Origin of the sequence: Sulfurihydrogenibium sp. YO3AOP1 (assembly GCF_000020325.1) — a bacterium.
Lineage (GTDB): Bacteria > Aquificota > Aquificia > Aquificales > Hydrogenothermaceae > Sulfurihydrogenibium.
Genome location: NC_010730.1, coordinates 648,358 through 763,700, shown reverse-complemented (window position 1 = coordinate 763,700; position 115,343 = coordinate 648,358). Strand labels below are relative to the sequence as shown.

Genomic DNA, 115,343 nt, shown 5'->3' with positions numbered 1-115,343 from the left:
ACGTTTACAGATGGAGTAAGTTCAATAGCCTTAAAGATGTTAACCGAACCAGCTCCGGCTCTTGTTTGAATCTCTTCTTTTTTTACTGTTGTTTCGGTAGCCGGTACATTTTTCTTGATTTCAATCGGAAGCTCTTTTTCTAAACCTGTTTGGTCTTCGACTTTAACTTTTAAAGTTGTTTCTTGTGCATAAACAAAACTACCACTTACCATAGCAGCATAAAAAAGTGCTAAAGCCTTTTTTCTTTTCACAGCATTTCCTCCTCTTTGATTAAATTTTTGTCTATTTTAAAGATAGAGTTTTAAGATTTAATGAAAGAATGGTTAAAATTATTTAAGTCTACAAGAGATAACATTTCAAAATCTTAACTTTATTTTCATAAAACTTTTACATTTCTATGTTAACTTTATAATCAATTATTCACTCTGGAGATGTAAAAATGAATAAAAAAGAATTGATCAAGATAGTTGCAGAAAAGATCTATCACATTACTGGCAAAGATGATTCAAGAACTGCTCAAAACTGGATTGACGCTGAAGAAATAGTGAATATGATTCTTGAACATTGCAAAAAAGAAGAGAAAATAGAAGAAAAGCCTAAGAAAGGAAGAAAAACTAAAAAAAAGTGAGAAGTGAGAAAGTGAGTAGGTGAGAAGTTAGATAATTCACTTTTTCGTATTCGTTGCATGAAAAAATTAAAAAATTAGCAATTCGCACACTCGATCTAAGGATTGATTATTATTAATTTACTTATCATCCTGAAGGAAGCAAAGACTTTATCTTTAAAAAATGATGGGCGATGAGTTTTTTAAAGTCTTATAGATTTCACTCATCACCCGTCTCTATCTAAGCCGCTCATTATTTATAAATAAATCTCTAATCCATCTTTTCTTTTAACTTGTATAACTGCTGGTCTTGGGATTGGACAGTTGTCGTTTAGATATGGCCATTTTGTAGCATCTAAATCTCCTTCTCCTGGATGTTGGATTGCACAAAAAAATACTTTATAGTCATCTGAAAATTCAGGACCGCATATTTCACAGTTTGGCACACCTGATAAAAACATCTTTAGCTCTTTTGTAAATGGATTTAACACATAAACACCATCATTTGATTTTAGTCTATCTAATCCAGGATTACCGTCAGTTGCTATCCATACATTGCCGGCTTTGTCAATGGCTATGTTATCCGGTGCTGATATTGGTGGAACATCAGACTTAGCAAGCTGTCCGTAGATAAAAAGCTTGTTATTATAGGAGTTTGCTTTTGGGTCCCCACACATCAAAGCTATTCTCCAATTAAATTTTGTTGAAGTAGGATTATGATTTTCTTCAATGATTTCTATAATATGTCCCATTGTATTTTCTGGTCTTGGGTTTGCTGCGTTTGTTTCTGATGCTTTTCTTTTTTCATTGTAAGTCATGGCAGTAAAAACAGATTTAGTAATATGGTTATACTCCACGCCTTCCGGTCTGTCCATTTTTGTAGCGTCTAATAAATCAGCAGCCTTTCTTGTGTTAATGAAACATAAAGCAGGGTCTTCTTGGAATACGTTTGGTAGCTTTGGATTTGGCTTTATTATATACTTTCCATTTTCTAAGTAAGCTGATGCAATTTCTACCCATTGCCCTGTAAAGTCATCGTTAAGCACAGCCACGTATAGCGTTCCTTCATCTAACAGGTTAAGATTTTTCTCTCTATCATTTGGGTCAAACTTGTTTTTAGTTACAAATTTGTAAAGATACTCATATCTTTCATCATCTCCCATATAAACTGCTACTCTCCCATCTTTCCCGATAGCAGTATTTGCCGCCTCATGCTTAAACCTTCCAAGGGCTGTTCTTTTAATCGGTGGTCTGTTTGGGTTTAATGGGTCAATTTCCACAACCCAGCCAAATCTATTTGCTTCGTTTGGTTCTTTTTCAACGTTAAACCTGTCATAGTATTTGTAAAATCCGTAATAACCATGATATTTAATATCCGGAACGCCGTATCTTTGATGGATTTCAACAACTTTATAATCTGTCATTTTTTCTGGGTCTATGTTTTCTAAATCTCCTCCAAAGTAAGAATGGAAGTTTTCTTCACAGGATAAAACCGTTCCCCATGGAGTTTTTCCTGCTGAGCAGTTGGCAATAGTTCCATACACAAACTCGCCGTTTGGGTCGTAAGATGTTTGGAGAAGTTTATGTCCTTTCGCAGGTCCGGATATTAAAGCTTTTGTTTCTGCTGTTATTCTTCTGTTGAATTTAGAGCCTTTTACATACTCAAAAAATCCAACTTTATTCTTTTTAATCTCAACTATAGAAAGCCCATGGGCCTGAATCATAAAATCAACTTCTTCTTTCGTTGGCTGATTTCTTAGAAAGTAATCCTTAAACATAAGTTCTGGGTTAGTGTACTCATGATTTACAACCAAAAGAGTTTTATCTTTAAAGTTAAAAAATCCTACAAAATCATTATTGTATCCAAAGCAGTACTTTTGCCTTTCAACATCGTAGTTAGATACTTTTTCAAAAACATTCTGATAGTTTATTCCATCGTTGTTATCTAACGGGTCTCCCCATTTGATTAAAATTTTCCATTCATAACCTTCCGGAATTGTTATTTCATCTTTTGTATTAGGATAAATGGTTATAAAAGATAGGTTTTTATAGTTTTTTACAGATGTTTGAATATCCTTAGAATATCCAATGTTAAACAGTCCAGAAAGCCCTAATATCCCGCCAATCTTAAATAAATCTCTTCTTGATATGGCTTTTTCTAAAATGTCTCCAAAGTAGTTATCCATTATTTAAGACCTCTCAAAGTTATTTTATAATTAGAGATTTTGCCAATTTATCTTCTAATTGATTATTTAATATATTTGCAACTATATTTATTGCCTCTAATGGGTTTGACATGGGTTTACAGTAAAAAAATCCTTGATGGTAATTTATGCCTAAATCTGACAGTATTTTTGCCTCTTCAAAACTTTCAATACCTTCAGCTATCAAGTAAGTATCAAATTTATAGGCTAAAAAATTCATAACTTCTAACATTTTAAGCTTTTTTTCATTCTTGTCAGCATCTTGTATTAAAACACTTGCTAACTTTAAAAAGTTGAAATCTATATAAACCAATCTATCAAAGTTAGAATGCTCTGTTCCAAAGTCATCTATGGCTATATTAAGACCAAACTCTTTATAATTTTTTACAACGCTTAAAAGGTTTTCAGTAATATTTATTTTTGCTTCGTTTATTTCTACAACTACTAACCTTGGATTGATTCCATAGTAATCTAATCTCCTTTTAATCCAATTTGTACCTATAGAAAAAGAATCTACAGCTTCACTGCTAATGTTTACATACAAAAAATAATCCTTATCAAGACCGAACTCTTTGTATTTTTTAAAAGCAAGCTCTCTGCAAAGCCTATCGAATTCTGTTATTACTTTATCCTTCTTAGCTTTTTCGAATAATATTTTTGGAGACAGAATTTCTCCATTTTCTCTATTGATTCCACGAATCAGACTTTCAAAGCCTACAACTTTCATGTTTTTCATATCTACTATTGGCTGAAAATACGCATCTAAATTTTCAGGATTAAAGATATCTATCATTGAAAGACTCCTTTTATGTTATATTTTTCTTCTGTTAGCGAATATTGCAGATTTTCCAGAAGATTTAGCTAAAGATTTTGCTGCGTGTTTTATCTCTGCTGCCACTGATGCTAAATGTGCAAAATTTTTGATTGAATTTTCTTTTACGGGGACGATTGCACAGCTTATAGATAGTAGAGGAAAATTTTTTACTTTTCCTTCTCTATCTATGGATTTATAAAAACCTACTTCAAAATCTTTTTCGTGAAGGTCTGGCAAAAAGGTTTCAAATCTATCTATTATTAACCTTGATATTTTCTCTCCTTCTTCGTATGGTGCAACTATTATAAAATCATCTCCACCAAGGTGGAAAGGTTTAACATTATTAAATTCTGTTTTTATTTTCTTTAAAATCTCACCAATAATAAAAATTACTTTATCGCCCAACAAGAACCCGTAGTGGTCGTTATAAGGCTTAAAATTATTAATATCTAAATAAATAACATCAAAAGAACCTTCCCTTTTTAGTCTTTCTTCAATATACTTTCTTAAAGCCCAGTTCCCTGGTAAACCGGTTAAAGGGTTTAAATCCCTTGCTAATTGAAGCATTCTTTTAGTTAAAAGCTCCATCAAGTCATGAACTTTAACAGTACCATAATATTTATTATCTTCAACGACTATAATATCATCGTGTTTTCTAAATTCTTCTCTATTGTTTATTTTTAATGCCACTTTTTCTGCTTTAATATTTACATCAAAAATTATATCGGGCTGTTCCATGATATCTTTTATTCTCCTTTTAGCATTAAGATATATACCGTAACCAAACCTACCGAAATAAATATTTTCTATGTACCTGATTCTTTGTATCTGTCCTATAACTCTAAGATCTTGGTCTACAACAGGGATAATATTAGTTGTACTATTCTGAATAATAATGTAGTAAGCTTCCAAAGCATTTGTATCTCCATAAATGAAAGGGGTCTTATTAGCTATTGTTTTAAGCGTAAAATCATGATCCTCATCACTGGAAGCTTGAGAAATTTCTCTGTTGTCAAAATCTAAATTCACGATACACCGCCTAATTAACGGTTTTTTATAGTAGGAGTATAACACTAAAATCTTTATTTTAATTAAAACTACGTTAAATTTTTTTAACCTATTTTTCAAGAATGCTACAAGTAAAAAAGAATTAAGTGTTAGGAAAAACTGAGGAATAAAGGAATAAAATTCCAGTATTTTTGTAAGTAAAGATAACTTTATCTACTATCTAAAAGAGCTTGAATTTAGATACAATTTTAAGGATAATATTAGCTTATACAAATGCTTAATGAAATAAATTGGAAAATTATTTTATTAAAATTAGGTGGGCTGTAAGATGGATTTAGTAAACATAAAGATCGATGGAATTGAAATTTCTGTGCCTAAGAATACAACCGTTTTGGAAGCTGCAAAAAAAATTTATAAATTGATTCCAACTTTCTGTTATCATGAAAAACTGCCAATCTTTGGCGGATGCAGAATGTGTTTGGTTTATGACGTTAAAGCAAAAAGAAGCATCATTGCATGCGGAAGTTATGTATATGACGGGATGGAAATAGAGACTGAGAATGAAAAAGTAAAAGAAGATAGAAAATTTATACTTGAAATGCTCTTTACAAGACATCCGCTTGACTGTCCAATATGCGATAAAGCCGGAGAATGTGATTTACAAAACTGGGGAACCTACTGGGGACCACAGCATAATATACTGCCTATAACACCTTTTGAAAAAATAAGACCAGAAGAAGATTGGGAAAGTGATTATCTTGAATATGTATCAAATAGATGTGTTTTATGTATGAAATGTGTAAGTGTTTGCGACAACATAAACAAATCTCATTCTATTACTCAAATAGAAAGAGGGTTTGAGATACTAATCTCACCAGCTTTAAAACCTATGGATACATCAACCTGTGAAATGTGTGGTCTTTGTGTAGATATATGTCCGGTTGGAGCTATTTTATTTAAGCCTTTTAAATTTAATGCAAGACCTTGGCTATTAAAAGAAACATACACTCATTGCAGTTTTTGCTCCCTTGGCTGTCCTGTTGTGATAGACCATGATGATAAAAAAATACACAGAATAAGAAGTACAGCAGAGCTTGAAGTATGTGCAAAGCCTTATCTTGGATATGACAGCTTTAATGCAAATAGATTAAAATATCCAAAAATAAATAACAATTATTCTTCATTTGATGATGCTTTACAGGAAGTTGTTGATCTTTTAAATGAAAAACCATCTCAAACTGTTATTGTTGTATCTCCTTATTTATCAAATGAGAATCTGCAAAAGATAAATGAAATTGCTTCTAAATCAGGAGTGTACATTACATCAACAATAACATTGGATTTACTGCCACTTTTAGAAGGATTGGGAGAGTATACTCCACCATCAGAAGAAGAGTTAAAAAATGCTAAAAAATGGATAGTAGTTGGAAATGATATCACAGATACAAATCCTGTAATTACATATTACATGAATAAAAAAGTTATTGTAATTTCTCCGCAGGTAGAAAGATTGAAAAAACTGTATCCACTTATAATTGATGCAGAAGATAAACAAATCATTGAAAAACTTATTGAAAATGTAGATGGCTGTGAGATTATAGTATATTCTAACTATTTCTACGGAGAAGATGCTTACAGATTTGGAAAAAAGCTAAAAGAAATTCAATCAAAAGTGCAAAGTAAAATCTTGTTGATTCCGCCTTATCCAAATGGTTTTGGAATAATAAACATTGTAGAAAATCTTAGCTACTTGCCGGATATCATTTCAAAAATTGAAAGCGGAGAAATCAAAAATATCATTCTTTTTGGTGAAGATATAGCAGAATTTTTAGAAGAAGATAAGTTAAAAGAGATTTTAATGATTTTAGAAAAGAAAGTAATATTTACTCCTTTTGAAGATGGGCTTGCATTGGTTTGCGATGTAGCTATTCCATTAAATACATGGACAGAGGAAGACGGACATTATAGCTTTGTAAGAGGTATAAGAAAGGTAAAAGCTTCAATCAAATCAAACATTAACAATAATAAAACTTTTGAAAAGATTTTAAATCAACTAAAATCCGGCAGCAAACAAAATATAGCAAAATTTAACTATGGAAAATTACCAGCTTATTTTAATATTGAAAAGCAAAATATTTGGGATGTTTCTTTCTTTTCAAGAAGGTCTAATAACTTGACCGGATGGAAGATGAAAAATTTTGAGACTTGTCAATAATTTTGTGTCTGGATTGAAAACTTTTTATTAAACAATTGTAAAATTTCATAAGAGACTCCTTTAAAAGCAGGTATAGGCTTTTTCCATTTTCCATTCTTTAAATTGTCTCTTTGTATAAGCAGATTTATCTCAAGAATGTCCACAGATTGAAAATATCCACCTAAATTTATTCTTACCTTTTCTATCATGCTATTAACACTTTCAACTGGATTTGTTGTGTATATGTGTTTTCTTAGATTTTCTGGATATTTTAAAAAACATAAGTATCTCTCTTTGTTAGATTGAATATGTTTTATAAAGCTTGGATATTTAGACTTAAATCTACCGCATAAATCATCTAATTTTTCTAATCCATCTTCATAATCTAAGCTGTTTTCTTTTATGTTTTTCAGTTCTTTGTTAAATACTTGTGAATCTTCTTTATCCATCTGATTTCTAACGTTTCTTTGTAAATGGACTAAACATAGCTGATGGTCTGTATAAGGAAATAGTGTTTCTATGGCTTTTGTTATCCCAGGAAAATCATCACTTACTATAAGCATTACCCTTTTTAGTCCTCTATCTATTAAATCATTGAATACTTTTATCCAGTCTGCTTTATTTTCACTACTGAAAAATGTATAAAATCCAAATATATCTTTATTTCCTTGTAAATCTATTCCAAGAACTACATAGACAGAAGCCTTTCTGATTTTGTTTTTCTCTTTTATATCACAGTGATATGCGTCTATATACAGTACAAATGCATCCGATGGAAGCTCTCTTGTTTTAAAGCCACTCAAGTCTTTCTATAAGCTCTTTTTTGATTTTATCCATATGTTGTTTTGAGTAGTTTAAGCCCAAGCTTTTTAATGTAGAATCTATCTTGCTTTCTGAGTATCCATTGGATACTAAACTCATAAGAAGGTTTATGTAATCTTCATTAACTCTTTTGTAAGGGTCAGGTAATATTTGTGGTCTAAATCTACCCTTTCTATCTCTTGGGACATTTATGTTAAGCTTGAAAGAACCAGTATTTAGGCTTCTTTCATAATACCCGTTTGCTTTGTTATCATCGTCATTTTCAAGAAGAAATTTCTTTCTTGGTTCATAATCAGTTCCACAACAGATTCTAAAAGTTTTCTTATACCTATCTTTTCTTGAGTTGTTATACCATTTGGGAAAAGTTCTTTTACCAATTCTTCTGTGGATCTGTTTAACACTTTTTCAAAGTATTCTTTTTTATCCATTATCATTCCTCCATGTAATTTTATTTAGATTTATTTAGACACAACATTATTTTAACTCCCTCTGCAAGTTCAATTGGAAATATAATAAAAATGCTTAAAGAGGAAAGGAAGTTAAATCATGAGTACGCCAGGCAAAGAATCTCAATCAACGGAAGAACTGGAAAGCTAATAGTGAAAGAAGATAAAAAGAAAACAAAGAAAGATAGATATAAAGACAAAAAACCAACAAAACCAGGAGAATTGGTACAAATAGATACAAAGCATGAATATGTAAATGGTAGAAAAGTTTATATATTTGTAGCCAAGGATGTAAAAACAAGAATCTCTTTTACTTTTGCATATGACAGGCTAAACAGTAAAAACGCAAAGGACTTTTTAGAGAAATTAATAAAAGCAATACCATTTGAGATAAAAAGTATACAAACAGATAATGGGAGTGAATTCTTGGGTGAGTTTAGCAAGGCATTAAAGAAAAAAAGATATAAAACATTATTTTAACTATCCAAGATATCCAAAAGGACAAGCATATGTAGAGAGAATGAATAGGACATTACAGGATGAATTTATCATGTACTACGAAGATTATGAATTAAAAGATGTTTATGAGTTTAATAAAAAAATGATGGAGTATATGCTATGGTATAACATAGAAAGACCTCATCATAGTTTAAACAAAAAATTACCTATTGCATACTTTTGTGATATTATAAATTCAAGAAAATCGGAATTTTCCCAAACTGGTATGACCTATACAAACTCTTGACAAGAAAAGAAAAGAGGGATAAAATAGATATTCTCAAAATTTGAAAGCGAGAATAAGTCAAAAAATCAGCTTGACAAAAGAAATCAAAAGTGATAAAATTTTTGTCTGTTTAAAAATCGACTGAGATAAAGGACCTTGGCAAATGAATAAGGAAGCTAAGAGATGAGCGAGGTCTTCAAAAGATTCTTTTGGAGAGTTTGATCCTGGCTCAGCGCGAACGTTGGCGGCGTGCCTAACACATGCAAGTCGTGGGGCAGCAGGCTACTACCTTCGGGTAGTAGTGCTGGCGACCGGCAAACGGGTGAGTAACACGTAGCTTACCTACCCATAGGTTGGGGATAACATCCCGAAAGGGGTGCTAATACCCAATAATGAGGAGACTCCAAAGCCCTTATGGGTGCCTATGGATGGGGCTGCGTCCCATCAGCTTGTTGGTGAGGTAATGGCTCACCAAGGCTACGACGGGTAACCGGTCTGAGAGGATGACCGGTCACAGTGGGACTGAGACACGGCCCGCACCCCTACGGGGGGCAGCAGTGGGGAATATTGGGCAATGGCCGAAAGGCTGACCCAGCAACGCCGCGTGGTGGATGAAGCCCTTCGGGGTGTAAACACCTTTTCTGGGGGAAGATAATGACGGTACCCCAGGAATAAGGGACGGCTAACTACGTGCCAGCAGCCGCGGTAATACGTAGGTCCCGAACGTTGCGCGAATTTACTGGGCGTAAAGGGTCCGTAGGCGGTTTAGCAAGTGGTTGGTGAAATTTCACGGCTCAACCGTGAAACTGCCTTCCAAACTGCTAAACTTGAGGCAGGGAGAGGTCGGCGGAATTCCCGGTGTAGCGGTGAAATGCGTAGATATCGGGAGGAACACCAGTGGCGAAGGCGGCCGACTGGAACTGTCCTGACGCTGAGGGACGAAAGCTAGGGGAGCAAACCGGATTAGATACCCGGGTAGTCCTAGCCGTAAACGATGGATGCTAGATGTGGGCTACGAAAGTAGTCCGTGCCGTAAGCTAACGCGTTAAGCATCCCGCCTGGGAAGTACGGCCGCAAGGTTGAAACTCAAAGGAATTGACGGGGACCCGCACAACCGGTGGAGCGTCTGGTTTAATTCGATGCTAACCGAATAACCTCACCAGGGTTTGACATGCGGTGTGTCGGGTATGAAAGTACCCTAGGCTATGATTATTCATAGCCGCGCCGCACAGGTGGTGCATGGTCGTCGTCAGCTCGTGTCGTGAGATGTTGGGTTAAGTCCCGCAACGAGCGCAACCCTTGTCCTGTGTTACCAGCGGGTAATGCCGGGTACTCACAGGAGACTGCCGGCGATAAGCCGGAGGAAGGAGGGGATGACGTCAGATCAGTATGCCCTTTATGCCCTGGGCTACACAGGCGCTACAGTGGCAGGGACAATGGGCTGCAACGCTGCAAGGCGGAGCTAATCCCATAAACCCTGTCGTGGTGCAGATTGAGGGTTGCAACTCACCCTCATGAAGGCGGAATCGGTAGTAATGGCGAATCAGCAATGTCGCCGTGAATACGTTCCCGGGTCTTGTACACACCGCCCGTCACGCCATGGGAGTCGGGTTCATCGGAAGTCCCCGGGCTAACCTGCAAAGGAGGCAGGGGCCGATGATGGGCCTGATGACTGGGGCGAAGTCGTAACAAGGTAGCCCTAGGGGAACCTGGGGCTGGATCACCTCCTTTATAGGGATATCCTATACAAAATTTGTATAAAAGCCTCGCTCATCTTCTTAGCTTCCTTCCTAATTTGCTAAGGGCCTTTAGCTCAGGCGGTTAGAGCGTACCCCTGATAAGGGTAAGGTCAGTGGTTCGAGTCCACTAAGGCCCATAAAAATGGGGACGTAGCTCAGTTGGGAGAGCATCTGCTTTGCACGCAGAGGGTCAGGGGTTCAAGTCCCCTCGTCTCCATAGCGGTAAAGGAAAATAGGAAATAGTAAAAGTAAAAAAGCAAAAAATAGTGGTAAGTAGTAAAAAGTTAAGAATTAAGAGTTAGTAGTAAAGTAGTAAAAAAAGGTACCTTGGCAATTGAATAGGTTAGTAGGCTGTAGGTAGTAGATAAGGCCAAGCTGCTAAGGGTCCATGGTGGATGCCTGAGGCAGTCAGAAGGGATGAAGGGCGTGGCAAGCTGCGATAAGCCTCGGGGAGCCGCAAGCAGGCATTGATCCGAGGATTCCCGAATGGGGAAACCCGGCTGGTTAATAGCCAGTCATCCGCATCAGCGGAGCTAAAACTCGGCGAAGTAAAACCTTTTAGTAGCCGAAAGGAAAAGAAACCGCAATGGGATTCCCTAAGTAGCGGCGAGCGAACGGGGAAGAGCCTAAACCAGTGTGGTGCCATGGTGGTAGCCTTAGCCACACTGGGGTCGTGGGATAGCCAGCGCAGACAGCTACCACTGTCTGGGGAAGTTACAAAACTGTCAGTTAGCAGAAGTAGCTGGAACGCTACGCCATAGAGGGTGAAAGCCCCGTATGCAAAAACTGACAGTCTTCCTAGCTGCTACTTCCCGAGTACCACTGCCCCCGTGAAAGGTAGTGGGAATCAGCCCAGACCACTGGGTAAGGCTAAATATTCCTGACTGACCGATAGCGCATAGTACCGCGAGGGAAAGGTGAAAAGAACCCCTGCAAGGGGAGTGAAAGAGAACCTGAAACCATGGATCTACAAGCCAGTGGAAGGACTATTAAAAAGTCCGACTGCGTGCCTCTTGGAAAATGAGCCAGGGAGTTGTGGTATGCGGCAAGCTTAAGCCGATAGGCGAAGGCGTAGGGAAACCAAGTCCGAATAGGGCGCTATTAGTCGCATGCTGCAGACGCGAAGCGGAACGATCTATCCATGCCCAAGGTGAAGGACGGGTAACACCGTCTGGAGGCCTGAACCAATCGGTGCTGCAACACAGTTGGATGAGGTGTGGATAGGGGTGAAAAGCCAATCGCGTTCCGTGATAGCTCGTTCTCCCCGAAATGCATCGACGTGCAGCGTCAAGCGTTTCCCCCGGGAGGTAGAGATACTGATTGGGCTAGGGCCCCGAAAGGGGTACCGAACCCAACCAAACTCCGAATGCCCGGGAGGATAGCTTGGCAGTGAGACTGCGGGGGATCAGCTCCGTAGTCGAGAGGGAAACAACCCAGATCGCCAGCTAAGGTCCCAAAGTGCATGCTAAGTGGAGAAGGATGTAAAGCCTCAAAGACAGCGAGGAGGTTGGCTTAGAGGCAGCCATCCTTTAAAGAGTGCGTAACAGCTCACTCGTCGAGAGGCTTTGCGCCGAAAATTTAACGGGGCTAAGCATGCCACCGAAGCTGCGGGCTTGCCTTATGGCAAGCGGTAGGGGAGCGTTCCCTGTGGGTTGAAGTCTCACCGTAAGGAGGGATGGACTGCAGGGAAGTGAGAATCCTGGTATGAGTAGCAGCGAAGACAGGTGAGAAACCTGTCCGCCGGAACTCCAAGGGTTCCAATCCAATGTAAATCAGGATTGGGTTAGTCGGTACCCTAAGGTGAGGGCGAAAGCAGTAGCCGATGGGAAGCAGGTTAATATTCCTGCACCAGCTGTCTGGAGACCAAGGCACGACGCAGGAGGATAGCACCAGGGGAGATTTGGATTGCTCCCTTTAAGCGTCCGAGGGTGAGGAATAGGCAAATCCGTTCCTCATACAAGCCTGAGGCGTGATGAGGAGGCTAAGCCTCGTGCTTAGCCAACTGGTGTGACTTCAAACTGCCAAGAAATAGTGTCGTGGTCGCTAGAAGGATGGCTGACCGTACCGGAAACCGACACAGGTGGAGTGGGTTAGCAGCCTAAGGCGATCGGGGTAACTCTCCTCAAGGAACTCGGCAAATTGACCCCGTACCTTCGGAATAAGGGGTGCCCACTGCAAGGTGGGTCGCAGAAACCAGGTCCAGGCGACTGTTTACCAAAAACACAGCACTGCGCAAACTCGAAAGAGGACGTATGCGGTGTGAAACCTGCCCAGTGCCCGTAGGTTAAGGGGAGGGGTTAACGCCCCAAACCGAAGCCCGGGTAAACGGCGGCCGTAACTATAACGGTCCTAAGGTAGCGAAATTCCTTGTCGGGTAAGTTCCGACCTGCATGAATGGTCCAACGATCTGGACGCTGTCTCGAGGAGAGTCCCGGTGAAATTGTAGTGCCGGTCAAGATTCCGGCTACCTGCGGCAGGACGGAAAGACCCTGTGAAGCTTTACTGTACCCTGACACTGTTTGCCTGCGCATCCTGCGCAGGATAGGTGGGAGCCTAAGAAGTGCCCCTTTCGGGGGGCATGGAGGCACCGGTGAGATACCACCCTGGATGTGTGGGTAAACTAACCTAGCCGTGTTATCCACGGCAGGGACAATGTCAGGCGGGCAGTTTGACTGGGGCGGTCGCCTCCTAAAGGGTAACGGAGGCGCCCAAAGGTACCCTCAGGTGGGTCGGAAATCCACCGTTAGAGTGCAAAGGCATAAGGGTGCCTGACTGCGAGACTGACAAGTCGAGCAGACGCGAAAGCGGGGCTTAGTGACCCGCATGTTCCGAGTGGAAGGGCATGCGATCAGCGGATAAAAGCTACTCCGGGGATAACAGGCTAATCCCGCCCAAGAGCCCATATCGACGGCGGGGTTTGGCACCTCGATGTCGGCTCGTCGCATCCTGGGGCTGAAGTAGGTCCCAAGGGTTGGGCTGTTCGCCCATTAAAGCGGCACGCGAGCTGGGTTCAGAACGTCGTGAGACAGTTCGGTCCCTATCCGCCGCAGGCGCAGGATACTTGAGAGGAGCCATCCTTAGTACGAGAGGACCGGGATGGGGCAGGCTCTGGTGTACCAGTTGTTCCCCAAGAGCAGAGCTGGGTAGCCATCCTGCTACGGGATAAGCGCTGAAAGCATCTAAGCGTGAAGCCCACCTCAAGATAAGGTATCCCTGAAGGGCCGTGGGAGACTACCACGTTGATAGGCTGCAGGTGGAAGCTCGGTAACGGGTGGAGCCAAGCAGTACTAATCGCCCGTTTGGCTTGGCCTTTTACTACTTACAGTCCTACTAACCTGTTCAATTGCCAAATCCCTGGTGTCCATAGCGGTGGGGAAACACCCGGCTTCCATTCCGAACCCGGCAGTTAAGCCCACCAGCGCCCATGATACTGGCCGGGAGACCGGTCGGGAAAGTAGGTCGACGCCGGGGTTTTTGATTAATTTGATTCTATTCGAGGCGAAGCCGAGGATCACATGTTTTATTTATATCTAATTGATTTTTATACTCATGATCTTGAGTTATCATTAAAACTCTATTACTTCATTGGATTGATACGTGTATTTTCTGAAATCGTATGCTAACGGTATTTTAAATTCTCCATTTTTTGATTCAACATTAACGACCTGTCCAATAAAAAGCGTATACTCAGAAAAGCTTATTTTATCTTTTTTTGTACACTCTAATGAAAGGATAGATTCTTCTATTAAATAACTTCGTATATGCTTTGCAGGTTTTTTTGTTAGTTTTGTTCCGTAGAATTTGTTTGTATGTTCGCCTGTTGTTCTTCCTGTATAGTTTATTGCTCCTGCATGTGATATATCTACGAAGTTTATACCAAAATCAAAGCTTCTGTTTAACAGATAATGAGTAAATCTTTCAGTGTTAACAGAGATTCCTATGAGTAAAGGGTCTTCTTCTAAAACAATAAAGTTGTAGCAGGGCATTATATTTTCCATAACGGTGATCAAAGCTACAGGTTTTGGTATTTTTTCTAAAAAGTTCATGTATTACCTCTTAAAAGTTTCTTAATAGTTAAACATAATATGGCTTCATTTTATACACCATTTTTTTAAGATTAAACATTATTTTCATAAACTCTTTACTTTTTCTACGTATTTTTTAATATCAAACTTTGCTTCTAAACCCGATGCGCTCATATATCTAACTTTTCCAAAGATTTTTCTTTCTTTCCATGGTCTGTCATGGGTTCCAAAGCACCAGGATATGCCGGCATAACCGTTTGGGTCTCTTCCGTCAAGCTCGTATTTATCATTTAGATAGCATGCAATATCAAAGGCATGTTTTGGGTCCTGTGTCCATTCTATAATTTTTTTACACCAATACATTCTCATGAAGTTATGCATCTTTCCGGATTTTAAAAGTTCAAGCTGTGCAGCATTCCAGTATTCATCATGGGTTTTTGCATTTTCAAACTCTTCTAATGTATAAACATAATCTCTTTTATCGTTTTTGTGATCTTCTAATGTTTTTTTAGCCCAGTCAGGAATGCCTTCATAATGGTTATAGCTTGGATTATAGTAGCAAAAGTTTCTTGCAAGCTCTCTCCAAGCTATCAGCTCGTTAAAAAAGCTATCAACATTTTCATCTTTTTTATACTCTGACAAGATTTCAAGGGCAACTTCTATCGGCGAGATTTGTCCAAAATGAAGATAAGGACTTAGGTTTGATTGATAGTCAAGCTCCGGATGAGACCTATACTCTTTATATTTATGAAGCTTCTTTTCAATAAATTCTTTCAAGCATCTTTTTGCTTGGCTATAACCACCTATAAAAGGTGATAAACTAACGCTTTTGTCTATGTTGAGAATATCTAAAATCTCTAAGGAACTATTTAGAGTTAACTCCTTTATTCCAAAATCAAGATTAACGGATTTAATCTTTGGCTCCCTTGGCTCTAATTTAAGAATATATGAATCTAATAAATCATAAATCTTTTTTCTTATGTTGAAAGCGTAAACTTCTTGCTTTTGGGATGCTATCTCTACAGGAACGCAAACGTCAGACTCTACTTCGTAAAATGGTATATCTAATTGCTTTGTTATATCACTATAAAGCTTTCTATAATACTTTAAGTAGGCTTTATCTGTGATTAAGGCAACGGCATTCTTTGATATCTCTATGACTCTCTGCTCTATACCATCTGATTTCTCTATGATAAATTTTATACCTCTTTCTTCTATGGACTTTTTGGCTTCTAAAACACCATCTAACATAAATTTGTAGTATCTTGCATTTGAGTATTTGTATTTGTCTGTAATTGGAAAATAGACTAATAATGGTTTTTTGTAGTCATTTGATAGTTTGATTGCGTATTCAAGACCATGGTTAAAGTTTGCCCTGTGGCTGTGAGACATCCAGTATATTGTGTATTTACCCGATTGATTAAACTGTCTGTCGTTTAAAGCCTTTACTCTTCCTTTGAATTCTGATTCCATTGATTATCTCCTTTTTCATAGGTTTATTAATCTTTACTCTTTTTCATCCTAAAAGCCTAAAGTTGCTGAAGTATTACTTACATATCAGGTGTTCCAAAAAAATTTTGATAAAGACATTATCTTACCTGTCATTCTGCAGCCGTGCCAAAAATCTAATGTTTTTCTTTTCAAATCAAGAAAAAATCAAAAAAGGAGACCCTTCTGGCTTGAGTCATCAGGATGACAGGAAAGGTAAACTTATAAAAATTTTGGAACATTCTCACTTACTTATTTTTATTTTACTTTTCATTTTAATTTTTTTGCAGATAACTTGTAAAATTTTAAATCTAATATGATAAAAATCAGCTTTATTATGAAAAAACATTTCTTGGAGAATATCTAGTAATAAATCTTGGGAGGTGTGTTATGAAAAAGTTTTTAGCAGCAGTTGGAGCAGCAGCATTTTTAACGGCTGGTTTGGCTAACGCTGAGCAAACTCTGTATGAAAAGCTTGGCGGTAAAAAGGTAATCGATGCAGTGGTTGAAGACCTTACAAACAGAATGATGAACGACAAACAGCTAAAAAGATTTTGCGGCAACGTGTCAAAAGATAAGGTCAAAACAAACAGAGAGCTTGTAGCTGCGTTTATCTGTAAAGCAACAGGTGGTCCTTGCGAGTACAAGGGTAAAGATATGAAAGAAGCACATCAAAATCTTGGAATTACAGAAAAAGATTGGAACAGGTTTGTAGAACTTGCAAAGCCTAAACAAGTTTAAAGTACCTGCTGACGTTCAAAAAGAGTTTTTAGGTGCTGTTGCCGGATTAAAAGACCAAGTGGTAAGCAAAAAGAAGATGTTTAAAATAACAGAAGATGGCTACAGCCTTGGATACGTTCCACGGCCGCTTGTTATAGTGGTCGTGGAAGAAAATCCTTTTACCGTTGGTTGGCATACACCCGTAAATAAAAACCCTTTTCTATACTCTATATCCATAGACAAAACAAATTACAGCTATAAGCTTTTGAAAGATAACTTTACGATAAACTTCCTAACATCTGAACACTTTGAAGAAATTCTGATTGCAGGGTCTTATCACGGAGACCAGGTTGATAAACTAAGCCTACTTAAAAATATCCATCTAACAAATAGTGAAAAAGTGTCTTCTAAAAGTATTTTAGAGTCTTTTATGGTCTATGAGTGTGAAGTTTACGAAAAATTAGAGTTTCAAGACCATTGTCTTGTGATTGGCAGGGTTTTAGCAATAAAGTACAAACAAGGAAAAGTAAAACCAAAAAACAAGCTTGCTTTAACAATGGGAAAAAATTACTACTGCTTTAACACTAAGGGATTTTATAAAAAAATCTGAAAGTAGAAAACTTTCCATCATAAAAATATTCTAACTCTCCATTGAAAAATATCTTTAGCCTTTCCCTTAGATTTTTAAGACCTGTTCCCTCTATTATTTCCTCAAAACCTTTTCCGCTATCTTTCACTTCCACATAAAGACATCCATCTTTTATGTATGAGGATATGATTACTTTTCCACTGTTTTTTAGTCCGTGTTTTATAGCATTTTCTACAAGAAGCTGTATTGACATTTTTGGAACGGGTAAAGACAGGGTGTTTTTGTCTATGTTAAACTCAAACTCTATGGCAGGAAATCTTAACTTTTCAATAAAGATAAAGTTTTTTACTATTTTAAGCTCATCTTGTAAGGTTATGATGCTATTTTCGTCTATGATCATTCTTAAAAATTGTGATAGTTTTAACATTCCTTTCTCTGCAAGCTTTTGGTCTATATAAACCAGCTCTGAAAGCGTGTTTAAAGCGTTGAATAAAAAATGTGGGTTTATCTGATACTCTAAGGCTTTTAGCTTTAACTCTATGTTCAATCTGTTTAACTCTTCTTCTATCTTTTTAGAGTTGACAATCATGTAAAGAAGATAACCTATTAGCATTGTTAAAAGTCCTGTCATTGTGCTAAGATAAAACAGAAATTTGTTAGAAAATTCTAAGTCTATCAATTTTAGTACTTTTATAAATTCAAAAGCTGTTAGACTTCCAAGAAAGCCGGCAAAGAAAGACATTAAAAGACTTACAAAAGTATAGTATTTATCGCTTAGTAGTGGCAGTATCTTTTTGTTGCTGAAATTAATCATTGCAAAAGAAAACACAAATATGAAAAATCCAAAGATAGACCCGGAAATCATTCCTTTAATGATAGGGATATTTAGAATTAAAGATATAAAACCGCCCAAGATAGAGCCAAAAATCAATCCAAAGATAAAAACTATAGTCCAGTCTTTTTTGTTTATCTCAATGTAGTATTTCATCTATATCCTCTATTTGAAGGAGTAAGTTAAGCACACCAATTATAACACCCGGCCAGCCTTGACCGGGAAAAACAGAATCTCCAACTAAATAAACTCCTTTTATAGGCGTAAAGTTAAAAGGATACTTAAAGGGAATGTAATCTTTTATAAGCGGTATTCCGCCAACCGTTCCGTTATACCTTCCGGTGTATCGCTGAAAAGTCTTTGGACTTCCTACTATGACGTTTTTATCTTACAATCTTTAAATTTTGGCACGTATTCGAAAAGCCTGTTTAAAATAAAATCTTTTGCTTTCTCTTTTTTTTCAAGATACTCTTGTTTGCTTAAATCTTGCCAAAATGATATTTTACAGTGGGTTGATATGATGACAGATTTTTCTCCGTCTTTTGTAAGGACTTCATCTTCTTTGTCTGAGATTGAGACAAAAAATGAGTTGCTGCCGGTATAAGGGTTTATGTCTTTATGGATTATTTGGTAGCGATGCTCATCAACTACGTTATTTCTATCTTCCAAATTAAAGTATATCGTCAGGCTTGACCAGATTTTTGAATATTTTTTTCTGTTTTTGATGCAAGCATCTTTAAAATCTTCAAGTAAATCACAGTAATCCCATATAGTTTTGTTTAAAATCACATTCTTAGCCTCAAAGACTTCTTTATCTGTTATCACTTGGAAAAAATCTTTTACTTTTTTTATTTTTATCACTTTGTGTTTCAAAAAAACATTTTTGTAATCACTAACTAAGTAGTCAAAAACCTTTCCCATTCCACCATAAACGTAGTAGTTGTCAAGGTTTGGATACGTCAAACCCATAGACCCAACGGAGATAGGAACGTCTTTACTATATCCTTGAGATGTCATCAGAATCTGATTGTCTAAAAAGTCTTTAAAGTCCTCGTCAAAATCTCCAAGATTGTCTTTAAAAAAATCGTAAGAAGTCTTAAAATGATAGGGGAAAGCTTTTAATAAGTATTTGTAATTCTCGGCAAATTTTTTAAAAAGCAGTTTTGGATTTTTATAATTTATGGGTATCACATTGTAAATATTCTGCCAGTTAGCATCAGAGATAGAGTAAACCTTTTGCCAAACAGACCTTAGGTTTTTATAATTGAAATTATTCTCAAGCTCTAAGACCGCCTTTTCTCTGTCTGAATATCTTTTTATAGCTTTATCTCCAGCGAATACAACCATTGGAACTTCAAGCTTTTTTACCTTTGGTTTTGGAAGGTTTAAGAATTTAAAAACTTTCCCAAGGGGCATATGGTCTTGTAGTCCAACTAAGGTAGAAGCTCCAACATTGTACAGATATTCCTTTCTTTTGAATGTTCCACTACAACCTCCTAAGTATGACTCTTTTTCAAGCAGTGCCACCTTTTTGCCTATCTTTTTTAAAATTGCGTAAGAAACCACCCCGCCAATTCCACCACCAACTACTACATAATCAAACATACATTCTCCTTAGTTTAAAGATAACATTTCATCAAAGTAATCATTCAGGCTTGATGCTATTACTTCCAAATCTTGTGGCTTTTTGATGATTTCTATCTTAAACAAATCAGAAGGAATGCAGATTTTGGAAGTGCTTTTACCTTTAACCTCTATCTTTTCTTCAAAATCTTTGTAGTAGTAAGTGATTATCACTTCATAGCTTTGTTTAGATTTAAAGGTTATAACAGTCTCAAAGCATCCTTGCCCTTCAAAATAGACAAAATTATCAGCCGGTCTTATTTTTATGATAGACAGGTAGTCTAATTTTATACACTTCATGGTCTATACCTCTAAGGTTTGATTTAGAATAATGATAAGGATTTTGACCAAAAGCTTGAAGGGTTGTTATTTAAGTATAACGGTTAGATTTTAGAGTTTAGGGGATTAAAAAGAGAGACCCTCTAAGGGTCCTAAAGTCTGAGGTGTGGTGAGAAAACACAACTACCAGTTGGTAGCTAAAAGTAAGACGTTATATCCTACGTGAAATAACTCCCAAAATATGTATACAATCAATAGCCATTTAAAAAACTTTCTTTCTATCTCTTTTGCATCTTTATATATCAAATACAAAAATACAGCTATTAAAAACTGTAAAAACAAAGAAAAAGAGAGGGTCAAAAGACCCTCAAAGCTTAGATTTTTCTTTTAAGCTCTGTTATCCATTTTGCGATCTTTTCTGCCTCATCTTTTGGTACGTTTGTCATAGGTGGCATTGGAGTATAACCAGGCCAGTTTGAAGGCTCAGGCTGATAGATTAGTTTTACTATTCTGTCCGCAGTATATCCTTTTTTAGCAACATCTTTAAAAGCAGGTCCAACTATTTTGGTATCAACTGCATGGCATGCTGTACAGCCATTTTTTGCAATCAATTTTTCTCCTTCTGATAGGTTAGCCGCCTCTGCAACAGAAATTCCAGATGGCTTAGTTTTTGCTTCTTTGTAATCTTTTTCTACTGCTGCTAAGTACTCCTGTGTTTGTTTTTGCATTTGTGCTATTGCCGGTTCAAGTAGTGATACTCTCATTCCGTGTCTTGTTATTCCCATTGATATAAGCGTTACTAACAATAATCCAGCAGCCACATAAGCATGCTTTGGTGAGATATTATCGTTGAAGAACTCTTTAAGCAAGATAGCAATCGCACCAAGAGCGGATACAACTGAAATGATTATAAATACTTCAAATCCTTTTGAATAGAAGTTTTCAATTCCGTAGTTAGGAAATTGGAAGAATGCCAACGTTCCAACAAAAAGGTTTAAAACAGTTGGAACTAAAAACCACGCTTTTCCTTGTCTGATAAGGATGTTTGCCGCCTCTAAATCTTGACCTTTACTTTTTTTATAAACTCCGTACAAGAGCATAAACATGCCATTTACTGCAAACGCTCCAAGGTAAAAGTGAGCCAATCTAAACAGTACATCAGGTCTTGAAACAACATCCCAAAAGTGAGTGTTTGGCGTCCAGGTTGATGGTGTTATGTAAAGTTGTACCGTAGACATAAACACAGGAGGCAGTGATAAAAACAGTATAGCAGCTATAGCACCTATGGTGATATGCAGTGCTTTATGGTCTTCGAGTTTGTGCCAAGTAAATTTGTACAGATATGAGATTAAAAAGGCTACTACGTTTCCCCAAATTATATGGAGCCATTGAGGTGAGTTCATAACAGAAGCCGAATAAAAGAAAGCCGTGTACATAACGCTAACAATCAAAAGAGGAGCAACCCCCCATAACGCCCCCATATTTTCGCTAATGGTTACAGGTGTAGTTAGTAAGTATGCTACTTTGTCATAATTTTTGTCATTTTTTAAATGACCTATCCAGTTGTTAATCACAGATAAAACAGAAGAGCCAAGTAAAACGTTGATGAAGACTATGTGAACTAAGAATGAAACAACCAGAAGAATATGAAAAACAGGGACTAATAAAGCATCCATTCCACCTGTTGGAAGGGGTAAAGGTATATCATGGGGAAGGTAAGGAAACATTGGGTTATTTGGATTATTCATTTTTTCCACCTCCGTTTTTATTTATTTACTGCTGTTTGGGTTTGCTTTTGCTCTACCAATGTAGCAAGGTATGCTGCTAATGCTCTTCTCTCTTCATCTGTTCCTACAAATGGCGGCATAAAAGGAGTTGCTGGAGAGTTTAAAGCTCCTATTCTGTGATAGATAGCATTCTCATCTAAACCTTTAACTTTCTTGGTTATTGCATTTACTCCATTTACAGAGTGGCAAACTCTACATTCAAGCTTAAACAAATACTCACCTACTTTAACTTTGTTTTCTTCTGTAATAGCTCTGTACTGTTGAGGAACGAAAGACGCATACTTTAAAACACCAACGTTATTTAAATGTGCAACGTCAAAATTTCTAATTCCATGGGCATACATGTATCCATAAATTATATAAGGCTTTCTTACAAATTCCCTAATTCTTTCAAACTCAGCCACTAAGAACACATAAGAAACCATCATTAAAGACGCTAAGGCAAACGGAACAGCTTTTGGTTTTAGGTAGAAAGCAAAGACTGCAACAAGGATTAAAACAAACGCTCCAAAAAGTGCTATAATCAGCATTTCTTTATGACCAATATATTTGGTTGTTAATCCTGCAACAAACATTAAGCTTTTTGCTTCTTGAGGAATTTGTGCATAGTACCACAATCCAAAGATAATTGTAATTGGAATGGTTGCAAGCACAATTCTTCCAAACCATCTCTCAGCTTTTTCTCTTAATGCTAAATCATTTCTTGTAAACCACCAAGTCCAGTACATTGATATTGCAGCAGCAAAGCCGATAGCAAAGAATGTTCTAAACATTAAAGATGGTATCCAGCTTGGGTTAAAGAGTGATGCTATATAGTCTGGCTGAGCTGGAAAGTCTGATTTAAGCCAGTTTCCTGGTGTTAGCATAAATCCAAGTATCGCAGTGATGATAACCATCGTAAGCCAGCTTGCAACTGCGTAAACAATTCCAAACTTTAAATTTTTAGTTCTTTTTTCCCAGCCGTACGTTTTCCAAGTTAAAAACCACGCAAGTAAGAAAATTAACTCAACGTTAAACACTATCCATTCTGTAAACCATTTCCAGAAGAAAACTCTAAGCAGTGAGCCAATAGCCGGTGGGTCTATGATGTTTGCGTGTATCCATATACCTATTCCTGTCAAAGCACCGATGGCGGTTGCAGCAATAAACAGAACAAACAAGATTTTGTAGGTTAGGTCATAGAGCTTCTGGTCGTTAGTTTTGATGGCATACCACTGAGTAAGAGCAAGTACGATGCTTCCACCAACCGCAGCACCGTGAGAGATGAGAACGTGGAGGATCGCATCAATCGCAAAGATGAGCCTATGCCCTAAAACGGGCATCTCAAAAATTGGATAGTCAAACATGACTTACACCTCCTGTTAAAATTTTATTAAAGTTAACATTAAAATCACTTTAAACTAAAATATGATTTTTGTCAATATTTAGAAAAAGATTGATTAATTAATGATTTATTGAATATTAATTTTGATAAGTAATTTTTAAATATTTATTTTTTAAAAGAAAAATAAAATGGAATTTAAAAACACTAAAAAGAAATAAAAAGACTACAAGATGTAGAGGCAAGCAAGAAAAGAAATTTAAACAGAACGTAAAAATAGGAAAAAGTAAGTAAATCTTAGATTTTCTTTAAGGGCTTTTAAATTAGCTCAAGGATAAGAGTGTTCCAAAATTCTTGCAAGCTTACCTTTCCGTGTCATCCTGAGGCTGTATGCCGAAGGATCTACTCTTTTAAATAAGGTGAGAAAGTGAGAGGTAAAAGACGGAGATTCTTCGCCGGCTACAGAATGACGAATAAGATTACTCTTTTTATAATGCTTACCGTTCAACCTTTCTACGTCATCCTGAGGACTTTAGTCCGAAGGATTTCTTTTTTTGATTTGAAAAGAAAAACAGGAGACTCTTCAATTTGCTCAGAATGACAATGTGGATTTCTGGAACGGTTTTGCTCTAAATGTGTTAAATTAACTTTCTCACTTCCTACATCAACTCCTCCGGAAAAGGATTCAAATAAACTTGTGATTTTAGATAGTTGTCGTTAAACCTGTATATGAAGCTTTTAATGTATTCAATAAGACCTTCAAGATGAAGTCTGTTATTTGTAAATTTATCTATCATTCTAAGTAGATGCTTTTTTTCTGACTGGGAGATTTTGTCTGAGAAATGTCCGTATATATGCTGGATGACGTTTAAATGTTTGTTTAAATTCGACCTTTTAGATAAAGCACTATAGAATAAATTAACATACTGATTCATTGTCTCATCTAATCCATACTTTTTCCAGTTTGCAAGTATATTTCCCATCTTTTTTAAAGCGTTTGGGTCATAAAGCATAAGCAAATATTTATGTTCTTGGTGAAATTTTAGCAAATCGTTAATATCTTTATAATTATCCTTCAAATATCTTAATCTTGCATAAGAAAAAATCTTTGTTAAAAAGTCTCTTCTTATCCAGTAGTCGTTCAACCTTCCCTCATCTTCAACCGGTAAGTAGGAGTAATGATCCATAGCCTTTTGTGCAAATAAACCGCTACTTTTTCCGTTTATCAAACCTTTTAAGTTTTCTTGATAAAGTTTAGCATCTTTTACTCCACAGCTTGGAGATTTTGCTTTTAGTAAAAATCCGTCAACCTCTCCAACAGATTTTAAAAAATTTTCTGAGTAGCTTATTATTTCTTCTGTGTAATCCTTCATACTGTTTGGCTCTATCATTCTTATCTGATTGTCTTTTTTGTAAAGCAAGACAGAAGGTCTTGGAACAGGCATTCCTATGTCTACTTCTGGGCAAACTGTTATGTATTCAACATAATCAAGAAGTCTTTTGCTAAACTCATCGTTTACAATACCGCCGTTGTATCTAACCGGCTCTATGTTTAAACATCTACTTAAAACGATTCTTGGCTTGTAATGACTCATGATTTTTCCTTTAAATGTTTAGATAATCTCTTAGATATTTTGCACCATCTCTGCTTGTTTTTAAAGTGTCTGGTATATCTTGGAATGTGATTAAAAATTTACTTTGTTCTACTGACTTCATCTCTTTAATTTTTGTAAGATTTACTAAGTAGCTTTTGTGAACTCTAAAAAAACCTATGTATTTTAAAATATCTTCAAACTCATACAGCTTTCTGTTGGAAATGTACTCTTTATCCTTTGTTCTTATGACTGTTTCAGAAAGTTCAGCCTTTATGTAATAAATATCATCTGGCTTTAAAAGAACTATCTTACTAAGATGTTTTACTGGTATGAGTATTTCTGTGTTTGTAGTAATGGTTGCTATCTTTGCAAGGTTAAAGCTTTTGTTTTCTATGTTTTTTATTTTCTCTAATGCTTTTTCTACATCTTCCTTTGTAAATGGCTTTAATAGATAATCTATTGCATTTGCTTTGAAGGCATCAAGTGCAAAGTCTCCGTTTGCCGTTGCAAAGATTATGTAAGGCGGATTATCCATACCCTCAATGACTTCTTTTGCAATTTCTAAACCTGTGCCGTCTGGAAGCTTAATATCTAAAAATAACACATCAATCTCTTTATCTTTCATCTCCGATAGAGCTTTTTCCTTACTGTCAGCAACTCCAACAATATTGACGTTTCCAATCTCTTTTAAAAGTCTAATCAATCTTTCTCTTGCGATTGGTTCATCTTCCACGATAAAAACATTCATGATCAAACCTCCTTTAATCTGGCTTAAAAACAGCCATGTAAATAATAATTAACCCAAAAAGTATTAAAAATGGTGAAATTATCAATACAAATTTATCATACTTTTTATAATCTTCTATGTTTTTCGCCTTTAAAACAAAATAAAGATTTAAAGCTTCCATGGGAGCAAAAAACAGCAAAGCTATCAGAATCTTAACTCTTAACCAAGTTATTGAAAAATCATCATAGAATAAAAAGTATAAGCTTAATCCAAGCGATATTACTGCTGAAAACAAAAATACTTCTAAGTATACTAAATATTTGTAAAATTTTCTTTCTTTTTCTTGATTTTCATCTTTTAAAACAAAGGTTTTATAAATCAAATACAACGACATAGAGCTTGAAGAGCTTATCCAACTTATCACGGCAAGTATATGCAGATATTTCAAAAAAAGATACATAAAAAACCTCCCTAACATTAGGGAGGAAAAATTTTAGCATCACTGACCAAAGATTGCACTACCAAACTTATGCCCAAGATAGAACACAAGGCTAATTCCAATCACATGAACTACCCACCAACCGATTCTTAAAAACCTCATAGATTCTGGCAACATGACTTATACCTCCCTAAGATAAATTTACATTATAAGAGTAAAGCAGCGATAAGGCTTTTAAATGGAGATTGTGTCGTTTTATGTGATTGATTTTTCAGTTTATAGATAATGGATTTTAAACATGAATAAAATCGTTGTGGTGATTTTTAAAATAATTATTACATAATAAGTCGGGTGAGAAATTCAAAAAGAGTATGAGATTCTTCGCTTTACTGAGAATGACAACTTTTTTTACACTTCATTTTTCATCCTGAGGACGTAAGTCTGAAGGGTCTCATTTTTGATTTTTTGAATAGTTAAGAAGAGTTCCCCTCTGCATAGACAAATATTCCATGTATGGAAAAATATTTGTCTATACACACCTAACTTGGCGTTAGGTTCTGACAAGGGTTTAAAATGCTATCAAGATAATCCTTAAAGTATGGATTACCTTTGATAACATCCAAGGGAGGACTCTTACACCCTTTGTGTCTCTCAAGATACCTTTCTATCAGTATCTTGAGGACTTGCTTTTTTGTCAGATATAAACTCCCAAGAGAACTTCTCTTGAGAATATTCTTAGCTCCATTTACTTGTGCATTTGTTTTATTTCCACATACTTTACATTCAAATTCTTGAGTATCTTTTCTATTCTTTTTATCTATATATCCACAAGAGCTACATTCTTGACTTGTATAAGCTGGATTTATTTCTATTATTTCAATTCCATAAAGCTGTTGCAATCTCTCTAATTTTTGTTTTATATATCTCTTTCCAAAATTTTGTATCATTCTGTTTAGTCTCTTAGAAAGCTCAGGGCTTCTAAAATCTAATCTCTCTATAATGATTCTTTTTGGCTTATAAGTTTCTACAATAACGTTTATCAGTCTATTTATCTCATTTTTCAGATAATCTCTTAAGTTATCTCTATATTTTCTGTATTTCTTATCATCTCTTGGTTTTATCTTTCTCTTTTGCAAACTTGCCATTCTTTTTGTTATTTTCTTATCAAAAGCTTTCAAAATATCAAAAAAGCTTCTACCAAATAAATCTCCCTTATCTGTTGCAAACAATGGATTTAATCCCAAATCAATTGCTATCTCGTCGGTAAGCGGTGTATATTCCTTCTTTTTCAACTGTTTTATTATTCTAAATTCTATCTTTCCATCATTTTCAATTACCTGACAGTAATTTAAAAATTCTCCTTCTACTTTTTCTGCATATGTATTTGCTTTAAGTGGTATATATATTGGCTTTCCTTTCTCTAATGTAGATATTTTTATCCAGTAATCAAAACTCTTAGCACCGTCTTTTTCCTTCTTACTTATTTCTACTACTTTACCGTCTAAATGCATTGAGATATTATTAAATCTTGGTCTTCTATTTTTACCAAGCAGATGTTTAAATATTTTCTTTGCTAATTTTCTATGGAATTCTGAAACTTTAACTATTCTTTTCTTGCCCTTTTTCTCATATTCATATATTTCTATCTCATCTTTATCGTATATAAGCCAACCCTTGACGTTATTTAGTGCAAGTAATATTAATTTGTCCTCTTTACTTAAACTGCTACCAAATACAATATTGGCAAACTGATATTGAATATTTGCTATATAGCTACTTAAAACATCGTAAGCTTGCCATAAGCAAACGTATTTATAACGTTCTGATAGATAACTTGGAATATGTTTGATGTTTATTTTCTTTCTGTGAGGAAGTTTGCCTGTGTGAAAGAAAATGTTCCATAGAAACTTAGATATATCTTTGGCAGTTTTTCTGTATTCTGTAAGGGCATTTTTGACTTTTTCTATCTTGCCTTTATTTGCATAATTTATAAATAAATAAGAACCAAATATTCTATCTTCTCTATCTTCTAATGTTCTTTCTTTCTCTTCACTACTCATTCTTTCTTTACCCACTGTGATAGCTTCATGGTAATATTATAAAACAAAAAGTATAAATTTATTAAGAGAAAAACATAAAAGAGTATTAAATCAGAGACTAGTTCTAAGACAAAAAGGCGGAGATACCCCGCACGACTTTAGAATATGAGAAGTGAGACTGTGAGGAATAATCAGTAAATTAATTTTTTCTAGTATTAAATTGAAATCAACGTTAATTGATATATAATTTTATATCTTAAAAACACAGAAGGAGCACTTCTTGGAAAGTCAGGAGAAAAAGGAAAGTTTAGAGATAAAGCCAACTATTTCATGCTCCTGTGGTCCAATATCTCTAAGTGAAGAAAAAAACGCTGAATGTTATCAGTGTGGAATTCCAATCACTGGAAGACCTCTAAAATTTGAAGTAAATGGTAAGATGGAAGATTTTTGCTGTTTTGGATGTTATCTAATAAATAAAACCACCGGTCTTCGTGGTGATGAAGGCACGGCAATGGCTTTCCTTGGAAAGTTTGGATTTGGCTATTTCCTTGCAATGATCGTAATGATGCTTAGCACTTATATATACGGCTCTCATTTTGTTGACCCAAACGACAAAGAAATGCAGCTTTTCACAGGATTTATCAAATACGTAATCCTTGTTTTATCCACTCCTGTTATGCTGATTCTTGGCGTTCCTATTCTTAAAAACTCTTTTTCAAAAGAAAATTTATTAAACTTTAATACAGATACGCTTATTGCCATTGGCTCGTTCTCTGCTTACTTTCTTTCTGTTTATTCAGTTTTAACCGGTAAGAATGCAATATATTTTGAAACCGCAACAATGATTTTAGTTTTAGTAACATTTGGAAGATATTTAGAGACATCTTCAAGAGTAAAAGCTTCAAACTTTATGAAACAGCTTATGGACCTAACAGCAAAAAAAGCAACGATTATTAAAAACGATGTAGAAGTTGAAGTTCCTGTTGAAGAGGTTAAAGTTGGAGATGTAGTTAAAATTCGTCCGGGTGAAAAAGTGCCAGCTGATGGTGTGATAATAGAAGGAATTGGTCATGTTGATGAATCGGTTTTAACTGGAGAGATAAACCCGGTGTTGAAAAAATCCGGGGATTATCTGTATGCTGGAACAACTGTTTTAGATGGGAGTTTTAAGATAAAGGTTGATAAACCACAATCACAGTGGACGTTAAACAGATTCATTGAGATAATGAAGCAAATAAGAAATACAAAAGCTCCAATAAACAGAATAGCTGACAGAATAGCTTTTTACTTTTTGCCGATAGTTTTTTTCTTATCAATATCTTCATTTATCTACTGGTATGTAAACGCCGGGTTTGAAAAGGCTTTAATTGTGTTTTTATCTGTATTACTTATATCTTGTCCTTGTGCGTTTAGTATTGGTGCCCCTTTGGCTCTATGGCTTGGACTTGGTCAAGCAATGAAAGAAGGAATCATTGTTAAAGGTGCGGATGTTCTTGAAAAAATAGCATCTGTTAAAAAAGTGTTTTTTGATAAAACAGGAACGATTACAGAAAGAATAATGGAAGTTTCAAAGACGTTCTTTAAAAATGATGAAGCAAAAGATATTTTTTATTCCTTAGAGAAAAATTCAGAACATCCTTTGGCTGTAAGCTTTGTAAAATGGTGTAAAGATTGTAAAGAGTTGAAAGTAGAAAATTTTAAAGTCCATTACGGGCTTGGTGTTTCTGGTGAAATAAACGGCAAAAAATACTATCTCGGAAGTCAAGAGTTTTTAAAAGATGTTCAAATTGATGAGAATATAAAAAGTCTAATCAATCAAGCATTAGAAAATGGAGAGATTATAACATATTTGACAGATGGAAAAGAAATTCTTGCAGTTGCGACATTTTCTCAAAAAATCAGACCGGAAGCAAAAATAGCATTTGACGCTCTCAAAAAGTTAAAAGTAGAGACAGAAGTTTTGACAGGAGACTCTGAATATTTTGCAAAAGTTTTAAAGAAAGTTCTTGATATAGAAAATGTTAGAGCAAACCTTAAACCGGAAGATAAATTAAGATTTATAGAAGAAGAAAAAAACAAAGGAAAAACCGTTGCGATGGTTGGGGATGGTATAAATGATGCTCCGGCTTTAGCAAAGGCAGATATAGGAATTGCTATGGGTTGTGGAACAGACCTAACAAGAGAATCAGCCAACGTTAGCCTGATAAGTGATAATTTAAGAAAAATTCCACTGCTTATAATCTTGGCAAGAAAGGTTAAAAGAGTAATTTATACGAATATGTTTTGGGCTTTCATTTACAATATAATAGGAATGGGTCTTGCAATAACCGGACATCTAAACCCAATTTTTGCAGCTCTTGCAATGGTATTAAGCAGTGTATTTGTAATAGGGAACTCTTTAAGAGTCAAGATAAGTTAGGTTTTAGAAAAGTGACGGGTGATGTGTAAAAATTTTATCAATATCTCGCATCTTACTTATTCACTTTCTTACTTCTCACTTTCTTTAAAAGAGGAGATCCTTCGGACTAAAGTCCTCAGGATGACAGAAAAAGCCTGAATAATAAACATTAAAGGAAGGATAACCTTAGATGTCATTCTGAGCGAAGCGAAGAATCTCCTTTTCTCTTCTTGCCCATTCAAATCACTTTCTTATCTCTTACGTAATCTGTATCCATACTAAAAATCTCTTTATTTTTGAACTACCTCACCTGACGTGTATATTATATAATTAAAAATTTTATAAAGGCTGTTAAAGATGCAAGTAAGATTGAATAAATATATAGCACAAAGTGGAATATGTAGCAGAAGAAAGGCAGATGAGCTTATAAAAGAAGGAAAGGTTAAAGTAAATGGAGAAATTATCAAAGACTTAGGAGCTAAAATAAATCCAGAAAAAGATATAGTAGAAGTTGAAGGTAATATCATAAAACCGGTAGAGAAAAAGATTTACATAAAAATCTACAAACCTGTTGGCTATCTTTCAGCAGTTGGAAAAGATAAGTTTGGAAGAAAAACATTGACAGATTTGCTTAAAGAATTAAATATCAAAGAAAACTTATTTCCTGTTGGAAGGCTTGATTATAATAGCGAAGGTCTTTTAATCTTAACAAACGATGGTGAGTTTGCAAACAAAATTGCCCATCCAAAGCATAAAATCAAAAAAGTCTATCACGTAGAAGTGGTTCCAAAAGTTGACGAAGAAACACTAAATCAGATGAAAAAAGGAGCTATTTTAGAAGACGGCTTTTTTAAGCCAGATAAAGTTGAAATCTTAAAACACACAAAAGATAGTACGTGGCTACTTTTTGAAATTCATAGCGGAAAAAAGAGAATCTTAAGAAGATATGTAAGTAAATTTAATCATAAAGTAAAAAGACTTGTCCGTGTTAAAATAGATAGCATTTCTATTGAAAACTTAAAGCCACATCAATTTAAACATTTAACAGACAAAGAGGTAAGGTCAATCTATGAAAGAGATAGTGCTGAGTAATGGAAAATTTTTTGTTAATATAGATAAAAACTTTGCTATTAGAGACTTTTACTTTCCTTACATTGGAATGTATAATCATTTAAACTCAGAGGCAAACTCTATTGGTGTATACGTAAACGGTAGGTTTAAATGGATTGATGACTCTTGGGAGAAAAAATTTAGCTACTGTGAAAACTCATTAGTTGCGAATTTAGAAGCTAAATCTGATGAGCTTGGCATCAAACTAAACTTTAAATCAGCTATTCATAAATATTCAGATATATTAATCCATCAAATCCAGATTACAAATCTAACAGAGGAAGAAAAGGAAGTAAAAATATTTTTTTATCATGGATTTAAATTAAATGAATCTGAAATTGGTAATACTGCATACTACGACCCAAAATTAAAAGGTTTGATTCATTACAAAGGCGCAACGTATATTTATATCTCGTCTCAAAGTAGCAATTTTGAATATACCGTCTCAAAGAAAAATCATACATCCGGCTCTTGGTTAGAGATTGAAAGAGGTCATTTAAGCAGAAATAAGATAGTTCAAGGAGAGATTGATAGTGCTTGGGCAATAGTTGAAAATCTAAAACCTTTGGAAAATAAAACAGTTTACTACTATCTTTTAGTTGGTCATCGTTATGATGATATAGTTAAATTGAAAAATAAAGTAAGCAATGAAGGATTACAGCATTTACTTGAAGAGACACAAGAGTTTTGGCAAGGTTGGATAAAGACAAAAGACAGGCTACTACCAGCTTTATCTAAAAATATAAAAGACTTATATTATCAAAGTCTTTTAATCATTCGTGCTCACTTTGACAATAACGGTGCTATCGTTGCCGCAAATGATACATCAATTTATAAATTCAACAAAGACCATTACAGCTATCTTTGGCCAAGGGATGGTGCTTTTATTGTTATGTCTCTTGATAATGCAGGATATACAAACTTAACACAAAGATTTTTTAAATTCTGTAAACAGCATATAACAGATGAAGGATTTCTTCTTCATAAATATTCTCCAGATGGAACAGCAGGTTCATCATGGCATCCTTGGTGTGACGATGATGAAAATTATCAGCTTCCAATCCAAGAAGATGAGACAGCTTTAGTGGTGGTTGCTTTATACAATCATTATTTAAATAGCAAAGATATTGAGTTTGTGGACTATATGTATAACGGATTTGTCAGAAAGGCTGCAAACTTTATGGTTAAATATACAGACCCACAGTTAAACCTTCCCCTTGAAAGCTATGATTTATGGGAAGAAAGAAGAGGTATTTTTACTTATACAACATCAACAGTATACGCAGGTTTAATTGCTGCATCCAAGCTTGCTATACTTGTAGGAAATAAAGAAGAGTCTGTTTTGTACAATCAAAAAGCTGAAGAAATCAGAAATGGAATTTTGACACATCTTTATGATGAAGAAGAAGGAAGATTTTTAAGAGGAATATACAGAGATAAAAACGGAAATATCATTAAGGATAAAACTGTAGAAAGTAGTTTGCTTCTTGTTCATGAATTTGGCGTGATAGACCCAGAAGATTATAGAATGGTTAATACTGTAAGGACAGTAGAGGATAGGCTTTGGATAAAAAATGGGATTGGTGGTCTTGCAAGATATGAAAACGATTACTATCACAAAGTGTCTGATGATACACCAGGAAATCCTTGGATAATAACTACTTTATGGCTTGCTAACTGGTATACGCAGGTTGGATTGTTTGATAGAGCATTTCAGCTGATTAACTGGGTGATAAAGAGAAAAACTCAGGCTGGATTGTTGGCAGAGCAGTTCCATCCATTCACAGGAGAGCCGTTATCTGTATGTCCTTTAACATGGTCTCATTCTTCGTTTTGCTATTCAATACAAAAATTGAATAAGAGATTGATTGAAGACAAAACACCAGATTATGTGATGGCTTAAAAAAAGACAAACAATAGTTGTATATTATTTCCTACCGTACCTTGGGTGAGAAATTAGTGATTTTTATAGAATTTAAAAAGTAGGTCCTTCGGACTAAAGTCCTCAGGATGACAGGGAAATCTTGAATAGTAAGCACTAGAAAAAAAGGTAATCTTATTCGTCATTCTGAGCGAAGCGAAGAATCTCATATTTTTATTGAATTTCTCACACAACGTATAGTTGTATTTCCTACCATATTAAAATATATCGGGTTAATACGTCCCACTTCTTGCCTTTTACTATATGTACAGGGCAGTTTATGAACTGTCCCCAACATCCATCAATCCTTCACTTTTTCACTTTTGATAAAACATTCGACAATCTCTAAATCCTTAAAATAAGTAATCTTGAAATTAAAAAAACTGCCCTCATTTACAGTAATTCTATAACCAAGCTTTTCCATCAAAGCTGAGTCATCTGTTGCTAAAATATTATTCTCTAATGCATACTCATGAGCTTTTAAGAGCTTTTTAAAATCAAAAACTTGGGGTGTTTGAATTATATAAATTTCATCTCTATTTAAAGTTTCAACAATTTTATTATTTATCACTCTCTTTATTGTATCCGGAGACCTATAAGCAGTAATAGAACCGTCCCAGCCAGCTTTAACATTTTTAATCCCATCTCTAAACATATTTACAGTAGCAAAAGGACGTGCAGAGTCATGAATTGCCACAATATCACAATCTGCAATTGCTCTTAAGCCATTATATACAGAAAACTGTCTTTCGCTACCACCCTCGACCTTTATTATTTTTTTGGAAGATTTTATCTCAATATCCAAATCCTCTTTTGGTAAAACAACCACTACAAAATCTATCTCTTCCACCTTTTCTATCGTTTTTAAAGAGTATTCAAAAATCTTTAAACCATTTATTTCTAAAAATTGTTTTTTTGCACCAAATCTATTGCCTTTCCCACCTGCTAAAAGTATGCATCCTATCATATTGCACTCCAAAGGATTTAAAATATAATTATAAATCAATTAATTAAGTAGAGGTAAAGTTATGGAGCTTACAAGAGAAGAAATAGAAAAATTAATAAAAGAAGGGAAAGATTTAGACTTTTCTTTTATGGACTTAGAAGGTATTAATCTATCTGGTTTAGACTTATCAAACGCAACTTTTACTGGTACAAATTTGAAAAATGCAAATTTAGAGGGTGCAAATTTAGAAGGTGCTTTTATTGCTGATGCTAATTTTGAAAATGCAAACTTGAAAGATGCAAATTTACACAAAGCAGTTTTGCAAAGAGTAAATCTAAGAAATGCAAATTTTGAAAATGCTAACTTATTTAGAACGGCTATTTTAGTAAGCGATGCATCAAAAAGTAATTTTAAAAATGCCAATATGTTAAACGTTAGACTTGAAGATTGCAAATTTACAGAAGCTGTGTTTGATTATGTAGATATGAGACACTCTAATGTAAGAGGTTCAGATTTTCAAAAAGCTTCTTTTGTAATGACAAAATTTAGCTTTAGTGATTTTAGAAAAACTAAATTAGCTGGTACTTGGTTTGAAAATGTTGAAGCGGAAGAGGTTTTAGTTTATGGTAGAAAGCCATGGCTTGAAGGTTCAAAAGCAGAAGTCAATTATTCAAAAATACTTCCAAGCAACTTTGATGATTAACAGATGATAAAAATTCCGAAAGTTTTAACGATTGCTGGCTCTGATAGTGGTGGTGGTGCAGGCATTCAAGCAGATTTAAAGACCATGACATCTTTGGGTGTATATGGAATGTCTGCCATTACATCCATCACAGTTCAAAACACTGTTGGAGTTTTTGGTGTGTATGATTTACCACCGCAAGTAGTATACGACCAAATAAAAGTGGTTGCAGAAGATATTGGCATTGATTCTGCAAAGACTGGAATGCTATCAAATGCTGGTATAGTTGAGGCAGTAGCTAAAGCTGTAAAAGATTTTAAAATTCCAAATTTAGTGGTTGATACCGTGACGAGGTCTAAGTCTGGAGACCCGTTGTTAAAAGTTGCCGACGAGCAGATTTTAAAAGAAAAAATAATTCCGTTAGCAGTTTTAATCACTCCAAACATTCCTGAAGCTGAAAGCTTGATAGGATTTAAAATAAAATCCTTAGAAGATGTAGAAAAAGCTTGTAAAAAACTCTACTCAGATGGTGCTAATGCAGTGCTTTTAAAAGGCGGTCATGGTGAGGGTGATAAAATTATTGATGTGTTTTATGATGGAAGCAGATTTGAATATCTTATATCAGAAAGAATAAACACAAAAAATACACATGGCACAGGTTGCACTTTATCTGCCGCAATCTCTTCATACCTTGCAAAAGGATACAGTCTTTTAGATGCTGTAAAGAATGCTAAGGACTACGTCCATAATGCAATTAAACACTCTTTAGATATTGGTCATGGACATGGACCTTTAAATCATATGTGGCAGTTTTATAAAGATTTTCAATAGTTTTCAAACATAAATATCAATATGTCCTTCTTCTGTATTCTCTTTCTCAGGCTTTGGAATAGGAGGCGTTTTTTCATTTACTTTCTTATTTCTTTTTCTAATAAACTCTCTTTTTGAATCAACATCACTTATAGGTTTAACTTCATAAACTTTTTCTATGTTGAAATCATCCATGATTAAATCCTCGAGTTTTAGTTGTTGATAAATTTAACTGAAAAATTTATTATTTCAAAGTTTTTGATTATCCTTTATAATCAAGTTTTTTCTAAACTCTTCTATTGTGAATAACAAAATAGCGAAAGGAATTAAAATCAGCCAAATTTTTATTGGAATTGGGTAAGTTGAAAATATTTTATTTCCTAAAGGATGGTAAACTATGAAAATTTGCAATAGAATCTCAAAAAGTATTCCAAAAATTAAGAATTTGTTTGAGAATAAACCTATTTTAAAAACTGGCTCTTTAAAAGTCCGAGAAGCAAATCCATTTGCCACTTGAGTAATTACAATCCCAGTTAAACAAGCTGTGGTTGCTTGCATATATAAAATATTTGATGAAGAAATTGGTTCGTTCCAATGCCATCCACCTGAATAAAGGACATAAAAGAAACCAAATAAACCAGCTGCTGCCTCTATAGGTCCAAGAATCAAAAAAGACCTTATAAGAATAAAAGAATCTATAAGCCTTTCTTTGTGACTCCTTGGTGGTTTTTTCATTACTTCTTTGGTTGGTTTTTCAGCTCCAAGGGCAAGACCTGGAAGTATATCTGTTCCTAAGTCTATAGCAAGAACCTGCATGATTTTTAAAGGAAGAGGTATTCTAAAAATAGCATATGCTATGTATGGAATTAATTCGGCTACATTTGATGTAAAGAAATAAGAAATAAATTTTTTAATGTTTTCATAAATAGTTCTTCCTTCTTCAATTGCAGAAATTATAGTAGCAAAGTTATCATCAAGGAGAATTATTTCAGCAACTTCTTTAGCAACATCAGTTCCACTTCCCATGGCAATACCGATATCAGCTTTTTTTAAAGCAGGTGTATCATTTACACCATCTCCAGTAACAGCAACTCTTTCTCCCATTTCTTGTAATAGAGTAACAATTCTAAGTTTATCTGCTGGAGACATTCTTGTAAAAATAATTTCTTTTGAAGAGAGCTTATTTTTAAGCTCATTATCACTTAATTTATGAAACTCTTCACTTTCAATAATGACAGGATTTCTTTTTACAAGCCCAATTTCTTTTGATATCGCCAATGCTGTCCTACTTGCATCACCTGTAATTAAGATTATTTTTATCCCTGCTTCATGGGCTGTTTTTATAGCATCTTTGACTCCCGGTCTTGGTGGGTCTTCTAATCCTACTAAACCAACAAAAACCATATCTTTTTCAGGCCAAGTTTCAGAAAAAGCAAAACACAAAACACGCAAACCTTTGTCCATCAATTCATTATTTTTATTTAAAATCTTCTGCTTTAGACTTTCATCTAAAATAATTTTTTCTCCTTTTATTAATGCATACTTACATAATGGTAAAACTTTTTCTACTGCCCCTTTGGTAAGAAATATTCTTCTTCCATTTATTATATTTCCCGTTGTCATCATTTTTCTTTCATAATCAAAAGGAATTTCTAAAAACCTTTCTGCATTAATATCCCCATACTTTTCTCTAACGTATTTCAATAGAGCAACTTCTGTTGGATCTCCTTTATATTCATTATTTACAATCTCAGCATTATTGCAAAGATAAGCAATTTTCATTAACATATCTTTTGAACTTTCATCAAATATCCAAACATCTTTAACAGCCATTTTATTTTGTGTTATAGTACCTGTTTTATCAGTGCATATAACAGTTATACTCCCTAAAGCTTCTACTGCTGTCAATGTTTTAACAAGAGCATTTCTTCTTAACATTCTTTGACTTCCTATAGCAAGCGAAAGTGTTACGGTTGGAAGCATCCCTTCAGGAACCAAAGCAACTATAACACCAATCGCAAAAATAAAGTTTTCAGTAAAATTCCTTCCAATAAAACTACCGATAACAAAAAAGATAATTCCTATTGAAATAGCAACTAAGGCTATGATTTTTGATGTTTTTGTGATTTCTTTTTGAAGCGGTGTTTCTTCAGCTTGAACAGTTTGCGTAAGATGTGCAATTTTTCCAAACTCAGTATTCATGCCGGTTGCAAAAACAACCGCTTTACCACTTCCTGAAATAACCATACTTCCAGCAAAAGCTACATTATTGCTCTTGATTAATTCTCCAAAGAAAGGTTTACATGTAAGAACTATAGGAATAGATTCTCCTGTAAGAGGTGCATTATTTACTGTGAGAGAATTTGACTCTATAACCCTTGCATCTGCCGGAACTTTATCTCCTTCTGAAAGAATAATTATGTCTCCTGGAACAAGCTCCGTTGCAGAGATTTCTTTTTCAATACCATCTCTTATCACTCTACAACGGCGAGGAACCAAAAGTCTAAGCTTTTCAATAGATTTTTCAGCTTTATACTCTTGAATAAAAGCAAAGACAGCGTTTATAACAATAACCAAAATTATCGCAAAACCAAGACTTTTCATTTCTTCCGCAGGATTAATTAAATCTGAAAGGAATGCTAAGCCTGCAGCAACCCATAAAATGATTGCAAAAAAATGAGTAAACTGACGTAAAAACTTAAAAATGATAGGAGATTTTTTAACTTCCTCAATTTCATTATATCCATATTGAGAAAGTCGCTTTTTAGCTTCTTTTTCTGTAAGACCTTTTTCCGAGGTCTTAAGTAATGAAAAAACCTCTTCTTTAGAAACTTCATTTATTTTCATATTTTATCACAATGTTTGATTGTTTTGTATTCATTATACTATTTTAGGAAAAATTTAACCAAATTTGCTACCTTTTAAAACTTAAAACGAGAGAACTACATTTTTTATATGTATGAATAAACCTATGTGTTTGTCATTACTGTAAACATGGACACATAATATACACAGAAGTGAAGAATATCATAGTTTTCAATTTTCTCAAACTTGCAGAGAGTGTTCCAAAATTTTTGTAAGTTTACCCTTGCCCATCATCATGAGGACTTTAGTCAAAAGGATCTCCTCTTTTGATTTTTTTTTGAAAAGAAAAATAGGAGATTTTTCGCCGACTTCAGAATGACATCTTTGAGTTGAGATTCTTCGCTTACACTCAAGAATGACGCTGTAGAGGCATAAAGGCAGAGATTCTTCAGATGGCTTTAAAATGACGGTCAAAAGGTTAATTAATTTTTAGATTTAGTTAAAATTTTAAAGTACCCTTCAAACTTGCATGACTTATATAAAATAGTGTAAAATAAGTATAATGGTATTCCCGTTTTTAAAAACAAGGAGGAACAATTGGAGATTTCGGAAGAACCATTTTACCTACCGATACTTATTTTACCATTAATTTTATCATTCATTCCAAGATTTTCTTTAATTCTTCAAAGCTTACTAAGTTTGATATTACTTATAATTTCCATAAGTTTGATACTTTCAAGGACTGATTTTATAGTTTCATTTCAATCTGTTATTCCTTTCTTAACATTTAGCTATAAAGTGGATAATCTAAGTCTGTTTTTTGTTGGGCTTGTGTCTTTGTTATCTTTTGCTTCATCAATATATTCTGTTTCTTATATTAAAGAATTTGAAAATCAAAAAGTTTTAACGTTTTTATATAACTTGTTTATTTTTTCTATGATTATGGTGATTTTATCTGCAAACGTTCCTACCTTTTTGATTTGGTGGGAGATAATGTCCGTCGTTTCTTTCTTGCTTGTTATTTTTGACTATAAAAAGCAAGAGAATTTAAACGCCGGGATTTTTTATATATTTATGACACATCTTGGAACAACTTTTATAATCATCTCTTTTATACTGCTTTATATCTACTCCGGCAGTCTTGAGTTTAAAGATTTTGTAAATGTAAATTTGCCTGAAGATGTAAAATTTTTAGTATTTTTAACTTCTTTGATTGGCTTTGGGACAAAGGCCGGTATTTTTCTGCTTCATTTTTGGCTTCCAAAGGCTCATCCTGTTGCTCCTTCTAATGTTTCCGCTTTAATGTCTGGGGTAATGATAAAAACGGCTATATACATGCTCATAAGATTTTATTTTGAGTTTTTAAAGGATATGCCTGTAGCTTTTGGATACATTGTTTTATTCATTGGGGCTTTGTCTGCAATCTATGGAATTCTGTATGCTTACGTACAAACAGATATTAAAAAGATGCTGGCTTACTCTTCTATGGAAAATATCGGAATAATCTTAATTGCTGTTGGTCTTGCTATGATTTTTAAATCTTCCCATGTATGGATTTTAATGGGAATATCTTTTATTGCTGTCTTGTACCATACTTTAAACCATACGGTGTTTAAGGGTTTATTATTCTTAGGGGCTGGTTCTGTCTTATTTAAAACACATACTAAAAATATGGAAGAGCTTGGCGGTTTAAATAAAATTATGCCAAAGACTGGAATTTTATTTTTAATTGGTATTCTTGGAATAACCGCTTTACCACCGTTTAATGGGTTTGTCAGCGAATGGCTTATCTACCAATCTTTGTTATTTGGCAGTAAGTTAAACTATGAGTTTATATCTTTTACAATGCCTTTGTTTGCTTCTGTTTTGGCTTTAACCGGGGCTTTTGCTCTTGGTAGCTTTGCTAAACTCTATGGAACTGTATTTCTTGGAATAGGAAGAACAGACAAAGTTAAAAAGGCTTCAGAATCTGACGGTTTTATGCTTACAGGAATGGGATTTTTGGCTTTTATGGTTGTAATCTTAGGCTTGATTCCTATTTTACCTGTTTATGTCATTGATGAAGTTTTAAAACAGACAGCATCTTTTTCTATATACAACTACATAATCTATAAAAACGGCTTACTGCTAATCTCAACAGATTACGACTTTGGAAGAATTTCAACTTCAATTTTAGCCATAGCCGGAATTGTTATTTTTGTAATTACCTACTTCTTGATTAGAAAAATAGGAAATGGCAATGTGAGAGAATACGAGACTTGGGCTTGTGGTCTTGGAGAAAGCAATCTTACAGTTAAAGCTCAGTACAGTGCATCCGGATTTTCTCAGCCTATCAGAAGAATTTTATCTTTTGTTTATAAAATCAAAGAGAGTCTATCTTTCAGTGGCAAAAAATATTTTCTTCCAAAGAAGACTTACAAATTGGAAATCATAGATAGAATAGAAGATCTAGCTTTATCTCTTACAGATATCTTTATCAAGATTGTTTTAAAAGTAAGGTATTTCATTCAACCTGGAATTATTCATGTTTACATTGCATACATCATTCTTACTTTGATTGCCTTTATTTTCTATGCTGTGAGGTAGTGATGGAAAATATAGTTATTGGGCTTTTACAGTTTGTTATTTTAGTAGCTATCTCTCCATTTATAAAAACGTTTATTCATAAAATAAAATGCATTTTGAGAGGTCAAAAAGGACCTCCTTTGACACAAGCTTATAAAGATATTTACAGACTTTTTAAAAAGGAAGTTGTGATTTCAAAAGATGCTTCTTTTATATCAAGAATGGCTCCTTACGTAGTTTTTGTTTCTACATTATGGGCTGCAACATTTTTACCTGTGATTAATAAGTACACTTTACTGAATTTTACAGGAGACATAATAGCTTTGGCTTATATTTTGGCTCTTGGTGTGTTTTTTATAGCTTTGTATGGTATGGATCAAGCAAGTGCATTTGGTGGGCTTGGTTCAAGTAGGGAGATTACAATAGCTGCATTGTCTGAAGCTTCTTTTATGCTTATAATCTTTACCTTTGCTCTTCAAACCGGAAGTACAAATATAGGAGAGATTTTTGAGAAGGTTCATCAGTTTGGCATCTCACATGTTCCTGTTTCCGTAGCCTTTGCTTTGATATCTTTGTTGATAGTATCTTTGGCTGAAAATGCAAGAATTCCATTTGATAATCCTGAAACACACTTGGAACTTACAATGGTTCATGAAGCTATGATTTTAGAAGCATCCGGGAGACATTTAGCACTTTTTGAGCTGTCTTCATACATAAAGCTGACTATATTTTTAACTTTGGCGTCAAATCTTTTCTTTCCTCTTGGATTTTATAAAGATACTTCAATCTTATTCATTATATTAGGTGTTGTTGTATATATTTTAAAGATGCTTCTATTTGCTGTACCTGTTGCTTTGATTGAGATGAGCATGGCTAAATTTAGATTTTTCAGAGTGCCTGAAATTCTTACACTGGCTTTCATACTTTCGTTGATTTCTTTGATTATTTACAACACGTGAGGTTTGGCAGATGATTAAATTTTTAGTTGAATTTTTCGGGGCTATGTCTCTTTTCCTTGCAATAGCTCAGTTATCAAGCAATAGACTGAATCTTTCTATAAAGATTTATCAGCTTCAATCTGTGTTTCTTTCAATGTCTATCTTGTTTATTGGGATTGTATCTTCTGAATTTGAATTATATATTTCAAGCTTTTTAAACTTTCTAATTAAAGTTATTCTTATACCATTCTTTTTATTTAAAGTAGTTGAAAAGATTAAGCTTGATAGGGAAGTTTCAATGTATCTGAACATTACAAACTCTTTACTTTTTTCAATTTTAATAGTTATATTCTCGTTTTATATCTCCAACAAGATTGATATAACAGGCGAGGTTATAGCAAAACAGATTTTTCCGTTATCCTTAGGAATTATCTTTATTGGAATTTTCATCATGATTTCAAGAAAAAAAGCCTTATCTCAGATTATTGGTTTTTTGACAATGGAAAATGGAATACTTCTTGCCGGAACTTCTCTAACAAAAGGTATGCCGATGATAGTCGAAATTGGAGTATTTTTTGACGTTTTTGTTGGTGTTTTGATGGCTGGTGTGCTTGTATTTCAAATTAAAACTACTATTGAAAACATTGATACATCAAGACTATCAGACCTTAAGGAGTAAAGATGGAATTTATAATTGGTTTGCAACTTATCTGGGCTGTTGTTAGCTACTTTCTAAATCTTAGATTTGTGTATTTTGTTCAAATTGGAATTACTTTTATAAATTTGATTCTTGGATACAGCTTAATCTCTAAGATAAACAATCCACAAGATAGAATTTATGAGCTTAATAGTTTGCTGTTTCTTGATTCTTTAAACTCAATACTGCTTTTAGTTATCTTAACCATCTCGTTTTTTGTTTCTGTATACAGCGTCGGATATATGAAAAGAGAGTTAAAGGGTGGTATATCAGAAAAAAAGGTAAATGAGTATTACTTTTGGATGAATTTATTTATCTTTGCTATGCTTGTAGTCACACTGTCAAATAACTTTGGTATTTTATGGATTGCAATAGAAGGTACAACCTTAGCGACAGCATTTTTGATTAGTTATTATAGAAATAAAGAGGCTGTTGAAGCTGGTTGGAAGTATATAATGCTTTGCTCTATTGGAATAGGTCTTGCATTGTTTGGCATCATTCTTCTTTATTACAGTTCTTTCTCGGTACTGGGACATGGATTACAGTCTTTAAACTGGACTAATATTTACGATGTAAGCAGTAGGCTCAATCCAAAACTTTTAATGCTCGCGTTTATATTTGTATTGGTTGGATTTGGAACAAAGGTTGGATTTGCTCCACTACATTTTTGGCTTCCTGACGCCCACTCACAAGCTCCAACACCTATAAGTGCTTTAATGTCTGGTGTTTTATTAAACTGTGCCTTTTATTCTATACTTAGAGTTCAGGCAATCATAAACAACAATGGCTATGGTTATAATACTTCAAAATATTTAATGTTCTTTGGTGTTTTGACTGTTGTAGTTTCAGCGTTGTTTATCATTCGTCAGGTTGATTATAAAAGACTGCTTGCTTACTCATCTATGGAGCATATGGCTATAATTGCTTTTGCATTTTCTGTAAATACTAAGTTAAGCATTTTTGCAGGAGTTTATCATCTTATAAATCATGCTATTGTAAAAACTTCAATATTTATGACAGTTGGAAGTATTTTAACTTCTTTTCATACAAGGGATATATTCAGCATAAGAGGGCTTTTTAAAGCGTTGCCTTACACTTCTATAGCTTTGATTTTGTCAATGTTTGCTATCACTGGAACTCCGCCGTTTAGCATCTTTATGTCTAAGCTTTTTATTTTAATATCTTCTTTTAAAGCTGGTTTTATAATTCCTTCCATCATCTTGATGTTAGCGTTAGTTTTAATCTTTGGTGGATTTATCTATCACTTTTTAAACATGCTTATGGGAGATACTGATAAAAGATACAAAGAAGACCTATTGATACTATTACCGCCGTTTGTTTTACTCTTTCTATCACTTGTTTTATCTTTTTATATTCCTGAAAAAGTTTTGATGCTGATTAACAACATACCTGAAATTTTAGGAGTTAAAAATGGTTGAGGAACTTTTAAAGCCTATAAAAGATTTAATAACAGATTATAGCTTTAACACTGAAAACGAAATAGTTATTCATACATCAGATTTTAACTTAGCTAAAGTATCTCAGTATTTATTTAGAGATTTGGATTGTGAGCTTGCGACAGTAGTAGCAACAGATGATGATGATAGATTTTCTGATGACCGCTGTTTTACTATAAGATATGTCTACTCTTATCATAAAAAGAATGTATTTTTTATTGTAGAAAATAAAGTTAAAGAAAGGTTTAATTCACTTGCTAACATAATACCTGCTTTAAACTGGTACGAAAGAGAAATTAGAGATATGTTTGGGCTTGTCCCACTTAACCATCCAGACCCAAGACCTTTGGTTTTGTTTCCGGAAAATTTTCCGTCGGATTTACATCCTTTAAGAAAGGATTTTGATATAAAAACAAGACCGGAGTTTAAAAGCTATGGAAAGTATGAATACAAAGAAGTTGAAGGAGAGGGAGTATTTAATATACTTGTAGGACCTATTCATGCAGGCATCATAGAGCCGGGACATTTTAGATTTTCTCTTGCAGGTGAACATATTTTACAGCTTGAAATAAGGCATTTTTGGAAGCATAGAGGAGTAGAAAAACTCGCTGAAGGTAAAACGGCAGAAGAAGTTTTAGAGATTGTTCCAAAAGTATCAGGAGACCATTCTTACGCACATACATTGGCTTATGTTCAAGCTATAGAAAAGCTTTCTAATACAGAAATTCCAAAAAGGGCTAAATATATAAGAGTTTTATTTGCTGAGCTTGAGAGGTTAATGTGTAATCTAAACGATGTAGCTTGGCTTTTTCAAGATGTAGCATACAGCTTTGGTGCACAAGGTATGTTTATTTTAAAAGAAGAAGTGATGAGATTAAACAAAGCTCTTACAGGAAATAGATTTAATAAAAACGTTCTTAAAATCGGCGGTGTATCTGTAGATTTAAACCAAGAAAAGATAAATCTTATCATAGATAAACTTGGCTACATTACCGATAAGTTTGAATTTTATAAAAAAATAATTTTTGATTCTGCTTCTATTCTTGATAGATTCGAAACGACAGGAAGAATACTTTACGAAACGGTCAAAGAGCTTTCCTGCATAGGTTATACTGCACGAGCTTCTGACTTAAAATCAGACATAAGAAAAGAACATCCATATCTTATATACGATAAATTAACATTTACAAGTCAAACTTTTGAAGAAGGAGACTGCTTTGCAAGATTAAAATGCAGGCTATCAGACATAGAAGACAGTATTTCTATTATAAAAGAAGTTTTATCAGATTTACCAGATGGAGAGATTTTTACACAGTCAAATCCACTGCCAGCCAATAGATGGACTCTTGGATACAGCGAAGGACAGAGAGGAAATATTATGTACTTTGTTAAAACAGATAAGGAAGGAAAAATAGACAGACTAAAAATCAGAGACCCATCTTTCAACAACTGGCAGGCTATACAGTGGGCAGTTTTAGGAGATATTGTTGCAGATTTTCCACTTGTAAATAAAAGTTTAAATTTAAGCTACGCAGGAACGGATCTGTGAGGTGTAAAGATGTTTAGAATCTTTAAAGAAAGGCTCAAAGAAGGAATAAAGGCAGAAGAGATTAAAATCAGAGACGAAAATGTTGAAATTCTTGGGAAACAGTTAAAAGAAAAAATAGATAAATACTTTCAAGGAAGTTTTGCCATCAGAGAGGTTGACAGTGGCTCATGCAATGCCTGTGAGTATGAAATATCAGCTTTATCAAATCCTTATTATGACATAGAAAGGTTTGGAGTAAAGTTTGTTGCATCACCAAAACATGCAGACGCTATAATGATTACCGGCTGTCTTACAAGAAATATGTATGAAGCAGTGATGAAAGCATACGAAAATGTTCCAAATCCTAAATTTATTATTGCTGTAGGAGATTGTGCATTGGATGGTGGAACCTTTAAAGGTAGCTATGCAGTGATGGATGGAATAAAAGATAAACTTCCGATAGATATTTGGATAAAAGGCTGTCCACCAGAGCCAATAGATATAATTTCTGGTTTGCTGATTCTTTTAAATAAAAAGTTTGAAGACCGTTAATATTAGAGAAAGGTTGAATGATAGGCACCAGAAGAAGGATAACCTTAGATGTCATTCTGCAGCCGGCGAAGAATCTCATGTTTTTACTGAATTTCTCACCCGACGTGTAATGACTATTTTTCTTAAATCATTCTAAGGTTGGTCAAAGTGGCAAATTAAGTTTAATCCCTATAACGTCACGCATTTCATAAACTAAATTCTGGTTTAAAATACTTACAAAGACAAATTTAGAGGATTTAATGGAAACAAAGAAAATATACAAATTCATAATTTTAATGGGTTTTGTTAGTCTGTTTGGAGATACAGTATATGAAGGAACAAAAGGAATAGCTGGACCTTATCTATACAGTCTTGGAGCATCGTTATTTATAGTAAGTTTTACAGCAGGACTTGGAGAATTCTTAGGCTATACTTTGAGATTTATATCTGGCTATTTTTCAGATAAATATAAAACATACTGGATTTTTACATTCATTGGATATGGATTAATAGCATCTATTCCACTTTTAGCACTGGTTGATAGATGGGATATAGCAGTTTTATTTATTCTGTTAGAAAGAATAGGTAAAGGAATTAGAAGTTCTGCAAGAGATGCGATAATCTCTTTTGCAACAAGCAATATAGGAAGAGGGTTAGGATTTGGAATTCATGAAGCTTTTGATAGATTAGGTTCTATTATAGGACCGCTTATATTCTTAGCTTCCTTTGGATTAACCGGGAGTTATAAAACAGGTTTTCTTGTCATGCTTATTCCTTTTATAATGCTAATGATGTGTTTGATTTTAGCATATAAAATATTACCCAATCCTTCTGTTATGGAAAAGCCACAAGATAAACCATATGACTCAAAAATCCTTTACATGTACATGCTTTTTAGCTTTTTTGCTATCATCTCATTTCCGCAATATCCGGTAATTTCTTATCATTTAAAAATGCACAATATTTTTAACGAACAAATAATAGTTTTACTTTACACTATTGCTATGGTCTTTGATTTAATTTTCTCATTATTGGTAGGAAGGTTTTATGACAAACGGAAATTTAAAGTTTTATTTTTAGTACCTATTGCAACGTTTGTACTACCAATTTTTACATTCCAAGATTCAAAATTTTTAGCAGTTTTAGGAATTGTTTTATATGGTTTTATTATGGCTTTTCATCAAAGTGTTATGAGGGCAGCGATAGCTGATTTAACTTCTATTTCTAAAAGAGGAACTGTTTATGGTTTATTTAATCTAATTTTTGGAGTTGGCTATCTTTTAGGTGGTATCTTTATAGGCTACCTATACAATTTTGGCTATTTTTATATAATGATTTTTGCTTTATTGAGCCAGATTCTTTCGATGTATTTTTTAATAAAGCTGAACCATAAATATTAAAGCTAATTGCTAATTAAAAATCATCTCTTATAAAGACCATAAGTGAAACCATAAGAAATTGTATGCTTATTAATATATCTTTCAACTTCTTCTCTTGATAATTCTGCCGGCAATCCTAAACTTTCAACATCTAAAGCAAATACTTTGAAAAAGTATCTATGAGGCTTTCCTCTTGGTGGGCAAGGACCACCATATCCAATTTTTCCAAAATCATTTTGTCCCTGCTTAATATTTCCAACAACCGATTTTTTAGGAAAATTTTCTTTAAGTTCCAATACATTTGATGGAATGTCATAAACTATCCAATGGGTAAAAGTTCCTATTGGAGCATCCGGGTCATCCATTATGATTGCATAACTTTTTGCATTTTCAACCTTACTCCAAGATATGTGCGGAGAGATATCAAGCCCATCGCACGTGTATTGGGTAGGTATAAAATCTCCTTCTTTAAAAGAATATGAATAAACTTTCATCTTTTCTACTCCTTTAGATAAACCCAAAACAAATAAGCTTAAAAAAATTACCAATATAAACTTTTTCATAAATTTGGACTTGCTTTTACAATAATATTTGAGATATCACACATCTCTTTACCTATTAGATAAACAATATCATCAAGACTAACAATTCCTGTCATTTTTCCATCTTTATCTACCACAGGATATCTTCTAACTCCTTCCTGTTTAACTATTTCAAGAGCTTCAAAAATACCTAAATCTTCCTGTAAACATATTGGGTCTTTTGTCATCAATTCAGAAACTTTTACTTCTGAAGGATTGATTCCTTTGTTAACTAATCTAACCACAATATCTCTGTCTGTTAATATTCCTACGGGCTTTCCATCCTCAACTACAACTACACTTCCTACATTTCTTGAAGCCATAATACCAGCTACCTCTTTAATGGATGCATCTTGAGAAATTGATATAAACTCTTTTCTGGAAATACTTTTAATTGACATTTCAGACCCTCCAAATTTTACTCTCTAAAAGAAAGTTTATATCAAAAAATTCAATTTTCAACATATTAAAAAATTTTTATAAAAATCCAATTTAGCCTTGATAAATCAAACAGCGTTATATTTTTCTTGACTTAAAAATCAAACAATGTTATATTTTTTATGCAAAAAATTTTTAGGGAGGTTAAAAATGTCAAAGGCAACTATTGTTTGGACAAAGATTGACGAAGCACCGGCTCTTGCAACTTATTCTTTACTACCAATCATGAGAGCTTTTACAAAAGGTGCAGACGTTGAAATTGAGTTAAGAGATATTTCTTTATCAGGAAGAGTTATAGCGTTATTCCCAGAGTATTTAAAAGAAGACCAAAGAATTCCAGATGAGCTTTCTTATTTAGGAGAGCTCGTTTGGAAACCAGAAGCTAACATTATGAAGCTTCCAAACATCTCTGCATCTGTTCCTCAGCTTATAGCAACAATAAAAGAATTACAATCTCAAGGATACAACCTTCCAGATTTTCCAGAAGACCCAAAGACAGAAGAAGAGAAGGCAATTAGAGAAAGATATATGAAAGCTGTTGGCTCTGTAGTAAACCCTGTTTTAAGACAAGGAAATTCAGACAGAAGACTTTCTAAATCTGTTAAAGAATATGCTAAAAAATTCCCACATAAAATGAAAGCTGTTAGCCCTAACTCCAAGGCTCATGTAGCTCATATGTTAGGTGGAGATTTTTATGAAAACGAAAAATCAGTTACTATCAAAAAAGATACAACAATAAGATATGAATTTGTTAACAAAAATGGAGAAGTTAAAGTATTAAAAGATGGTGTTAAGGTATCTGTTGGCGATGTTGTAGATGGAACATTCTTAAGCAGAAGAAAGTTAAGAGACTTTTATGAAAAAGTAATTGAAAGAACTAAAGAAGATGATATTCTTTTCTCTTTACACTTAAAAGCAACAATGATGAAAGTTTCTGACCCTGTAATGTTTGGGGATGCTATAAGAGTTTATTTTAAAGAATTATTTGAAAAATTTGGAAAAGAGCTTGAAGAAATAGGGTTTAATCCAAATAACGGTCTTGCAGATTTAGAAGCTAAATTATCTAAGTTGCCAGAAGATAAACAAGCTGCAATCAAGAAAACAATTGAAGAAATCTACCAAAAAAGACCAAGAATGTATATGGTAGATTCAGACAAAGGAATTACAAACTTACACAGACCAAACGACGTAATCGTTGACGCATCCGTTCCAGCTGTTATTAAAAATGGTTTACAAGGCTGGGGTCCAAAAGGTGAAGAAGATGACTGCGTAATCACAATCCCAGATAGAAGCTATGCAAGAATGTATAAAGAAATAGTTGAAGATATTAAAACTAACGGGCAGTTTGACCCTGCAACCATTGGAAGCGTTGCAAACGTAGGTTTAATGGCAATGGGAGCTGAAGAGTATGGTTCTCACGACAAAACATTCTTCCCACCAGAAGATGGAAAAATCAGAATCGTTGACGAAGAAGGCAATGTATTAATCGAACATGAACTTGAAGCAGGAGATATTTATAGAAGCTGTATCACAAGAGATATAGCAATCAGAGACTGGATAAAATTAGCTGTTAACAGGGCAAAAGAAAGCGGTGAGCCAATAGTATTTTGGCTTGATAAATACAGAGCTCACGACAGAGAACTTATAGAAAAAGTAAGAGAGGAGCTTCCAAAATACGATTTATCCGATGTTGAGTGGTACATCAAATCTCCAGAAGATGCTATGAAATTTACATTAAAAAGATTTAGAGCTGGTTTAAATACTATTTCTGTAACCGGTAACGTTTTAAGAGACTACTTGACAGACCTATTCCCAATCATTGAGGTAGGTACATCAGCAAGGTCTTTATCAATCGTTCCATTGATTGCTGGCGGTGGTGTATTTGAAACAGGTGCTGGTGGCTCTGCTCCTAAGCACGTAGAACAATTCTTAAAAGAAGGACACTTAAGATGGGATAGTCTTGGAGAGTTCCTCGCATTCGTTGAATCATTAAAATTAGCTTACAAACAATTAAAAACATTGCATGGAAAGGATAATCCAAGAATATTGGTTCTTGCAGAAACCTTAGATAAAGCAGTACAAAAATATCTTGAAAATAACAAAACACCGGGAAGAAAAGTTGGTCAGCTTGATAATAGAGGTTCTCACTTCTACCTTGCTATGTATTGGGCAGAGGCTTTAGCTACTCAGGATAAAGACCCAGAATTGGCTAAGAAATTTGAAAAAGTATTTGCCGACTTAAAAGAAAATGAGCAAAAAATCCTTCAAGAAATAGCAGATTCTGAAGGTAAACCACAAGACATAGGCGGATACTACCATCCAGACGATGCAAAAGCTGAAAAAGCAATGAGACCAAGCGAAACATTCAATAGAATAATAGATTCTATATAAAACATTCAACACTCCCTCCCTTAGGGGAGGGGACTTTAATTATCTAATTTTAAGTAAGAGAAGATTCTTCAATTTACAGTCTCAGGATAATAGTCACAGATTGATTAATAGGTATCAGGAAAGGATAATCTTACTTGTCAACTGACAAGAATCTATTGCTTTTGTTAAATTTCTCATACAAGATATCGATAAAAAAAGAGAGTTCTAAAATTCCTGCAAGCTTACTTTTCCGTGTCATCCTCCTGAGGGCTTTAGTCCGAAGGATTTTCTCTTTTGATTTTTTGATGAAAAGAAAAACGGAGATTCTTCGCTGACGCTCATAATGACATCTTTGAGGTCAGGATTCTTTGCCGGCTGCAGAATGACGATATTGGTTTTTGCAAGCATTCTCAGTATTTTGTCATAACAATAAAACTTCTTTCCGGAAGACCTTTAAAGCTCATTTTTGTTGTGTATGGCTTTAACTCTTCTTCAATATCCTTACCCTTCATTATCACAATAATCCCATTTTCTTTTAAAAGATTTTTGCCTATTTTTAACACTTCAAACGTCTCTCCCGTTGCCCTGCTTACTACTATGTCAAACTTTTTATCTATATTTTCAGCTCTATCGCACAAAACTGTATAATCTATCTTTAACTCTTTTTTCAGCATCTCTAAGAAGATACATTTTTTATTGATAGATTCAATTAAATAAAGCTTGATTTTATCTTGATAGTAAATTTTTAGCGGTACTCCCGGAAAACCGGCACCTGTTCCAAAGTCTGCTATTTCTTTGTCTTCTACATTTATTGCCTTGGCTTCAAAAAGTTTTACAAGGGTTAAACTGTCTAGAAAATGTTTAATAACTATTTCATCTTTTTTTCTTACAGATGTTAGATTATAAACTTTATTCCATTTTAAGAGCATTGAAATATATTTGTCAAAAAGTTCAATTTGATTGTCGGTAAGGATTATGCCGTTTTTTTCTGCTAAATCTTTAAGTAGCTTCATCATTTTAAAACTTTATTCGTTTTGATATAAAAAATATATAAATCAAGCTCTCCCTGGGTTAGATTTAGCTCTTGGCATAGGTTTTCTAAAGCTGATTCTGATTCTAAGTATACATTTTTTGTTAATGTTTTTCTTGGCTTTACAAGATTGTTTTCAAATAAAAATCTTGATATATGTCTGTCTATGATTGCTACATCCTCAAATCCTATGTTTCTTAAAAAATGTGATGCTTCTTTGTATCCATAACCTTTAACTTTTTTAACAAGCTCTTCTCTTGCTTTTTTACCATTGTCATAATATCTAATTTCCTGCAAAAAGCTTTCAAGTGGTCTTAGATTTACTATTCTTTCTGCTCTTTGCATTGCAAACCTATGCCCATGCTTTTTAAAGATGTTGTAAAGCTCTTCTAAAGAATGATTTCTAAATCCTTCAATGCCAACTTCTGCCTGAATCTTTATTCCTACTTCTGCTTTAAAATTAGCTGTTAGGATACAAAAACAAGCTTCAGAAAAAATATCTGCTTCGTAGGCTTTAATATCAACAAAAGGTTTAAAGTCGAAAGTAGTTAAGCCTTTTTCTTTCAGAGATTTAAACTGACTTATCCTTTGGTCTACGTATGGCTTAACTTCAGATATAGCTTTTAAAATAGCCTCTTTTGGTGGAATCAAATCTTTGGAGCACCTCTTAACACATTGTATCCATTGTAAAATATACCTTCTGAATCAACAAATACGTTATGGATAATTTCTCTATCAGAAATCTTAACTTCTTGGTCGCCGTAGATAATTTTTAATTTATCAGCATTTCCTACAGTGTCTAATACTATCTTATTTTCAAAATAAAGAGTCTTTTCTTCACCTTTTTTGATGTTAAAGATAGTCTTTTCTCCGTCTATTGTGGCTGTAATCCATACTTCATCGTCTGCTTTTAAAACTATATAAGTTATTTTATTGTCTTGATTTTCTGATGTAATTGTAACTTGTTTTGTTTCTTCTTTATGCTGGACTGGATTTACTTGAAATGTGGTATTTTTATTAAGATTTGCGTTTGCATAAATAAATGCTATCAATATAAAACCCGCAAATAGATGTGGCAAAAATTTTGATAATTTTTGAGAAAAGTTGTGATTCTTTTCTTTTATTAAATTTATTTCTACTGTTTCGGATGGGAGATTGCAGTCAAGCTGTAAAAACTGGCAAAGCTTTTTTGCATACAATCTTCCGTATGGGTCTTTTAAAACAAAGTTTTCATCGTTTTCTATTTTTTCTATTATATCTATACTAACTCCTGCTAAAGAAGATAATTCTTCTATAGTTAATCCTCTCCCAATTCTTGCCGATTTAATATTATCGGATATTTTCATTTTTTACCTGCTGTTTTTATTTTGTTTAATCTTTATTATATCATTTTCCATAAATTTTGGTTAGAATTTGTTTACCACCATCGTTTAAAAGTTTTTCTGCTAAGGTTTTTCCAAGAATGATAGCCTGCTCTTGTGGATTTTCTTTTATTTGTTCTATCATTTTTTCCTGATAATATTCTTTTCCTTCCAAGTCTGCAATGAAGCCTGTGATTATAAAGCTGTTTTCTTTAATCTCACAGTATGCGCCAAGTGGAACTTGACATCCACCTTCCAACGTTTTCAGAAAGCTTCTTTCTGCGGTTGCTCTCAAATAGCTTTCATAATGGTTCAGTGGTTTTATTAGATTTTTTATTCTCTCATCATCAGACCTTCCTTCTATGGCAAGAAAGCCTTGACAGACCGCCGGTATCATTTCATCCGGAGAAAATATGTATTTGACTTTACTATCAAGACCAAGTCTTTTTAGCCCTGCATAGGCAAGGATGATTGCGTCATACTGCCCTTCTTCAAGCTTTCTTATTCTTGTGTCAACATTTCCTCTTAAATCTTTTATCTGTAAATCTTTTCTGATTTTCATTATTTGTGATTTTCTTCTTAAGCTACTTGTGCCAATAACTGTGTTTTCCGGAAGCTGGTAGATGTTTTCATACCTTATAGATAAAAAGGCATCCCTTGGGTCTTCTCTTTCTGTAATTGCTATAAGCTCTAATCCTTCTGGTAGTACTGTTGGCACATCTTTTAATGAGTGGACGGCAATATCTATTTCATTTCTAAGAAGTGCATCTTCTATTTCTTTTACAAATAATCCTTTTCCGCCTATCTTTGCAAGTGGAACATCTAAGATTTTATCTCCTTGGGTAGTGATTTTAACAAGCTCAACTTCTATCCCGTGAATTTCTCTCAATCTATCTGCAATGTAATTTGCTTGCCATAAAGCTAATTGACTTTTTCTTGTTCCAATTCTTATTTTCATCCATCTTGCTCCTTTAGTAGCTAAGTATTGGGTCTTCTTCAATGTGTTTGTAGTTTTTCAGTACGTAAATGTAATAAGTCTTTACCTCTTTTCCTCTATATTTTACCTTATACTGTGATTCAAACTCTAAGCTTTCAAAACCTGACTTTACTTTTTCAGTAATTAGATGGTCTGTAACGTAAATGCCGTAATATCCTTTATTTTCATACTTTTCTATACCTTCCCATAAATCAAACTGGTTCATTCTTCTATCTATTCTGATACAGTAAGTTTGTCTAAATGGTTTTACATAAAAAGCAAGCTCAGAAGAGATATGATAAGAGTCTGAAAAGATAAAGTTTTTTTGATATTTTTCTGTTAAAGATTTAACATAACTACCAAGCTCTTGCCAACCTACAAGCCTTTTGATCGGGTCTTTTTCCGGTGGAAGAAGGTTTGTTAATCCTACTTTATCAAGTATCGGCGTATAAAAAAGAATGATGATAGATAGTCCTGATAAAAACATTAAAATGATAGAGATTTTTAAAAATCTTTTATAAACTACATAACCACCAAGTATGTATAACGTAGCATATCCAAAGGCTGGCCAATTTACTTCAACGTTTTTAAACAGGGCAATCCCGCCAAAAAATACAAAAACTATAGTAGGAGATAAGGATAAGTATATAAGTTTTTCATCTTTTTCTTTAAAAGCTCTAAACACTCCATAAACCATAAACGCAAATAAAAAGACAGAGTTTATACCTATTTGTCCAAGTATATAATCTCCAAAATGCTTTAAGTTTATACTCAGCGTCTTTTCATCTGCTCCTGCCAATTTGCCAACATGTTTAAAACTTACAAAATCATTTACTATGTTCCAATATATGACGGGTAAGGTAAATAAACCTGCTATCAATATTGAGATATAAAACCATTTTTCTTTGAGAATATCTCTTTTAAAAAATAAAACAAAGATCATTGCCACTGGAAAGAAAAAAACAGCTGAGTACTTTGACAAAAAAGCCAAGCCTGCTGATATGCCTGTTAAAATCCATAAACTTGGCTTTTTTTCATAAACTGATTTGTAAAATAGATAGCTTAAAAGCAAGTAGAAAAAAGCAAGGGGTGTATCTGTTAGAAAAATTATAGATGCTATGTCGTAAGCCGGTATTAGATAGATGAACACTGAAATAAAGAATGCTAATTTTTCATCTTTAAAGATTTCTTTTGAAAAAAGGTATATGATTATGGTTATTAAAAATCCAAAGATGATGCTGTTTATTCTTACGCCGATTTCTGTATCTCCAAGGATGGACGTGGATATAAAATTAAAGTAGGCTATCAAAGGTGGTTTTGAGTAGTAGGATAAATCTAAATGCTTAGACCATAGCCAATACTGTGCTTCTTCTGTCGATAGGTCTATATCTCTATATAGTACGTATAAAATTCTTATGATTGCAAAGAAAAGATGTGTTATCAGTACATATCTAAACAACAGCCCAAACCTTTGGGATAAAGATTTCTGAGTATTTTTTTAGTGCGTATCTGTCTGTCATTCCGGCTACGTAGTCAACAGCTGCTTGGTTTGGTGAATATTCTCCCCAAAGTTTTAAATACTTTTCATAGTTTGGAATTAGATGATAGTTTTCAACATAATACTCATACAAAGCTTTGACTATGCCTTTTGCCTTGTCAAGCTCTTTTATAACAGGCTCAGCAAAATATACATTTTCATAAAGAAAATCTCTTAGGCTGTACATGGCGTTATAAACTTTTTCATCCATTACTATATGTTTATACTCATTTTCAATGGTTGTATTTATAACGCTGATAACAATGGTCGAAATCCTTTCGGATTTGTTTTTTCCAAGAACTTTAACTATATCTTCCGGAATTTGTGATTCTGATACGATGCCTGCCCTTATTGCATCTTCTAAGTCATGGTTTATGTATGCGATTTTATCAGCTATTCTAACAATTTCACCTTCTAAAGTTTTTGGCATGTTTCCTTCTGTAATCAGTGGAGACTTTCCTTTACTATGCTTTAAAATACCATCCCTCACTTCTTCTGTAAGGTTTAATCCTTTTCCTTCGTTTTCAAGCTTTTCAACCACTCTTAAACTGTGTTTTGCATGATGGTAGCTACCATTTTCTTTTAAAATAAACTCCCCTGCATGACCAAAAGGAGTATGCCCTAAATCGTGACCATAAACTATTGCTTCTGTAAGGTCTTCGTTTAGTCTTAAAGCTCTTGCTATTGTTCTTGATATCTGTGCAATTTCAAGTGTATGGGTTAGTCTTGTTCTGTAATGGTCTCCCTCCGGAGATAAAAATACTTGTGTTTTATGCTTTAATCTCCGAAAAGCTTTACTGTGAAGAATCCTGTCCCTGTCTCTTTGAAATTTAGTCCTTACCGGACATTCTTCTTCTTGTACATCTCTTTTTGCATAAAGACTTTTTGCAGCCTTTGGATGAAGTGTTTTTATTTCTAAATCTTCAAGATGTTGTCTTATATTAGAGTAGTTCATATTTTACCAATAATTCTGCTATTTGAACTGCGTTAGTTGCTGCACCTTTTCTTAAGTTATCTCCAACTATCCACATAGATAAACCATTTTCAAATCCAAGGTCTTTTCTTATTCTTCCTACAAATACATCATCTTTACCTGCTACCTCTATCGGAGTTGGATAAACATTGTTAAATGGGTCATCTTCTACAACAACTCCCGGTGCATTTTTTAATATCTCTCTTGCCTCTTCAGCAGTGATAGGCTCTTGAGTCTCGATTGTTACAGCTTCACTATGTCCTACGTATACAGGCACTCTAACGCAAGTTGGAGATACTTTAATATCCGGTTCATGCATAATCTTTCTTGTTTCATTGATCATTTTTAACTCTTCTTTTGTGTAGCCGTTTGGTTCAAAGTTATCAATTCTCGGTATAACGTTAAATGCTATGTGATGTGGTAATGCCCTTGGATAAAAGTATTTTCCTTCCATAACTGCTTTTGTTTCAAGCTCTAAATCCTCTATTGCAGTTGCTCCTGCTCCAGAAACTGCCTGGTATGTTGCTACAATGATTCTTTTTATTTTCTTTACTTTATGAATTGGATATAGCGCAACAACCATTTGTATTGTAGAACAGTTAGGATTTGCAATAATTCCTTTATGCCATTTTACATCCTCCGGATTAACTTCCGGAACAACCAATGGAACCTCCGGGTCCATTCTAAAAGCAGAGCTATTATCTATAACAACAGCTCCTTTACTTGCTGCGATGGGTACCCATTTTTTACTTCTTTCACCACCGGCAGAAAATAATGCGATGTCTACATTCTCAAAAGCCTCTTCACAAACAGCCTCAACTTTATACTTCATTCCATAATATTCAACTTCTTTACCGGCAGACCTTTCAGATGCAAGGAATTTTATTTCATTTACCGGAAAATTTCTTTCTTCCAAAACCTTTATCATTGTTTGACCAACAGCTCCTGTGGCTCCAAGTATAGCAACGTTATACGATTTCATCTAATCCTCCAAAATATTAAAATTAATTAAATATTATAACTTTTTTAATAAAAATTGAGCGGGAAAATCAGGATTCATTTAGCGGAAATATCCAAAGAGTTTGGTATAGGGTTGACCTTTAGAAAAACGAGTAAATAAGAGATGATAGATATTTTTAATAGCATTACATGATAATATATTATCGGAAAATTTTTAAGATAACCTTTCGCATTTGAAAAAACAAACTTCACATTTCGGCTTTTTAGTGCATAATTCTTTGCAATGTTTTACTATTAGAGCATGAAATTCTTTGTAAATCTCTAAGTCCATTTCTATATTTTGTGTTATAAAACTTTGCAAACTATCATAATCTATTTTATCACTCACTAAGCTAAGTCTTTTTAAAAATCTTTTTGTGTAAGCATCTATCACAAAGTATGGTTTGTTGAGTGCATAAAGTAGTATTGAATCAGCCGTTTCTTTTCCTACTCCTTTAATGCTTAATAAATCTTCTCTAGTAATGTCTTTGTGAGGTTTTTCTAAAAATAGTTTTGATACAGATTTTAATGTTTTTGCTTTTTGATTATAGAATCCGGCCGGTCTTATTAGTTCTTTTAAAAATTCTATATCTGAGCAGTAGACTTTTTCAAAATTCAGCATGTTATGTTTTATTAGATTTTCTATAGCCTTTTCAACATTTTTCCAAGAAGTGTTTTGCGTCAAAACAGCTCCAAAGGTTATTTCTACAATGCTATTTTGTCCTTCATGAACAGGCCACCAATTTTGATATCCGTACTTCTCAAAAAGCTTATTATACACATCTTTTAAAGTCATGTAAAAACTCAAGTATTCTTTGTGTAAAAAATCAGATCTTTTTAATATACTATACTATACATCGGGTTAGAAATTTAAGAGATTATGAGATCCTCTGCTTGGCTGCAAAAAGTGAGAAAGTGAGGGTTGATGAATGTTGAGGCAATTCATGAATTGCCAGTACACATCACACGTCGCCTATTACATACCCTGATGATTTTAATCCTGAAAATCTCCTGCTTAAAATTAATAAAGTCTGCCGATTTATCATTCAAGGTATTATAATATAATAGTTTTAAATCTTATTAGAAAGGAGGCTTTTTAAATGGCTGGACATAGCAGATGGCATAACATTAAAAACAAGAAAGCTAAAGCTGATGCTATAAAAGGAAGAATGTTCACAAAAGTTATTAAAGAGATTACCATTGCAGCAAGACTTGGTGGTGGAGACCCAGAAGCCAATCCAAGATTAAGAATCGCTATAGAAAAAGCTAAAGAAGTAAACATGCCTATGGAAAATGTTGAAAGGGCAATAAAAAGAGGAACAGGTGAGCTTGAAGGTGTTAATTACGAAGAGGTTCAGTATGAAGGCTATGGACCCGGTGGTGTTGCTATTGTTGTAGAGGCAACAACTGACAACAGAAACAGAACAACAGCAGAAATAAGACATATTTTTTCTAAATACGGCGGTAATCTTGGCTCCTCCGGTTGTGTATCTTTCTCATTTGAAGATAAAGGCATAATAAACGTTCCAAAAGATAAATACTCAGAGGATGAAATATTCGAAAAAGCTATTGAAGCAGGTGCGGAAGATGTAATCATGGATGACCCAGAATACTACGAGATAAGAACAGCTCCATCAGAATTGTATAAAGTCAGAGAAAACTTAGAAAAAATGGGTGTAGAGATAGCAAAAGCAGAGCTTACAAAAATACCAACTACCACTGTCCAAATAACTGACGAAGAGACGGCAACAAAACTTATGAAGCTTTTAGATGCTCTTGAAGATAATGATGATGTTCAAAAAGTTTATGCAAACTTTGATATTCCAGAATCTATACTTGAAAAATTAGAAGGCTAATGGAAAGAATATTATCAATAGACCCTTCTAGCAGTAAGACTGGATATGTTATTGCAAAGCTTGAAAAAGACGAAGCCTTGTCCCTTGATTATGGATTGATCGAATTAAAAAAAGAAAAACAGCCTTTAAAAAAATTATACCAAGCTCTTGAAGAAAAAATTTTAAAGTATACTATTGAAAAAATAATTCTTGAAACACCTTTTTACAGCATAAACGCCCAAACACTTATAAAGCTTGGAGAGGTTAGGGGCGTAATACTGTTACTGGCACAAAATTATAATATAAAAGTAGAAGAGTTTAGCCCGGCTGAAGTTAAAATCAGTATAACAGGATACGGAAGGTCTGGCAAAGAAGAGGTTTTAGAAATGGTCAATAAAATTTTTAATCTAAATATAAAAGATTACGACATTGCAGATGCATTTGCCATTTTACATTGCTATATGTTGAATAAAGTTGGAGTTTAAAGATGAAATTTTTATTTGGCTTATTTTTAATTTTTCTTGGCTTTTCTGTATCTTATAGTCAAACCTGCGAAGGAATGTTTAACGTCTATGACAGCTGTTTTGATATCAACAACTGTGATGATGGCTACAATTCAACCTTAAGCTTGGCTTTATCTACAGGATTATCTAAACCGGTGGCAGAAAAACTTGCGAGCATCTGCAAATCTGCATGCTTAAATAAAAAAGCAAATGTAAGAAAATTAAATAAAGATGAATTTTCTGAAACGTTTTGTACGAAAACTATTTCCAAAGAGGTTAAGAAAATTGAAAATCCTACTGGCAACAACAAATGAAGGCAAAGTCAGAGAGTTAAGACAACTTTTAAAAGATTTAGATATAGAAATTTTATCTTTAAAAGATATGGATAAAAAACTTGAAGTAGAAGAAGACAAAGAAACATTTCTTGAAAATGCAATCAAAAAAGCAACATCTTACGCAAAATTTTATAAATTACCGGTTATTGCAGAAGATTCAGGACTTGAAGTGGATGCTTTAAACGGACTGCCCGGTATATATTCAGCAAGATTTTTTGATATTGAATTTGGGAAAGAGGTTTTAAAAGAAATTCCAGAAAATCTATCAAAAGATGAGAAGAATAACTTAAAACTTTTAAGACTTCTTGAAAATCAAACAAACAGAAAAGCAAGATATAAAACAGCCCTTGTCTTTTATAATTTTGATTATGGTATTTGGACAGAGGGAGTTTGCGAAGGACAAATTGCCTATAAGCCTGAAGGAAATCAAGGATTTGGATACGACCCTATCTTTATACCGGAAGGTTATAACAAAACAATGGCACAGCTTACACCGGAAGAAAAAAACAAAATAAGTCATAGAGGAAAAGCAGTAAGTAAGCTTGTAGAAATTTTGAAAAAGGTTTTATAATGGGGCTTTCTGTACTAATCCTTACAAAAAATGAAGAAAAAAACATAGAAAGAGCCATTGAAAGCGTAAAACCTATCGCAGACGAGATAATCGTATTAGACAGTGGTTCAACGGATAACACGGTAGAAATTGCAAAAACTCTTGGTGCTAAAGTTTTTTTTAGAGAGTTTGATGATTTTCCATCTCAAAGAAATTATGGAGTAAGCTTATGTAGTAATGATTGGATTTTCGTTTTAGATGCAGATGAAGAAGTCTCCTTAGAGCTTAGAAAGAGCATATTAAATGCTATAAAAGAGGAAAGTTATACATGCTTTGAAGTTCCAAGAAGAACTTACTACTTAGGAAAATATTTAGACTATGTTTGGTATCCTGAGTATGTTATAAGGCTGTTTAAGAAAGAATATTTTAAGTATGAAGGAAAGCTGCATGAAAAGGTCGTATGCGAAGGAAAAGTAGGAAGGCTTAAAGGAGATTTGTATCATTACTCTTATAAAAGTCTGTACCATCAGTTTAAAAAAACCATAGACTACGCCCAAAAGATGGCTGAAATTTTATATCAAGAAGGAAAAAGATTTAAGTTTTATAATCTAATGTTAAATCCAATCATAATTTTTATAAAATTTTATTTCTTAAAACGTGGATTCTTGGAAGGCAAAAGAGGATTAATTATATCTTTTTCAGCTTTAATGTATGTATTTTTAAAATATGCATTTTTATATGAGCTTCAATTAAAGGAAAAATACAAAGATAAGCTTTGGTTGTAAGTGAGAAGTGAAAAATAATAGTATTGCTGTTCTAAGTTATGTGAAGAATTTTAAGTATTGGAAGTTATTAAGAATATAGGGTTAACCTTAAAGCCAGTTGCAAATTATTAAGATAGATTAATTAGACAAGGAAAAACTCCATGATTGAAGTAAACATAGAAAAAACCTTGATTGGCTCGCAAGGAAGGTTTTTATTAAAAGTAAATTTTACAATGAAAAAGTATGAATTTTTATCAATATTTGGAAAGTCAGGGTCAGGAAAAACTACACTTTTAAGAATGATAGCAGGTTTAGAAAAACCAGACAAAGGCTTAATCAAAGTAGATGATACTATCTATTTTGATAGTAAGAAAAAAATAAATCTACCTCCACAAAAAAGAAAGGTTGGAGTTGTATTTCAAAATTACGCACTTTTTCCAAACATGACAGTTTATGAAAATCTTGCCTTTGCAATGGAAAAGGAAGATAAACAAAAAATATTAAAAATGCTTGAAAAGATTGAATTATTAGAACTCAAAGACAGATATCCATCTACACTATCCGGCGGACAACAGCAGAGAGTAGCCTTAGCAAGAGCATTAATCAGAGATCCAGAAATATTGTTGTTAGATGAGCCACTTTCGGCATTAGACTATGAAATCAGATTAAAACTTCAAGATGAAATCAAAAAAATCCATAGAGATTATAAGCTTTCAACAATACTTATCTCTCATGATAAACCAGAAGTATTTAAATTAGCAGATAGAGTAATTTTATTAGAAAATGGAAAAGTTATAAAACAAGGAACACCAAGAGATGTTTTTATAGAAAAAGAGATATCCGGAAAATTTTCTTTTTTTGGAATTGTGATAGATATAAAATCTAGCGATTTAGCCAAAATATTGACAGTTGATATTAACGGAAATTTGGTTGAAGTTGTATATACGAATAAAGAAGATATCTCTATCGGAGATGAAGTTTTAATATCAGCTAAAGCTTTTAGTCCGATTGTTAAAAAAATAAAAAATGACCCCGACGGGATTCGAACCCGTGTCGCCGGCGTGAAAGGCCGGTGTCCTAGGCCAGGCTAGACGACGGGGCCATCATTTTTTAGTGAGTCGCCTGGGAATCGAACCCAGGACCACCGGTTTAAAAGACCGGTGCTCTGCCGACTGAGCTAGCGACTCATCCGTATTCAAAAATCAGATTAATATTATAGCATAAAATTAAAATTGTTGCAAGTTTTTGTATAAGTCATACCGGTGTGGGAAAATTTAAAATAAAAAATGAAAACTATGATACCATTTTGTTGCTTGCTGAAAAAGCTCCTTAGCAGTGTCATTCTGAACGAAGTGAAGAATCTCTGTGCTTTTAACTCTCGCTTCTCACTTTCTCACCCTCTTTAAAAGAGGAGATCCTTCAGCCTTCGGCTTCAGGATGGCAAGAAAAGGTAAAGTTGCAAAAATTTTAGAACACTCTCAGTTTTTTGTGTTTGCATAAAGAAGCAAGAATTTACAATATGTTAATTCAAAACATCAGAATAGTATGCCGAAGGCGGGAGTCGAACCCGCACGCCCTTGCGGGCGGGGGATTTTGAGTCCCCTGCGTCTGCCAATTCCGCCACTTCGGCAAATATGAAGAAAGTGGTTATGATTCAATAAAATTAGTCTTACGCTACCGGTCAAAACGTTGCTTTATATTATACTACTTTTTAGGGATAAGAGTAAACATCATATTTTTACCTTCCTTGACCGGTGGCTTTTCTACAACTGCTATATCAGAAACATCTTCTATGATTCTTTGGGCAAGTTTATCTCCAAGCTCTGGATGAACGTTTTCTCTGCCTCTAAACCATATCCAAACTCTTACTTTATCTCCATCTTGTATAAAATCTCTAATATGTTTTATCTTTGTTTCATAGTCGTGCTTTTCTATGTTTAACTTAAATTTCATTTCTTTAACATCCTGGACGTGTTGCTTTTTCTTTGCTTCTTTTTCTTTTTTCTTCTGTTCAAATTTATACTTGCCATAATCCATGATTTTACATACCGGCGGATTTGCGTTTGGAGATACTTCCACTAAATCCAGATTTTTTTCTCTTGCTAATCTTAATGCCTCTTCAATTGGAACTACTCCCAAGTTTTTACCTTCGTCGTCAATTAGCCTTACTTCTTTAACTCTGATTTGATTGTTAATTCTTAACTCTTGAATGACTAAAACCTCCTATGGTTTATTTTAAAATTTTTTTCTAAGATTGAATGTTTTCTAAACTCCTCATTTTCCTCCGGAAAATCAATTCTGTAATGAACACCTCTGCTTTCTTCTCTTTTCAAAGCTGCTTCGCATATACCTTTTCCAAGAATTATTAAATCTTTGAGATATCTAACATTACAGAATTTATCTATTGAATTATATAGATTTTCTAAGTCTAAAATAGCACTTTCTAAACTTTCTTTGCTTCTAATTAACCCTGCCTTTTCCCACATGATAGTTTTTATATTCTTTAAAACTTCGGCCCTTTCTTCTTTGTTTAACTGTTCTTTCGTTTGTGTTTCATTTTTAATATCTACATTTAATATATTAGCATAAATATTGTGTAAATACACAGTATATGCTGTTTTATATCCTGATACTATGCACTCCAAAAGTGAATTGCTTGCAAGCCTGTTTGCTCCATGAACGCCTGTTGACGAAGTTTCACCAACTGCAAAAAGTCCTTTTATATCCGTTTTTCCGTTTAAATCTGCTTTTATGCCACCTATCGTATAATGGGCAGATGGACTTACCGATATTCTTGTCTCGTTTTCAAGTCCAAATTCTTTTAGCATACTATAAACATTAGGAAATCTTTCTTTAAAGTCAATACCTTTTTCTAATAAAGGTTTTATGTCTAAAAATACTTTATGCCCTTCTTGGTATTTTTTAAATATTGCCTTAGCTACTTCGTCTCTTGGTTTCAGCTCATCGATAAATCTTTCCCCGTTTTCATCAACAAGTATAGCACCTTCTCCTCTTACTGCTTCTGATATAAGCCATCCTGGTTTTCCTTCTAAGTAAATAGCTGTTGGATGGAACTGAACAAACTCTAAATCCATAAGCTCACAGCCCGCCCTATAAGCAACAGAGATTGTATCTCCTGCCACATTGTAAGCAGAGGTATTTCGTAAATATATTGCACTATAGCCACCTGTTGCTAAAACGATAGATTTAGACCTTATCACTTTTTGATTATTTCCATCTGATAGGATAATTCCTACGTATCTATCTTCATCTGTTAAAATCTCTTCTAAATAATGGCCATCTGCTAAGTTTACTTTATCTTTTACATACGACAGCAGAGTTTTTCCTATCTCGTAACCTGTTTTGTCTTTTGAGTGTAAGACTCTATTTCTTGAATGTGCCCCTTCTCTTGTAAGTTTAATAAAACCTTTTTCATCTCTATCAAAATTTACACCAATATTGATTAAATCTATGACCCTTTCTAATCCTTCTTCAACAAGCAGTCTAACGTTTCTTTCTATGCATAGGCCTTTACCTGCTTTTAATGTATCTTCATAGTGTAATTCTGTAGAATCTTCCGGAGAGATTGCAGCGGCTATTCCACCCTGAGCTAAGAAAGAGTTTGATATACCCGGCTTTTTCTTTGTTATGAGTAGTGGTTTTATACCAAGCTGCAAGAGATAATAAGCGGTAGAAATGCCAGCAAGTCCAGTTCCAACAATAATCGTATCAACCCTTTCTTCCGATAATTCTTTTGTATTAAAACAGGTTAAATATCTATTAAACTGCATGTACTTTTAAATTATTTATAATTTCTAAAATTGCTGCATCTAATTTTTTAGGACTATGTCTTGCATAGTTTCCTTCATCTAATAAATCTTTTGCATAAACTGTTAGCCCCATTCTTGATAGATTTCCAACATCTGCCACGACAGGCTCTGAATTTTCTTTTAAATATCTTTTAAGAACTTCATCCGGTGGAATGGTTGTATTTAGCAGTACTGCATTTAAAAATGATGCTTCTTCATCGCCAGCTACTATTTTGTTTAGTACTTTTACATGGTCTGAAGCTGTAAAGCCATCTGTTTCCCCATACTGTGTCATGACGTTGCATATGTAAAGCTTGAAAGCTTTTGAGTTTAATATGGCATCTCTTATATCTTTTATAAGCAAGTTAGGAATTATACTTGTAAACAAGCTACCCGGTCCAAGTATTATCATATCTGCATCTAATATACTATCCACAGCTTTTTGTGGAGCTCTTACATCCTCCGGCTCAAGCCATATTCTTTTTATCTTTGCGATTAATTTTCTACCGTACTGGGTAATTTCAACCTCACCTTTAATAATGTTTCCATCTGTAAATTCTGCTACCAAATTTACCATGGAATCTGTAGATGGAATTATATGACCTTTAATTTTTAAGATTTTGGATGTTATTTCTATAGCTTCTAAAAAATCTCCTGTAATTTTTGTCAAAACAGTCAAAAATAAATTTCCAAAGCTATGACCTTTTAGACCTTCCCCTTCTTCAAATCTATACTGCATTACTTTTGTTAGTATATCCTCATCTTCAGCCAAAGCTGTAATACAGTTTCTAACATCCCCGGGAGCAGGTATGTTAAGCTCTTTTCTCAAAATCCCGGTGCTTCCGCCATTATCAGAAACTGTAACTATAGCTGTTAAATCCTGTATTATGTCCGGGACAAAATACTTTAATCCTCTTAAAAGTGTGCTTAATCCAGTTCCCCCACCAATTGCTACAACTTTCACGATAACTTTCTCCCAAAGAATTTTAAAATTTTTTCCTTATTTGGCTTTTCTATTATACCTTTTTCTGTTATTATAGCTGTAATATTATCTGCAGGTGTTATGTCAAATGAGTAGTTTAATGCGTGCGACTGCTGCGGTGCAACTTTACAGCAATGACAGTTTTTTACTTCATCTTCATTTCTTTCTTCAATTGGTATTTCATCTCCAGATTCTAAATTAAAATCAAGGCTAGAGCTTGGAGCTGCAACATAGAATGGAATATTGTGATGTTTTGCAAGAATTGAAAGGCTATAAGTTCCTATTTTATTTGCTACATCACCGTTTAATGTTATTCTATCGGCACCAACTACGATTACATCTATCATTCCTTTTTTCATTAAAAAGCCGGCTGATGAGTCTGTAATTATATAATGAGGTATTCCCTCCCGCAAAAGCTCCCAAGCGGTCAATCTTGAACCTTGTAGATAAGGTCTTGTTTCATCTACGTAAACGGTTATATCTTTGTCATTTTCAAATGCTGACCTTATGATCCCAAGAGCTGTTCCCCATCCGGCAGTTGCTAATGCACCTGTATTGCAGTGGGTTAAAATATTTGCTTTCTTTGGAATTAAAACCTCTCCGTATCCACCAATTGACCTGTTTGCGTGGTAATCTTCTACTTCTATTCTCTTTGCCTCTTTTAAAAGCAGGTTTAAATCATTTCCGTATTTTTCATAGATAGATTTCATTCTATCAAGAGCCCAAAACAGATTTACTGCTGTTGGTCTTGTCTGTTTTAATCTTTCATAAACTTGAATGTAATCAATGCCTTCTTTTATTCCTGTATAAAATCCATATGCTCCAACTATTCCAATTAACGGAGCACCTCTGACAATCATATCTTTTATTGCTTTTTCATAGTCCGCTAAGGTTTCAAGCTTTTCCCATACTAACTCGTGTGGAAGTTTTAACTGATTTATTACATATAAAACATCATCTTTAAGTTCTAACGGCTTTATATCTTTTAGCTTTCTCACTCAGCTTCTCCAACAACATCGTATTTATCGATAGTATCTTTTATTCTTACTTTTATAATATCTCCAACATTAACAGGTTCTGTTGTTTCTACATATACAGCGCCGTCTATCTCAAAGGCACTTCTATAACTTCTTCCTATTGGCAGAGTTTCCCATTCTTCTGAAAATCCATCAATTATTATATCTAATTCTTTTCCTATCAAGCTTTTATTTTTCTGTTCTGTGATGTTTTCTTGCAGTGCCGAAATTTCGTTTAATCTTCTGATTTTTTCTTTTTTTGGGATTTTATCTTTATGCTTTTGGTAAGCAGGTGTTCCTTCTTCATGGGAATATACAAAAACACCAAGCCAATCAAACTGAGCTTCTTGTATAAAATTTTTCATGTTTTCAAAATCCTCTTCTGTCTCCGTAGGATAGCCTACAATAACAGAGCTTCTGATTGTCATATCCGGCGTGTATTTTTCTTTCCATTCAAGGATTTGATAAAGTTTTTTCTTCCTATATCCTCTCATCATATCTTTTAAGATTTTATCTTCTGAGTGTTGAATTGGCATTTCTATATAATGAAGAATTTTTTCACTGCCTTTTATGAACTTAAAGAAATCCTCATCTACTGTTGATGGATAAAGATAGTAAAGCCTTATCCATTTTATGCCATCTATTTTTTCAAGATGCTGCAAAAGTTCAAACAGCATCGGTTTTCCGTATAAATCATATCCGTAGTAGCTTGTATCTTGAGATACAATGTTTAACTCTTTAACGCCTAAATTTGCAAGATATTTTGCTTCTTCTACCAATGCTTCTATTGGCTTACTTCTATGTTTTCCTCTGATGTTTGGAATGGCACAAAAACTACATGTATGGTCGCATCCTTCAGAGATTTTTAGGTAGGCTGTATGTTTTGGAGTCGATATTATTCTTTTTGTGTTTTCTTTGGGTTTTATGTCAAATAATACTGGAATTTGAGATTGATTTTTTAGGTCAATGAAGTAGTCTACTTCCGGAATTTCTTTTTCAAGCTCTTGTTTATAACGCTCTACCAAACAGCCTGTAACGATTATTTTTTTGTTTGAATTTTGTTTTAGCTTGACAGCTTCTAAGATTGTTTCAATAGATTCTTCTTTGGCAGGCTCAATAAATCCACATGTATTTATCAATATAACATCCGCTTCTTCCGGATTGGCTGTAAAGCTTATATTTTCTTGGTTTAACTTTCCAATTAAAACTTCTGTATCTACAAGATTCTTAGGACAGCCTAAGCTTATAAAATTTATCTTTAAGTTTTTCACATAAGCCTCTATTTTAAATTTGATTTGAATAAGATAACCTTTTTGACTAAAAATTTCAAGATGGAATGCTGGAGAGTGTTCCAAAATTTTTATGAGTTTACCTTGTCCGTCATCCTGAGGCTGTAAGCCGAAGGATCTCCTTTTTTAAAAAGGTGAGAAAGTGAATAAGTGAGATGTAAAAGAACGGAAATTCTTCGCCGGCTGAAGAATGACACTATTTGATCTTTTTTGTCATCCTGAACGAAGTGAAGGATCTCATTTTTTAATGTTTTTTGAAAAGAAAGAAAAAGAGGAGATTCTTCGCTTCACTCAGAATGACAGTGTGGATTTAACGTCTCACATCTCACTTCTCACGCCTCACTTTACATAACCCACACGGTTCAGATGTAACTAAATAGATAAACATAACACCGATCTCATAATACTGCCTTTATAACCCACACGGTTCAGATGTAACTTTTAATGGGTCAACCTACTTCAAAAGGAAGACCAACTTTATAACCCACACGGTTCAGATGTAACGTGAATAGATGAGTGAAGTGTGATGAGTAAAAAGTACTTTATAACCCACACGGTTCAGATGTAACAGTGCTAATTTCAATATTCCAGCCAACAACTTTAAACCTTTATAACCCACACGGTTCAGATGTAACAAACTAAAAATTAATACATAAGAAAGATTAAAATTACTTTATAACCCACACGGTTCAGATGTAACACAGGTTGCTAAAGTTAGAAGAAAAGATGAAAAAGACTTTTATAACCCACACGGTTCAGATGTAACTTATAGGAGGTTTTAGCTATGAAGACTTTACTTGAGTTTTATAACCCACACGGTTCAGATGTAACTGCTCAAATTTATGTTCTTCTCTGTTGTATGTTTCAATTTTATAACCCACACGGTTCAGATGTAACCATGCTTTCAACTGAAGAGTTTGTTAATTTAAAAACTTTTATAACCCACACGGTTCAGATGTAACGAAATATTTAAAAATAATTCTATATATGAGTTAAAAGTTTTATAACCCACACGGTTCAGATGTAACCGGCTTTAACAATGAATACTATCTTAGCTTTTGCTATTTTATAACCCACACGGTTCAGATGTAACAGATAGAGCCAAGAAGAAAACCACCTATTAAAAAGATTTTATAACCCACACGGTTCAGATGTAACTATATTGTTAATAATAATATACATCAAATTTTTTAAATTTTATAACCCACACGGTTCAGATGTAACTAACAACTCTCTAATCAATCCTACGCTATCAAGTATTTTTATAACCCACACGGTTCAGATGTAACACAGGTTGCTAAAGTTAGAAGAAAAGATGAAAAAGACTTTTATAACCCACACGGTTCAGATGTAACTTATAGGAGGTTTTAGCTATGAAGACTTTACTTGAGTTTTATAACCCACACGGTTCAGATGTAACACATTCCAACATTTAAAAACAATACCTTTCTTACACTTTTATAACCCACACGGTTCAGATGTAACCCGTTAAATTTTTAATCAAAAATAAAATCGCTTATACCTTACTCTATCAATATTCTGATAACTATTATACCAAATTTTTAAGAAATCGGCAAGTTGAAGTTTTTTTCCGCAAACCTCGATATACAGAAAATATATTATTATATTTTATCCTTTAACTACCCATCACAAGCCGACTTCCAAAAACCCCAAACTCAGAAAGGGGCGGAAAATATCACTCCTTAACTTCCCGATCTGAAAAAATTATAAAATAAAAAATTATAAATTCTCAAAAACTTAAAAATTAAAAAATTCAAAATCAAAAAGCTAAATTCATTAAACACTTACAATTACTTTTTAAAAAATCCCTTTCAAACCATTACTACACAAGCTTAAATCAAACATCAAAAAATAAAATCACATTACCAATACCTTAGCTTCACTGACTCTTAAGTCATCTCACCAAGAAATCAAGCAATCAGATAAAAATAACTAAGATATTGATTAACAAACTTTCAACGTCTCGCTTCTCACGTCTCACGTTCTCACGTAAAATTAGCTTGTGCGGGTTTACCTATTCAATTGCCAAGGTTCAGTTAAAAATTAAAAATCATGTAATAAGTATATCAAAAAAATCTTTAACCTGTCAAGCAGAAATTGAGAGTGTTTTAAAAATCCACACTGTCATTCTGCAGCCGGCGAAGAATCTCATGTTTTTTCTTTTCAAGTCAAAAATCAAAAAAGAGATACTTCGGACTTCGTCCTCAGTATGACAAGGAAAGGCAAATTTACAAAAATTTTTACAGCACCCTCAGCAGAAATTTAAATAAAATTATCAGATGGATTTTTGTCTTTGCCGATGATCTTTTTTCTTATACTCTTTTCAAAATCAGTCATGTAAACATACAAACTGTCTTCCCTTTTATCAATCACTTCACTAACTTCCGCCAAGCACTTTTCTAAATTTCCATAGCTAATATTACCTTCAAAAACAGAATACTGAACCCAATTTAAATACTTTCTCAAAACCTTTCTTGCCTTGTTAAGTCTTCCATCGTCTGTAATATCGTAGCAAATAATCACAAACATCTTACCACCAAGCCTTTAATGGTTTATAGTCCTCTTCATCAAGCAGATGCTTAATCAACTTATAACATTCAAGCCTTATTAATGTTCTATAACTTACATTTCTCTGTAATGTTTTATGCTTAATCGTTGTTTCTAGCTTATCCTCTAAATATTTTAAAAAAATCTTTCTTCCTTCATCGTTTAGATAGCTAAAATTCAAATCCTGATTAAAATGAGAAAGATTTATCGTTTCATAGTTTAGAAGATTAAAAATCACCGTATCCACTATTAACGGTTTAAAGATTTCTGATATATCTAAGCTTAAAGAGAATCTTCTTTCTGATGGTTCGTGTAAGTAGCTAATGGTTGGCTCTAAATGTGTTTTATAAATCTCTGATAATATAACACTGTACAATACAGAGTTGCCAAAGGAAATTAAAGCGTTGATAGGATTGGTTGGTGGGTTGTACTCTCTTTTATCTATCTTAAAGTCCTGATTTTTTATGATTTTATTAAATGCTTGGTAATAAATATTTCTAATATTTCCTTCAACCGCCATGACCTCTTCTATTGTGTTTGCATCGGGCAATTGCTTTAAAAATTCATTGATTTTTTCAACCTCTTCTTCTGCTTGATTGGTTTTTAGATTTCTAAGGATATGATAAACTCCTCCTTCTATAAAACTTTTTGCCAAGTACAGACGTTTGCTATAATCTGTGTAATGACTCACTTGACTTACAAGCAAAATTCCTGAGACATTTTTCTTTTTTGGTAAAAATGATCCTGAATAGTAGCCATAATAGTTAAATATATGAACAGGGATATCGTTTTGTGCTAAGTAGTTTAAAACTTTTGTGTTTAAATCCACTTCTCCAAAAATGTAAATACTGTCTATATCGTTTATTGGAATTATTTTTCTTTCTTTTTCACTGATTTCAAAAAATATTGTATTTTCTTTTCTTTTTAGCCTTCCACTGTTGTTTATATAATACCTTCTTGACATATAAAAAACCTCTCATGCAAAGCAAAATTCAAAGTATGAACATTTTTTGCAGTAAGGAAGTTTTTCTAATTTTGGTGGATTAGGCTGATTGATGATTTTTTCTATATCTTTTAAAGATTCTAAAAGCTCTTGCTCCAACTGTTTTGTTAGATAAACTTCTTTCTTCTTTTTCTGCTTTGGATAGTTTATAAGTCCAACTTTTTCAATTCCGAGCTGTTTTAAAACGTACAGATAGTATACAACCTGCATTGTATCTGCTTTTTCCATTTTATCAGAAGATTTAACCTCTCTTATGTAATCATCATCAACGATATCAATCGATATTAACTCTTGAATTAAAATATCCCTCTCTTTTTCTGATTTATAATAATTTTCATGAAGTATTTGACCAAGAATGATTTTATCATTGTTTTTCTCAAAGTTAAGATTTTTAGAAAAAAGCCATAATTTTCTTTTGCATATGTAGTAATAATTTACCTTTAAGCCTGTGATTCTTATCTCTTTTAGAGTTTCTAAATCCATTTACAGAATTTCTCCAATCTCTTTATAGTCTTTATCTAAAAGATTGAAGCCAAGTTTATCATCGTATGGAATGTCTGAAATGAGAATTTCTTTGTATGGAATTATGTTTTTTATTCTGTAAAACTGTGCTGACACTGTAAAATCGTTTAACTCTTGCATAGCTTTTATTCTTTCTATTTTGTCTTTTTGATTAATCTTTTCTAAAAGAGTGTTTATTTTTTCTTGATTTTTATCAAAAATCACTTTTGGAATGACTGATAAGTTCATAATATCTCTAAATATATCCTGTGCTTCTTTTTTACTATCTGCCATAAAGCCATAGTCTAAAAGCTTTATATTTTTATCAAATTTTTTGTAAAAGTTTGTGTTTTCAATTCTTTTTAGGTCAAAAACAGTGCTGACAATCTCTTGCTTTATCTCTTCTGTAAGAATTTTTTCATCGTATTTTTCAAGTTCTTTGAGAGTATAATCTACAATCTCTTTGTCATAAACTTTACCTTTGCCTGATGGTTCTTTTGTGCAGATGATTATGTTTGGTTGGTTGTCTGGAGTGATAGTTCTTCCTGTTTTTCTGTAAACTCTTCCCATTCTCTGTATAAGGCTGTCGGCTGTAGAAAGTTCGGTAATTAATAAATCATAATCAATGTCTAAGGATGCCTCTACTATCTGAGTAGAAATCCAAATCACCGGCTCGGTTGTGTTTTGTATCTGCATTTCTTTTTCTCTTTTTGTCTTTTGAATGTATAGAGAGTGTAAAAGATGAAATTGTATCGGCTGTTTTAGATTTTCTAAGGCTTTGTAAACTTCCTGTGCCTTTCTTACTGTGTTTGTAAGTATTAATACTTTTTTGCCTTTTTGGTATTCTTTTATGGCAAAATCTACCATCTCATCAACTGTTTTGTCTACAAGCTTGATCTTGTGTTTTTTCTCTGGATTAAATACCGGCTCTAATATCTCTGCTTTGTCTTTTAGATACTCTTTTATGAACGGATGCATTGTTGCTGTCATTAAGCAAAATTTTCCGCCAAGATTATATATTTCTTCAAGTCCTTTTAAAATTACCGCCAAAGTGTCGGGAGAATAGCCTTGTGGTTCATCTACGATTACTTTTGAGTAGGTAAGTGTTGCGTATATTTTTTCAAAGCCTGAATACTTAAGCGTTGCTAAGAATATCTGGTCTGCTGTTGAAACCGTGATTGGCATAGATAACTGTCTTACTGATTGGACTTGATTTATCAAAACTTCTATTCCGTTGTCTTCTAAGTTTTTAAATTGATTAAGATAAAAATCTGTTGTATTGGCATGGAGAATTCCTACATTATCTTTTCCAAAAATGTTTGATATTCTTTCATACATTGAATTTACAGAGACACGAACAGGTAAAGTATAGAAAGCTTTATCTCCTGCTACCCAATTTAAAGCAAATTCGGTTTTTCCCATACCTGTTGATGCTGTTAAAATAACAGATTTATCTTTATAATCTAAAGCTTTTTTCTGAAAGTCTTTCAGCTTATTAATGCCCTTTTTTGAAAGTCCTTTGATAAATATGCTTTGATAATCTTCTATTAAACCCTTTTCTACTTCTACATCTGCACTTGCTGCATGGTCTAACCTGTGAAGTAAGCCCTTTAAAAGAATTGTTTTTTTATCTTTTAGAAAATTTTCATTTCTTAAAATCTGCTTTTTAAATTCTAATGCAGAACGTAATCCGTCAATCAGTTTTGATTTATCAATGTTTAGCTGAGTAATTTCATAGATTTTTAGCTTTTCTAATATCCAATCTTTTAGGTCATTTTCTACTCTGACGGCAAAATCTTCTAAAATCGGCTTTGATTTGTTAATATCTGTATCATATCTGTCATGGTGGTATGCTACAGCATACTGTATTTTTCTGAATAAGTCTATATTGTCTTTGAAATGCTTTCTAAGAAAGTAAAAAATTACTGCAGATAGAAGATTGTGAGGTATTTCTTGCTTTGGTTGTGGTTTTTGCTTTGCTATCTTTGCTTGAAATTCTTTTGATGCTTTTCCAATATCATGAAATAAGCAAGCTAAATAAACGGCTTTTTCTGTTTCTTTGTCTAATTGAATGTATTTTTTTAAAATCTCAAAGTTCTCTAAAAGCTTTTCTGTGTGTTCTTGTAGTGTTTGTTGGTTATTTCCTGATAATTTGGCTATATACTGATTCATGTTAATCTCCGATTAAATCAACAACTTTATCCTCTTCTTTATCATATAGAATGCTTCCAATTTCTAAATTTTTATTATCAACATACACAACGTCCTTTTTCTTAAAAAATCTTATGCCGTTTTTACTTTCGTAGTAAAAATTCATTCTGTAGTTTATTCCATTTACTTCAAGCTCTTTTGCTTTTTCTTTTGAAAAATAGATTCCGTTTTCTAATGGATAGCTGTCTTCAAACAAATCCCTTTCTATAAGCTCTACTATATCTGCCGAGTCAACCCTTACAAGGTCTTCTTTTCTTCCAAGTGATGGATACTCAAGATTTAAAAGATTCTCTCTAAACTTTTCTAAATACTCTAATTTAGACTCTATATAGATTGTAAGCTCAACTGCGTAAAGATTAGATACGTATATTGGAGATTTTAAAAGTGGCTTGTTAAAACCTTCTATGATAATTCCTTTGTTTTCTGAGTCTTTTCTACCAAATTTGTACATACTTTGCATGTCAAGAACAACAGATTTAAACTTTCCTTGAATGCCGTATCTTGCGGGCATATACTCTTTTGCCTCTACTACATTATGAAAAAATCCTTTTACAGTTGATAGCGGCGGGAGAGGATAGGTCTCCCAAAATCCATACGTTATTGGTTTTCTATAACATGCAAACTCTTGATATAGCCTTACTCTTAAAATGCTCATAATTTAACTCCTATAAACAACGTTTCACGTCTCACGTCTCACGTTATAGTGCTGATTTACCTTAGACTTCAACTCTTCAAAGAAATCGCTAATAGTTTTTCCATTTAGATTTTGTATAATATAGTCTTCATTTGCCCAAAAGCCCTCTACAAGCCCGCAAGAAGTATAATCTTTTACAGAATTACCATTTAGCTTTAAGCTAAGAACAGATTCTATTTCTTTTGTGTTTAAGCTGTACTTTCTTTGATTTCTATCGTAGTTTACTTTTATCCTTCCAAGGAAGAATGGATTTTTAACAGGATAAAGTCCACCAATTACAAACAACGGACTTAAATTTTCTGTCCTTCCTTTAATCTCTCTATCTAAGATTTTTAAAGCATCAAGAACCATATTTACTCTTCTTGCTTTTTCAGTGCCATCTAATTCTATACCATCGTTTGGGTCTACTCCTACCCTGTCTAAATCTATTGCTACTGTATAGGTATACAAAGAACTGTGAACTTCAAACTGAAATGGATTAGGGTCTGTTTTTGCTCTTTTTGCAAAGTCATGATTAGCTCCAAACTCTACATCAAAAGCCATTGGAGATAATGATATAGCAGGAGAAAATCTAACAACCGCTGACCTTGTCAAAGAACCCTTACCTTTATCAGTTTTCATATAACCAAATAGGTCAACTTCTACATAATCTTTTATGTTTGCTGTTGGTTTAAACTGGATTGTTCCTTTTTCATCTGATAACGGAACTTCTTTATCAGCATCTACGTTAAAAAGCTCTCTTAATTTTCTGAAGACCTCGTACCTTAAAGCCTGTCTTGACATATAGGTATATACTTCACCATCTCTTGTAAGTTTTTTTAGCTCTGAAATGTTTCCTATAGATTCACCATAGTTTAAGCTTGAAGCTTCAAAGATTACTGTTAAAGTTAAACCTTTCATTGGTTTTCCTCCTGTAATTTATTTTCTTTTCCAAGTAGTCCATTTAAAAAGCTGTATCCAAGGAGATAAAAGTTATCTTTATCCTGCAGTGCCTTTATTAACAAACTTGGAACTTCCAAATCATAAGCCATGTGAACTCTCATCATCACATCCATAAACTGGTTTACATCTCCAATCTTTAAAGCATTTAAAAGCTTATATGCTATAGATTGGATTTTGTTTTCTGCATCTCCATCTTTTAGCCTTTCAAGAAGATTTTTCCCTTGCATGTACATAGCCCATAAACTTTTTTCTTCTAAGCCCATCTCTTTACCTCCAACTTTTTGTTTATAAAGAAGATACATAATTATTAACCTTTGTAAATTATAATTACTGACATAAGCTTTATCTTGTGTAGCACTTTTAAAGATTTTATATAAAAGCCCATAGTTTAAATCTTTCTTCAAAATCAAGTTTAAAAACTCGGTGAGAATATAGACTCTTGTTTTATTTTTATCTGGTAGTATAAAAAATGATTTTGACAATAACTTAAGATTTTCATGATTTTCTTCTATAAATTCAGCAGTTTTATAATCGATGTTAAAGCTAAAAACTTTTGGAAGTGTTTCCTTTAATTCTGTTTCTAAGAAGTTTATATTTGACAAGGTGTATTTAGCTTGCGATTTTTTTATTCTTAATAAGTACTCGGTAAAGAAGTCTACAAATGGATTTTCAGGAGATTTTTCTATCTCTTCTTTAAACAAGTTGTTTGCAAGCATCAAAGATTCAACAGAATCATCTAAATTTACAAAGTAATATTTTCCATTTAACTCTGTAAGTCCTGCAAAATAGCAAAAGTAAACAATTTCACAGATATCACAGGATGGCAGTTTTGTATTGAAATTCCAAGCAAAGTTAACTGCGTCTTTATTTAATCCAAATATCGGCGAAAATCCTGTATCATAATTTGTGTCTTTTTTTGCCGGTCTTTCTCCACAGATTACGCAAGTGAATTTTTTATCTTTTTGATTGTTATCCGTTTTTAAAGGCTCTTCAAAGTCTTCATAAAATTTCTTTTTTCTATCTTTTGTTATAGTTTTATTTAAAAAGCTTTTTTGACCGTTAAAACTCCTTAAAAATATCTGAACGTCGCTTTCTACAAACTCCTCCTTGTCCTGCTCCAAAATTCTTATTGCTTTTTCAATCAGATGTTTAAGTTCTTGAGAGTTTTTAGCTTTTATATCTCCAAGTTTATTTTTTAAAAGTGTAAAACCGTTGACTTCTTCTTTGAAGTCTTTATAGACATCTTTAAATGTTCCATCATTTAGATTTTCAAGCAATTCTCTAAATCTTTTTAATTTTCTATCGTACCTGCCATAGAGATTAAAAGCATAATCAAAAAACCTATCGGTAAAGCCATCAAAAATTTTTCTGTCAATCTCTATATAGTTATCTCCAATTTTTAAAAGATTTTCGTCTTTTGAAATTAATTTTTTATCTTTTACATCCCAAAGATGGTTATTAATTCTTAGAAATCCTACGATACCTGCATTGTAAAGCCAATCGCCAAGGTATATACGTGAGACGTGAGAGGTGAGAGGTGAAACGTGAGAATCTTTTCTATTAAAGAGTTCCATAGTTCTACTCCTTACTTACTATTCATTTTATTTTTCAAAGTTCGTATTAAATTTATCAACTGAGCCTTTATTTTCTCTAAATCTTCAAATATACTTAAATCTTTTAGATAGCCTAATTCTCTTGATATTATAAGTTGTGTCTCTAATTCTGCAGTAGATCCTAATGCAAAATAAAGAAATTGTATAAACTCTTTTGTGCTATTCCTTGCCGACCCTTCAGCAATATTGCTTGGAATAGATATAGCACTTTTTCTTATCTGCGATGTTAAACAATATATCTCTTCTTTTGGAAAGCTTGATGTTACTATATAAACTTTCTCAACCAATTCAATCCCGTTTTTCCATACATCCAAATCTTTGTGCGTTTTCATATTACACCTCCTTTTACGTGAGACGTGAAAAGTTGAACATGAAACGTCAAAAAACCTTTTCTAACTAATTATTTACGTCTCACGTCTCACGTTAAACGTTTCACGTACTAACCATACCGAATCCCTGTCCTGTTCTATTTCCAAGTCCTATTTGGTAAATTGTCTGTAAATCCTCAGGATGACCTTTTAATCGAAAAATTCCGCTGTTTCCTGTGATATACATGATTGGCTTCCCTGTTTTTTCTCTAAAACCTCTTAACGTGTGCTTAATCACTTCTTTTTTCATCTTTATAGGATAGAATTCAAGCGGCTGTTTTAAGCCTCTGTTGTCAAGCTTTCTAAAAATTCTTTCCATTACGTTGTTTAGTTCGGTTTGAAAGTTTTCATCGCTAAAAACCACAGGTCTATCATCTTTTGTTTCAATAATAAACGGTGCATTGGTTTTAAATATAATTTCATCATTGAAAATAATTTTTTCTCTTAGTATTACAGGCTTTCCAACTTGCCAATAGATGTTATCAAACTTATTAAAATCAAAAATTTTTATCTTTTTCATACCATTAAAAAGATTTATTAAAAACTGATAATCGTTTGATGAAATATACAAAAATACAGGTCTATCTTGGTAAAAGACTTTATCTTTGATTTTAAATTTTTCATCAAGAGAAATTTCTTCTTCTTTTGGATTAGTTCTATCAAAAACAAGATTAAAGGTATAAGCCTTTGGCATTCTTACGCTATACATACTTTCTTTATAATCTTTGTCTGCTTGTGCCAAAGCTTCTTTTATGAAAGCTAAAACCCTCTGCCTGAAAATAATTGGAACTTTTTCTGTAGTTATAGGAATTTTTACCCTCATCAATTTCTAACTCCTTTTTATTTTTCTATTTATTATAAACCTGCTATTTAAAGATTTCTGACAAAAACACTACATAAAACTCATTAGAAAGAAAATGTAAAACTATGGCTAAAGAAAAAGATTTTGTTTTTTGATACACAAAGCCGTAAAATAACGATGGAAAAAACGTTAAAATTGAGTGTAGGTCTTGGTAGATGATTATATGGGGGATGGTAAAAAGTATAGAAGTTAAAAGATTAGAAAAATAACTTAGTAAATAAACTCTAAAGAAAAGCTCTTCTGAAAAAGCTACAAACAGATTGTTTAATGCTTGAAGTGGTTCATGGATAAATAAAAATGGTAGTATAAAAATTATTGATAAATCATACTTTATCGAGTAAGAAAAAACAGACTTAAAATCAATAAAAAGAATCGGGGAAAGTACAACAAAATATACAAAGTATGGAAGATTGGTAATTTTATAAATTGCCGTGCTTATGATTAAAGCTATGTATAAAAAAATGGGAATTAATTTATTATTCATCATAAAATAGCAAATTTTGCTGTTTTATAATATTATATGATATGTGCTTTGTAGGAGTGAGAAATTCAAAAGATTTTTAAAGATCTTAGCTGCGGATGTTAAAAGTAAGAAAATGAGAGGTTGATGGATGTTGGGGGGCAGTTCATGAACTGCCCTTACTTAAGAAGAGTAAAAGGTGAGAAGTTAGATGTCTATTTAATCTGCTGTCTATCACTCTTTTTTTATTCTGATAGCTTCAGTCCAAAGGATATCTTTTTTAATTTTATCAAAATTTCAATTTCTCACATTACGTTCGTTTCTTCTACATTATTTAATTGTATTTCCTTAGGTGCGGTGAAGAATGCAATTGTAAGCAGTATATAGCCTATAAATATCTCTAAAAGTCCAATTAATATTATAATTAGCAAAGTTCCCCAGAAAATAAACTTTCCAGATATATCAAAAAGGTTTTAGTTTAAAGTAATTGATAATTCTGTTAAAGCTTTTTTTAAGATTAATAACTGCAAATATGGCCAATCCATAAGCCAATAAAGCACCAACTACGGCCAAAAATGTATTACCGTCTCCGATAATTGCAGCTATCACAAAGAAAATAAGCAAAATTTCTGCAACGAAGAGAAATATACCCCATCTTAATCCATACTGAAATATGGACGGTTTATTTAGAATTTGTGAATACTGATAAAAAGCAACCAAAACAAGAATTAAACCAACAAGACCAAGCAGGTTAAACAAAAATCCTATTACCAAAAAATACCACCAATACCACCAAGTATGTTTGGCGTGCTTAAGTTTAATTTCTGTGAATTCATCCTAACCTCCTCTTTTTTTAATTTACTTCATTTTAAAGCCAAAGTCTTAAGAAATAGTAAAGCATCATCTTTTGATATTTCTATTGCTTTTATTTCTGGTAATTTAGTAAGGTCTTTAAGTTCTTTCTGATTTACATATTCTATTTGCCTATCTTTTTCCAAACCTAAAAGCGTTAATAATGGTGATACTAAGCTTGTTCCACTAGAAATATAAATTGAAATATCTTTGTCTTCATATTTTTTTATTTTGGTGTTTATTTCTGCTATCTTTTCTTTCATACTATTTTCATTATCAAAATCACATTCATATTTGTAAATTTTAATTTTATGATATATTCCAAGACTGATTAAAATTTTATCTAAGTACTCTAATCCATTTTTTTTCATATCGTTTTCTATAGTTTCATGAGTATACAGAACGTGTATCTCTTTTAAAACATCCTTATGAAATTCTAAAAGTTCATATATGGGTTCGTAGTTCTGAGGCAAATCACTGATGATGTTCTTATATTTATCTCTTTCTGTTGGTTTATTAGGTATTGATAAACCAAAAATCAATACAGGTTTTGGTTCTCTGCCTTTAGATGGTTTAGTTTGTAATTGTTTGTCAAAGAAATAGACAAAAACAAAGCCAACAGAAAACATGTTAAAAAATGTAGTAATTGCCAATCCTGCATTCTTCATTAAATCTTCATTAGCTATCATATTCTTTATATATTCTGCCAATAAGCTTGATAAAACAAACTCAGACAAAAAGCCTATAAGACCAATCAATCCACCAACTTCTCCAATTAGCAAATATCTTAAAACGCCGGAAAATTCTTTAGCTGTTCTTTTATAAAAGCATTGATGGTACAATAAAAGTGAAATAGAAGAAAACACTAAGGATGAAATTGCCAAAAGACTGAAAGGAATTAATGGATTATCCTTTAAACTTTCGGCAATAATAAACGGAACATAACTTAAAAATACGATTATTATAAATTCTATTAGACTTGCAGAATATTTGTACTTTTTAAACCACTTACCCATCTAACACTCCATAACCTATGCCGGTTTTTGCTCCAATGCCAAGATAGTTAAACGCTTGTATTAAATCTTCTTTTAAATCTGTTTTAAAAGCTTCTTTATAAACCTCACTGTTTTTAAAATAGAAGTTAAATTTTTCTCCCTTTGCTACTGTTAAGAATTTTATAGGATTTGGATTTTGGTCATCAGTTGGTGGCTCTTTATCATTGTAATATTTTGGATAATGTGGATTCATGATATCTTCATCTAATCTTGGAAAGTTTTCTGGAATAGCATCAAGAATGATTAAATCTCCTTTGTATTGCTGATTTCCAAAAACCCTTACAAACGCTCCTATCTCTTTGTCTTCTCCATCTCCGCTTTCAATCCTTTTTTCAAGATCTGAATACTTTTCAAAATCAAAATTTACCTTTTTTAAAATCTTATAAGCCCTTAAAACGCCTTTAATTGCGCTTGATGGAATGTAAGGAAAACCGTAAATAAAATGTAATTTAATAGAAACTTCCAAAGCAGAACCACCGCCAAGTCCAACTATCAATCTTGATTTTGTAGTAAGCGTAAAGCTTTTATCTGCTATCTGTCTTTGCCTTTCATTTAGTTTTTTTATATAATTGTCAGCTTCTTGGAAATTTTTTGGCTTTAATTCGTAAACCTTTTCTTTAGCTTTAGATATATCAAGCATCCTTTTGTTTTGCATATTATAAAATGGGATATACTTTTCTAAAATCAACTTTAAATTTGATGCACTTTTTAATGAAAGTTTTATATCATTTCCTTTTGGAATAACTAATATTGCATCTTGTCCTGGATTATGTTTATCCTTGTTCATTTTCGCCTCCGGACTCTAAAATCGCATCAGAAAATCTTCTTAACCAATTTACAAGTCTTAAAGTTTCCTCTGTATAGTACATATACTGCTCAACGCTTGCATCAAGAACGAGTTTTTTCATTATTTCTTCAATTTTAACTTTTACATTATCTCTCTTAAAACCGGGTTCTTTTTGACCTTCTTGTCTAAACAACCAATTTGAAATAATCGCTATAACTTCAAGATGATGGTCTTTTCCTTTTGCAAATAAAAAAGCTAAAGTATTTCCAAGTCCGTTTGTTAAAATAAGTGTGCCAAGCTTAGATATTAACGAGCTTGCATCTTTTTCAAAAGGTTTACCTTTTATCTTAGAAACACATTCAAAAGCATAATTACTTCTCTCTTGTTCTAATGTTTTCATCTCTTACGCCTCCATTACTATTTTTGTAAATCCTCTTCCTAAGGTCTCATCTCCTCCAAATTGAAGGATTTGATTGTTTATTTTTTCTATTACTTTATTTAGCTGTTCTTCATGTTCAGATTTTTTTCTTGCATCTATACACCCGTAGAACACTGTTTCTGCAGGTAATAACTCCTCGTACCATAGTCCACCTTTATCAACTGTTCCTTTCGTTTGGTCGATTTTAATTCTTGCGTTTACTTCTGTATAGTTTTTAACAAAAAATTTAAATACATCATCGCTTACTACTGCTATTTTGTCTTCATCTATTTCGCATTTTGTGATTTCTTTGAGTTTTTTTAGATTTTCGTTTATTGTGGCATTAAATGTAAATTCCTCTAAAACAAGCTTGTTATTATTCATCAGGACTTTATTTGAAGATACTACCGCATTGTCTTTTTCTACTTTTGGAATTTCGACGTTTATTTCTGTATCTCTTTTGAACCTTTCGAGAACGTAAGGAGAAGTTATCCATACAAAAACGCCTTTTAGAGATTTTACCGGAAACAAAAGAATCTTTCCATCTGTAAATATGACTTTTCCTTCTTCATCTCCTTTTCCAAAGATATCTTCTTGTTCTTGCTCGTTAAATGAAGCTCTTATAACACCTTTGATTGCTGATGATGGCATCACCGGAAAATCTGTATGTGCTTCTCTTTGTATTGGTAAGTCTATTAAACTTAACGTTGTTCCACTGCCTATGTGCATTGGTGTTAAAACATGATAGAAAACTTTTTTCATTATCCTTGACCTCCTTTATTTAAATTTAAAGCTCCTATTATGCTTAATCCAAATCCTGTTGGATTTTTAGTATCAAAGTATGGATATTCAAGCTCATAATAAGCCGGCTTTAGATAGTATTTATCAAATATTTCATCAATTTTGCTTTGGTCTTCTACTTTGTAGTAAACAACCGAACCTTCAGGAATTAGTCTAAATATTCTGCTTGGAAATCCTGTTTTGTCATTTGGCAATTTTATCCAACTGCTGTAAATAAATGGTTTTCCTAAAACCTTAGCTATGATTTTTGCTCCTTCTATTTCTAATACCTTGTTTGTAGGTGATAGTAATATTAACTTGAAAAATCCTGTCTTTCTGACAATGTTCTTTATATTTTCCTTTTCTTTTAAAAGTCTTTCTGTTAAATCCCTGTCTTTTTTAATTACGACCGATAGCCTACTTTCTCCGCCAATGATTACAGTATCGATATTTAAATCTTTAGATGGTTTTACATAAAAATAAACATCTTCTTCAAATCTGTTAAATGTTTGAGTAAATAAGTACCCTTCCTTTGTGGTTCTCGTGCTTCTATCTATTGCTATACCTGTTCTTAATTCTTTATGTGGTCTTAAAAGCTCTGTATTAACCGACATTTCTTCGTCTTTTAAGTATTTTATATACTCCTCATCTTTTAAATAGCCGTTTAAATCCTCCATCTTCTCGCTGGTTTGATAATCTAAAAAATATTCTAAATTTTCTTCTGTAATTACATTGTCAAGTTTTCTGACAACCGGTTTGATTACTCTGCTATTTGCGACTTTTATATCTATTGGTGCTTTAAAGTATAGATTTTCTCCTTTTGCAAGGGATATAAACTCTAAGTTTAGTTTTTTACCCGTGGCTTTGTTTAGTCCGCTGACAACCGGGATTGGATTTATAAAGAAATCTGATTCTCTAAAAACTCTTTCTGTTGCATTAAACGGCTTTCCATCTCCAAAGGTTAATACATCAAACGGTTTAATTCCTATCATATTACACCCCACTTGCTATAAATTTAGCTACTTTTAAAGTGTTGATTATTTTTTCCGGTTCTTTGAAGTCAAAAAACTTCTTATCATTAATGTGGGCGTTTAACATAAAATCAATAAACTCTTTTTTTCTCTTGTAAGGCTTCTTATCAATTAGATATTTTGTTAGCTCTTTAACAGGTTCTTCATCTTCTGTTTTTGGTAGGTATGGAAGTAAAAGCTCTTGCAGTTGATAGATAAAACCAAACGGAAAATCTTCATCGGATAGAAAGCTTATTAGCTCTTTAAATAATTGTAAATGATCGTTTTTTATCGGTGCTTCTGCTGATGAGAACGAGTGTTTTATGTATTTTATGCATACTGCATCCTTTCCATCAACTTTTTTAGCTTTGCTTTCTGCAGACCTTGCTTCTTGTAATACATAGCTAAGAGGTATTTTGTAATGGGATATTACCAAACCTGCGCTTGCTGTAAAGTTATATTCTGTATCTTTCATATCTTTAAATTTATCTTTAAATTGACTTATTATTTCCATATATCCTTTTAGAGCCGTTTCTAACGGGAACAATGCTAAAACATCATCACCACCCGAGTATACAGCCATTCCGGAGTATTTTTCTACTATACCTTTAACCTCTTTACTAAATTCTGATAACTTTTCAGTTATATCTATAATCTTATTCTCTTCAAATGCTTTTGATATTTTTTCTCCCATTGAGTCCCCATCCATTACAACGATGGCATAATAAACAGGTGGTTTTTTGCCAATTTCTTTGTATAATTTTTTTAAAGATTCAATCAAAGCTTGGTCTTCTTTGTTATTTTCCAATACCTCTATGTATATGTTTTGTTTGTCTTTTTCAAATAAGTCTGCTTTTCCATGATTTTTAAAGATTTCTTGTATTCTACTTTCATGTTCTGCAAGATATTTTTTTAAAGCTACATCAACAACGGATTTTTTATGTTCTCCATGATAATGTCTCTTTGCATAACAAAATGCGCAGAGTCTGTCATCTTCATCTTTTTCTGTGATTGAGCTTTTAAAGTTATTTTTTGTTGCTCCAAGTATTACTCTTTTTCCACATACATCACAAAGATAAGCTCCTCTTATAAGCTCTGGATTGATTTGATATGCTTTTTCCATAAAATCTTGATAATTTTCAAAAGCTGAATACTGATTCTTTTGCTTTTGAAAAAGATTAAATCCTTCAATAAATTTATCATCAGGTTCTATTGATGATTTTGCATTAGCTACTGCAATATCTACATCATTTTTTGCTTTTACAATATCGTTATCTTTAATCTCACTAATAGCCCAAACTATATTGATAGCATTTCTGATTTGATAGGCAATTAAATCTTTATACTTATTAAATTCTTCATTATCTGAAATTTTACGTCTAACCGCTTCTTCAAGAGTGTTTAATTCTTTTAACATTTCTTCTTTTATGCGTTTAACTTTTTCGATTACCTGCTCTTTCTCTCCTTCTATTGTAAGATATGCTACGTTTGTTATGTTTAGGCTATCTTCTTTTACAACATCAGCTGTTGGAATTATAAACTCTACTTTGTCATCATTTTCAAGAGACTTTAATCCTGATTGCATAATCCTTGGAATAAGCTCACTACCACCTGTCAAATCTTTAAGTTTTCTTGACCTTACAATTGTATCTTGTATAGATGGAATGGTTATTTTTACTAAATACTTAGCCATCTTTTAGCCCTCTCTTATTTTTTTAAAAGTTTTTCTGTTAGTTCTTTAGCTTTTTCTATTGCATTTTTCCAATCATTATATTTAAATTTTTCATTCTTGTAATAAAAGCCAATAACAAACAATCTGTAAGATTGACCAACTTTTAAAATAGAAAAGTTTACGAAAGATGCTTGTCTTCTTGGATTTACTCCCCCAAGAATAAAGTCTAACTTTTCTCCTTTTATTCCATGGATTACTTTTTCGTAGAGATTTTCTAAAGCTTTTTCAAAATTTTGTTTATTTATTGGTATATATTCATCTTTTAGAGGCATACCAAAAACTGAAAAATTTCTATTATCGCCATCTTCTCTTTTAGAAAAACAAGCAAATAAAGGGTTGTCTGTTTTTATTTCTTTATATCCTTCATCTAAAAAGAATTTATCAATTTTTCCTACTTCATCCGGTAATTTAAATTGTTCTATCTGCATATTTCCAAATAGTCTGTTTCTTCTATGTCCTACTCCAAGCAGAAAAGCAATGTTTATCAGTGCTTTATAGAATTCTACCGGATATTTGTAAGAAATGATTTTTAAATCAAAAGTTTGGTTTGGCAATATGGCAAGTTTAGAAAAATCATTTTTATGTGGAAGTAATTTGATTTTTTCAGTTTTTAGATTGTTTGGAATATCAACAATCAATCTAAACTTTCCTTTTCCTTCTGTATTACCAAAAACTTCGCTTTCTAATTTGTATAAATCTTCAACTCTTTCATTATCGTGCCTTACATACTTGCCGGCAACTAATCTAAAAGCCTGTCTCATTGTAGATTTTATTTCTGTTGGTCTTATAAAAATAGAGTCTAATTTTCCACTATTTGCTCCGCCCATGATGGTTGGAGTTATGATTTCTACTTTAAAAATAGCTTCCTCCATCTTTAACCTCTCTCTTTTGATTTTTTTAAAATGGACTTCTTAAAATCTCTTCATTTAACTTTATAGGAACTTCAATATATTCATCTCTGTTATAGTGAAAGACTTTTATCGGTAAAAAGTAGCCAAGAGCCATACCAAGAGCAAGCATTATTGCAACAGGCGCTGAAAATACCATATAGTTTTCTTTTTGCTTATTATCATCTATTGCTGTGTAAATCTCAGAAACAATATCGCTCCAATCCCCAATCTCTAAATTGCCCTGATGCTCTTTACTTTGTATTATCAACTCCCCTTTAGCTCTTAACTTTTCTTTAAGCTCTAATCCTTTTTCTATCGGATTATGGCTTGCAAGATAAATAATTATCATCAACGGATCTTGTATATTTTTATTAACAGAAATTTTTTCAAATTCTGACTTTTTCTCTTTTATCTTTCTTGGATTATCTGTTAAGTCTATAACTTTGTGATATTCTTTTTGATAATGATAAATTATGCTTGCCTGTCTGTTTCCAAGAATAACGCCAAAATACAAAGCCAATGTAGATATTCCCGCTGAGATATTTAGAACTACTTTATTGTGATCTTTTATTACCCCTTCTAATGTCAAAAGTTTACTAACTTTTTCTCTAAACTCGTTTAAAATTTTTATAAGCTCTTCTCTGTTTGAAAAATCTACACTTGGTGTTATTAGATACATATCTTGGTCTTCCAACCTGTAGAATTTCTTTAGATTTTCTAATTTGAAATACTTAAATCTTTCATCTTTCTTGATTGCATCTTCCATTTGTTTTAGAGATTGTAAAGCTAACTCTGGTTTATTTATATGTATAAATATTACAGGCAAATGCTCTGGATTGAGCCAAAAGCTAAGCTCTTCTAAGTTCTCTATGTCTTCCGGAGTTATTAAAACTTTTTTAGCTTTTTCAGTTATTTCCTTCTTTTCTTCTAAATGATTAACCGGTATTATAAACCCATTTGATGAAACTTCTCCTGTAAAAGCAACATTATCTAAAATTTCTTTTTCTTTTGCTATCAAACCTGCTGCAACGGCTAATTGGTAAGATTTTCCGCTAAAAATGTTGTCAAAAATCACAAAAAAGTTTTTATTTGTGGCTTCTTTTATAGTTTCTAAATCTTGACTATTAACAAATGTGTTTAGTGTGAAAGTTTGGTTTGATAAAGGTATTATTAATGCTTTATTTAATCTTGATTCTTCAGGGTTTTCTATATTGTAGGTAGGGAAATATACTTCTTTAAATGGATTTCTCATTATCTCTATGGCTGTTTGCTGGTCAAGGTTTAGGGTTTTGGTAAGCAGTTCAAAATTTAAATATTTCTTTTCTGTTAGCAGTAATTTTATTATCTCATATTTTGCTTGCGTGATTTCAACATCTGTATCTTGCTTAAGAAGTATAGAGTATAAATCTTCTAACCATTCTTGTTTTATTTTCTTTGATTCTACTAATGCTTTGATTACTTCAAACCTTTTGTTTTTTAATAACTGTTTTATATGCATAAATCACCCCTCAGGTAAAATACTAATGTGTTTTGCAAGTTCTTCTAGGTCTATCTGTTCTTTCACAGGAATAAATATGCTTGTATCTTTTAAGATGCCGTTGAAAATAGTATCGTTGTCTAAAAGTATTTTTACTTTTTTATTTAAATATTTCTCGTCTATAATTATCTCTATAAAATCATCCCCACGATATAAAACAAAATCATCTGTATATGTAGCTTTTTGTGAAGTAGATGCAACATGTCTTAATACAAATTCGCTAATTCTCTCGGGCGCTATTTCTATCACTTGCTCTTCAGGCTCTGCCAAAATCTCAAAAATTCTTGTGTGGAATTCTTTTATTTGATTAAACTCTTCTTTTTTAAATTTGTTTCTGATATCATCTTCAAATATTGGAGTAAAGCCTTTTTTTAGTCCTGGTATTTCATGACCACGACGGAATTTTAGTATGTTTGTTAAATCTTCTTTGCTTAATATGTCTATTAATATGAATTTAGATATTTCTTCTGAAGTTAAATAAAAATTATTTGTAGTTTCTATTATTAAAGTCATTGTTGGCAATTCTATAAATATTTCTGTATTAGATGCAAAATGATGCCAATCTGAAACCTTCATAATTTCGTACAAATTATTATCTATTTTCCTTAATACTAAGAAATATAAAGGTTTGTTTGGTTTTTCTTTATTTAAAGATTTTAAGCTTCCAAAGTATACTCCACCTATTACTGGAAACGTTGAACGTGAGATGTGAGAGGTTAAGTCTTCTTCCAACTCTTCTTCTATATATTCATTATAAAGATCTTTTAACCACTTAGCCATTGCTATTTACCTCAAATTTTTTACAAATTTCATAAGATTGTTCTTTTAAAAACTTTTCAAAAGCTTCTGCTGAAAATGAATATTCTTTTAAAATTTCTTTTATTTTTGTTTTCATTCTTTCTACTCTTTTATACAATGCATCGTCGGATAGGTCATTAAAATACTTACTTTTATAAAGTTCTTTACTATCAGATATTTGATAGCAAAACATTAACATCTCGTTGTCTGACAGACGCTTTGTAAAAGCTATTTTTAGCTCTTCAACTTCTATGCTTAGAGTATAATTTTCTCTCTTTCCAATTAGGTCAAAATAACTTTTAACTTCATCTTCATCATCTTCCTCTTTACTAATAATAACTTCAGATATTTCGTTTTCTGACATCAATTTGACCGATGCGTAAACATCGGCTAAAAAGTTTTTTGTCATTCTTTGAATGTAGCTAACCAATCCGCTTTGTTGCTCAAAAAACTTATCTACTATGTGATTTCTATGTGGCAAGATTTTGGTCGCTAAGAATTCTTGAAATACATCTTCTTTATCGTAGTAATTAAGTATGAGTTGATAGGTAGGACTGCTGATGATTTTGAAAAAAATATTTTTTATAACTTCTAAGCCTTTTGGGTCGTTTTCTGAAAAAAAATTAAAGATTAAATCATTTCCTGACATTATCCTGCTCCATCTATGTATTTTTCTATTAGCGGCAATATCATTGAACAGTTTCCGCACTTTCTAAGTTTGCCTTCTTTGTAAAAGTCTATTAACACTTGCCTATCTACATAGAAATCAAAAGAAATGCCATCTTTTGTGAATAAAAATACTTCATCTTTTATGTCTAGGTCTAAACATTCTTCTTTTGTTCTTTTTTGGAAGAAGCATTTTGATAGATTTATCTTTGGTCGTTTATGCTTAAACAATATATTAGTAGATGTAGCAACAAAAGAAATAGTTCCGTTGTTGTCTCTTATGATTATAATTGGTCTTTGTTTTAAAGGGCATACATTATCAATGTCTGTAGTTAAGGGAATATTGCTTTTTTGGTAGAATTCTTTTACTCTGACAATTAGGAAATCACCTGAATGAAATGATTTATACTGAACAAGCTTTTCTTTTTGGTCTTCGTTAAAAAGATCAAAAAATCTAAACACAACTATTCCCCATCCCTTTATTTGATAAGAAAATTTTAGATTATTAGATGTAGATTTGTCAATCAAAGTTAAATAAAGATAATAACACGTTGGATGAGAAATTGGGTAAAAGTACGAAATTTTTCACCGACTGCAGAATAATAATACTTTACTTTCAAGTTCTCGCCCCCTCTTCTGTAATGGTAATTCATGAATTGCCTCTACTCATTTTCTTACCTTTTTTAAAGGAGATCCTTCTGACTAAAGCCCTCGGGATGACGATTAAAACAAACTCATTTTACCCATACATTAATTTTGGAATGCGTCATTAAAATTAATAATAAAATTAAAAAGTTAATTACTCAAATCATCTATCATTTATCACACATCACGTTAAGCATATTTGAAAACTATATAAATATGTATAATATATACTTCACTACCTACATGAGGTGCTTTAATATGAAAGATTATCCTATGTTAGAAAAAATAAATAACTATAAAGATTTGAAAAATTTAAATAAAGAAGAGATCGAAAAACTCTGTGAGGATATAAGAAGCTATATTATTGATGTTACATCTTTAAATGGCGGGCATATTGGACCATCCCTTGGAACTGTTGAATTGACTGTTGCTCTACTTATGGCTTTTGACCCTGAAAAAGACAAAATTGTATGGGATGTAGGACATCAAACATATGCTTATAAAATTCTTACAGATAGAAAAGAGCAGTTTAGAACTTTAAGACAGTATAAAGGAATTTCTGGATTTTCTAAGATAAAAGAAAGTAAGTATGACCATTTTGGCACTGGACATAGCAGTACATCTATTTCAGCAGCACTTGGTTTTAGAGTTGGAAAAGATTTAAAAAAAGATGATGTTTATACCATTGCTGTTATTGGCGATGGGGCTATGACTGCTGGTCAGGCTTTCGAAGGATTAAACAATGCTGGCTGGCTTGACCCATCAAGGTTTATAGTAATTTTAAACGACAATCAAATGTCTATATCTCCAAACGTTGGTGCTATATATACTTACTTTAATAAGATAATTACAAAGCAGGTTTTCCAAAAACCAAGACAAAAATTAAAAGAAGCTATCAATAAAATCTTTGGAGAGCAAGGTGTAAAAATATTTAGAAAGATAGAAGAATATACAAAAGGGCTTTTTGCTCCGGGACTTATATTTGAAGAGCTTGGGTTTACATACGTTGGTCCAATAGATGGACACAGTCTGTTTGATTTGGAGCAAACCTTGGAAAATATAAAACAGATGAGAGGTCCGATTTTACTTCATGTGATTACTCAAAAAGGAAAAGGCTATAAATATGCAGAAGAAAATCCAACCACATTCCACGGAGTATCTCCTTTTGACAAAATCTCTGGCGTATTTAATAAATCATCAAACTTGCCAACTTACAGCAAGGTTTTTGGTGATGCGTTAGTAGAGCTTGCAGAAAAAGATGATAAGATCGTTGCCATTACACCTGCAATGAAGGAAGGTTCTGGACTTGTAAAGTTTGCAGAAAAGTTTCCGGATAGATTTTTTGATGTAGGAATAGCAGAACAGCATGCAGCAACATTTGCAGGAGCACTTGCACTTGAAGGCTTTAAACCTGTTGCAGCTTACTACTCAACCTTTTTACAAAGGGCTTACGACCAAGTAATACACGATATAGCACTTCAAGAACTACCTGTATTTTTTGCGATTGACAGAGGCGGTTTAGTTGGTGATGACGGTCCAACCCATCACGGCGTTTTTGACATTGCTTTTTTAAGACCAATTCCAAACATGATTATAGCTTCTCCAAAAGATGAGCAAGAACTTAGAGATTTACTTTATATAGGATTAAACAGCAAAAGACCATTTGCCCTAAGATACCCAAGAGGTACGGGATACGGTGTAAAAATTGAAGGTTTTAATACAATTGAAATAGGAAGCTGGGAAATCTTAGACGAAGGAAGAGATATAGCAATTCTTGCAGTTGGAAAGTATGTTTACAGAGCATTGGAAGTTAAAAAACAATTAAGACTTAAAGGGTTTAATCCAACAGTAGTTAATGCAAGATTCATTAAACCAATGGATGAAAATTTATTAAATAAACTTTTAAAAACTCATGAATTTGTGATAACCGCTGAAGATGGAGTGTTAAACGGTGGCTTTGGTTCAGCCGTTGCTGAGTTTGTAATTGATAATGGTTATTCTAACAAAGTTTTAAGATTTGGCATTCCGGATAAATTTATTGAGCATGGAAAGGTAGAGCTATTAGAAAGAGATTTAGGTTTAGATGTAAACAGCATGGTAAACAAGATAGAAGAATTTTTAAAAGTTAAAAAAGCAGTTTTAAATACTGCTTGATTTTAGGCAAGGAAGTGAAAAGTTGGACGTTATGTCAATATTTTGGGTGGTAAATTTAATAAAAGTATTAGATTCTACTGACTTCAGAGCGACAAATAAGGTTGTCCTTTGATGATTATCATTTTGTCACATGCGGATTCTCTTTAAAAGCATTTAGATAGTTTTAAGATTTATTTTTCTTCCTTGCAAACTTTAATACAGCTAAAAACAATCCCTTTCAACTATATTTTTATTATTTTCATTTTCAAAGGCATTAACGGCATGAAAGCCGGCATAATTATTTGTTTGAAATATCTTTTCTATTAAGTAAGGCAAATCTTGATAGCCATATTTTGGATGAATGGAAAAAATCAGAAAATCATAGCTATCAAATCTTTTATCTATCTTATCTTTTAATTCTTTAAGAGCAAAGAAAAAAGATTTTTTATTTGAAGAAAAAACTTCTACTATCATCTTACTCTCCTTTTCCAAATCTTACCGTCACAACAGCCCATTGTGTTTGATTTGTGTTTATCTGGTTAAATTTCCATTTTTTTAAATATTTTATAACAGCTGTATCTATCTCTGTATCTCCTGTAATATTAATTAATTCCACTTTTTCAACGTTTCCGGATGGACTAATCCATATTTTGGCTTTTACAGACGGCTGTGATATGGATGATGTAAGCTTTGGTGGGGGTGGCTTGTATAATAAACTTCTGCTTAATGCCGTTCCTTCTGCTGATTTGTCTATATCTGATAATTTTTGCCCAAAAGATAGGCTTTCTTCTTGATTTGATTTTTGTACCCCAGACCCTTCCGGATTTTTACCAATCTGGCTTAAAAGTTTTAGGTTTTCATCTTCAATCTTTAATGTTTCTTTTTTTATAGGAGATTCTTGAGGTTTATCTTGAATTTTTTCTGCCGGCGTTGTTTTTGATGTAGTCTCTTTCTTCTCTATTTGATTTACTTGAGGCTTGTTAACCGGAAGATCTTTTTTCTCTTCATTTACAATAGGATTTTTAACTTTTACTTCTTCTTTTTTTGTCTGAACCGGTATTTTTTTGACTTCTACTTTTTCTATTTCTTTTCTTATTTCCTCAATTTTAATCTCAATGGGTTTTTGAGTATCTATACTTAAAGTCGGAAATGGAACGATTTTTAGAAAAATGTATAAGATAATGTGAATTATTAACGATATCTGAATTCCAACTATTAAAATTTTCCTGTCTTCATATAATGAGTTTTGCATATTTTAGCCATGTGTGGTTAGATAATGAAATATTAAATACAAAACTCCGATAAATATCAATACTTTTATTATGATTCTAAAAGCAAGACCAACTAATTTCATTACTAAATATGCTATGATAAGGATTATTATAAGTTTAATAAATTCTACGTCGTTCATCATCTGACTCTCTTTAACAATAAATAATTTATAAAATCAGGCTGTACGTCTGGCGAAAAATTCAACAAAGGAGGAGATTCTTCATACGGCTTTATAGAAACGACAACTTTATTTTCTTCCAGTTTTCCACTTTCTTTACCATCCTAAGGCTATAAGCCGAAGAATCTCCTTTTTAAATTCTAAAAAAGTGTAAACTTTATCCTATTCTCTTAATTATTTCTTCTGTCATTTCTGCAGTGTTTACTCTTTTAGTACCAGGAGACCAGATATCGCCTGTTCTGTATCCATCTTCAAGAACTTTTTCTATTGCCCTTTCTATGTCTCTTGCAGCTTCTGGAACTTTACATGTTATTTCAAGCATCATTGCTGCAGATAAGATTGTTGCTATTGGATTTGCAATTCCTTTTCCTGCTATATCCGGTGCTGAACCGTGGATTGGCTCATAAAATGCATATCTTTCTCCAATGCTTGCAGATGGAAGCATTCCAAGACTACCGGTTAAAGCTCCAGCTTCATCAGAAATAATATCTCCAAAAATGTTTCCGGTTACTATCACGTCAAAATCTTTTGGCCTTCTGATAAGCTGCATAGCACAATTATCTACATACATATGCTCAAGTTCTACATCTGCATAGTCAGCATGAACTTCGTTTACCACTTCTCTCCATAATCCGCTAACTTCTAAAACGTTTGCTTTATCTACGCTTGTAACTTTCTTTCTTCTATTTCTTGCAAGATCAAAAGCAAGCTTAGCAATTCTTTTAACTTCGTGTTCATAATAAATCATTGTATTATAGCCAACTCTTTCACCATTTCTAACTTCTCTTCCTCTTGGCTCTCCAAAGTAAACATCCCCTGTTAATTCTCTTAAAACTACTAAATCAACCCCTTTAATAATTTCTGGCTTGAGCGGTGAAGCATCTAATAAAGGTTCGTATGCTTTTGCCGGCCTTATGTTTGCAAAAAGTTCAAGCTCTTTTCTGATTCTTAGCAATCCTTTCTCCGGTCTTTTGTCTGTTGGTAAGTTGTCCCATTTTTCTCCACCTACAGCACCAAATAAAATTGCATCGCTTTCTTTACATATCTTTAATGTTTCCGGTGGTAGCGGGTCTCCTGTCTCATCAATAGCAGCACCACCAACAAGCCCAAATTTGTACTCAAAAGTTAATCCATATTTTTTAGCTACCACGTCGAGAACTTTTAATGCTGAGTCAATAATCTCTGGTCCAATTCCATCACCGGGTAAAACTGCAATTTTAAAATGTTTTTTCATTTACATCCTCCTACTTTATTTAAATTTTAAACTAATATCAAGCCATTTGGCAGAATGACTTACCGCTCCGGTTGATATAAAATCCGGTCCTGCTAATGCATAATCTCTTATATTTTCTATTGTTATATTTCCGGATACTTCAACAAGCTTTGACTTATTAATAAGTTTTACTGCTTTTTTTACATCTGTGGCAGACATGTTATCAAGCATGATAACATCAACAGGATTTTTTAATGCTTCTTCAAGTTGCTCAAAGCTTGAAACTTCAACTTCTATCTTAACCATTGGAGAGACTTTCTTTTTAATTTGATTTACTGCTTCTGTTATTGAACCGGCTAAAGCTATATGATTATCTTTTATCATTACCATGTCATAAAGTGCAAATCTGTGATTATCTCCACCACCAACTTTTACAGCATACTTTTCAAAAGCTCTGAATCCTGGAGTTGTTTTTCTTGTGTCCAGTAGTTTAACACCTGTATCTTTTATTTTTTCTACGTATTTGTTTGTTAAGGTTGCTATTCCGGAAAGTCTTTGAATGATATTTAAGCTTAGTCTTTCAGCTTTTAAAATGCTTTTACCATTGCCATAGACTATAGCTATAATGTCTCCTTTTTTTATGGACGCTCCATCTTTTACAAAATTTTCAAGCTTACAACCACCTACCAAATTATAAACTTCCTTGGCAAACTCAATTCCGGCTAATATCCCATCTTCTTTTGCTATCATGTAAGCTTCTATGGATTTATCCGTATCTAAATTGTCTGTTGTTATATCCTGGTGTCCAACATCTTCTTCTAAAAACTCTAAAAGCTTTTTTCTTACAAAATTTTTGTCCAGCATGTTAAAACGGTCTCACAATTACTAAAATCACTATTAAAATTAACAATACTGTTGGTATTTCGTTGTATATTCTGAAAAATTTGCCAGATTTATCACATGCATCTCTTTCAAATTTTCTTCTAACATGCTCATTATGGAAGAAATAAGCTATCAAAACCGCCACTAATGTTAGCTTGGCATGAAGCCATCCGCCGGATTTAAAAAGTTCAGGGTTCATAAATATCATGCTTAAACCTGTGATGAGAGTAATAACAAACGCCGGAATTCCGATTACATAAAAAAGTCTTTTTTCCATTATCTTAACAATCTTTACAAACTCTTTATTGTCTTTATTCTCTGCATGATAGACAAAAAGCCTTGGCAGGTAAAACAAAACTGCCATCCAAGAAACCATAAAGATTATGTGCATAGCTTTTATCCATAGATACATTCTTAAACTCCTAAACGTTTAGTTTTCTAATTAAAAAGTAATGAGATTCTTCGCCGGCTGCAGAATGACAAACAAGGTCGTCCTTCCTCTGATGCTTATCATTCAACCTTTATTGTCATCCTGAGGACTTTAGTCCGAAGGATCTCCTTATCTAAATTTTATAAAAATCACTAATATCTCACCCAAAGCATTTGTTTATCTATTATATAATATTATTCAAGCCGAAGGCTTCATATGTTATAATGAAATTAAAATATTTATCGGAGTTTTAATGAGTTTAAAAGACCATATTGCACTATTTTTAGCCACTTCATTTTACTTAGGTAAATTTCCCATCGCACCTGGAACGGTTGGAACACTGGGAGCGATACCGTTTTTTTATTTATACTGGGATAAAGGACTTTTAGCTCAAATTTCTATTACTTTATCTGTGTTTTTTATTGGCATCTGGGCATCTTATGAAGTAAGTCAAAAGTATAATGATAAAGACCCATCTTTTGTAAGCATTGATGAGATAGCCGGCTATATGGTAACTATGCTTGGAATCAATACAGCAAACATACCTTTAAATCAAGCTCTGATGTATTTCTTACTTGGCTTTGTTATTTTTAGAATAGTAGATATTCTTAAGCCACCACCAATTAAAACCTTAGAAAAATACCCAATGGGAATTGGCATTATGGCTGATGATATTTTAGCCGGTGTTTACAGCTGGATAATCTTACATGCATTAATATACTTCTTTAAATTTTAAAACAGGGGTAAGAAATGATTACATACAAAGATGCTGGCGTAGACATAGAAAAGGCTGATAAGTTTGTAGAAGAGATTAAAGGTTTTGTTCAAAAAACATTCACGAAAAATGTAATCACGCCAATCGGGGGCTTTGCATCTGCATACTTACTTGAAATAAGTAAATATAAAAATCCTGTTATCACATCTTCAACTGATGGGGTTGGAACAAAATTAAAAATAGCTCAACAGCTTAATAAACACGACACGATCGGCATTGACCTTGTGGCTATGTGTGTTAATGATTTGGTAACAACTACATCAAAACCTTTATTCTTCCTTGATTATTTTGCAACCGGTAAACTAAAGCCTGAAACAGCGGTAGAAGTTATAAAGGGTATAGCAAAAGGTTGTGAACTGGCTGAATGTAGCTTAGTAGGTGGAGAAACTGCTGAAATGCCCGGCATGTACAAAGATGACGAGTATGACTTGGCGGGTTTTGCCGTTGGCATTGTAGAAAGAGAAAAAATGCTTGATGGTAGCAAAACAGAAAAAGGAAATATACTCATAGGCATTGCATCCTCAGGCGTTCATAGTAATGGCTACTCCTTAGTTAGAAAGATTATAGAAGTAAAAGGATATTCTTATAAAGATTATTTCCAAGAATTTGGAAAAACATTGGGGGAAGAGTTATTAACTCCAACAAAAATTTATGTTAAAACGATCTTAACCTTAGCTGAAAGAATAGATATAAAATCTATAGCACACATCACAGGCGGTGGGATACCAGGAAATCTTATAAGAGTAATTAGACCGGGTTTAAAAGCTGTGATAGAAGAAGGTTCATGGGAAGTTTTACCAATCTTCAAATGGATCGCGAAAGAAGGACACGTTCCAAAGGAAGATATGTATAAAACATTCAACATGGGCATAGGAATGATTTTAGCAATTGATAAGAAGGATGAAAAAGAAGCTATTCAATTGCTCGAAGATTTAGGAGAAAAACCTTATATAATTGGTTATTTAGAAGAAGGTGAAAGAAGTGTTAACATTATTTGATGGAAGGTATAAATGTCAAAAAATTTAGTAGTTCTTATATCCGGAAGAGGAAGCAATCTAAAAGCCATCTTAGAAGCTATAAAATCCGGGAAGATAAATGCTAAGGTATCTTTAGTTTTGTCAAACAAAAAAGATGCAAAAGGGCTTGAAATAGCAAAAGAGTATGGCATAAAAACAAAATTTATAGACCCATCATTTTTTGAAACAAGAAGGGGATACGACATATACATAGCAGAATTAATTAAAAAAGAAAATCCGGACTTTGTGGTTTTAGCCGGATATATGAGAATCTTGTCAGATGAGTTTATAGATGCTTTTGAAGGTAAAATTGTAAATATACATCCTTCTTTAGTTCCGGCTTTTCAAGGTAAAAGCGCACAAAGACAAGCCTTAGATTATGGCTCTTTAATAACCGGATGTTCTGTTCATTTTGTAACTAAAGAACTTGACAATGGACCCGTAATAGTTCAAGCGGTTGTTCCAGTTTTACCGGAGGACACAGAAGAGAGTTTATCCAATAGAATTTTAGAGTTTGAACATAAAATTTATCCACAGGCTATTAAATGGTTAGTTGAAGATAGAGTGGTAGTAAGTGGTAGAAAAGTAATTGTAAAGGATGCAAAATATGGCACTTTACCAGTCAATCCATCTCTTGAAGATTTTTAAAAAAAGAGTATAATATTGGTTAATGTTTATTAACCGGGAGGTTATAAAAAATGCAAGCAACTATGGAAAAAACAAGCTGTCCACAACCAAGCTACTTTGAGAAAAATAAGTTTACAATTTTAAGAAACATTGCATATCTGACTGTCATATTTTTGTTAATTATTATTCCTATTTTCAAGATAGCAAAAATAGACATTGCAAGAAATGAAGCTTATATTTTTGGAAATCCTGTGACAGTAGCTGAAGGTTTAGCACCTGTTATCTTTGCAGGTGGTATATTTGCAATTCTTGTAATTGTTTTAAACCTTGTTCTTGGAAGAGTATTCTGCGGATGGATTTGCCCCGGTGGATGGTTTGCTGAGGTTCAAGAAAAAATAAGAAGAATGACTTGGACGCCAAAATCACCAACAACAAGTAAAATTTTTTATATTGTATTTACTCTTATAACATCTGTTTTATTCTCTTTGCTTTTCTTAAACTGGGTCACAGATTTAAGAGTATTTTTCTACAAAACAAACCCGGCATTTGTTCCTATGTGGATTGTTTTTCTTGGAATGACCGGAATGTTTTATTTTGAACTTTTCATCGGTAAAAGATGGTGCAGGGTTTTCTGTCCAACAGGAATTTACCAAAAGATTACTCCATATCACCATTTATATAAACCTACGTTAGTTAACGTAGATGCTTGTACAGACTGTAGAGAATGTGTCAAAAATTGCCCTATGGCATTAGACCCAAGAAGAATGGCTTACATTCAAGACTTTTATAAAGGAATTGCAGCTTGTATAGAATGTTATAATTGTATAGATTCTTGCACAAAAGCTCAATCTGAAAAATGCCTACCTGTAGCAATGGGCATTGTGAAAGAATTACCTCCAAGAGACCCAGATTTTATATCTGGAAAATCTCTGAATAAGCATTAATTTTATATTACCCTCCTCCCCTCCCAAACCCCCTCATTGACCCTCCGCGAAGGAGGGTCCTTTTTTATTTAAATGTAATAAAAGTATTAAAGTTTCTTTCCCATCCTATAAAGTCTTTAGTCAGTTAATCAATGGAGCTGTTCTAAAATTTTTGCAATTCATAGAATTGTAAATGACACCATTGTTTATTTCATTGCCAGGACTTTAGTTCGAAAGATCTAATGTTTTAAAGAAAGTGAATAAGTGAGTAGTGAAAGGGTGAAGATTCTTCTCACAGCTTTAGAATGACAATCAAAAAAGTTGATTAATTTTCTAGACTTAGCTAAAGCTTTAAAACTCTTTCATAATTTGAGGTTGTTCTAAAATTCTCGTAAACTTACCTTTCCGTGTCATCCTGAGGCTGTAAGCCGAAGGATCTCTTTTTTGATTTTTTGACTTGAAAAGAAAAAACATTAGATTCTTCGCCGGCTGCAGAATGACGATTTGGATTCTTGGAACAGCCTCCTTTCATAATTTAAAGCAAGCTATATCTTTAAAAATGCTATAATAATAAAATCACAAAAACACAGGGAAATATGGTAAAAAAATGAAAAAGCTATTCAAAAATCCTGTTTTTATTATTGTTCTTCTTACTTCTTTGATGGGATTGCCATTTATTGCGTTTTTGCTTGATAAATATTTATTGCATATGTCAAATCCATTGCTTTTCTTGGCAGAAGTTAGCATAATAGCTCTTGGTACTACATCTGCAATAATAATATTATTATTTTTCTTTAAATAGGAGGTTTACGATGAAAAAAATTTTATTTTTAGGATTTAGCAGTATATTTTTATTTTCCTGTGCGTCTGAAGATAAAATAACTACATTGCAAAGAGAATTGTTAAGTTTAAGACAAGAAGTAAATGAATTAAAAGATAGGACTAATGACAACACAGAAAATATAAAAAACATCAATGCTCGTTTAGATAAGCTTTCTCAAAAAGTTGCAGAAAATTCAGCAGATATAGAAAAATTAAAAATGGGAAGACAAACATATGCATCTTCACCAACTCCACCGCAAGAAGTCAAAAAAGAAGGGAAAGAAGAAGTTGCTGTTCCACAGAATGATAAGCAATTATATCAATATGCATTAGACTTGTATTTTAAAGGAAATATAGAAGAATCGAGAAAAGCTTTTACAGAGTTTCTTAAGAAATATCCTGATTCTGACCTTTATGGAAATGCAATTTTCTGGGCAGGTCAAACTTTTTATGCAGAAAAGAAATACAAAGATGCGATAGATATTTGGGAAATATTCTTAAAAAAATGTGATGAAGGAAAGATCAAAAAATGTAATAAATATCCGGATGCAATGTTAAAACTTGGATACTCTTACATTGAGCTTGGAAATGAAGAAAAAGGAAAACAATATTTACAAGATTTAATAAAGAAATATCCAGATTCTGAGCCAGCATCTCTTGCAAAGAAAAAGCTTGAGGTTCTTAAGTGATAGAAAATCTGTTTAAGATACCTGACCATGTTGCTATCATCATGGATGGAAACGGTAGATGGGCTAAAATGAGAGGCCTGGATAGAGTTTATGGTCATAGAGAAGGTGTTAAGACTGTCGAGAGAACAATAAAATTCGCAAAAAAGGTAGGTATAAAATACATTACTTTATTTGCATTTTCAACAGAAAACTGGCAAAGACCCATAGAAGAAGTTAATGCAATAATGCAGTTGTTTGTAGAATATATACATGAAAAACTACCGTTTTTGAAAGAAAATGATATAAAGCTTTTATTTATGGGAAGAAAAGAAGGTTTATGGGATAGTGTTTTAGAAGCTATGAAAAAAGCTGAAGATGAAACTAAGAATTGTAGTAGCCTTACCGTTATAATTGGACTAAATTACAGCGGAAAGGCTGAGATTGTTGACGCTGTAAATAAAATACTTAAAAGTAATGTTGAAAAGATAGATGAAGAAAGTTTTAGAAATTATCTATATCTTCCAGAAATTCCAGACCCGGACTTGTTAATCAGAACAAGCGGAGAAAAAAGAATATCTAATTTTCTACTATGGCAGCTTGCCTACACTGAGCTTTACTTTACCGATGTTTTATGGCCGGATTTTGATGAAGAAGAGTTTTTGAAAGCTCTTTATGATTATCAAAGCAGAGATAGGCGTTTTGGAAGAGTATGAAAGAATTCATTAAAAATTTATTAATCACCTTTGGAGTTATTCTTTTATTCTTTTTACCATTTCATCTTATAAAGCCATCAAATTCAAAGAACGAATATCCAATAAAAACCTTAGATATAAAGAACCTTGAACCTGCCATTGGCGTTGAAGGTGGAGAGTTAAAAAGGTCTTTGTCTGCAGATGCTAAAACATTAAATCCAGTAATGGCTCAAGAGACAAGCTCAACTGCAATAATAGGAATGTTGTTTAATGGACTTACGAAAACAAATGTTAAAACGCTACTGCCGGAGCCAGATTTAGTAGAAAAGTGGGAAGTAAACAAAGATGGCACTGTATGGATTTTCCATCTAAGAGATGCAAAATGGTTTGATGGAAAGCCGGTCTCTGCCGATGATGTAGTCTTTACATACAATCAAATTTACTACAATCCAAACATTCCATCTTCAGCTAAGGATGTTTTAACAGTTGAAGGTAAACCTTTTAAAGTTGAAAAAGTAGATGATAAAACAATTAAATTTACACTTCCAAAGCCTTTTGCTGTTTTCTTAAATGCAGTTTCACAGCCAATTTTACCAAAGCATGTATTAGAAAAATCAGTCAAAGAAGGAAAATTTCCATCTACTTGGACGGTTAACACAGACCCAACGCAAATAATCGGGACAGGTCCATATAGGCTTGTAAAATACGTTCAAGGTCAGTATGTAATATATGAAAGAAACCCTTACTACTGGGAAAAAGATGAAAAAGGTCAAAAACTACCTTATATAGTATCTATAAAATCACAGATAATAAAAGACCCTGACGTTTCTTTAGTTAAATTTTTGTCAGGAGAGTCTGATATATACGGCGTAAGGGCTACCGATTTATCTAAGCTTTTAGAAAATGCAAAAAAAGGAGATTATACAATCTACAACCTTGGGGCTACACCTTCTACGTTGTTTTTATTTTTTAATCAAAATCCAAAAGCACCGATTGAAAAATACAAATTAAAATGGTTTCAAAACACAAAATTTAGACAAGCTATTTCGTATGCGGTTGATAGAGAAGGAATAAAAAATATAGTTTACAATGGACTTGCAACGCCAATTTACACAGCAGTAACTCCGGCAGACAGAAGACTTTATGATGAAAATTATTATCCAAAATACCCGTACAATCTTCAAAAAGCAAAAGAAATTTTATTATCTATCGGGTTTAAAGAAGGGAAGGACGGGTATTTGTACGATAATGAAGGTCATAAGCTAAGCTTTACGCTTATAACAAATGCAGGCAATAAAGAAAGAGAAGCAATTGGAAATATTTTAAAAGAAGACTTAAGAAAGATAGGGATTGAAGTAAACTTTCAAGGACTTGATTTTAATAACTTAGTCTCAAAACTAATGTCTAATTATGATTTTGAAGCTGTAATCATTGGGTTAACCGGAAGTATGGACCCATATTTTAGCCAAAATGTATGGCTTTCGTCCGGTCATATGCATATGTGGAATCCAAAACAACAAAAGCCGGCTACTGATTGGGAGGCTGAAGTAGATAGACTTTTTAACCTTGCCGCTGTAGAACTTGACCAGAATAAAAGAGATGAGCTTTACAAAAAAGCATTTAAAATCATCGGAGAACAACAGCCTATGATTTTTATAGTTGCACCGCAGGAAATGGTAGTAGTAAGGAATAAGCTAAAAAATGTTTTTCCTACTGTTTGGGGCTGGTATAAAGATGAGTATGTTTATATAAAAGAGTGAGAGGGCGAAAAAAATCAGTAATCCTAATAGAAAAAAGAGGAGATCCATTGAACTAAAGTCTTCTGGATGACAAAGCCACCCAATGCTGTCATTCTGAGCGTCAGCGAAGAATCTCCGCCTTTTTGTCTTCTTCCATATTAAAAAACATCAAAATAAGAGATCCTTCGGACTTACGTCCTCAGATAACACTCAAAGATAAAATTATATCTAAACGTACACCCTACGACATTAAAAAATTTAAGAACAGTCTCCTCTAACTTATTCTTTTCGCAAGTTAATCAAAATGGCAATTTAAACGGTAGATTAAAGCCTCCACCTTTGGACATTTTTTTCATCTTCTTCATCATCTTCTTCATCTCTTCATACTGTTTTAAAACTTTGTTAACATCTAAAATTGTAGTTCCGCTACCTCTTGCTATTCTTTTCTTTCTGCTACCGTTTATTATATGTGGTTTTACTCTTTCTTCTGGAGTCATTGAATTGATAATAGCTTCTATTTTTACAAATTGCTTTTCGTCTACTTTTAAATCTTTTATCTTGCTTCCTACGCCCGGAATCATCTTTAAAATTTGTTCCATAGGTCCAAGATTTCTTATCATTCTAACTTGGTCTCTTAAATCTTCTAAAGTAAATTCTGCATTCATAATTTTTTCTGCCATTTGCTTAGCTTTGTCTTCTTCAATGGCAGCCTGCATTTTTTCAATTAATGTTTGTATATCACCAAGACCAAGTATTCTTTGAGCTATTCTATCTGGATAAAATGGCTCTAAATTTTCAATTTTTTCTCCTGTTCCAATAAATTTGATTGGGACTCCAAGAACTTTTCTAACCGATAGAGCAATACCACCTTTTGCATCACCATCAAGCTTTGTTAGGATTACGCCGGTAAGTCCAACGGCTTTATGAAATTCTTCTGCGGTCGTGATTGCATCTTGACCTTGCATTGCGTCTGCTACGTATAGAACTTCAGCCGGTTTGACTTTTTCTTTTATTTTCTTTAATTCTTCCATTAACTCTTGATCTATATGTAATCTTCCAGCAGTGTCTAGTATTATGTAAGAAAATCCTTGTTTTTTAGCATCTTGGATAACTTTTTCTGTAAGCTTTAATGCATCTTTTTCTTCCTCATCAACAAAGCAAGGTATATCTATAGATTGGGCAAGGGTGCATAACTGCTTTGCTGCCGCCGGTCTTCTAACGTCTGTAGAAGCAACACCGACCCTATAACCTTTTGATTTAAGATATTTTGCAAGCTTACCTGCCGTTGTAGTTTTACCGGTACCTTGCAGACCAACTAACATTATTATTGCTGGTGGATTGTCTGGTTTTGCAAGCGTTGGTGACTCTTCTCCACCAAGAATTTTTATTGTTTCATCATAGATAAGTTTAATAACTGTCTCACCAGCAGAAAGACCTTTTATAAGTTCTTGCCCAAGAACTTTTTGTTTTATATCAGAGATAAACTCTTTTACAACATTAACGTTAACATCAGCCTCTAATAAAGCTGTTCTTATATCTTTAAGTGCTTCATCAAGAGTTTTTTCATCTATTTTTTTAACGCCTCTTAATTTTTCAACTACTGAGCTAAACTTTTCTGTTAAAAGTTCAAACATTTACTACCTCCTGTTTATTTTATGATCCCAAAAAGCTTTCCTAAAAGCTCTAAGGCGTTTGGATTAAAAATTATATTTATTATTACTATTATAGCTATGAGTCTGATTTCCATAATCTTCATGTCTTTTCTAACCAAATCAATTTCTTTTCTCAGTTCAACTTCTAAAATCTTTAAATCATACTTAGTAGCAAGTTCTTTTTTAAGTTCTTCTGAGATTTCTACTTTTAAAGATTCTTTTGTATTCATAAGCTCGCTAGAGATATGAATTGATAAAACTTCTGCCAATTCCTGAGCTTTCTCTTTTCCAAGTGTATCTTCAAGTATTTGATATGCTTTTAATGGAATTACATCACTCATAGCAAAAAACCTCTTATTTTCAAATTCCCATCTCTTCAATATATGATTTATAACCAATTTCTTCAAGTTTTTTGGCTTTTTCTTCTATTTTATTCTTTAGCTCTTCTTTATACTGTTTTAATTTATCTGCGATATTCTTATCAAATGTAGATAATATAGATAAAGCAAGTAATGCTGCATTTTCTGCGTTGTTTATGGCTACTGTGGCAACTGGTATTCCTGCCGGCATTTGAACGATTGACAACAAAGAATCAAGACCACTTAAAGAAGAAGTTTTTACTGGAACGCCAATTACCGGAAGATGTGTCAATGATGCAACCATTCCAGGAAGATGGGCTGCACCGCCAGCTCCGGCTATGATTACTTTAATACCGTTTTCTTCCGCTGTTTTTGCATACTGACACATTCTGTCTGGCGTTCGGTGAGCTGATACGATTGTTATCTCATAAGGAACTTCAAATTTATCCAATACAACAGCTGCTTTTGACATTACAGGCAAATCTGAATCACTTCCCATGATAATTCCTATCATATCTCAACTTCTCCTTTTACTTTGATTAAATCTTTCACTACTTTTGCTTTTTCTATAAGTCTATTTTTATCATAGTCTATTATTGTAATGTGTCCCATCTTTCTAAGCGGAAATGTTTCTAATTTTCCGTAAATATGAACATATACACCATCTATTGCGAGAACTTTGTCTAAATTTTCATAAATTGGCTTTCCTTTGTAGCCTTTTTCTCCAAGTAAATTTATCATTACAGCTGGTAAATACTGATTTGTTAAGCCAAGGGGTAGGTTTGTTAGTACTCTGACAAGCTGTTCAAACTGACTTGTCTCGCAGGCTTCTATCGTATAGTGTCCTGAGTTATGAACTCTTGGTGCTATTTCGTTTAAAAGTATTTTTCCGTCTTTTGTAAGGAACAACTCAACGCCGAAAACTCCAACACCTTCCAAAGCTTCAATAGCAGATATTGATATCTCTTGTGCAAGTTTATAATGTCTTTCATCAATATTTGCTGGCACTAAGAGATATTCAAGCAGATTTCCTTCTGGATTAAATACCATCTCAACAACCGGATAAACCCTAATATCTCCATTGATATTTCTAACTACTATGACAGCAATTTCTTTTTCTATGTCTACCAGTGACTCTATATAAGATTCTTCTTTTAACGCTTTATTTAAATCCTCTTCTGATTTGATAACAACTACGCCTCTGCCATCATATCCACCTTTTTTTATCTTTTGAACGCATGGAATATGATTTTTTATTTCTGAAATGTCTTTTATTTCTAAAAATTCCGGCTGAGGAATGTTATGTTTTTTAAAAAACATTCTTTGCTTGTATTTGTCTTGAAGGATTTCAAGAGTTGTTAGTGATGGATAAATTTTGTCTGCCGGAATTGTTTCTTTTAAAGAATCTATATTTATATGTTCAATTTCGTATGTGATAATATTTGACATATTATTTAATTTTGTCAGTTTTTCTTTGTCATTTACACTGCCAACTATTTGTTTGCATACAGAAGAAGCTGGAGCATGTTCGTGTGGGTCAAGGCATACAACGTTTAAGCCAAGTTTTCTACATTCAAAACCAATCATTTTTCCAAGCTGTCCACCGCCAAGAATTCCAATAGTAAAATCTGTTGGCATAGTGAGCTTAAAATTTTTTAAATCCATTAACGCCTCATTGGTCTTATGATTTTTAACATAATATGATATCACAGGGATAATATGGGTCTATAATAAAAGAGATTGCTCCAAAAATCAACATCGTCATTCTAAAACCGGCAAAGAATCTCCTGTTATTGTTCCTTCCTTTTAAAACATATTAAAGCATGAGATCCTTCGGCCTTCGGCCTTCGGCCTCAGGATGACGAAAACATTAATGATGTCATCGTATATTAAATATACTAAAAATTTTTTAAACTATAAGAGAATAAGTTTTATAATAATTATAGACATGGGAGAAAAAAAGAAGGACAGATCAAGTTTCTGTCATTGGTCTTTTAAGACCGATCAGGATGTTTTAGACTGTCCTTCCTCTACTTCCTAAAACCTGAATCAGAACATTAGGCTTTTAAGCCTGTATTTAACTACGATGATAGGTTATCAGGAAGTTTCTTTCATGTCAAGTATTTTATGAAAGGAGGTACTATTATGAACAGCTACAAAATTGTTATAGGAGTTGATGTATCTAAAAACTCATTCACTGCTACAGTTTTGTATGATAACAAGAAAGAAACTTTTGAAGTTAAATCTGACCCGGTAGAGTTTGAAATGAAAATAAAGCCTTACCTTAAGAAGTTTAAAAAGTCAGATATGCTTATCATAATGGAACATACGGGAGTTTACCATTTAAAGCTTGCTAATTATCTGTATGAAAATGGTTATAAAGTAGCAGTAGTAAATCCATTTTCAATAAAGAAATTTATGGAAGCTAAAATGACAAGAGTTAAAACAGATAAAGCTGATTCATTCTTTATTGCAGAATATGGAAGAACGTTTTTCGATGGAGAGCTTTATAAACCAAAATCAGATGTAGAAAAAGAAATAGAAGTAAAACTAAAGATATTGGAAGACTTACAACAGCAGCTTACAATGCTAAGAAACAAAAGAGAATCATTAAGTCATGGAGACTTGTCAATAATTTTGTGTCTGGATTGAAAACTTTTTATTAAACAATTGTAAAATTTCATAAGAGACTCCTTTAAAAGCAGGTATAGGCTTTTTCCATTTTCCATTCTTTAAATTGTCTCTTTGTATAAGCAGATTTATCTCAAGAATGTCCACAGATTGAAAATATCCACCTAAATTTATTCTTACCTTTTCTATCATGCTATTAACACTTTCAACTGGATTTGTTGTGTATATGTGCTTTCTTAGATTTTCTGGATATTTTAAAAAACATAAGTATCTCTCTTTGTTAGATTGAATATGTTTTATAAAGCTTGGATATTTAGACTTAAATCTACCGCATAAATCATCTAATTTTTCTAATCCATCTTCATAATCTAAGCTGTTTTCTTTTATGTTTTTCAGTTCTTTGTTAAATACTTGTGAATCTTCTTTATCCATCTGATTTCTAACGTTTCTTTGTAAATGGACTAAACATAGCTGATGGTCTGTATAAGGAAATAGTGTTTCTATGGCTTTTGTTATCCCAGGAAAATCATCACTTACTATAAGCATTACCCTTTTTAGTCCTCTATCTATTAAATCATTGAATACTTTTATCCAGTCTGCTTTATTTTCACTACTGAAAAATGTATAAAATCCAAATATATCTTTATTTCCTTGTAAATCTATTCCAAGAACTACATAGACAGAAGCCTTTCTGATTTTGTTTTTCTCTTTTATATCACAGTGATATGCGTCTATATACAGTACAAATGCATCCGATGGAAGCTCTCTTGTTTTAAAATCATTAAGTCTTTCTATAAGCTCTTTTTTGATTTTATCCATATGTTGTTTTGAGTAGTTTAAGCCCAAGCTTTTTAATGTAGAATCTATCTTGCTTTCTGAGTATCCATTGGATACTAAACTCATAAGAAGGTTTATGTAATCTTCATTAACTCTTTTGTAAGGGTCAGGTAATATTTGTGGTCTAAATCTACCCTTTCTATCTCTTGGGACATTTATGTTAAGCTTGAAAGAACCAGTATTTAGGCTTCTTTCATAATATCCGTTTGCTTTGTTGTCTTCATCATTTTCAAGGAAGAAATTTCTTTCCTGATTCATAATCAGTTCCACAACAGATTCTAAAAGCTTTCTTATACCTATCTTTTCTTCTTGAGTTGTTATACCGTTTGGGAAAAGTTCTTTTACTAATTCTTCGGTAGATCTGTCTAATATTTTTTCAAAGTATTCTTTCTTATCCATTACTATTCCTCCTTATAATTTTATTTAGACACAACATTATTTTAACTCCCAGGAATTAATCCAAGCCCATATGAAAGTGCAGCATGTGTAAAGAAAAGTGGCTGGATAAAAAAGATGGGAAATCCATATGCAAGGAAAATATTATATGGCAGCATTATCAGCAATAAGGTTTAACAAATACTGCAGAGAATTATACGAAAGATTAGTAAGTAAAGGTAAGGCTAAAAAATTAGCATTAGTAGCTGTAGCACATAAGTTATTAAGGCAAGCATATGGTGTATTAAAAAGCAGAAGACCATTTGATGAAAATTTTTGTACTTGACATTTAACATAGAACATTCTGAGCGATAGCGAAGAATCTCCTTCTTTTTTGTCTTCTTCACTATTAAAAAGATTTTAAAATAGGAGATCCTTTAGACTTACGTCCTCAGGATGACAGGGAAAGTGAAAGTAGAGACAATTCATGAATTGCCGTTACAGAAGAGTATGAGAATTTGGAAGTAAAGTATTGTTATTCTATAGCCGACCAGGAATCTCCTTATTCATCAATTTTCAAAAGAGAAGACCCTTCGGCTTTACAGCCTCAGGATGACGGAAAAAGGTTAGTTTACGAGAATTTTGGAGCAATCTCTCAATACACCTCTATCTCCTTCTCAGAAAGATGATTAAGTATTTCATATTTAAAATTTTCATCATAATTTACATGAAAATCAGAATGTAAAGCAATTTCACAGTATGGTTTTTTGCCATTATAAAGAACAACTACAACTTCTTTATCTCCTTTGTTTTTAGTTAGAACGTTCTTTATTTTTTCTAATACACCATTGGCTGCTTTTTCTCTTGAAAGTTTTATTTTAATACCTTTAATCTCTCTTGTTAAGCTATCTATCGATTCAACATTATTCGCCGTCATTGATACTTTCTCCTGTTCTTCATCTACTTCTAAAACACCTTCCAAAATGACTATATTGTCATCTTGAAACAATTCTTTGTTTTCAAGTTTTTCTGGAAATGCTCTTACATCCATCTGTCCGGTTTCGTCAGAAATCTGAAACACTATCATTGTTGCTCCGGATTTTGTTTTTTTGTATTTAATCTCATCTATGACACCCGCAATTTTAACTTTTGAACCTGACTGGAAAGTTTTATCGCCAAAAGCAGACTCCATAATCTCGCTAATTTTTAATACTTTATTCTTTAGCTCATTTTTATAAGCATTCAATGGATGTCCGGAAAGGTAAAATCCAAGAACTTCTTTTTCTAATCTTAGTTTTTCTTTTTCTGTTAATTTGGTTCCATCCTCGTATATGTGTTTTACGTTTACAACCGGAGTTGTTGTAAGTGCAAAAAGTGAGTTCTGCCCTGCTGATTTGCTATCTCTTGCTTTTTGTCCTGTTGTGATTGCTTTTTCTACGTTTTCAAGCAAGATACCTCTATCAATTCCTTCAAAATCAAAAGCTCCAGCCTTTATTAAAGATTCTAAAACTTTTTTGTTTGCTACTTTTGTATCAAATCTTTCGCAGAAATCAAAAATATCTACAAATGGACCATTTTTTCTTTCTTCTACTATGGATTTTGCGACCTCTTCTCCAATACCCTTGATTCTTGATAATCCAAATCTAATTTTGGATTTTTCTTCTATGGCAAACTCAGGCATGCTTTTGTTTACATCCGGAGGAAGAAGTTTTATGTTAAAGTTTTCCATATCAAGAAGCAGGTTTAAGAATTTACTGTCGTTGTTTTCAGTTGATAATTTTACTGCGAAAAATTCTTCAGGATAGTATGTTTTTACCCATGCTGTCCAATATGTTAGATATGCATAAGCTGTCGAGTGAGATTTGTTGAACGAGTAAGAAGCAAACTTTTCTATATCGTCCCAGAGTTTTTCTACTTTTTCTTTACTGAATCCTCTTTCTACCGCTCCACCAATAAATCTATCTTTCATTTTTGCCATAACTTCAGGGTTTTTCTTGCCTATAGCTTTTCTTAATGTATCAGCTTCTGCCATGGTAAACCCTGAAAGTATGTTTGACATAAACATTATTTGCTCTTGGTATACTATTAATCCGTATGTTTCTTTTAGTATATCCTTTACTTCTTCAAATGGGTATTCTATAGGCTTTCTGCCGTGCTTTCTTTCTATGTATTCGTCCACCATTCCACTCATAAGCGGCCCAGGTCTAAATAGTGCAAGAATAGCTATAATCTCATCCAAGTTTGATGGCTTTAATCTTACTAACAGGTCCTGCATACCTTTACTTTCTAATTGGAATACGCCGGTAGTTCTTCCTGACTGTAAAAGTTTAAAAACATTTTCATCATCAAAAGGTAAGCTGTTATAATCAACATCTATCCCGTGTCTTTCTTTGATTAATTTTTTCATATAATCAAGTTCTGTTAGAGTTTTTAGACCTAAAAAGTCCATTTTTACAAGTCCAAGCTGTTCTAAGGTTTTCATCTCAAACTGGGTTGCCCTGTTTCCGTCTTTATCTCTGTATACAGGCACGTATTCATCCAATGTTCCGGGAGCTATAACAATACCGGCTGCATGGATTCCTGTGTGTCTTGCTGAACCTTCTAACTTTCTAGCAAGGTCTAAAAGCTCCCTTACCTTCTCATCAGTTTCATACAGTTTTTTAAAGTCAGGATGGGCTTCCAAGTTTTCATCTATTGTTAGCGTAGAACCTTGAATTGGTCCGGGTAGTATCATTTTTGCGATTTTATCTGCTTCTTGATAAGGAAATCCAAGAGTTCTTGCAACATCTCTTATAACCATTTTAGATTTCATAAAGTTAAACGTGATAATTTGGGCTACGCTATCTTCTCCGTACTTTTGTTTAACATAATCAATAACTTTCTCTCTTCTTTCCATGCAAAAGTCTACGTCTATATCCGGCATTGAGATTCTATCAGGATTTAAAAATCTTTCAAAAAGTAGTCCATGCTTAAGAGGGTCTACTTCTGTTATTCTTAGACAGTATGCAACCAATGAACCACCGGCTGAACCTCTGCCAGGTCCTACCGGTATTCCGTTTTTCTTTGCATAGTTAATAAAATCTTGAACTATCAAAAAGTATTCTGCAAAACCCATTTGGTTTATAACATTTATCTCATAATCCAATCTTTCTCTGTATTCTTTGAGTTTTTCAGGCGTTAGATCCTTTATGCTTTCTAAGCGTTTTTCTAATCCTTCTCTTGCAAGTTTTTCAAAATACTGGGCAGGAGTCATTCCTTCAGGGGTTTCAAACTTAGGGAATAAGTATCCTCTTGTTTCAGCTGTATCTATCTCTAAATTACATTTCTCTGCAATTTCCATTGTATTTTTTAAATACTCTTCATAACCTTTGAATTTCTCATACATCTCTTCCGGTCTTGTAAAATGAAGACCTTTAACTCTAAAAGCCTTGCCTTCTGAGTATAATTCTTTTAGTGTTTTCTTCATCTGTAATGCTTTTACTACATCGTGAGCTGTATGGTCTTCTGGGTTAAGATAGTGAGAATCGTTGGTTCCCACAACCTTAACGCCAAGCTCTTTTGCAAGCCTTATTATTCCTTCGTTAGCTATATTTTGCTCTTCTAAACCATTTACCTGAATTTCAAAATATAAATCCTCTCCAAAGATATCTTTTAATCTCTTTGCATATTTTTTAGCTTCTTCGTATTTACCTTGTGCAAGCAGATTTGGAACAAATCCTTTTAAACAGGCTGTTTGACAGATAAGTCCTTCATGATACTTTTCAAGAAGTTCCCAATCTATCCTTGGTTTATAATAAAATCCTTCAGTGTATGCTATGGAAGATAGTTTCATTAGATTTTTAAATCCTGTTTTATCTTTGGCAAAAAGAATTAAATGATAGTTTTTATCTGTAAGAATATCGTCTGAGCCTTCACCTTTTTTCTCAAACCTGTTGTTAGTAAAATAGCTTTCCATACCTATAAGCGGTTTAACGCCAACTTTTCTCATTTCTTCATAAAACTCGACAGCCCCAAATATATTTCCATGGTCAGTAAGACCAACTGCTTTATATCCATATTCAACTGCTTTTTTTGCAAGCTCTTTTGGTTTTATCATTCCATCAAGTAGTGAGTAATGAGAGTGTAAATGTAAATGAACAAAATCTTGTGCCATTTTTGACCACCTCGGCATATTAATTAGACCTAAATTTTATATCTGCAATTTATAATACTTCAAATTTTTAATTTTTGATTATAAATTTAATATATGGTAAAATTAAGCAGATTGTATACCTTATGTGAAAAATCAGTGATTTTTATAGAATTTAAAAGGAGATCCTTCGGGCTTACGTCCTCAGGATGACAGCTAAAGGTTAGGTTGATTGATAAGCATCAGTGAAAGGGTGGCTTTATTTGTCATCCTGCAGCCGAAGAATAATCTCCTACTTTTATTGAATTTCTCACCCGACGTGTGCATAAAATATTATTATATTAAATAAAAAGCTAAGGAGAAAGATCATGAAAAGAATGGACAAGCTAATTCAAGAGTACATTCATGACCCATACTTTACAAAGGAAAAATATCATGACCCATCTGTATGTGAAAGATGCGGC

At 33.1% G+C, this 115,343-nt stretch carries 108 protein-coding genes, 5 tRNA genes, 3 rRNA genes, 3 pseudogenes and 1 CRISPR repeat array (2 of these 120 only partly in view); of the genes and pseudogenes, 42 read left to right on the top strand and 77 right to left on the bottom strand.

Going from position 1 to position 115,343, the window contains the following annotated elements; all coding sequences use genetic code 11:
* A protein-coding gene (locus tag SYO3AOP1_RS03805) for a TonB-dependent receptor (RefSeq protein WP_012459444.1) crosses the window boundary here: on the bottom strand, positions 1–251 show its beginning. Its footprint begins 1,960 nt before the window's first position; only the first 251 of its 2,211 coding nucleotides appear in the window; it begins with the start codon at positions 249–251; its stop codon lies beyond the left edge, outside the window.
* 188 nt (positions 252–439) lie between these two features.
* On the opposite strand from SYO3AOP1_RS03805, the gene SYO3AOP1_RS03800 reads away from it, so the two are divergent.
* Entirely contained in the window at positions 440–628 is a 189-nt protein-coding gene (locus SYO3AOP1_RS03800) for a hypothetical protein (RefSeq protein WP_012459443.1), read from the top strand.
* Between the two features lie 233 nt (positions 629–861).
* Here the strand turns inward: SYO3AOP1_RS03800 and SYO3AOP1_RS03795 are convergent, their stop codons facing one another.
* Genes SYO3AOP1_RS03795 through SYO3AOP1_RS03785 form a run of 3 tightly spaced genes read right to left on the bottom strand, consistent with a single transcriptional unit; the run spans position 862 to position 4,651 of the window.
* On the bottom strand, positions 862–2,790 hold the full coding sequence (locus tag SYO3AOP1_RS03795; protein WP_012459442.1) for a PhoX family phosphatase: 1,929 nt from the start codon (positions 2,788–2,790) through the stop codon (positions 862–864).
* 19 nt (positions 2,791–2,809) lie between these two features.
* On the bottom strand, positions 2,810–3,601 hold the full coding sequence (locus tag SYO3AOP1_RS03790; RefSeq protein ID WP_012459441.1) for an EAL domain-containing protein: 792 nt from the start codon (positions 3,599–3,601) through the stop codon (positions 2,810–2,812).
* An 18-nt stretch (positions 3,602–3,619) separates the two neighbouring features.
* On the bottom strand, positions 3,620–4,651 hold the full coding sequence (locus tag SYO3AOP1_RS03785; protein WP_012459440.1) for a GGDEF domain-containing protein: 1,032 nt from the start codon (positions 4,649–4,651) through the stop codon (positions 3,620–3,622).
* A 307-nt stretch (positions 4,652–4,958) separates the two neighbouring features.
* Between SYO3AOP1_RS03785 and SYO3AOP1_RS03780 the strand changes: the two genes are divergently transcribed.
* Positions 4,959–6,845, top strand: coding sequence for a 2Fe-2S iron-sulfur cluster-binding protein (locus SYO3AOP1_RS03780; protein WP_012459439.1), 1,887 nt, complete (start codon positions 4,959–4,961; stop codon positions 6,843–6,845).
* On the opposite strand, the gene SYO3AOP1_RS09585 is transcribed toward SYO3AOP1_RS03780, so the two are convergent.
* The 3 genes from SYO3AOP1_RS09585 to SYO3AOP1_RS09575 are packed head-to-tail and all read right to left on the bottom strand — an operon-like array spanning position 6,839 to position 8,074.
* Positions 6,839–7,627: a transposase gene (locus SYO3AOP1_RS09585; protein WP_281340795.1), complete on the bottom strand. Its 789-nt coding sequence runs from the start codon at positions 7,625–7,627 to the stop codon at positions 6,839–6,841. The genes SYO3AOP1_RS03780 and SYO3AOP1_RS09585 overlap by 7 nt on opposite strands.
* Positions 7,614–7,955 (bottom strand): transposase, encoded by a 342-nt coding sequence (locus SYO3AOP1_RS09580; RefSeq protein ID WP_281340814.1) that lies wholly within the window; start codon positions 7,953–7,955, stop codon positions 7,614–7,616. Before SYO3AOP1_RS09580 ends, SYO3AOP1_RS09585 begins: the two co-directional genes overlap by 14 nt.
* Positions 7,862–8,074, bottom strand: a complete 213-nt coding sequence (locus SYO3AOP1_RS09575) for a hypothetical protein (RefSeq protein WP_041674535.1) — start codon at positions 8,072–8,074, stop codon at positions 7,862–7,864. Before SYO3AOP1_RS09575 ends, SYO3AOP1_RS09580 begins: the two co-directional genes overlap by 94 nt.
* A gap of 90 nt (positions 8,075–8,164) precedes the next feature.
* Between SYO3AOP1_RS09575 and SYO3AOP1_RS09570 the strand changes: the two genes are divergently transcribed.
* From SYO3AOP1_RS09570 to rrf, 7 genes are all read left to right on the top strand, one after another.
* Positions 8,165–8,572 (top strand): DDE-type integrase/transposase/recombinase, encoded by a 408-nt coding sequence (locus tag SYO3AOP1_RS09570; RefSeq protein ID WP_281340794.1) that lies wholly within the window; start codon positions 8,165–8,167, stop codon positions 8,570–8,572.
* Positions 8,573–8,612: 40 nt separating this feature from the next.
* Complete coding sequence (locus SYO3AOP1_RS09565) at positions 8,613–8,837, top strand: integrase core domain-containing protein (RefSeq protein ID WP_281340793.1); 225 nt, start codon at positions 8,613–8,615, stop codon at positions 8,835–8,837.
* 185 nt (positions 8,838–9,022) lie between these two features.
* Positions 9,023–10,547: ribosomal RNA gene (locus SYO3AOP1_RS03760) — 16S ribosomal RNA — on the top strand.
* A 71-nt stretch (positions 10,548–10,618) separates the two neighbouring features.
* Positions 10,619–10,692 (top strand) — tRNA-Ile (locus SYO3AOP1_RS03755).
* Positions 10,693–10,699: 7 nt separating this feature from the next.
* Positions 10,700–10,772, top strand: a tRNA-Ala gene (locus tag SYO3AOP1_RS03750).
* Positions 10,773–10,923: 151 nt separating this feature from the next.
* Positions 10,924–13,867, top strand: a 23S ribosomal RNA gene (locus SYO3AOP1_RS03745).
* A 41-nt stretch (positions 13,868–13,908) separates the two neighbouring features.
* Positions 13,909–14,026: ribosomal RNA gene (gene rrf / locus SYO3AOP1_RS03740) — 5S ribosomal RNA — on the top strand.
* Together the 16S, 23S and 5S rRNA genes with 2 tRNA genes alongside form the textbook arrangement of a ribosomal RNA operon.
* Before the next feature lie 95 nt (positions 14,027–14,121).
* Here rrf and SYO3AOP1_RS03735 read toward each other — a convergent pair.
* On the bottom strand, positions 14,122–14,601 hold the full coding sequence (locus SYO3AOP1_RS03735; RefSeq protein ID WP_012459438.1) for a flavin reductase family protein: 480 nt from the start codon (positions 14,599–14,601) through the stop codon (positions 14,122–14,124).
* 84 nt (positions 14,602–14,685) lie between these two features.
* Positions 14,686–16,053 carry a deoxyribodipyrimidine photo-lyase gene (locus SYO3AOP1_RS03730; RefSeq protein WP_012459437.1) on the bottom strand — a complete coding sequence of 456 codons (1,368 nt, stop codon included), beginning with the start codon at positions 16,051–16,053 and terminating at the stop codon, positions 14,686–14,688.
* A gap of 405 nt (positions 16,054–16,458) precedes the next feature.
* Here SYO3AOP1_RS03730 and SYO3AOP1_RS03725 point away from each other — a divergent pair, with 405 nt between their 5' ends.
* Together SYO3AOP1_RS03725 and SYO3AOP1_RS03720 are read left to right on the top strand one after the other, a co-directional pair.
* Entirely contained in the window at positions 16,459–16,809 is a 351-nt protein-coding gene (locus SYO3AOP1_RS03725; RefSeq protein WP_012459436.1) for a group 1 truncated hemoglobin, read from the top strand.
* Positions 16,787–17,398 carry a flavin reductase gene (locus tag SYO3AOP1_RS03720; RefSeq protein WP_281340792.1) on the top strand — a complete coding sequence of 204 codons (612 nt, stop codon included), beginning with the start codon at positions 16,787–16,789 and terminating at the stop codon, positions 17,396–17,398. The genes SYO3AOP1_RS03725 and SYO3AOP1_RS03720 overlap by 23 nt, the downstream gene beginning before the upstream one ends.
* Here SYO3AOP1_RS03720 and SYO3AOP1_RS03715 read toward each other — a convergent pair.
* From SYO3AOP1_RS03715 to SYO3AOP1_RS03675, 10 genes are all read right to left on the bottom strand, one after another.
* Positions 17,373–18,365 (bottom strand): histidine kinase, encoded by a 993-nt coding sequence (locus SYO3AOP1_RS03715; protein ID WP_012459434.1) that lies wholly within the window; start codon positions 18,363–18,365, stop codon positions 17,373–17,375. The two genes, SYO3AOP1_RS03720 and SYO3AOP1_RS03715, sit on opposite strands and share 26 nt — an antisense overlap.
* A 216-nt stretch (positions 18,366–18,581) precedes the next feature.
* Entirely contained in the window at positions 18,582–19,814 is a 1,233-nt protein-coding gene (locus tag SYO3AOP1_RS03710; RefSeq protein ID WP_049751893.1) for an NAD(P)-binding protein, read from the bottom strand.
* Between the two features lie 9 nt (positions 19,815–19,823).
* Entirely contained in the window at positions 19,824–20,132 is a 309-nt protein-coding gene (locus SYO3AOP1_RS03705) for a hypothetical protein (protein WP_012459433.1), read from the bottom strand.
* Positions 20,133–20,294: 162 nt separating this feature from the next.
* Positions 20,295–20,453, bottom strand: coding sequence for a hypothetical protein (locus SYO3AOP1_RS09405; protein WP_198001844.1), 159 nt, complete (start codon positions 20,451–20,453; stop codon positions 20,295–20,297).
* Positions 20,454–20,485: 32 nt separating this feature from the next.
* A complete protein-coding gene (locus SYO3AOP1_RS03700) occupies positions 20,486–21,859 on the bottom strand; it encodes a c-type cytochrome (protein ID WP_012459431.1) in 1,374 nt (457 codons plus the stop codon).
* A gap of 17 nt (positions 21,860–21,876) precedes the next feature.
* The gene (locus SYO3AOP1_RS03695; RefSeq protein WP_012459430.1) at positions 21,877–23,244 is read right to left on the bottom strand and encodes a c-type cytochrome; all 1,368 of its coding nucleotides are present in this window, start codon (positions 23,242–23,244) and stop codon (positions 21,877–21,879) included.
* A 634-nt stretch (positions 23,245–23,878) separates the two neighbouring features.
* A complete protein-coding gene (locus tag SYO3AOP1_RS03690; protein WP_012459429.1) occupies positions 23,879–24,814 on the bottom strand; it encodes a DUF1722 domain-containing protein in 936 nt (311 codons plus the stop codon).
* Between the two features lie 10 nt (positions 24,815–24,824).
* Positions 24,825–25,562 (bottom strand): LytTR family DNA-binding domain-containing protein, encoded by a 738-nt coding sequence (locus tag SYO3AOP1_RS03685; protein WP_012459428.1) that lies wholly within the window; start codon positions 25,560–25,562, stop codon positions 24,825–24,827.
* Between the two features lie 13 nt (positions 25,563–25,575).
* Entirely contained in the window at positions 25,576–26,001 is a 426-nt protein-coding gene (locus tag SYO3AOP1_RS03680) for a hypothetical protein (RefSeq protein ID WP_012459427.1), read from the bottom strand.
* A gap of 518 nt (positions 26,002–26,519) precedes the next feature.
* Positions 26,520–28,040, bottom strand: coding sequence for an RNA-guided endonuclease TnpB family protein (locus tag SYO3AOP1_RS03675; RefSeq protein WP_012459425.1), 1,521 nt, complete (start codon positions 28,038–28,040; stop codon positions 26,520–26,522).
* A 259-nt stretch (positions 28,041–28,299) separates the two neighbouring features.
* Here SYO3AOP1_RS03675 and SYO3AOP1_RS03670 point away from each other — a divergent pair, with 259 nt between their 5' ends.
* The 3 genes from SYO3AOP1_RS03670 to SYO3AOP1_RS03660 all read left to right on the top strand — a co-directional run bounded on the left by SYO3AOP1_RS03670 (position 28,300) and on the right by SYO3AOP1_RS03660 (position 33,430).
* Positions 28,300–30,438, top strand: coding sequence for a cation-translocating P-type ATPase (locus tag SYO3AOP1_RS03670; protein ID WP_012459424.1), 2,139 nt, complete (start codon positions 28,300–28,302; stop codon positions 30,436–30,438).
* 336 nt (positions 30,439–30,774) lie between these two features.
* Positions 30,775–31,509 (top strand): pseudouridine synthase, encoded by a 735-nt coding sequence (locus tag SYO3AOP1_RS03665; protein ID WP_012459423.1) that lies wholly within the window; start codon positions 30,775–30,777, stop codon positions 31,507–31,509.
* The gene (locus SYO3AOP1_RS03660; protein WP_012459422.1) at positions 31,487–33,430 is read left to right on the top strand and encodes a glycoside hydrolase family 15 protein; all 1,944 of its coding nucleotides are present in this window, start codon (positions 31,487–31,489) and stop codon (positions 33,428–33,430) included. The genes SYO3AOP1_RS03665 and SYO3AOP1_RS03660 overlap by 23 nt, the downstream gene beginning before the upstream one ends.
* A 319-nt stretch (positions 33,431–33,749) precedes the next feature.
* Here the strand turns inward: SYO3AOP1_RS03660 and ispD are convergent, their stop codons facing one another.
* Positions 33,750–34,415: a 2-C-methyl-D-erythritol 4-phosphate cytidylyltransferase gene (gene ispD / locus SYO3AOP1_RS03655; RefSeq protein WP_012459421.1), complete on the bottom strand. Its 666-nt coding sequence runs from the start codon at positions 34,413–34,415 to the stop codon at positions 33,750–33,752.
* A 61-nt stretch (positions 34,416–34,476) separates the two neighbouring features.
* On the opposite strand from ispD, the gene SYO3AOP1_RS03650 reads away from it, so the two are divergent.
* Together SYO3AOP1_RS03650 and thiD are read left to right on the top strand one after the other, a co-directional pair.
* Positions 34,477–35,097: a pentapeptide repeat-containing protein gene (locus SYO3AOP1_RS03650; protein ID WP_012459420.1), complete on the top strand. Its 621-nt coding sequence runs from the start codon at positions 34,477–34,479 to the stop codon at positions 35,095–35,097.
* 3 nt (positions 35,098–35,100) lie between these two features.
* A complete protein-coding gene (gene thiD, locus SYO3AOP1_RS03645; protein ID WP_012459419.1) occupies positions 35,101–35,907 on the top strand; it encodes a bifunctional hydroxymethylpyrimidine kinase/phosphomethylpyrimidine kinase in 807 nt (268 codons plus the stop codon).
* 3 nt (positions 35,908–35,910) lie between these two features.
* Here thiD and SYO3AOP1_RS09400 read toward each other — a convergent pair whose 3' ends face one another.
* Together SYO3AOP1_RS09400 and SYO3AOP1_RS03640 are read right to left on the bottom strand one after the other, a co-directional pair.
* A complete protein-coding gene (locus SYO3AOP1_RS09400; protein ID WP_012459418.1) occupies positions 35,911–36,081 on the bottom strand; it encodes a hypothetical protein in 171 nt (56 codons plus the stop codon).
* Between the two features lie 54 nt (positions 36,082–36,135).
* Positions 36,136–38,733 (bottom strand): cation-transporting P-type ATPase, encoded by a 2,598-nt coding sequence (locus SYO3AOP1_RS03640; protein WP_012459417.1) that lies wholly within the window; start codon positions 38,731–38,733, stop codon positions 36,136–36,138.
* A 555-nt stretch (positions 38,734–39,288) separates the two neighbouring features.
* Here SYO3AOP1_RS03640 and SYO3AOP1_RS03635 point away from each other — a divergent pair.
* The 7 genes from SYO3AOP1_RS03635 (at position 39,289) to SYO3AOP1_RS03605 (ending at position 47,807) form a co-directional block, all read left to right on the top strand.
* A complete protein-coding gene (locus SYO3AOP1_RS03635) occupies positions 39,289–41,277 on the top strand; it encodes a proton-conducting transporter membrane subunit (RefSeq protein ID WP_012459416.1) in 1,989 nt (662 codons plus the stop codon).
* A gap of 2 nt (positions 41,278–41,279) precedes the next feature.
* Positions 41,280–42,215 carry an NADH-quinone oxidoreductase subunit H gene (locus tag SYO3AOP1_RS03630; protein ID WP_012459415.1) on the top strand — a complete coding sequence of 312 codons (936 nt, stop codon included), beginning with the start codon at positions 41,280–41,282 and terminating at the stop codon, positions 42,213–42,215.
* A 10-nt stretch (positions 42,216–42,225) separates the two neighbouring features.
* Positions 42,226–42,873: a hydrogenase gene (locus tag SYO3AOP1_RS03625; RefSeq protein ID WP_012459414.1), complete on the top strand. Its 648-nt coding sequence runs from the start codon at positions 42,226–42,228 to the stop codon at positions 42,871–42,873.
* Positions 42,874–42,875: 2 nt separating this feature from the next.
* Positions 42,876–44,330 (top strand): hydrogenase 4 subunit F, encoded by a 1,455-nt coding sequence (locus tag SYO3AOP1_RS03620; RefSeq protein ID WP_012459413.1) that lies wholly within the window; start codon positions 42,876–42,878, stop codon positions 44,328–44,330.
* Entirely contained in the window at positions 44,323–45,897 is a 1,575-nt protein-coding gene (locus SYO3AOP1_RS03615; protein WP_012459412.1) for an NADH-quinone oxidoreductase subunit C, read from the top strand. The genes SYO3AOP1_RS03620 and SYO3AOP1_RS03615 overlap by 8 nt, the downstream gene beginning before the upstream one ends.
* Before the next feature lie 9 nt (positions 45,898–45,906).
* On the top strand, positions 45,907–46,428 hold the full coding sequence (nuoB, locus tag SYO3AOP1_RS03610; protein ID WP_012459411.1) for an NADH-quinone oxidoreductase subunit NuoB: 522 nt from the start codon (positions 45,907–45,909) through the stop codon (positions 46,426–46,428).
* A gap of 239 nt (positions 46,429–46,667) precedes the next feature.
* Positions 46,668–47,807, top strand: a complete 1,140-nt coding sequence (locus tag SYO3AOP1_RS03605; RefSeq protein ID WP_012459410.1) for an MFS transporter — start codon at positions 46,668–46,670, stop codon at positions 47,805–47,807.
* 20 nt (positions 47,808–47,827) lie between these two features.
* On the opposite strand, the gene SYO3AOP1_RS03600 is transcribed toward SYO3AOP1_RS03605, so the two are convergent.
* Together SYO3AOP1_RS03600 and SYO3AOP1_RS03595 are read right to left on the bottom strand one after the other, a co-directional pair.
* Positions 47,828–48,280, bottom strand: a complete 453-nt coding sequence (locus tag SYO3AOP1_RS03600) for a YbhB/YbcL family Raf kinase inhibitor-like protein (RefSeq protein ID WP_049751921.1) — start codon at positions 48,278–48,280, stop codon at positions 47,828–47,830.
* Between the two features lie 65 nt (positions 48,281–48,345).
* Complete coding sequence (locus tag SYO3AOP1_RS03595; protein WP_012459408.1) at positions 48,346–48,768, bottom strand: CBS domain-containing protein; 423 nt, start codon at positions 48,766–48,768, stop codon at positions 48,346–48,348.
* A gap of 187 nt (positions 48,769–48,955) precedes the next feature.
* Here SYO3AOP1_RS03595 and SYO3AOP1_RS03590 point away from each other — a divergent pair, with 187 nt between their 5' ends.
* Entirely contained in the window at positions 48,956–51,196 is a 2,241-nt protein-coding gene (locus SYO3AOP1_RS03590; RefSeq protein WP_012459407.1) for an NADP-dependent isocitrate dehydrogenase, read from the top strand.
* Positions 51,197–51,430: 234 nt separating this feature from the next.
* On the opposite strand, the gene SYO3AOP1_RS09330 is transcribed toward SYO3AOP1_RS03590, so the two are convergent.
* The 9 genes from SYO3AOP1_RS09330 to SYO3AOP1_RS03550 all read right to left on the bottom strand — a co-directional run bounded on the left by SYO3AOP1_RS09330 (position 51,431) and on the right by SYO3AOP1_RS03550 (position 58,847).
* Positions 51,431–51,583: a hypothetical protein gene (locus SYO3AOP1_RS09330; protein ID WP_156769243.1), complete on the bottom strand. Its 153-nt coding sequence runs from the start codon at positions 51,581–51,583 to the stop codon at positions 51,431–51,433.
* A 2-nt stretch (positions 51,584–51,585) separates the two neighbouring features.
* Positions 51,586–52,188 carry a 16S rRNA (guanine(527)-N(7))-methyltransferase RsmG gene (gene rsmG, locus SYO3AOP1_RS03585; RefSeq protein WP_281340791.1) on the bottom strand — a complete coding sequence of 201 codons (603 nt, stop codon included), beginning with the start codon at positions 52,186–52,188 and terminating at the stop codon, positions 51,586–51,588.
* Positions 52,188–52,856 (bottom strand): N-glycosylase/DNA lyase, encoded by a 669-nt coding sequence (locus tag SYO3AOP1_RS03580; protein WP_012459405.1) that lies wholly within the window; start codon positions 52,854–52,856, stop codon positions 52,188–52,190. Before SYO3AOP1_RS03580 ends, rsmG begins: the two co-directional genes overlap by 1 nt.
* Complete coding sequence (locus tag SYO3AOP1_RS03575; protein ID WP_012459404.1) at positions 52,853–53,551, bottom strand: helix-turn-helix domain-containing protein; 699 nt, start codon at positions 53,549–53,551, stop codon at positions 52,853–52,855. The genes SYO3AOP1_RS03580 and SYO3AOP1_RS03575 overlap by 4 nt, the downstream gene beginning before the upstream one ends.
* A gap of 40 nt (positions 53,552–53,591) precedes the next feature.
* Positions 53,592–54,524: a hydroxymethylbilane synthase gene (gene hemC / locus SYO3AOP1_RS03570; RefSeq protein ID WP_012459403.1), complete on the bottom strand. Its 933-nt coding sequence runs from the start codon at positions 54,522–54,524 to the stop codon at positions 53,592–53,594.
* 13 nt (positions 54,525–54,537) lie between these two features.
* Positions 54,538–56,001: a glycosyltransferase family 39 protein gene (locus SYO3AOP1_RS03565; RefSeq protein ID WP_012459402.1), complete on the bottom strand. Its 1,464-nt coding sequence runs from the start codon at positions 55,999–56,001 to the stop codon at positions 54,538–54,540.
* Positions 55,994–57,034, bottom strand: coding sequence for a deoxyguanosinetriphosphate triphosphohydrolase (locus SYO3AOP1_RS03560; protein ID WP_012459401.1), 1,041 nt, complete (start codon positions 57,032–57,034; stop codon positions 55,994–55,996). The genes SYO3AOP1_RS03565 and SYO3AOP1_RS03560 overlap by 8 nt, the downstream gene beginning before the upstream one ends.
* The gene (locus SYO3AOP1_RS03555) at positions 57,021–58,034 is read right to left on the bottom strand and encodes an aspartate-semialdehyde dehydrogenase (RefSeq protein ID WP_012459400.1); all 1,014 of its coding nucleotides are present in this window, start codon (positions 58,032–58,034) and stop codon (positions 57,021–57,023) included. Before SYO3AOP1_RS03555 ends, SYO3AOP1_RS03560 begins: the two co-directional genes overlap by 14 nt.
* A gap of 192 nt (positions 58,035–58,226) precedes the next feature.
* Positions 58,227–58,847, bottom strand: coding sequence for an endonuclease III domain-containing protein (locus tag SYO3AOP1_RS03550; RefSeq protein WP_012459399.1), 621 nt, complete (start codon positions 58,845–58,847; stop codon positions 58,227–58,229).
* Positions 58,848–59,151: 304 nt separating this feature from the next.
* On the opposite strand from SYO3AOP1_RS03550, the gene SYO3AOP1_RS03545 reads away from it, so the two are divergent.
* The 6 genes and pseudogenes from SYO3AOP1_RS03545 to SYO3AOP1_RS09560 all read left to right on the top strand — a co-directional run.
* The gene (locus SYO3AOP1_RS03545; RefSeq protein WP_012459398.1) at positions 59,152–59,907 is read left to right on the top strand and encodes a YebC/PmpR family DNA-binding transcriptional regulator; all 756 of its coding nucleotides are present in this window, start codon (positions 59,152–59,154) and stop codon (positions 59,905–59,907) included.
* Positions 59,907–60,371 carry a crossover junction endodeoxyribonuclease RuvC gene (locus SYO3AOP1_RS03540; protein WP_012459397.1) on the top strand — a complete coding sequence of 155 codons (465 nt, stop codon included), beginning with the start codon at positions 59,907–59,909 and terminating at the stop codon, positions 60,369–60,371. The genes SYO3AOP1_RS03545 and SYO3AOP1_RS03540 overlap by 1 nt, the downstream gene beginning before the upstream one ends.
* A gap of 2 nt (positions 60,372–60,373) precedes the next feature.
* Positions 60,374–60,703 carry a hypothetical protein gene (locus SYO3AOP1_RS03535; protein ID WP_012459396.1) on the top strand — a complete coding sequence of 110 codons (330 nt, stop codon included), beginning with the start codon at positions 60,374–60,376 and terminating at the stop codon, positions 60,701–60,703.
* A complete protein-coding gene (rdgB, locus tag SYO3AOP1_RS03530; RefSeq protein ID WP_012459395.1) occupies positions 60,675–61,295 on the top strand; it encodes an RdgB/HAM1 family non-canonical purine NTP pyrophosphatase in 621 nt (206 codons plus the stop codon). Before SYO3AOP1_RS03535 ends, rdgB begins: the two co-directional genes overlap by 29 nt.
* Positions 61,295–62,059: a glycosyltransferase family 2 protein gene (locus tag SYO3AOP1_RS03525; protein ID WP_012459394.1), complete on the top strand. Its 765-nt coding sequence runs from the start codon at positions 61,295–61,297 to the stop codon at positions 62,057–62,059. Before rdgB ends, SYO3AOP1_RS03525 begins: the two co-directional genes overlap by 1 nt.
* A 140-nt stretch (positions 62,060–62,199) precedes the next feature.
* Positions 62,200–62,667 (top strand): annotated as a pseudogene (locus SYO3AOP1_RS09560) (ATP-binding cassette domain-containing protein); the annotation flags it as partial.
* A gap of 101 nt (positions 62,668–62,768) precedes the next feature.
* Here SYO3AOP1_RS09560 and SYO3AOP1_RS09555 read toward each other — a convergent pair.
* The 32 genes from SYO3AOP1_RS09555 to SYO3AOP1_RS03370 all read right to left on the bottom strand — a co-directional run bounded on the left by SYO3AOP1_RS09555 (position 62,769) and on the right by SYO3AOP1_RS03370 (position 91,409).
* Entirely contained in the window at positions 62,769–62,936 is a 168-nt protein-coding gene (locus SYO3AOP1_RS09555) for a hypothetical protein (protein WP_281340790.1), read from the bottom strand.
* Between the two features lie 129 nt (positions 62,937–63,065).
* Positions 63,066–63,140: transfer RNA gene (locus SYO3AOP1_RS03515), tRNA-Glu, on the bottom strand.
* 12 nt (positions 63,141–63,152) lie between these two features.
* Positions 63,153–63,225 (bottom strand) — tRNA-Lys (locus tag SYO3AOP1_RS03510).
* Positions 63,226–63,584: 359 nt separating this feature from the next.
* A tRNA-Leu gene (locus SYO3AOP1_RS03505) sits at positions 63,585–63,668 on the bottom strand.
* Between the two features lie 74 nt (positions 63,669–63,742).
* Positions 63,743–64,249, bottom strand: coding sequence for a translation initiation factor IF-3 (gene infC / locus SYO3AOP1_RS03500; RefSeq protein ID WP_012459392.1), 507 nt, complete (start codon positions 64,247–64,249; stop codon positions 63,743–63,745).
* 2 nt (positions 64,250–64,251) lie between these two features.
* Positions 64,252–65,829, bottom strand: coding sequence for an L-aspartate oxidase (gene nadB, locus SYO3AOP1_RS03495; protein WP_012459391.1), 1,578 nt, complete (start codon positions 65,827–65,829; stop codon positions 64,252–64,254).
* Positions 65,819–66,811 carry a YvcK family protein gene (locus tag SYO3AOP1_RS03490; protein ID WP_012459390.1) on the bottom strand — a complete coding sequence of 331 codons (993 nt, stop codon included), beginning with the start codon at positions 66,809–66,811 and terminating at the stop codon, positions 65,819–65,821. The genes nadB and SYO3AOP1_RS03490 overlap by 11 nt, the downstream gene beginning before the upstream one ends.
* Positions 66,808–67,827: an S-methyl-5-thioribose-1-phosphate isomerase gene (gene mtnA, locus SYO3AOP1_RS03485; RefSeq protein ID WP_012459389.1), complete on the bottom strand. Its 1,020-nt coding sequence runs from the start codon at positions 67,825–67,827 to the stop codon at positions 66,808–66,810. The genes SYO3AOP1_RS03490 and mtnA overlap by 4 nt, the downstream gene beginning before the upstream one ends.
* On the bottom strand, positions 67,824–69,116 hold the full coding sequence (gene rimO / locus SYO3AOP1_RS03480) for a 30S ribosomal protein S12 methylthiotransferase RimO (RefSeq protein WP_012459388.1): 1,293 nt from the start codon (positions 69,114–69,116) through the stop codon (positions 67,824–67,826). Before rimO ends, mtnA begins: the two co-directional genes overlap by 4 nt.
* 363 nt (positions 69,117–69,479) lie before the next feature.
* Positions 69,480–70,619: a CRISPR direct-repeat array (repeat unit 28 nt; unit sequence TTTATAACCCACACGGTTCAGATGTAAC).
* Between the two features lie 798 nt (positions 70,620–71,417).
* Positions 71,418–71,684 (bottom strand): CRISPR-associated endonuclease Cas2, encoded by a 267-nt coding sequence (gene cas2, locus SYO3AOP1_RS03475; protein WP_012459387.1) that lies wholly within the window; start codon positions 71,682–71,684, stop codon positions 71,418–71,420.
* 1 nt (position 71,685) lies between these two features.
* Positions 71,686–72,666, bottom strand: coding sequence for a type I-B CRISPR-associated endonuclease Cas1b (cas1b, locus tag SYO3AOP1_RS03470; RefSeq protein WP_012459386.1), 981 nt, complete (start codon positions 72,664–72,666; stop codon positions 71,686–71,688).
* A 12-nt stretch (positions 72,667–72,678) separates the two neighbouring features.
* Positions 72,679–73,188 carry a CRISPR-associated protein Cas4 gene (gene cas4 / locus SYO3AOP1_RS03465; RefSeq protein ID WP_012459385.1) on the bottom strand — a complete coding sequence of 170 codons (510 nt, stop codon included), beginning with the start codon at positions 73,186–73,188 and terminating at the stop codon, positions 72,679–72,681.
* A complete protein-coding gene (locus SYO3AOP1_RS03460; protein WP_012459384.1) occupies positions 73,189–75,378 on the bottom strand; it encodes a CRISPR-associated helicase/endonuclease Cas3 in 2,190 nt (729 codons plus the stop codon). It lies immediately after the preceding gene.
* Position 75,379: 1 nt separating this feature from the next.
* Positions 75,380–76,072, bottom strand: coding sequence for a type I-B CRISPR-associated protein Cas5b (gene cas5b, locus SYO3AOP1_RS03455; protein WP_012459383.1), 693 nt, complete (start codon positions 76,070–76,072; stop codon positions 75,380–75,382).
* 24 nt (positions 76,073–76,096) lie between these two features.
* The gene (gene cas7i, locus SYO3AOP1_RS03450; protein WP_012459382.1) at positions 76,097–77,011 is read right to left on the bottom strand and encodes a type I-B CRISPR-associated protein Cas7/Cst2/DevR; all 915 of its coding nucleotides are present in this window, start codon (positions 77,009–77,011) and stop codon (positions 76,097–76,099) included.
* Positions 77,008–78,627 carry a type I-B CRISPR-associated protein Cas8b1/Cst1 gene (gene cas8a1, locus SYO3AOP1_RS03445; protein WP_012459381.1) on the bottom strand — a complete coding sequence of 540 codons (1,620 nt, stop codon included), beginning with the start codon at positions 78,625–78,627 and terminating at the stop codon, positions 77,008–77,010. Before cas8a1 ends, cas7i begins: the two co-directional genes overlap by 4 nt.
* 11 nt (positions 78,628–78,638) lie before the next feature.
* Positions 78,639–78,998: a four helix bundle protein gene (locus SYO3AOP1_RS03440; RefSeq protein WP_012459380.1), complete on the bottom strand. Its 360-nt coding sequence runs from the start codon at positions 78,996–78,998 to the stop codon at positions 78,639–78,641.
* 100 nt (positions 78,999–79,098) lie between these two features.
* On the bottom strand, positions 79,099–79,857 hold the full coding sequence (gene cas6, locus SYO3AOP1_RS03435) for a CRISPR-associated endoribonuclease Cas6 (RefSeq protein WP_012459379.1): 759 nt from the start codon (positions 79,855–79,857) through the stop codon (positions 79,099–79,101).
* A 43-nt stretch (positions 79,858–79,900) separates the two neighbouring features.
* Positions 79,901–80,380: a CPBP family intramembrane glutamic endopeptidase gene (locus SYO3AOP1_RS03430; protein WP_281340789.1), complete on the bottom strand. Its 480-nt coding sequence runs from the start codon at positions 80,378–80,380 to the stop codon at positions 79,901–79,903.
* Between the two features lie 281 nt (positions 80,381–80,661).
* A complete protein-coding gene (locus tag SYO3AOP1_RS09550) occupies positions 80,662–80,787 on the bottom strand; it encodes a hypothetical protein (protein ID WP_281340788.1) in 126 nt (41 codons plus the stop codon).
* A gap of 31 nt (positions 80,788–80,818) precedes the next feature.
* Positions 80,819–81,130: a hypothetical protein gene (locus tag SYO3AOP1_RS03425; protein WP_012459377.1), complete on the bottom strand. Its 312-nt coding sequence runs from the start codon at positions 81,128–81,130 to the stop codon at positions 80,819–80,821.
* 89 nt (positions 81,131–81,219) lie between these two features.
* Positions 81,220–82,224 (bottom strand): hypothetical protein, encoded by a 1,005-nt coding sequence (locus tag SYO3AOP1_RS03420; RefSeq protein WP_012459376.1) that lies wholly within the window; start codon positions 82,222–82,224, stop codon positions 81,220–81,222.
* Entirely contained in the window at positions 82,217–83,050 is an 834-nt protein-coding gene (gene cmr6 / locus SYO3AOP1_RS03415) for a type III-B CRISPR module RAMP protein Cmr6 (RefSeq protein WP_012459375.1), read from the bottom strand. Before cmr6 ends, SYO3AOP1_RS03420 begins: the two co-directional genes overlap by 8 nt.
* Positions 83,037–83,450 carry a type III-B CRISPR module-associated protein Cmr5 gene (cmr5, locus tag SYO3AOP1_RS03410; RefSeq protein WP_012459374.1) on the bottom strand — a complete coding sequence of 138 codons (414 nt, stop codon included), beginning with the start codon at positions 83,448–83,450 and terminating at the stop codon, positions 83,037–83,039. Before cmr5 ends, cmr6 begins: the two co-directional genes overlap by 14 nt.
* A 3-nt stretch (positions 83,451–83,453) precedes the next feature.
* Positions 83,454–84,230, bottom strand: a complete 777-nt coding sequence (cmr4, locus tag SYO3AOP1_RS03405; RefSeq protein ID WP_012459373.1) for a type III-B CRISPR module RAMP protein Cmr4 — start codon at positions 84,228–84,230, stop codon at positions 83,454–83,456.
* On the bottom strand, positions 84,230–85,240 hold the full coding sequence (locus SYO3AOP1_RS03400; protein ID WP_012459372.1) for a type III-B CRISPR module-associated Cmr3 family protein: 1,011 nt from the start codon (positions 85,238–85,240) through the stop codon (positions 84,230–84,232). The genes cmr4 and SYO3AOP1_RS03400 overlap by 1 nt, the downstream gene beginning before the upstream one ends.
* A 1-nt stretch (position 85,241) precedes the next feature.
* The gene (cas10, locus tag SYO3AOP1_RS03395) at positions 85,242–86,951 is read right to left on the bottom strand and encodes a type III-B CRISPR-associated protein Cas10/Cmr2 (RefSeq protein ID WP_012459371.1); all 1,710 of its coding nucleotides are present in this window, start codon (positions 86,949–86,951) and stop codon (positions 85,242–85,244) included.
* A 14-nt stretch (positions 86,952–86,965) separates the two neighbouring features.
* Positions 86,966–87,862, bottom strand: a complete 897-nt coding sequence (gene cmr1 / locus SYO3AOP1_RS03390; protein ID WP_012459370.1) for a type III-B CRISPR module RAMP protein Cmr1 — start codon at positions 87,860–87,862, stop codon at positions 86,966–86,968.
* A 25-nt stretch (positions 87,863–87,887) separates the two neighbouring features.
* On the bottom strand, positions 87,888–89,378 hold the full coding sequence (locus tag SYO3AOP1_RS03385) for an SAVED domain-containing protein (RefSeq protein WP_012459369.1): 1,491 nt from the start codon (positions 89,376–89,378) through the stop codon (positions 87,888–87,890).
* 3 nt (positions 89,379–89,381) lie between these two features.
* Complete coding sequence (locus SYO3AOP1_RS03380; protein WP_012459368.1) at positions 89,382–90,197, bottom strand: hypothetical protein; 816 nt, start codon at positions 90,195–90,197, stop codon at positions 89,382–89,384.
* Positions 90,190–90,864 (bottom strand): hypothetical protein, encoded by a 675-nt coding sequence (locus tag SYO3AOP1_RS03375; protein ID WP_012459367.1) that lies wholly within the window; start codon positions 90,862–90,864, stop codon positions 90,190–90,192. The genes SYO3AOP1_RS03380 and SYO3AOP1_RS03375 overlap by 8 nt, the downstream gene beginning before the upstream one ends.
* Entirely contained in the window at positions 90,864–91,409 is a 546-nt protein-coding gene (locus SYO3AOP1_RS03370) for a hypothetical protein (protein ID WP_012459366.1), read from the bottom strand. Before SYO3AOP1_RS03370 ends, SYO3AOP1_RS03375 begins: the two co-directional genes overlap by 1 nt.
* Positions 91,410–91,784: 375 nt before the next feature.
* Here SYO3AOP1_RS03370 and dxs point away from each other — a divergent pair, with 375 nt between their 5' ends.
* On the top strand, positions 91,785–93,680 hold the full coding sequence (dxs, locus tag SYO3AOP1_RS03365) for a 1-deoxy-D-xylulose-5-phosphate synthase (protein ID WP_012459365.1): 1,896 nt from the start codon (positions 91,785–91,787) through the stop codon (positions 93,678–93,680).
* Positions 93,681–93,881: 201 nt separating this feature from the next.
* Here the strand turns inward: dxs and SYO3AOP1_RS03360 are convergent, their stop codons facing one another.
* From SYO3AOP1_RS03360 to hemJ, 6 genes are all read right to left on the bottom strand, one after another.
* The gene (locus SYO3AOP1_RS03360; RefSeq protein WP_012459364.1) at positions 93,882–94,133 is read right to left on the bottom strand and encodes a hypothetical protein; all 252 of its coding nucleotides are present in this window, start codon (positions 94,131–94,133) and stop codon (positions 93,882–93,884) included.
* 1 nt (position 94,134) lies between these two features.
* Positions 94,135–94,911, bottom strand: a complete 777-nt coding sequence (locus tag SYO3AOP1_RS03355; RefSeq protein WP_012459363.1) for an energy transducer TonB — start codon at positions 94,909–94,911, stop codon at positions 94,135–94,137.
* 3 nt (positions 94,912–94,914) lie between these two features.
* Complete coding sequence (locus SYO3AOP1_RS09325) at positions 94,915–95,070, bottom strand: hypothetical protein (RefSeq protein ID WP_156769242.1); 156 nt, start codon at positions 95,068–95,070, stop codon at positions 94,915–94,917.
* 196 nt (positions 95,071–95,266) lie between these two features.
* Positions 95,267–96,343 (bottom strand): 3-isopropylmalate dehydrogenase, encoded by a 1,077-nt coding sequence (leuB, locus tag SYO3AOP1_RS03350; protein ID WP_012459361.1) that lies wholly within the window; start codon positions 96,341–96,343, stop codon positions 95,267–95,269.
* Between the two features lie 15 nt (positions 96,344–96,358).
* Complete coding sequence (gene nadC / locus SYO3AOP1_RS03345; RefSeq protein ID WP_012459360.1) at positions 96,359–97,186, bottom strand: carboxylating nicotinate-nucleotide diphosphorylase; 828 nt, start codon at positions 97,184–97,186, stop codon at positions 96,359–96,361.
* A 1-nt stretch (position 97,187) separates the two neighbouring features.
* Entirely contained in the window at positions 97,188–97,616 is a 429-nt protein-coding gene (gene hemJ / locus SYO3AOP1_RS03340) for a protoporphyrinogen oxidase HemJ (RefSeq protein ID WP_012459359.1), read from the bottom strand.
* A 271-nt stretch (positions 97,617–97,887) separates the two neighbouring features.
* Between hemJ and SYO3AOP1_RS03335 the strand changes: the two genes are divergently transcribed.
* From SYO3AOP1_RS03335 to SYO3AOP1_RS03300, 8 genes are all read left to right on the top strand, one after another.
* A complete protein-coding gene (locus SYO3AOP1_RS03335) occupies positions 97,888–98,370 on the top strand; it encodes a phosphatidylglycerophosphatase A (protein WP_007545895.1) in 483 nt (160 codons plus the stop codon).
* 17 nt (positions 98,371–98,387) lie between these two features.
* Positions 98,388–99,407 (top strand): phosphoribosylformylglycinamidine cyclo-ligase, encoded by a 1,020-nt coding sequence (gene purM, locus SYO3AOP1_RS03330; protein WP_041674698.1) that lies wholly within the window; start codon positions 98,388–98,390, stop codon positions 99,405–99,407.
* Between the two features lie 12 nt (positions 99,408–99,419).
* Positions 99,420–100,073, top strand: a complete 654-nt coding sequence (gene purN, locus SYO3AOP1_RS03325; RefSeq protein WP_012459357.1) for a phosphoribosylglycinamide formyltransferase — start codon at positions 99,420–99,422, stop codon at positions 100,071–100,073.
* A 50-nt stretch (positions 100,074–100,123) separates the two neighbouring features.
* Positions 100,124–100,996, top strand: a complete 873-nt coding sequence (locus tag SYO3AOP1_RS03320) for a 4Fe-4S binding protein (protein ID WP_012459356.1) — start codon at positions 100,124–100,126, stop codon at positions 100,994–100,996.
* Positions 100,997–101,582: 586 nt separating this feature from the next.
* Complete coding sequence (locus SYO3AOP1_RS03315; protein ID WP_041674526.1) at positions 101,583–101,777, top strand: hypothetical protein; 195 nt, start codon at positions 101,583–101,585, stop codon at positions 101,775–101,777.
* 10 nt (positions 101,778–101,787) lie between these two features.
* A complete protein-coding gene (ybgF, locus tag SYO3AOP1_RS03310) occupies positions 101,788–102,486 on the top strand; it encodes a tol-pal system protein YbgF (RefSeq protein WP_012459355.1) in 699 nt (232 codons plus the stop codon).
* Positions 102,483–103,178, top strand: coding sequence for an isoprenyl transferase (locus SYO3AOP1_RS03305; protein ID WP_012459354.1), 696 nt, complete (start codon positions 102,483–102,485; stop codon positions 103,176–103,178). The genes ybgF and SYO3AOP1_RS03305 overlap by 4 nt, the downstream gene beginning before the upstream one ends.
* Entirely contained in the window at positions 103,175–104,917 is a 1,743-nt protein-coding gene (locus SYO3AOP1_RS03300) for an ABC transporter substrate-binding protein (protein WP_012459353.1), read from the top strand. Before SYO3AOP1_RS03305 ends, SYO3AOP1_RS03300 begins: the two co-directional genes overlap by 4 nt.
* A gap of 278 nt (positions 104,918–105,195) precedes the next feature.
* Here the strand turns inward: SYO3AOP1_RS03300 and ffh are convergent, their stop codons facing one another.
* Genes ffh through SYO3AOP1_RS03280 form a run of 4 tightly spaced genes read right to left on the bottom strand, consistent with a single transcriptional unit; the run spans position 105,196 to position 108,572 of the window.
* Entirely contained in the window at positions 105,196–106,530 is a 1,335-nt protein-coding gene (gene ffh, locus SYO3AOP1_RS03295) for a signal recognition particle protein (RefSeq protein WP_012459352.1), read from the bottom strand.
* A gap of 14 nt (positions 106,531–106,544) precedes the next feature.
* Entirely contained in the window at positions 106,545–106,889 is a 345-nt protein-coding gene (locus tag SYO3AOP1_RS03290; protein ID WP_012459351.1) for a hypothetical protein, read from the bottom strand.
* Positions 106,890–106,908: 19 nt separating this feature from the next.
* Positions 106,909–107,421: a 5-(carboxyamino)imidazole ribonucleotide mutase gene (purE, locus tag SYO3AOP1_RS03285; RefSeq protein ID WP_012459350.1), complete on the bottom strand. Its 513-nt coding sequence runs from the start codon at positions 107,419–107,421 to the stop codon at positions 106,909–106,911.
* Complete coding sequence (locus tag SYO3AOP1_RS03280) at positions 107,418–108,572, bottom strand: 5-(carboxyamino)imidazole ribonucleotide synthase (RefSeq protein WP_012459349.1); 1,155 nt, start codon at positions 108,570–108,572, stop codon at positions 107,418–107,420. Before SYO3AOP1_RS03280 ends, purE begins: the two co-directional genes overlap by 4 nt.
* A 480-nt stretch (positions 108,573–109,052) precedes the next feature.
* Between SYO3AOP1_RS03280 and SYO3AOP1_RS03275 the strand changes: the two are divergent.
* A pseudogene (locus SYO3AOP1_RS03275) lies at positions 109,053–109,526 on the top strand (transposase); the annotation flags it as partial.
* Between the two features lie 9 nt (positions 109,527–109,535).
* Here the strand turns inward: SYO3AOP1_RS03275 and SYO3AOP1_RS03270 are convergent.
* Positions 109,536–110,774 (bottom strand): IS256 family transposase, encoded by a 1,239-nt coding sequence (locus tag SYO3AOP1_RS03270; RefSeq protein ID WP_012458801.1) that lies wholly within the window; start codon positions 110,772–110,774, stop codon positions 109,536–109,538.
* Between the two features lie 51 nt (positions 110,775–110,825).
* Between SYO3AOP1_RS03270 and SYO3AOP1_RS03265 the strand changes: the two are divergent.
* A pseudogene (locus SYO3AOP1_RS03265) lies at positions 110,826–111,096 on the top strand (transposase); the annotation flags it as partial.
* Positions 111,097–111,405: 309 nt separating this feature from the next.
* Here the strand turns inward: SYO3AOP1_RS03265 and dnaE are convergent.
* Complete coding sequence (gene dnaE, locus SYO3AOP1_RS03260; protein ID WP_012459348.1) at positions 111,406–114,903, bottom strand: DNA polymerase III subunit alpha; 3,498 nt, start codon at positions 114,901–114,903, stop codon at positions 111,406–111,408.
* 344 nt (positions 114,904–115,247) lie between these two features.
* Between dnaE and SYO3AOP1_RS03255 the strand changes: the two genes are divergently transcribed.
* Positions 115,248–115,343: the beginning of a BCAM0308 family protein gene (locus SYO3AOP1_RS03255; protein WP_012459347.1), read on the top strand. It continues 384 nt past the right edge of the window; only the first 96 of its 480 coding nucleotides appear in the window; its start codon is at positions 115,248–115,250; its stop codon lies off the right edge, out of view.

Coding starts and splice junctions, on each gene's coding strand:
- SYO3AOP1_RS03695 (WP_012459430.1), bottom strand. CDS start 23,244: ATGTTTGACTATCCAATTTTTGAGATGCCCGTTTTAGGGCATAGGCTC.
- SYO3AOP1_RS03800 (WP_012459443.1), top strand. CDS start 440: ATGAATAAAAAAGAATTGATCAAGATAGTTGCAGAAAAGATCTATCAC.
- ffh (WP_012459352.1), bottom strand. CDS start 106,530: ATGTTTGAACTTTTAACAGAAAAGTTTAGCTCAGTAGTTGAAAAATTA.
- SYO3AOP1_RS03460 (WP_012459384.1), bottom strand. CDS start 75,378: ATGAATCAGTATATAGCCAAATTATCAGGAAATAACCAACAAACACTA.
- SYO3AOP1_RS03575 (WP_012459404.1), bottom strand. CDS start 53,551: ATGAAAATATCCGATAATATTAAATCGGCAAGAATTGGGAGAGGATTA.
- cas4 (WP_012459385.1), bottom strand. CDS start 73,188: ATGGATTTAGAAACTCTAAAAGAGATAAGAATCACAGGCTTAAAGGTA.
- nadC (WP_012459360.1), bottom strand. CDS start 97,186: ATGCTGGACAAAAATTTTGTAAGAAAAAAGCTTTTAGAGTTTTTAGAA.
- SYO3AOP1_RS03440 (WP_012459380.1), bottom strand. CDS start 78,998: ATGAAAACGCACAAAGATTTGGATGTATGGAAAAACGGGATTGAATTG.
- cmr4 (WP_012459373.1), bottom strand. CDS start 84,230: ATGAAAAAAGTTTTCTATCATGTTTTAACACCAATGCACATAGGCAGT.
- SYO3AOP1_RS03360 (WP_012459364.1), bottom strand. CDS start 94,133: ATGATAGTAGAAGTTTTTTCTTCAAATAAAAAATCTTTTTTCTTTGCT.
- purN (WP_012459357.1), top strand. CDS start 99,420: ATGTCAAAAAATTTAGTAGTTCTTATATCCGGAAGAGGAAGCAATCTA.
- SYO3AOP1_RS03660 (WP_012459422.1), top strand. CDS start 31,487: ATGAAAGAGATAGTGCTGAGTAATGGAAAATTTTTTGTTAATATAGAT.
- SYO3AOP1_RS03290 (WP_012459351.1), bottom strand. CDS start 106,889: ATGAGTGATGTAATTCCATTAAAAGCATATCAAATACTTGAAGATACA.
- SYO3AOP1_RS03560 (WP_012459401.1), bottom strand. CDS start 57,034: ATGAACTACTCTAATATAAGACAACATCTTGAAGATTTAGAAATAAAA.
- SYO3AOP1_RS03680 (WP_012459427.1), bottom strand. CDS start 26,001: ATGTATCTTTTTTTGAAATATCTGCATATACTTGCCGTGATAAGTTGG.
- hemJ (WP_012459359.1), bottom strand. CDS start 97,616: ATGTATCTATGGATAAAAGCTATGCACATAATCTTTATGGTTTCTTGG.
- thiD (WP_012459419.1), top strand. CDS start 35,101: ATGATAAAAATTCCGAAAGTTTTAACGATTGCTGGCTCTGATAGTGGT.
- SYO3AOP1_RS03690 (WP_012459429.1), bottom strand. CDS start 24,814: ATGAGTCATTACAAGCCAAGAATCGTTTTAAGTAGATGTTTAAACATA.
- SYO3AOP1_RS03525 (WP_012459394.1), top strand. CDS start 61,295: ATGGGGCTTTCTGTACTAATCCTTACAAAAAATGAAGAAAAAAACATA.
- SYO3AOP1_RS03685 (WP_012459428.1), bottom strand. CDS start 25,562: ATGAATGTTTTTATCGTGGAAGATGAACCAATCGCAAGAGAAAGATTG.
- SYO3AOP1_RS03335 (WP_007545895.1), top strand. CDS start 97,888: ATGAGTTTAAAAGACCATATTGCACTATTTTTAGCCACTTCATTTTAC.
- SYO3AOP1_RS03555 (WP_012459400.1), bottom strand. CDS start 58,034: ATGAAATCGTATAACGTTGCTATACTTGGAGCCACAGGAGCTGTTGGT.
- SYO3AOP1_RS03640 (WP_012459417.1), bottom strand. CDS start 38,733: ATGAAAATAAATGAAGTTTCTAAAGAAGAGGTTTTTTCATTACTTAAG.
- SYO3AOP1_RS03355 (WP_012459363.1), bottom strand. CDS start 94,911: ATGCAAAACTCATTATATGAAGACAGGAAAATTTTAATAGTTGGAATT.
- cmr5 (WP_012459374.1), bottom strand. CDS start 83,450: ATGAAAACATTAGAACAAGAGAGAAGTAATTATGCTTTTGAATGTGTT.
- SYO3AOP1_RS03315 (WP_041674526.1), top strand. CDS start 101,583: ATGAAAAAGCTATTCAAAAATCCTGTTTTTATTATTGTTCTTCTTACT.
- SYO3AOP1_RS09570 (WP_281340794.1), top strand. CDS start 8,165: ATGCTTAAAGAGGAAAGGAAGTTAAATCATGAGTACGCCAGGCAAAGA.
- SYO3AOP1_RS09325 (WP_156769242.1), bottom strand. CDS start 95,070: ATGAACGACGTAGAATTTATTAAACTTATAATAATCCTTATCATAGCA.
- SYO3AOP1_RS03590 (WP_012459407.1), top strand. CDS start 48,956: ATGTCAAAGGCAACTATTGTTTGGACAAAGATTGACGAAGCACCGGCT.
- SYO3AOP1_RS09330 (WP_156769243.1), bottom strand. CDS start 51,583: ATGCTTGCAAAAACCAATATCGTCATTCTGCAGCCGGCAAAGAATCCT.
- SYO3AOP1_RS03605 (WP_012459410.1), top strand. CDS start 46,668: ATGGAAACAAAGAAAATATACAAATTCATAATTTTAATGGGTTTTGTT.
- dnaE (WP_012459348.1), bottom strand. CDS start 114,903: ATGGCACAAGATTTTGTTCATTTACATTTACACTCTCATTACTCACTA.
- SYO3AOP1_RS03400 (WP_012459372.1), bottom strand. CDS start 85,240: ATGATAGGAATTAAACCGTTTGATGTATTAACCTTTGGAGATGGAAAG.
- SYO3AOP1_RS03735 (WP_012459438.1), bottom strand. CDS start 14,601: ATGAACTTTTTAGAAAAAATACCAAAACCTGTAGCTTTGATCACCGTT.
- cas6 (WP_012459379.1), bottom strand. CDS start 79,857: ATGAGGGTAAAAATTCCTATAACTACAGAAAAAGTTCCAATTATTTTC.
- SYO3AOP1_RS03700 (WP_012459431.1), bottom strand. CDS start 21,859: ATGAATAATCCAAATAACCCAATGTTTCCTTACCTTCCCCATGATATA.
- cmr1 (WP_012459370.1), bottom strand. CDS start 87,862: ATGGAGGAAGCTATTTTTAAAGTAGAAATCATAACTCCAACCATCATG.
- nuoB (WP_012459411.1), top strand. CDS start 45,907: ATGTTTAGAATCTTTAAAGAAAGGCTCAAAGAAGGAATAAAGGCAGAA.
- SYO3AOP1_RS03550 (WP_012459399.1), bottom strand. CDS start 58,847: ATGACTTTAAAAGATGTGTATAATAAGCTTTTTGAGAAGTACGGATAT.
- SYO3AOP1_RS03540 (WP_012459397.1), top strand. CDS start 59,907: ATGGAAAGAATATTATCAATAGACCCTTCTAGCAGTAAGACTGGATAT.
- SYO3AOP1_RS03715 (WP_012459434.1), bottom strand. CDS start 18,365: ATGAAATACTACATTGAGATAAACAAAAAAGACTGGACTATAGTTTTT.
- SYO3AOP1_RS03270 (WP_012458801.1), bottom strand. CDS start 110,774: ATGGATAAGAAAGAATACTTTGAAAAAATATTAGACAGATCTACCGAA.
- cas7i (WP_012459382.1), bottom strand. CDS start 77,011: ATGAAAGGTTTAACTTTAACAGTAATCTTTGAAGCTTCAAGCTTAAAC.
- SYO3AOP1_RS03600 (WP_049751921.1), bottom strand. CDS start 48,280: ATGAAAGTTTATTCATATTCTTTTAAAGAAGGAGATTTTATACCTACC.
- SYO3AOP1_RS03375 (WP_012459367.1), bottom strand. CDS start 90,864: ATGTCAGGAAATGATTTAATCTTTAATTTTTTTTCAGAAAACGACCCA.
- SYO3AOP1_RS03545 (WP_012459398.1), top strand. CDS start 59,152: ATGGCTGGACATAGCAGATGGCATAACATTAAAAACAAGAAAGCTAAA.
- SYO3AOP1_RS03780 (WP_012459439.1), top strand. CDS start 4,959: ATGGATTTAGTAAACATAAAGATCGATGGAATTGAAATTTCTGTGCCT.
- SYO3AOP1_RS03380 (WP_012459368.1), bottom strand. CDS start 90,197: ATGGCTAAGTGGTTAAAAGATCTTTATAATGAATATATAGAAGAAGAG.
- SYO3AOP1_RS03730 (WP_012459437.1), bottom strand. CDS start 16,053: ATGGAATCAGAATTCAAAGGAAGAGTAAAGGCTTTAAACGACAGACAG.
- cmr6 (WP_012459375.1), bottom strand. CDS start 83,050: ATGAACAAGGATAAACATAATCCAGGACAAGATGCAATATTAGTTATT.
- SYO3AOP1_RS09400 (WP_012459418.1), bottom strand. CDS start 36,081: ATGGATGATTTCAACATAGAAAAAGTTTATGAAGTTAAACCTATAAGT.
- SYO3AOP1_RS03625 (WP_012459414.1), top strand. CDS start 42,226: ATGATTAAATTTTTAGTTGAATTTTTCGGGGCTATGTCTCTTTTCCTT.
- SYO3AOP1_RS03300 (WP_012459353.1), top strand. CDS start 103,175: ATGAAAGAATTCATTAAAAATTTATTAATCACCTTTGGAGTTATTCTT.
- SYO3AOP1_RS03795 (WP_012459442.1), bottom strand. CDS start 2,790: ATGGATAACTACTTTGGAGACATTTTAGAAAAAGCCATATCAAGAAGA.
- SYO3AOP1_RS03675 (WP_012459425.1), bottom strand. CDS start 28,040: ATGAGTAGTGAAGAGAAAGAAAGAACATTAGAAGATAGAGAAGATAGA.
- SYO3AOP1_RS03705 (WP_012459433.1), bottom strand. CDS start 20,132: ATGAAGTGTATAAAATTAGACTACCTGTCTATCATAAAAATAAGACCG.
- cas1b (WP_012459386.1), bottom strand. CDS start 72,666: ATGTCAAGAAGGTATTATATAAACAACAGTGGAAGGCTAAAAAGAAAA.
- SYO3AOP1_RS03320 (WP_012459356.1), top strand. CDS start 100,124: ATGCAAGCAACTATGGAAAAAACAAGCTGTCCACAACCAAGCTACTTT.
- SYO3AOP1_RS03665 (WP_012459423.1), top strand. CDS start 30,775: ATGCAAGTAAGATTGAATAAATATATAGCACAAAGTGGAATATGTAGC.
- ybgF (WP_012459355.1), top strand. CDS start 101,788: ATGAAAAAAATTTTATTTTTAGGATTTAGCAGTATATTTTTATTTTCC.
- cas10 (WP_012459371.1), bottom strand. CDS start 86,951: ATGGCTAAGTATTTAGTAAAAATAACCATTCCATCTATACAAGATACA.
- SYO3AOP1_RS03280 (WP_012459349.1), bottom strand. CDS start 108,572: ATGGATTTAAAAAATTTTAAGCTCACTATGCCAACAGATTTTACTATT.
- SYO3AOP1_RS03630 (WP_012459415.1), top strand. CDS start 41,280: ATGGAAAATATAGTTATTGGGCTTTTACAGTTTGTTATTTTAGTAGCT.
- cas2 (WP_012459387.1), bottom strand. CDS start 71,684: ATGTTTGTGATTATTTGCTACGATATTACAGACGATGGAAGACTTAAC.
- SYO3AOP1_RS03790 (WP_012459441.1), bottom strand. CDS start 3,601: ATGATAGATATCTTTAATCCTGAAAATTTAGATGCGTATTTTCAGCCA.
- cas8a1 (WP_012459381.1), bottom strand. CDS start 78,627: ATGGAACTCTTTAATAGAAAAGATTCTCACGTTTCACCTCTCACCTCT.
- SYO3AOP1_RS09565 (WP_281340793.1), top strand. CDS start 8,613: ATGAATAGGACATTACAGGATGAATTTATCATGTACTACGAAGATTAT.
- rsmG (WP_281340791.1), bottom strand. CDS start 52,188: ATGAAGCTACTTAAAGATTTAGCAGAAAAAAACGGCATAATCCTTACC.
- ispD (WP_012459421.1), bottom strand. CDS start 34,415: ATGATAGGATGCATACTTTTAGCAGGTGGGAAAGGCAATAGATTTGGT.
- SYO3AOP1_RS03615 (WP_012459412.1), top strand. CDS start 44,323: ATGGTTGAGGAACTTTTAAAGCCTATAAAAGATTTAATAACAGATTAT.
- SYO3AOP1_RS03420 (WP_012459376.1), bottom strand. CDS start 82,224: ATGGGTAAGTGGTTTAAAAAGTACAAATATTCTGCAAGTCTAATAGAA.
- hemC (WP_012459403.1), bottom strand. CDS start 54,524: ATGAAAATAAGAATTGGAACAAGAAAAAGTCAATTAGCTTTATGGCAA.
- SYO3AOP1_RS03710 (WP_049751893.1), bottom strand. CDS start 19,814: ATGTTTGATTATGTAGTAGTTGGTGGTGGAATTGGCGGGGTGGTTTCT.
- SYO3AOP1_RS03620 (WP_012459413.1), top strand. CDS start 42,876: ATGGAATTTATAATTGGTTTGCAACTTATCTGGGCTGTTGTTAGCTAC.
- SYO3AOP1_RS03535 (WP_012459396.1), top strand. CDS start 60,374: ATGAAATTTTTATTTGGCTTATTTTTAATTTTTCTTGGCTTTTCTGTA.
- SYO3AOP1_RS03595 (WP_012459408.1), bottom strand. CDS start 48,768: ATGTCAATTAAAAGTATTTCCAGAAAAGAGTTTATATCAATTTCTCAA.
- SYO3AOP1_RS03725 (WP_012459436.1), top strand. CDS start 16,459: ATGAAAAAGTTTTTAGCAGCAGTTGGAGCAGCAGCATTTTTAACGGCT.
- nadB (WP_012459391.1), bottom strand. CDS start 65,829: ATGCAGTTTAATAGATATTTAACCTGTTTTAATACAAAAGAATTATCG.
- SYO3AOP1_RS03385 (WP_012459369.1), bottom strand. CDS start 89,378: ATGCATATAAAACAGTTATTAAAAAACAAAAGGTTTGAAGTAATCAAA.
- SYO3AOP1_RS03650 (WP_012459420.1), top strand. CDS start 34,477: ATGGAGCTTACAAGAGAAGAAATAGAAAAATTAATAAAAGAAGGGAAA.
- purE (WP_012459350.1), bottom strand. CDS start 107,421: ATGATAGGAATTATCATGGGAAGTGATTCAGATTTGCCTGTAATGTCA.
- cas5b (WP_012459383.1), bottom strand. CDS start 76,072: ATGAGCATTTTAAGAGTAAGGCTATATCAAGAGTTTGCATGTTATAGA.
- SYO3AOP1_RS03430 (WP_281340789.1), bottom strand. CDS start 80,380: ATGAATAATAAATTAATTCCCATTTTTTTATACATAGCTTTAATCATA.
- dxs (WP_012459365.1), top strand. CDS start 91,785: ATGAAAGATTATCCTATGTTAGAAAAAATAAATAACTATAAAGATTTG.
- SYO3AOP1_RS09575 (WP_041674535.1), bottom strand. CDS start 8,074: ATGGATAAAAAAGAATACTTTGAAAAAGTGTTAAACAGATCCACAGAA.
- leuB (WP_012459361.1), bottom strand. CDS start 96,343: ATGAAAAAACATTTTAAAATTGCAGTTTTACCCGGTGATGGAATTGGA.